We start from the raw sequence: 115,343 nt of genomic DNA, 5'->3' as shown, positions 1-115,343 counted from the left end.
CAACGCCTTCGCTGGGCTCGACCTCGAAGGTCGGCGGATGACGCTGCCTGAACTGCACAAATTCCTCGCCGAGAAATTTGGCAATCCCGATGCCCCCATGCCCGAAGATTTCCCCACGCGTGCTCGCATCGAATTCGCCAAACACGATGCGGTCCATGTTTCTTTTGTCGAAGACCGCTTGGAGTTGGTGCTCAACATCCGCGAGCTGGGCCACGGCCGCGACAAGATTCAAAACTTCCAAGTCCATGCCTATTACCGTCCGCAACTCGACGGGCTGTCGGTGAATCTCGTGCGGGATGAAACGCTGCAATTCGCCGGGCCTCAGCTCAAAACCGGCGCGCGGTTCGTGCTGCACGGCATCATGGGCAAGGTCTTCTCGCGCGGCCGGGAGCTGCGCATCGTTCGCAAAACGCTCGAAGACGATCCACGCTTCGACGGGCTCATGGTGACGCAACTGGTGATCGACGACGGCTGGATGGCGATGGCCCTCGGCCCCGTCACGACCGACCGCACCGCCTGGCGGACGCCGAACTACGTTCTCGAAACCGAGATGAAGTAGTTGCGAGTTACGAGCATCGAGTAGCGAGCATTGAGTTTCGAGTTGGGTTTTCTTTGTGGCGGGTTCCTGGTTAGCCCCCGAGTCATTCTGAGAGAGCCTAGGCGACCGAAGAATCTAGCCAGCCACTTGGAACCCGTAACTCGCGGCACCTTGGCATTCTCACTTCAAGACTTCCAACTCTTCCAACTTGTCGAACTTGTCCGGGTCTATTTCGTTATTCGAGAGTTGTAAATTTTTTCACTCCAGTGTGGCACGAGTCTCCGGCTCGTAATTCACTCCCAGCGTCCACGGTCCTACAGTCCACCGTCCTATCGTCCTCGTCTTCAGCTTTGCCAGGTTTGCGAGGTTTGCTTGGTTTGCAACCCCTCAGCAACGCCAAGCTGATTTTTCTCTTCTGCGCTGGGGTCCCAACTTTCGCGCCGAAAGTCTTGGGTTTTGTCACGTGGTGATGTTGCAAGTGCTGACCATTCAAGCCGTTGCGACATTGGCACGTTCCAAAACGAGTCGACTATTGGACGAAACGCACGAAGAGCGCGCTCCAAAAGTCCCCGCTGAGTTTTCTGGTTGTCAAAGAACACGCCTACCAAAGGGCAAGCACCATTATCGCGATTGAAAATCGCTTTGCCACAACGATTTTTGGCCAGGGGGGAAGGGATTAAAACCACGGAGTCACGGAGGACGCGGAGTTTTGTCATTCCCGCGCAGAGCCTGCGCTGACGAACGTTGGCGGGCGGCAATCCAGAAACCACGGAGGTACGCAGGCTCCCGCCTAACTATGGGCACAAGTTCGATTGGCTGAAAAAAGCGTGTAAGATCATTCACGCGAAAATTTGATCGGAGGATCGAGATCGGTAATAGTTAATCCAATCACCTGAGATTGAGGATCGCGATCAATTAAAATCGCATTCTTCGACCCGACCATGTCGAAAGACAGCATGCCATTATCGGCCATGTTCAATTTCCCCAGACTTTTGGGGCCGTTCCAATCAATGACCGCTGCAAGAGAATCTTTTTCTTTACTCACCGTCATGGTTCGTCCGTTCGGATCACGGTAGCTACCCACGAGTTGTTCGGCAAGACTTGCGTTGACCGCCTTTGGGACCGTAATTTCAGCGTTTCTCCCAGCTAGGATTTCGCTGCAACCTTGTGCAACAATGTCGAAAGGTTCTGCGTTATCGCTGTTGGCTAGAATAAAAAGGCAGCTATCGGTTTCGGGGACTCGACGAATCAATGCAAGAAATCCCCGGACACTTCCTGTATGCTCGTGAATCGTATGGCCATCCTTATCGTAAATTCGCCATCCCAATGCATAGGCCTGCTGCCCCGCCGTCGTCATCTGAGCATAAGAGTCGGCAGAGATAAGTTTGCCTTTGGCGAGGGTGCGATCCCATCGCCACAGGTCGGCGAGATTGGTAACAAGCCCACCCATGCCTCGATATTGAAATCCGTACTCACCATACGGATGTTCTAGAGCCGTGCGACTTTTGCCATAAGTGGATGTTCCGGTCGCGACCTTAATTCCTTTGGGGCGCGAGTCGCCATTGAATCGACTCGCTTTCATTTGGCAGGGTTCAAAAATATTCTCTCGCATGTAAGTTGTGTAAGGCATTCCACTAGCGACGGCGATCACTTCGCTCAGTAAAGCGTAGCCTTGATTCCAATAAGCATGGTGTTCACCCGGTGGAGTTTGTGGGCCACCCTCTAAGAACTGTGGAAGGATGTCCGCAAGATCGGTTCCTCGGCCACGACTGTTATCTGGTGATATACCTGACGTGTGCTGCAACAGATGTCGGACAGTTATTCCGTGGCAATTCTCAGGCACGCCTTCCAAATACTTGTTAATCGGGTCATCAAGATGGAGTTTGCCGTCTTCGGCAAGTTTCATCACGGCAATGGCCGTAAAGGGTTTCGTACACGATGCCAACTCAAAGAGAGTTGTTACGTCGTGAGATTGTTTGCCGCTCTTGCCTACAGCGATGGCAGCGATGATTTTTCCATGCTCACCCGCAAGAACTGCTCCCGAAAATCCAGATACTCGTTCGGCTTGTTGCACGAATTCGACGAGTTGTTTGCCATTCGGTCCTATAGCGGTCAAGCCTTCGTAGGCAGCGGTGACATGATAAAGGCAAAGAACATTCCATACGATCAAGATTCTTAAAAACCGTGCCATGGCTCTTCCTAATAAGGATAAGTGGGTAGCAAGTGTGGTCATATTTTACTAGACCGACATAAAAAATAACAAGGTGGCGGATTCGGGGCAAAATTCTATTGGTGTTCAGAAACTGATGGCTGTCGGTTGCGAGGCATTGGGGAGGAGAGTATCTGGTCGGCGACACGATTCTCTTGGCCCCCACGTGTGGCTCGGCGGGGCCTTGCTTCACGCGGGGCTAAATTTTTTGTGGTGGGGCGATGGACCCTCGCAATATGAACGCCGCTCGGGAAGGTGAAGTGTGCCGGCTCGGTGCTTGCTTCACTCTGATTGTGGTCGCGCCTATTGTTTAAGGAGGACTTACGGACCAGAGCACAGCAGGACAATAACGATGGGACCACACAATTCCAAACTTTGGCAATTCGTTTCGCAGTCGCAGGAGGAGCCCACTCAGCCCGCGGCCCAGGGGCATCCCGTAAAGTCACAGAGTGATGCGGAACTCTTGGATGCCTACTCGCAAGCGGTGATTGCCGTGGTCGAGTCGGCGGCGCCGGCGGTGGTGATTATCACGGGTTTGCGGCAAGGTCGGCCCGCGGGTTCGGGGTCGGGGTTTGTGATTACGCCCGATGGGTATGTGGTCACCAACAGCCACGTTGTCGAGGGGCATGAAAGTTTCGTGGCCGAGACGGTTGATGGCGACCGTGTTGGCGCGGAGCTGATCGGCGACGATCCGGCCACCGATTTAGCGTTGTTGCGATTGGCGACCAGTGGTTTGGTTCACGTGCAGTTGGGCGATAGCGATGCCCTGCGACCGGGCCAGCTGGTGATCGCGATGGGAAGTCCGTTGGGGCTGCAATCCACCGTTTCGACCGGCGTGGTGAGCGCGATCGGTCGCAACATGCGCGGACGCGACGGGCGGTTGATCGACAAAGTGATTCAACATGCCGCGCCGATCAATCCGGGCAACTCAGGCGGTCCGTTGCTGGATTCGCGCGGCCGTGTCGTGGGCGTGAACACGGCGATCATTGCGTTTGCTCAAGGGTTGGGTTTTGCTATCCCAGCGAACACGGCGCAATGGGTCGTGACCGAGATTTTTCAACATGGGAGTGTGCAGCGGCGTCAGTTGGGAATTACGGCGACGACGCGGCGGTTGCCTCGGCAGATGGTCCGTGAGCTCGATTTGATTGCCGACACGGTGGTGGAAGTGATTGAAGTGGCCCGGCAAGGAGCGGCGAGTGCCGCGGGTTTGCGCGGCGGGGATTTGATCGCTGAAGTTAACGGACGGTTGGTGACCGACGTTGATGATCTGCACCGGTTGTTGGCGGCGATACCGCGTGAGATGCCGCTCGCGGTGACGGTGTTTAGGGGTACGGAGCGATTGGAATTGACTGTTCGCGAGGCGTGAGGCCACCCGTGCTGTGAAGGCACTGCTGGGCAAGCCAGCAGTGGCACCCATTTTCAGACAATGGCACCCAGGTTCACGCAGTGGCTGCCGTTTTTCGGAACGCGGCTTTAGTTTTGCGCGAGGGTGGTTTTGAATGCGCGGAAGAGAATTACGAGGGCGGCTGCGGCATCGATGAGGACCACAAAATTCGCGCTGGGATAAAACTGAGAGCCAATCGTGAAGGAAACAATCGCAGCGTAGATCAACAGATTGAACTGGATCACGAGCTCGTGCTGCTGCCGCGCGAAGAGGGTCAATGTCGCACCCAAGCCGATCACGGCCATGGCCGAGGCGAGCGGGATCGTCGCGTAGAGCTGGGCGGCGAGGACCGTCGCGAGGCCGATGCCAATGAGAATGGGGCCGCGGAGGTCGGGCGTGGAATCAGTTGAAAATTGTGTGCTTGCCATAATCCCATTGTGATTGGGATTATGGCAGTGGCAACTGGTAAATGGTTGCGCGCTAAGCCGGCGAGCGGCATTAACCGCCCACCGAGGATGAGCCCCCGTCGGGTTCGGCGTCGGCGAGTTTGACCGAGCGGCGGGGTTCGCTGTCGGTGCCGGGGACGATCATGGGGCTTGGCGAATTTTCTTCGATGATCTTCGTGAGCGTTTCCGAGTCGATGACTTCTTGCTTCATCAGCTCTTCGGAAATCGCATCGAGCGCGGCGCGGCGTTTGGCCAGGATGTGACGCACCCGTTCCAAACCTTCGTCGATGATGCGTTTGACTTCTTCGTCGATTTCGCGTGCCGTTTGTTCGCTGTGGCTCGACATGCGGCCGTCGCCGCCACCCACCGCGAGGAAGGGGCTGCGATGACTTTCACGAAAGTTGACGCGGCCCAGGCGGCTCATGCCGAAATCCATGACCATGCTGCGAGCGATTTCGGTACCACGTTCCAAGTCGTTTTGTGCACCGGAAGAAATGTCGGCAAAGACGATTTCCTCGGCGACCGTTCCGGCGAGCAGCACTTGAATGCGGCTTTCGAGTTCGCCTTGCGTCATCAGGAAGCGATCTTGCTCGGGACGCTGCATCGTGTAACCGAGCGCGGCGAGGCCACGGGGAATGATCGAAACCTTGTGCACGGGATCGGTATTGGGGAGCGAATAAGCTACGAGTGCGTGACCAGCTTCGTGGAAGGCCACGCGGAGCTTTTCTTCTTCCTGCATGATCCGCTGTTTCTTTTCGAGACCAGCGCTCGAGCGTTCGACGGCTTCGTTGAGCTCGATCATACCGACCGCCTTCTTGCCGTTACGTGCGGCTAAGAGCGCGGCTTCGTTCACAATGTTGGCGAGGTCGGCACCGACAAAACCGCTGGTGATCGCGGCGACTTGTTTGACCTTCACATCTTCGGCCACCTTGATGTTCTTGAGATGCACTTCCAAGATATCTTCGCGACCCGCGACGTCGGGACGATCCACCAACACATGGCGATCGAAACGGCCCGGACGCAGCAACGCGGGGTCGAGCGTTTCGGGGCGGTTCGTGGCGGCCATCACGATGACGCCGCTGTTCGAGCCAAAGCCGTCCATTTCCACGAGCAGCGCGTTGAGCGTTTGCTCGCGTTCGTCGTGGCCACCGATTTGTCCGCTGCCACGGGTTTTGCCCAGCGCATCGAGTTCGTCGATGAAGATAATACACGGAGCGCGCTGCTCGGCTTGACCGAACATGTCGCGGACGCGCGCGGCACCCACGCCGACGAACATTTCGACAAAGTCGGAACCGCTCAAGCTGAAGAACGGCACGCCCGCTTCACCGGCGACGGCCTTGGCGAGCAAGGTTTTGCCAGTGCCTGGAGGGCCAACGAGCAGCACGCCCTTGGGAATGCGGCCACCCAGGCGTTGATAGCGATCCGGGTTCTTGAGGAAGTCGACCACTTCGCGGAGCTCGTCGACCGCTTCTTCAACGCCGGCGACGTCGTCGAAGGTGACATCAATATCTTCTTGGGCATAAAGCTTCGCGCGGCTGCGGCCAAAGGCCATCGGCGAACCAGCTCCACCCATGCGGCGCATCATCACCACCATCAACACAATTAGCAAACCGGTGAACGTGAGCGGCAGAATGTAACCCAACAGGGGGCTGGGTGATTCGGCCAGCGTGTGTTCGACGCCGGAGTCTTTGAGGACTTCGAGCAAAAGAGTTTCGTTGGGCAAACGATAGGTGATGAACTTGGTGACTTGCGGACCATTGGCCGCGGGGCCTTGGTTTGAAGAAGCTTGATCAGGATCAGGATTCAACGGTTCGACCAAGACCGAGCCGGTGACGTCGGTGGTGCTGACTTTGAGATCCTTCAATCCCGAAATTTTGAGTTCGGTGGGCGTGGTGTTGCGCGTGTCTTCGATGACGATGTAATTGTCTTCGAGATTGTCCTTCTTGCCCGTAATCGCGATGAGCTTTTCGAGATCGCTCCATTTGACAGTGAGCCGCGATTGCCCCTGCCAGATCGTGCCCAACAGAATCAATAGGGCCATGAGCCCTAGGACGTACCACACCAAGTTGCCGCTGGGGGTGTTGTTCTTTTTTTCGCTGGGAGTCTTGGTCGGTGTTTCGGGGGAATCTTCCATCGCGGTTCAATCTGTCGTGGTTCGAGGGGTCAGAATCGACGAGTGGGGCTCAAATGGCCGGTTGGGACATAATTCATCGTAAGTTAGCCTGCCGCAAAAGACAACGAATCCCCGCGGCTGGCTGCGGGCGTGCCGGACGGCTCGGGTTGTGACACTTCTACGTGAAACCTACAATACAGGGCTCAATTTCCCCTGCCGCCGCTGGCAAGATATTTGGCGATTGGTTGTTTGGCGGCTGGGCAGAAGAATTTATCATTACCTTCGCTACGCTCGCTACAAGCCGCAGGTGCGGTGCTTGCTGTGCCGAAACGACCGATTGTTTTGGGCCGATTTGCATGTCCTCATCACCCAAACGAATTGCTGTGCTGGGATCGACGGGGAGCATCGGGACGAATGCCCTCGACGTGATCGCGGCGAGCGAAGGACGCTTGCAGGCCGTTGCGCTCTCGGCACATTCCAAATTCAAACAACTCATAGCGCAAGCCTGCCAATTCCAACCTCGCTGGGTTGTGGCGACCAATGAACGCACGGCGGCCAATTTCGATTGGTCCGGTTTGCCCGCCGGCACGGAATTGTTGATCGGTGCCGAAGCCCTTAACAAAGTCGTGGCCGAGCCCGACGTCGACGTGGTGGTTGCCGCAATCGTGGGTCGCGCAGGGCTGGAAAGCACATGGGCGGCGCTCGATGCCAAGAAAACGGTGGCCCTGGCGAATAAAGAGACGCTGGTGATGGCTGGGCCGTTGGTGATGGAACTGTCCCGCGAGCGGTCGGCCGCCTTGCTGCCGGTCGACAGCGAGCACAGTGCCATTTTTCAAGCTCTCCAAGCGGGCCAACATCGCGAAATTCAGCGGCTGGTGCTCACGGCGAGCGGCGGCCCCTTTCGGCAAATGAGCTCCGAACAGCTCAAACAAGTGACCGTGGCCGAAGCCTTGGAGCACCCCGTGTGGGACATGGGGCCTAAAATAACAGTGGATTCGGCAACCATGATGAACAAGGCCCTGGAAATCATCGAGGCGCGGTGGCTGTTTGGGGTTGAGCCGGATCAAATTCAGGTCGTGCTGCATCCGCAGTCGGTCGTGCACTCAATGGTGGAGTTCGTGGATGGTTCGGTTATGGCGCAAATGAGCCCGCCCGATATGCGGCTTCCCATTCATTACGCGCTGCATTATCCGGAGCGAACGAAGAGCATCGCGGAACGTATGGATTGGAAGTCGGCATTTTCCTTGGAATTTTATCCGCCCGACTTAGACCGTTATCCCGCCTTGAAATTAGGGCACGACTGTGCCCAAGCCGGTGGCAGCTCGGGGGCCGTGCTAAACGCAGCGAACGAAGCTGCGGTTGGGGCTTTCCTGGCCGGTGAGCTACACTTTACCGAGATTGTGCCGGCTTGCCGGAGTGTATTGGAATCTCACAAATTTGAATCGCATCCCACACTCGACCAATTGATCGACCTTGATCGTTGGGCTCGAGAGGAGGTTACGCATTGGGTATTTGCTTGATCGCCGCCACGACACCCGTGGAATGGCTGTTGGTTATTCTTCAAGTTGGACTTGGCTTGGGGGCCGTGATCTTTGTCCATGAACTGGGGCACTTCGCCGTCGCGAAAATGTGCGGCGTGAAGTGCGAAAAGTTCTTCATCGGCTTCGACATCGGCGGCTACAAGCTCAGCCGCAAATGGGGCGAGACGGAATACGGCATCGGCATCTTGCCGCTGGGCGGCTATGTGAAGATGCTCGGCCAGGACGATAATCCGGCCAACATCGCCGAGCAGGTCCGCGAATCGCAAGTGCAAGCTGGCAGCAAGATCGCCACGAAAGAAATCGTCGGTCCCGACGGCACGAAGTATATGGTCGATAGCCGTAGCTATTTGGCTAAGAGCGTGCCGCAACGGATGGCGATTATTTCCGCGGGTGTGATCATGAACGTGATCTTTGCGTTCATCTTCGCCGTGATTGCTTACGGAATTGGCGTCCCCTACATTCCTTGCGTTGTATCGCAAACGTCGCCGGGTTCAGCCGCTTATCAAGCGGGCATTCGGACGGGCGATGAAATCACGAAGATCGGCGACATCGAAAAGCCGACATTCGTCGATCTGAAGAGCGGCGTCACGTTGGGTGATTTGGACAACGGCATCCCCTTTACCGTGCGTCGTGAGTCGACGGACTCCGAGCGCACCGTCGTGCTGAAGCCGAGTCAGGAATCAGGCGGGTTGGCGAAGGTTGGTATTTTTATGCCGCAATCGCTCCGCTTGAACGCAGAGTTTCCCGTGGCGGAAGATTCCGCCGCCGCAGAAGCTAAACCTAAATTCAAGGGCAACGACGATATCGTGGCCGTCAATGGCGTGCCGGTGGAATCGTACGCTGACTTTGTCGAGCAGATTGTCGATCGCGCCAACGAACCGCTTGAGGTGACCGTCCAGCGTGGCGGTAAAGCACCGTCGGATGATCGTTTCGGACCGCGCAAGGGTGGCGAAGAACTCACAATCACCGTCCCCGCCAAGCCGACGCGCAGCCTGGGACTCGTCATGGAGATGGGCAAGATCGTCGCGGTTGAAAAGGGTACGGAAGCCGACGAAAAGAAGATCGCTCCCGGCGATTTCATCGACAAAGTGGGCTATGGCAGTGGCGCTCCTCAGGATGTTGCCGAGGGCGAGCAGTTGTTTACCGATCCTATGACACTCCCCGAACAGTTGCGCCGGTTGGCTAATGAGAATCGTGACATTGAGCTGACGGTCCGCCGTTCGGCCACTTCGGGTGACGGTCGACAGGCAACTGAACCATTGACGTTGCGTCTCCGCGATGTGACCTGGCTTGAGCCAACCATCATTTTGAATGATCCGTTGAGCGTGCCGGCCTTGGGCATTGCCTATCGTGTGCTAAATCGCGTGAATCAGGTGATTCCCGATAGCCCTGCCGCTAAGGAAGGTATGAAGAGTGGCGACGTGGTGACTGCCGCCGAAATCATTTTCCCTGAGGGCGAGAAGAAGAAGCAGGAAGATGCGCCCAAGAAGATTACGTTCAACGAACAAGGGGGCCACAATTGGCCGGCGTTGATGCAGTTGCTGCAAAACTTGCCGAACGATGCAAAGGTGAAGCTCACTTATCAGCGCGGCGACGAAACTCTGACCGCCGAATTAAGTCCACAGATTGTGCCCGATAGTTTTGAACCAGAGCGTGGATTTCAGTTCGACCCTGTTCAACAGATGCGCCGAGCGACAAGCTTCAGTGAGCAACTCCGCTTAGGCTACCGAGAAACCGTCAACTCGCTGGGGATGGTGTTCCGCTTCTTGGGCAAGCTGGGCACTCAGGTGCCGCTCACGTCGCTGGGTGGGCCGCTCACCATTGCCCAAGCCGCCGGTTATTCGGCGTTTGAAGGTGTGGGCAAGCTCTTGGTGTTTCTCACGATGCTCAGCGCCAATCTGGCCGTGATCAACTTCCTGCCGATTCCGTTGCTCGATGGCGGGCACATGGTGTTTTTGGCATGGGAAGGCATTCGCGGCCGTCCCGCGGGCGAAAAGCTCGTGGTGGCGCTACACACGATTGGCTTTGTTTTCATCGTGTCGCTGATGCTGTTCGTGCTGTCGCTCGATTTGGGGCTGATCAATCGGAATTTGTAGTGTTTGGCCGAAACAAACTCCCGAGCTAAAATAGAACTAAGGAGTTTCGCCATGTCGCTCACGATCTCAATTGAACAAGCATCGACCCAATTAGAGGGCTTAGTCCGCGCGCTCGGTCCCCATGACGAGATCGTGTTGACCGATAACGACAAACCTGTTGCGCGGATTGTGCCAAATGGCGTTCAACCGAAACGCATTCCGGGAGTCTGGAAGGGAGTTCTTACTGTTGTCAGCGAGGATGACGAGCATCTCGAAGATTTCGCTGAGTACATGAAGTGAAATATTTACTGGATACTCAGGCGATCATCTTTTTTAACCTCGATGACGCGAGGCTCAGTGGTTTGGCAAGGGCCAGTATCACGGAGTCCGGTAACAGTCTTTTGGTGAGTCCGGCCAGCTATTGGGAAATGGCTATCAAAATTAGTCAAGGCAAATTAAAGATAGCAGTTCCCTACGAGGAGTTTTGGTATCTGGGAAATAATGCGAGCGGCTTTGAAATTCATCCTATTGAAATACGGCATACCAGTCATTTGATCCAAATGCCATTCCACCACAAAGACCCCTTTGATCGGCTTCTTGTGGCACAATCTTTGGTCGATGATATTCCCATCATCAGTAATGATGTGGTGCTGGATGCTTACGGCGTACAGCGCGTTTGGTAATGCGCCCTTACAACACCAGCGCATCCACCGGCGTGCCGACGGCGAGCTCATAGTCACCAGCTGGTAGAATCATCAAACCGTTGGCATCGGTGAGCGCGGCCAAGTCGGCGGAGCCGCGCCAGACTAAGGGTTCCACCGATTCTTGTCCCTGGAGATTGTGTTCCAAACGGCACGGATGATACGTGGGGCGATCGCCGCGATGTTTGGTAGGGGCGGTAAGTTGACCTCGCAACGGTTTCGCCGCGGCGAATTCTCCGCCCGCCAGCGCGGCCAAGACTGGCTTCACGAACAGCTGGAAGGAAACGAGCGTGCTCACGGGGTTGCCGGGCAGACCGAACACCAGCGTGCGGCGGCCATCGGCTTCGCGCACTCCGAACCACAACGGCTTGCCCGGTTTCATGCGCACTTTGTGAAAGACTTGTTTTACGCCCAACTCTGCCAGCACGGCGGGGACCAAGTCCATCACCCCCGCCGACACGCCGCCGGTGATCAGCAGAATGTCGGCAGCGAGCCCCGCGTCGATTTTTGTTCGTAGCTCGTCGACTTCGTCCCGCGCGATGCCCAGATCAAGGGGAGTCGCAGCGGCTTCTTGAATCGCGGCCACCAGCATGGGCCCGTTGGAATTGCGAATCTGTCCGGCGGCGAGCGGTTGGCTGCATTCGACCAGTTCGTTTCCCGTCGAGAGCACGGCGACGTGCGGTCGGGGAATCACGCTCACCATCCCCTGCCCCACCTCGGCCATCAGCGCGAGATCGATCGCGCGCACAATCTTGCCGGCGTGAACGACTTCTTCCCCTTGTTGAAACGAGCCGCCCCGTTGAAAGATGCCGGCACCCGGGGTACTTGGTTTGTCGGGAAGTCTCACGGTCGACTCATCGAGCCGTTCGGTGTCTTCGTGCTTCACGACCGCGTTGGCCCCGTCAGGAATCGGCGCGCCGGTCATGACTTGGATCGTCACGCCGGGCTCGATGGCGTGCTGAGGGACTCCGCCGGCGATCACTTGTTCGATGATCCGCCGCGTGGGCGAAGGGTCTTCGACCGCAATGGCGAAGCCATCGAGCATCGACTTGTCGAACGGCGGCGAATCCATGTCGCTCACAATCGGCTCGGCGAGTCGCAAGCCCAGCGAGTCGCCCAAGGGAACGCGCGCAACGGGGAGCGAGCGCACGGCTTGGCGAACAAGTTCAAAGGCTTCGTCGACGGTGATCATGGTACTTTTGAAAGGCCTTTCGTAAAGTCATCCTGAGAGAGCCTAGGCGACCGAAGGATCTAGTTAGCAACATCTTCACGCCATGAAACCGTGTCATGATTGAAGCTAGATTCTTCGGGTCGTACCTCAAAAAATTATTGCTGGCGCCTCAGAATGACATACATTTATTAGTTCACCGCCAAGAACCTTCGCAGCATATCCATCCCGGCGTGCGTGAGGAAACTTTCGGGATGGAACTGCACGCCGTAGAGCGGTTCGCTGCGATGTTCGACGGCCATGATCTCGCGATCTCCATTGGGGGCATCGCTCCAGGCGGTCATTCTGAGCACTTTGGGGAGCGTGTCGGGCTTGATGACCAGGCTGTGATAACGGGTCGCTTGAAATGGATTCACGATTCCATCGAACAGCGTGCTGTCGTCGTGATGAATCTGATCGACTTTGCCGTGCATCAAGCGCCCCGCGCGGACGATCTTGCCGCCGAGCGCCTGGCCGATGGATTGATGGCCCAGGCATACTCCCAAGATCGGCAACTTGCCGGTGAGCTTGCTGACGCATTCCACCGAGATGCCGGCTTCGGACGGGGTACACGGTCCGGGCGAGATGATCAGCCGGTCGGGCTTACGGGCGAGGATCTCGTCGACCGTGATTTGATCGTTGCGGTCGACGCGGATATCGAGCGTGGCATCGATTTCCCCCAGCCGCTGCACGAGGTTGTAGGTGAACGAGTCGTAGTTGTCGATGATTTGGATCATGTTTGCATTCTAATCGGGGAACGGGGGTTGGAGGATGGGGGAGAGAGGCTGGGGGCTGGGGGCTTGGGGGTGGGGACGATGGACTGTTGGACAAGGGGACGGGAAATTTACGGGCAAAGTTCACTTGGGATTGTTCGAATGTGCGAAAACTCCGGGCCATACTCCAAAAAAAGCAGCTATCGAAGCGGCCAACGATAACTCTATTTTTCGCCCAAGCGACCAAGAGTCAGGGGGGACTGTGGGACGATCGGACAATAGGACCAGAAACGCACGCAGCGGCAGCTTGACTCGTCCTTAGGTCCAAACGTCCTTAGGTCCGTTCGTCCTCGTTTCTAGCACAACGCGTGGCACAATTTCTACAAAATTTGGGGGGAATTTTGCTGTGGTGGGGAAGAAGAATGGCGGAAGAGTGGAAATAAAGATGGGCCACTTGATGTGTCGACTGTGAAAATCGCGTTTGCATTCCATTTGTGGAGCCATCGGTTTTCGCCGATGATCTCAAGCTGCCGTTGGATTAGGTGTGCATTGGCATCGAGCGAGTTAAATGCGTGAACTTATGTAACATAGATTTGTCTGCAAGAATATGTGAGAGGTCAGACGATGGGAGTTGCCAAATGCATATACTGCGGACGCTACTTCAATCCCGCACTTGGTGCTGGAGATCATGTACTTCCGTCAGCAATTTTTGGTGAATTTCAAGGTGATTCACGATTCCGTGGTTGCTGTTCTACATGCAACAATCATTTTGGCACCCTAGAGCAAATAGTAGCGCAAGCTGGACCTGAAGGTTATTTAAGAGGAATTGTTCTCGGAAAAAATCCAGGACGAAGGAAAGCTGCGGGAATTCAACAAAGAGGCGCTAAGAATAGCAAAGCACCTGTCCACTTGATTCTTCGTAACGAACGGTACGAACTTATAAAAATACAACCTGGAAATTTTAGATCTGCCGAGCCGGTAGATCATTTTAGAATTCTGGATGGTGATGGAAATGAATACTTTGTTCAACTCTATCCGAACATTACTCGGGAGCGATTGCAGGAAGCAATCGACTCTTTGGGTATAAGCGACATCCGCGAAGTCGCGTTTGATTGCGATAGCTCGCATTATACGTACTACAAAAAGCTCTCAAAGGAGCTTTTCAGCAGCATGACGAATTGGAGGAATGAACCAGGGACAGAACCGGGTAATCGGACCCTTCCGGGGCGCGTGAAATTCACTTTCTCGACCGACTATTTTCGGGCGATCGCAAAGATGGCGTTTCACTACTATTTAGTTCATTGCCGTCGCGGTTATGCAGGCGATGAAATGCAGTTTAAGGCCATTCGAAGCTTTATAAAGTGTGGTGGTGATTACGAGCAGTTTTTTGATCAGCCTGGACCTCGTTTCCACATGCCCTTTGGCGAGAACACATTTGTACCAACGAAGTGGTGTCACCTGTTGTGGGCATATGAAACGGAGAATCAAGTTTTGGTAGAAATGTATCTTTTCCTCGGCCCGGAACTCGTTCCGCCACCTCATCGAATCCAATTGTGCAAACTTTCCAGCGAATTGGTTCTGCCAGGTGGTGCATGGGGACACAGGTTCAGATATTTTTCGCAAGCTAAGGGTCGCTATTTAGGATGTGTAGAGCCGCTCGATGTCGGACGACTCGCATAATATTTGCTTTTTTGCCGGGTGCCACTGCTGGCTTGTCCAGCAGTGCCGTTGACGGCAGTGAAATGTGATATCTCTCACCACGGCGTGCGATCGGCATGGCCGTGTCAGCCACAACGTGGTGTCGCTATGAGAGCCCAGGGCGCAGCCCTGGGAAGACAGTCCGCCTCCAATGTTTTAGCCCTGAAGGGGCGACACTACATGGGGCTGCGTAATCGCGCCCCTTCAGGCTACGATCTCTTTAGCGACCAGAACCCAGGCCGTTGGCCTGGGCTATCATAGAGCCGACCTTTCAGGCCTTTTGGATTTTCGCCCCCGCTTCCGCGAGAGGTACACACTGCGCGGTGGTGAAGAATCTTTCGCGCGAAAATTTCCCAAACAATCCTCCCCTAGCCCCTCCTTGGAAAGAAGGGGGATAATATCGCCGTCCTGCCCTTCTTTCTTCGCATAGTATCCGCCGATATCAAACAGCACGCCAGTAATGCGAGGCTCAGTTGTCGATGATTTGAATCATGTCGCTATGTTAGCCCCAAATCCTTGCTCCGGCAGTGGCTCTCGGGCGCTCGGGGCGATCTTAGGGATGGCGATGCGTTGGGACTTGTAGATGCTCGAGTGACCGCTGAGCAGATAGGCCAACGAGCAGCCGGTGGCAATGTAAACGGCGTGTTCGGCGCCAAACAATTCAATTCCCATGACCGTGCAAGCGAGGGGCGTGTTCGTTGCCCCCGCAAAAACTGCGACAAATCCGATGGCGGCAAAGAGGTCGATGGGTGCCCCTAGGGCAATGGCCAGGGTGTTGCCGAGAGTGGCCCCCACAAAGAACAAGGGTGTCACTTCTCCCCCTTTGAAGCCGCTGCCGAGCGTGATCGCGGTGAACAGAATTTTCCAGAACCAGCTCCAGGTCTGCGAGCCACCGGCGGCAAAGCTGGTGACGATGCTCACCCCCTGTGAGTCTTGGGGAGGGGGCGTCACTCCGAGCCCCAGATAATCACGAGTTCCCAAAGCATAGGTGAGCCCGATCACCAGCAACCCCCCCACGACGGGCCGCATGATTGGCCAGCGAATCAATTTGGCGAAGCTATGCTTGACGCCATGCGTCAACTGCGCGAAGCAAACGCTGGCCAAGCCAAACGCAACCGCCGCCAACGCGACTTTGGCCAACAACAGCCAATCGTGGCGCGGAAGCGTTTCAATGTATTGATGGTAGTCGGTGTGATTCATTCCCCAGGCCGCACAGGTCCAATCGCTCACGATGCCGGCAAACAAACAAGGCACAAGTGCTTCGTGCTGAAAACGGCCAATCGCCAAAAACTCCGCGGCGAAGATCGCGCCGGCGACGGGAGTGCCGAAGACGCCGCCGAATCCGGCGGCCACCCCCGTGAGTAACAGTGTGCGATTGTCGAGCTTCGAGAGTTTCAGCCAGCGCGAGAATGTGGACGCGATGCTGCCACCCATTTGAATGGCTGTTCCTTCGCGTCCCGCCGATCCACCGCAAAGGTGGGTGGCCACGGTGCCAATCAGAATCAGCGGAGCCATCCGCAGACGCACTCCTTCGATCGGCTCGTGGATCTCGTCCATGATCAGATCGTTGCCCTTCTCGACCGATTTACCAAACAACCAGTAGAGCCCCGCGATTGCTGCCCCGGAAAGTGGCAAAGTCCAAAGCAGCCACGGTTCGGCATAGCGTGTTTGGGTGGCGACTTCCAAGGCCCACAAAAATAAGGCGCACGCCGAACCGATGACCGCCGCCACGGGCCCGGCCAGGCAGATCCATTTGAGCGTGTAAGTGAACAGTGCCCAGTGTTCGCGTGGATCCCAAATAAAGTGCATCGTTGCTCCCTAGTTTTGAGTTTGTAGGGAACACTGGTTCGCGGCAGCAGGCCGGAGAAGTGATTCCTACAAACATAGCGGTGGCCTAGTTTGTAGGAGTCATCAGCACGGGTTACAAGAGAACCCGGCGGTTATGGCGAACTCCATCGCCCGATCTCTATCAAGCTTAGATCGAAATCTGACTGCAAGCAAGCCAGTCCCAATTGCGTATTTGGGGCGATTCGGGGCCATGTTCGGCTACTAGTGGTACGATCTATCCGATATATTGATTGGTTCCTCAAACCACTCTTTCAGTGACCAGCTATGCCCAAGTATGTAGTGCGACATGGCGTGATGCGTGACCTCGGTGTCTTTGCGAGCCGGGGGAGCGATCTGTTTGCGCGCGGTACGCAAGTGATCGCGCGGACGGCACGCGGTTTGGAAGTGGGCGAAGTGCTGTGCGAGGCCAACGAGCTGGCCCTGGCGAACTTGCAAGATCCCAAGAACGGCCAGATCCTGCGCGAGCGCGACGCCAACGACGCCGGCGAATTACGCCGCTTGATGGAACAGCAGAAGCACGAACACGCGACCTGCCAACGGCATATCGAGCAATTGAAGCTCGACATGAAGCTGGTCGACGTCGAGCGGATCTATGGCGGCGAGCGGGTGGTGGTCTATTACCTGGCCGAGGATCGCATCGACTTCCGGCTGCTGGTGAAGAATCTGGCGACCGAATTTCAAACCCGCATCGAGATGAAACAAATCGGCGTGCGGGACGAAGCGAAACTGCTGGCCGATTACGGCGATTGCGGCAAACCGGTCTGCTGCAACACCCATCTGTCGGAAATGCCCCCCGTTTCGATGCGGATGGCGAAGCTGCAAAAGGCGACGCTCGACCCCAGCAAGATTTCCGGCCGGTGCGGGTGGCTGAAGTGCTGTTTGCGTTATGAGTACGATACTTACCAGGAATTGCAAAAAGATTTGCCACCCATCGGGGCGGATATTATCACCAGCGAAGGCCGGGGCCGGGTGCTGGCACAGGAGATTCTCGCCGGGCGTATCCTCGTGGAAATGGAGGACATGCGTCATTTGGCCCTGGATGGCTCGGCGGTGCTGACTGTCCTGAAAAAGGGTGGCTCGCGGAACGGCGGAAATGCGAAGAATCCGCAGCGGCAGGCCGATGATGATACGTCGGGCGAGGATTTCCCGTCACCAGATGCTGACGATTCTCCCGCGGGAGAGTAAGATTAACTGATGTAGGTGGCATTTCGATTCAGCATTTTCGATGCAGCACCGATAGCGATAAGCGACCACAATTATGACCATGCTTGACCCCGATCATCCGCTTGCAGAACTTTTGTGTCACGACAAGCGCTACGATTTGGATGCTTATCTGTTTGTGTTTGAGGCCCTGCGGCATGCGCAGGAAAAGCTCGGCATGGGGACCGAGTATTTTGCCGACGAAGCCGAAGAGGAAGACGAACCCGAACGGCACGTGACGGGGCAAGAGCTCTGCGAAGCGATGCGAGTTTATGCCCACGAGCAATACGGCTACATGGCCAAATGCGTGCTCAACAGTTGGGGCATCAAAAGCACGGGCGACTTCGGCGAGATCGTGTTCAATCTCATCAAGATCGAACAGATGCGCAAAACGCCTCACGATCGTCGCGAAGATTTCGACGACGTCTTTGATTTCGACGAAGGTTTTCAGCACAGCTTTCAATTCTCGCCTCTCGATCCGAGCGAGGAGCGCGATTATTGATGGGGACTGAGTCGAAGAGGACTGAGTTGCAGAGGACTGAGCATTGATGTCGGCCAAGAAACGGCAAGCCCCTCCGCCGACAGGCCCCGTGGGAACGGCTTCCCCCGCTGAAACCAACTTTTCTGGCCCGCGCCCCAGTCGTTGGCAACTGATTGTTTCCAGTGTTTTGATGGCGTTGTGGATGATTTTTCTGGCTTGGATGGCGTTTGGCGGTTGAACTTCTTGCCGCGCCGTTTTTCAATAGAGTGATTCGTTGAGGCAGAGCTAACGCCGCGAATCGAGTCTTTCAGCGCGGCAAGCATAAACGAGGACACTAATTGACATGAACGTGGTACCCATCGGGGATAATATTGTCGTCAAGCGCGTCGAAGCGGAAGAAACCACCGCGGGAGGGATCGTCCTGCCCGATTCAGCACGCGAACAGCCTCAACAAGGAAAAGTCTTGAGCGTGGGCGATGGCCCGCTGCTGCCCAGTGGCAAGCGCGGCGGCTGCGACGTGCAAGAAGGGGATCGTGTGGTGTTCGGCAGCTATGCAGGGCAAGAAGTCGATATCGACGGCGAGCAGCTCTTGATCTTGCGCTCAGCAGACGTGCTGGCGATTATTCGCTAAGCCAATTTGCCTGTCGACGAAGTGTCTGGCGGTGTCGCTATTTCTGACACGTGCCCATTGCCGAATCGCGCTAGGGGATTTTTCTCCCGTGGGTCGCTGCTGTAGGATAAAGAGTCTTACGGTCGAATCTCGACATTCCCCCGGCAGCGAGGAGTTTTCCATGCGATCCAGGCTTGTTGCGTTTGTAGTTCTGAGCCTTCTGTTTTTGGTTCAAGCGAATGTTTTCGCCGCGGAGGCCAAGGAACTCGTCGACAAAGGGACCGCGTTTCTCGAAAAGTCGCAGGCCGAGGATGGCTCGTTCAGTAGCGACAGCGGCACGGGCATTACTTCGCTCGTGACCACGGCGTTGCTGAAGAATGGCAAGAGCCCCGATGATCCGGTCGTGGCCAAGGCGCTCGGCTATTTGAAGCAATACGTGCAAGAAGACGGCGGCATCTACAAGCCGGGGAGCACCCATCGCAATTACGAAACGTGTTTGGCCGTGGTGGCCTTTCACTTGGCCAACAAGAACGGCGAATACGACGACCTCGTCAAGAACGCCGAAAAGTACATCAAGGAAGTTCAATGGGATGGCGGTGAAAATCACGACGAATCGAGCATGAACTACGGCGGAGCCGGCTACGGTTCGCACTCCCGGCCTGACTTGTCGAACACTTCGTTTTTGATCGACACGCTCAAAGAATTGGGCGCGAGCGACGATGACCCCGCGATTCAAAAGGCGTTGGTGTTTGTGTCGCGGTGCCAGAATCTGCCGACGGAACACAATGAAACCGAGTACGCCGACAAGAATCCCGACGGCGGATTTTATTACACGATTGCCGCCGGGGGATCGAGCCAAGCCGGTGAGGAAGAAGATGGCGGCTTGCGTAGCTACGGCTCGATGACTTACGCAGGTCTCAAGAGCATGATCTACGCCGGCGTGAAAGCCGACGACGAGCGCGTGAAGGCGGCGCTCGAATGGATCGCCAAGAATTACACGCTCGCTGAAAATCCCGGCATGAAAGACAGCGGGCTCTATTACTACTATCACACGTTTGCCAAGTCGCTCAACGCCGTGGGCAAACCCGAGCTGGTTGATGAAGCGGGCAAGGCCCACGACTGGAAAGCCGAGTTGGTTGAAATTCTGGCCAAGCAGCAGAAGCCCGATGGCAGTTGGGTGAATGCCCAGCCGCGCTGGTTGGAGAATGATCCCAATCTGGTGACAGGATATGTGCTGCTGGCACTCTCCTACGTTCAGTAGTTTCTGATCGCTAAGCCGCGAGCGGCTGCTAGCACATCCGCGGGAATGCTCTTTGCCCGCGTACGGCCATTTGCTACACCTCGCCGCGCGAGTCGCGCCGAGGTGCGCCGACGCACGCGCCCTTTTTGGTAAACGCTTGGCATTTTTCAGGGTTCTCCCATGGAAACGAATCTCACCACTGGCCGTCCTTCTCTTGTCCGTCGCCTGATGTGGCCCGCCACGTTGGCGGTCACCGTCCTTGGCGCGAGCTGCGGCGGCGCTTATTGGTGCATAAACGGTTCAGCCGAAGCGGACACCGAAACGGGCAACTCGCTGCGAGCTCATTCCGCCAAGGAACAGCTCAAGAATCTGTTCGCCGAGGAGAAATCCGAGCCGGAAACCAGCAACGATACCCAAGATCCTTTTGGCAATACGTTGCGTGACACTCAGCCCACTCCGGTCGTTCCAGTAGTTGGCGACCGCTATGGCAGCTACGCACCGCAGCCCGCTTTGCCACCTTTGGAAGAAGAACCCCAAGCACCGGTCGAGGACGTGACTCGAGGCCAAGGGCCCGATGCGAATCCGCTCCGCATGGCCGATACCAATGTGCAACAAGCCAAGGCTGAACTCGAAACAACCGTCCCGGAAACACCGGCGGAGATCGCCGACACGCGCGAAGATTTCGCCACCGCTTCGCCGCTTCCCGTGAACACGCCGACTCCCGCCGAGCCGTTGGCACAAGAACCATCCAATCCGTTGGCGTCTCCGCTGCCTCAATCGCAGCTGCCAGAGTCAGCTCCCTCGGTCACCACCGCAAATCCGTTTGCGGCCGCGCCGATGCCGGTGAGCAACAATCGCTACGGCGCGCCGGCAACTGTCCCCACGCCGAGTTTGCCTCCGGTCGTGGATATGGGTGCAGCGGATGCGCAAATCGCTTCACGTCAACCGATGTCGGCCTTCCCTGTGGATGCCGCCCCGCTGCCCACTCCAGCCGAATCTCAAATTGCCAACGACGAACCGACGAACACCGGCATTACGCCGACTCCTGGCTTGGCTTCGCAGCCAGGTTCAGGCCGTCCCGGCGAACGCGTGTTGGAAGGGGCGCAAACCCCTTCGCTCACGATTTTGAAACTCGCTCCTCCTGAGATTCAGGTGGGCAAACGGTGCACGTTTGGGATTCGCGTGCAGAACAGTGGTCAGCGGACCGCTCAGAACGTACAGGTTCATGATGAAATTCCTTTGGGAACGGAGCTCGTCGGCACGGCACCCCGTGCTTCGGTTTCGGGTGGCAAGGTCGTGTGGGATCTCGGCACCTTGTCGGTCGGTGAAGAACGGACCGTCGAAATGGAATTGATTCCCACCGAAGAAGGTGAGCTTGGTAGCGTCGCCACGGTGACGATGGCCGCTCAAGCTTCGGCCAAGGCTCGCTGCACTAAGCCCGAACTCGCTTTGCGACTTTCTTCGCAGCCGCAAGTTCACGCGGGCGAGCAGCAGATCGTCCTAGTAGAAATCACCAATCCCGGCAGCGGCGAAGCGACCGGCGTCATGATTTTGGAAACGGTGCCCACTGGCGTGACGCACGAAGCGGGGCCGGCGCTGGAATTTGAAATCGGCAATCTCGCCGCGGGTGAAACACGCCGTTTGGAATTGGTCCTCACTGCCGAGCAAGCGGGCCGCGTCAAAAACACGATGACCGCCAAAGCGGATGCCGGCTTGCACGTCGATGCGAGCTGTGAATTTGAGATTGTTGCCCCCGATTTGCAGGTGACTGTGGAAGGCCCGGAACGCCGGTTCCTCGAACGTCCCGCGACTTACCAAGTGAGCGTCGACAATCCTGGCACGGCGCCGGCGAAGGAAATTCAACTCGTCACGCATTTGCCCAAGGGCTTGCAGTTCGTGAGCGCCAACAACTTGGGTGAATACGATGCCGCGGCACACAGCGTGATTTGGAGTTTGGCCGAACTCCCCGCCAATGAGCGTGGCACGGTGGAACTCGTGGCCTTGCCCGTCGAACCGGGGCAGCACACGTTGCAGGTGAGCACCAAGGCACGTGATGGTCTGAACGACGAAATTCAAAAGCAGGTCACGGTCGAAGGGATCGCGGCGCTGATGTTTGAAGTCGTTGACCGCGATGACCCCATCGAAGTGGGTGGCGAAACGGGCTATGAGATCCGTGTTGTGAATCAAGGTTCCAAAGCCGCGGCCAACGTGCAAGTGGTTGCAATCATGCCCCCCGGTCTGCGAGCACTCTCGGGTCACGGCGACACACGGCATGCGATTCAAGGGGATCGCGTGGTGTTCGCTCCCCTGCCCCAATTGGGTCCGAAGGCCGAAACCACGTTCCGCATTCAAGCGCAAGGCATTCGTGACGGCGATCACCGGATCAAAGTGCAAATCACGACCGACGAAATGCGCGAGCCGATCACCAAGGAAGAAAGCACCCGCGTTTACGCCGATCATTAAAACCACTTGTGGCTTAGCGAGAACTATTCGAGCGCTAAGCCGCGAGCGGCTTTAGACGCGCTCGAAGATGGTGGCGATGCCTTGGCCGATGCCGATGCACATCGTGGCGAGTCCTAGCGTGGCATCACGATCGATCATGTTGTGAATGAGCGTCGTGGCGATGCGCGCGCCACTGGCCCCCAGCGGATGACCGATGGCGATGGCCCCGCCACGGACATTCACCTTCGTTTCGTCGAGGCCGAGCATCTGAATGCAGGCCAGCGATTGCGAAGCGAACGCTTCGTTAAGTTCCACGAGTTCGATGTCGGCAAGCTTGAGTCCCGCGCGCTGGAGAGCTTTCTGCGTGGCGGGCACGGGACCGGTTCCCATCACCGCGGGATCAACTCCAGCCACGGCCGTAGCCCGCACGCGCACCAACGGCTTGAGACCCAGCGATTTGGCTTTCTCTTCGCTCATCATCAAGAGCGCCGCCGCGCCGTCGTTGAGTGGCGAACTGTTGCCCGCCGTAACCGTGCCGATGCCGGGCATGAACGCCGGTTTCAACGCCGCGAGCGCTTCGAGGCTTGTGTCGGGGCGGATGCATTGATCGACCGTGACGGAGAGCGGCAGCCCCGCTTCATCATGACCCCAGACGGGAATGATCTCACGGGCGAGTTCTTTCTTTTCAGTGGCGGCCGCGGCCTTTTGATGGCTTGCGAGCGCAAACTTATCTTGAGCTTCGCGGCTGATTCCCTGCGACTGGGCCAGGAACTCGGCCGTGTAGCCCATGTGGAGGGCACCCTTGCTTGTGGCATGGAACAGCTTGGGATTGAAGTCCACACCCGAATCCATTGGGATGTGCTGCATATGTTCCAAGCCACCAACGATCTGCACGTCTTCCGCCCCGGCGATGATCGCGTGGGCTGCCTGATTGATTGCTTGTAAGCTGCTGCCGCAAAGGCGATTGATGGTCGCGCCCGCCGCAGTGGAAGGCAGCCCCGCCATGAGGCTCACGATGCGGGCGATATTAAAACCTTGCTCGCGCTGTTGCTGCGTGTTGCCCAGCACAACGTCTTCAATTTCCTGGGGATCGATACCCGTTCGTTCGACAAGGGCCTTCACCACAATCGTGGCGAGGTCGTCGCTCCGAACAAAGCGATACACGCCCTTCTCGGCACTCGAGCGACCAATGGCTGTGCGGCAGCAATCAACGATAACGGGGGATTTCATGATGACTGCCTCGCATAAAACTTCTCGCCGCTCGCCGCGTGCTCGAGCAACAACGGCGTTGGCTTAAATCGCTCGCCCAGGTGTTCGTACTTCTTGAGTTTCTCGACAATCGCCGCCGCGCCGAGTGTGTCGGCCCAAAAGAAGAGGCCCCCTTTGAACGGAGGAAAGCCGATGCCGAAAATCAACGCTAGGTCCACGTCGCGAACATCGCTCACGATGTTTTCTTCGAGCAAGCGAGTTGATTCGAGAAACATGGGTAAGAACAGCCGGTCGACGAGATTGTCTTTGGTCTCACCTTTGGCGTGTTTCTTGATGATCTCAGCGGCCGCCGCTGAGGGTTGCGATTTTGATCGGCCTTTGCTGTCGGTGGCGTAGTCGAAGAACCCTTGGCCATTTTTTTGGCCGAGTCGTTTGGCTTCGACCATCGCGGGCAAAATCTTCGAGGGAACCACGCGATCCGGAAACGCCCGGGCCATCACGTTGCCTGCGTGCAGGGCAACGTCGAGCCCTACGGTGTCGTACAACTCGATGGGACCCATCGGCATGCCGAAGCCCGTGGCCGCTTTGTCGACGGCCTTGATCGTGGCTCCTTCTTCGAGCAGCAAGAGCGCTTCATTCATATAGGGGAGCAAAACACGATTCACCAAAAAGCCGGGGCCATCGTTCACCACAATCGGGGATTTGCCAATCGCCTTTGCATAAGCGACGGCGGTCGCGATCGTGCCAGCAGAAGTTTGCTTGCCGCGAATCACTTCCACGAGCGGCATTCGCCGCACGGGATTGAAAAAATGCAACCCGCAGAACCGTTCGGGATGTGTGAGTCCGTGGGCGAGCGTGGTGATGGGGATCGTTGAAGTGTTCGAACAAAGCAAGGTTTCTTCGGCCAGTTGTGGCTCGATCTCGGCAAAGAGCTCGTGCTTCACATCGGCGCTTTCAAAAACGGCTTCGATAACAAGGTCGGCGTCTTCGAGGTCTTCGTAGCTTTGCGTCCCTTCGATAAACGGCAGAAAATCGAGGGCCTTCTTAGCATCAGGACCTTTGGTTTCTTTGTTGAAGCTGACTTCGGTGATCACCCCCTGCACGCCGCGATTAATGGCCGCGTCGTTCATGTCGGTGAGCGTGACGGGAATCTTGCGTTTCACATTCGCGGCGGCGATCCCCTGCCCCATCGTGCCCGCGCCCAGCACGCCAACTTTTTCGATCTTCCGCGGCTCGGTGGCAGGAGGCCCCGTTTGCTTCTTGTTGGCGTCCTGCAAGAAGAACACATTGAGCAGCGCACGATTGACGGGCGAACCGAATAAGTCGGCGAACCCTTCAGCTTCCATTTGGCAGGCCGTTTCGAGATCAACCCCCGCCGCGCCGAGCATGACTTCCAGGGCCGCGAGGGGCGCAGGATAGTGCCCTTTGGTTTGGCCCTCGATGTAGGCACTCGCCGTTGCGCCGAGAAACGCAAGTTCGGTGTCGCTTATCGTGATCGGCTGCGACCAAAGTTCGCGATCTTTCAAATAACTCTTGGAGACGTTTTCGCTGCGAGCAAGTTCCATCGCGGCGTCGAGCAGCTTGTCAGCGGGCACGCCAATCGCTAGTCCCATCTTCTCGGCGGCGTTGGTATCGATGTTCTCGCCGCTGGAGACCAACTCCACCGCATTGCCGATTCCCACAATCCGGGGCGTGCGCGCCGTGCCACCCCAACCGGGGAACAAGCCGAGCTTCACTTCAGGGAAGCCGTAGCTCGCCGCTTCGCGAGCCATGAGGCGGCGATCGCACCAGATCGAAAGTTCCGCCCCACCACCGATGCACAAACCGCCAATGGCCGCGATGGTCACAAAGGGGAACTTTGCCAGGCGGCCAAAGAGCTCATGGCCATGGCGCGAGACGGCTATCACATCGGACTTGGGCTTGTCGATATCGGCGACGAATTCACGCAGGTCGGCACCGGCGATGAAATTGCCAGGCTTGGCCGATTGAATCACCAGCCCCGCCAAGCCTTTACGAGCTTCGAGTTCGTCAAACAGTTTGGCGAAGTCCGCTAGCGTGCCACGTGACAAGATGTTGACGCTTTTCTGCGGGTCGTTGATCGTGATCACCGCCACATCGGGCTGGGGGAAATCGAGCGTGAGAATCGAGTCAGCCATCATTGCTCGGCAGTTTTGAGGAAGTCAGCGGGACAAGGAAATTTGGGGACAGGGGAATCAGCAGAAACGCGGTCGACGGCGTTTCCCCAAAAAGTTATCGTTTTATTCTATGGCAACGAACCCAAATGGCCCAGACGCGACCGAGGACGCACCCCCACCCCGGCTGTGGTTATTTCCATTTTTTCTTGCGCTCATCTTGGGGAGCTTAGTGATTTGGGATCGCGCGCGGGAGCATCCTGCGCTGTCCAAAGCGCCCTCGTTGGAATGGACCCCCAGCGATAAGCCCACCGGCGAAGTTGTGCAGCTAGAAATCGATTTTGGCAACGGTGCCAAGCGACAATTCGATGCCTTGCCTTGGAAAGCCGGGATGACCGCCGCCGACGTGATGGCGGCCGCGCGTGACTTTCAGCCTGGGATTACCTACGAACAGATCGGCGAAGGTGAAGGTGGTTTTCTCACACAATTGGAAGGGCTCAAGAACGAGGGGGCCAGCGGTCGAAATTGGCGATACGAGGTTGCTGGCACGCCAGGAACCAAGAGCTTTTGCCTGCAAGAAGTCGCGCCCGGCGAGCAGGTTCGCTGGTGGTTTGCGGGGGAAGATGAAGGGCTGTAGAATAGGCGGCATACTGCCTTTCGCACAAATCTTTGCGCCCGGTCGCAAGTTTTCATTCAGGAACCCACCATGTCGAAGCGAGATACCCTCCGCGATCTGAGCGTCTTTTTCCTTCTGTTGGCGATTGGTGTGGTTGGGCGTTGGAGTCAGCCTGATTGGAACTTCACACCGATTATGGCCGCCACGGTGTTGGGTGGCTATTACTTCCGTTCGATGTGGTTGGCGGCGTTGCTGCCGGTGGGGATTCTCACAATTTCCAACTTCGCCCTCGACGGCTACGAGAACGTGTTCGTGCTGCTCTCGGTTTATTTCATGATGATCGTGCCGATGGCGCTGGGTCGTTGGACTCGTGGCGCCGAAGGCTGGCAAATCGTGGGTAAAGGCATGCTCTGCGGCTTTGTTCCCGCCACGGCGTTTTTCATCGTGACCAATTTCGTCCACTGGGCCTCGACCAGCATGTACGCACACACCTGGGAAGGTTTGACGAATTGCTATGTCGCGGGCTTGCCGTTCTATCGCACGATGCTCGCCGGCGATGTTTTCTACCTCGGCTTGCTGGCCGGTAGCTTGGCATCAGTCGGATTAAAGACCCCCGCCTTCGCTCGCGAGCGCGTGAAGAAGTAAACGACTTAACCATTCAAAACAAAGAACGCCCAGGGATGGCCATCCCTGGGCGTTTTGCGTTCTTAGTGATTCACTCTCTTGGCTGCTTAGTTCTCAGCCAACGCTTTGTCTTCTTTTTCAGACGCAGCCGCAGTTTCTTCTGCCGGCTTGGCCACGGGGACCAACTGTTTGAGGGCCGTCTCTAACTCGATAACTTTATTGGACACCGACACTTCCGTGGCATCTTTATTTTCCATAATCTGCATGGTTGGCACCATCTCGTTGATCATGGCATCCAAGCGAGTTTTGGGTTCATCAGCGAGACCGGCCTTTAAAGACGCGCTTCCCGTGTCGATGCTGTAGAGTCGAGCGAAGACCTGACGGCGCTCGAAACGGGGTCCTGTCTCTTCTTCCCCGTCTCCGTATCCGCGACCGCCACCATATTCACCACCACCGAAACCTCGACCACCCCCACCCCCGGGACGGCTGGAAAAATCAGCACCCTTCAAGGCTTGTTTTTGGTAATCGCGAGCGAGCGTTGCCGCTTCTGTCACGACATCGAGAGCCAATTGCGCCATGGCATCTACGGCTGCGTTGCCGTCGATGTCGGCATTCGCGGGATAGGTGATGCGTTTGAGTGCGGCGGCGGCATTGCAGCGTTCATCGAGGTCAACTTTTTTGTCGGCGATCAATGCGGTCAGCGCGGCTTGTACTTCTTTCGTGGGACCTTGCTTGCCTTGATTGGCAAGCACCTGAGCCGCGGTGCGGCGGACCCAGTCATGCACGTCGCCATCAACATCCTCGGGAGTGGGACTGCCCGCGACTTTGATCATAGCGGCAGTCAAGCGTTGATTCAGACTGGGATCGATTCCATAGCGGGACTGTCGTTCCAGGCCGATCAAGGCGCCGAGCTTCACCGATTCGGGCATAGGAATTCCATTGAATTCGTCCTTCTCGACAAGTTCCAAAAGTTCTTGGGTTGCCTTGGGCATAGGAACTGGCGGTGTCGTGCCACTGGCCAGTTGTTGATCGAGATCGCCCAGCATCAGCACGGCGTTGTAGCGCACAGCAGGATGAAAATTGCCTCGCGCCATTCCGCGGGCGTAGGTGAAGATGATTTCATTGATAAAGTCTCGTGTGCCCGCGTTCGGGACCTGCTGCAGAAGCTTAAACAATTGTTCGCGCGACTTGCCGAGTTCCTTCAACGCGTCTGCCGTGAAGAGAGTCATGGTCGGCAAGTAGTAGCCCTTCAGATATTTTTCGACGTCGGCCTGAGAGGCTCCCAGGCCAGCGGGATTTCGCGCCGCGGAAGCAAAAGTCATTCGCAAGCTGTTGGCATCCTTATCGACGGGTAACGTCTTATAGCCTTGGGCATAAGTGGCGGTCGACAGAAAGGCGAACACAACGGCCAGTGCGGCGCATAGTGCGCTGCAACGGCGTACGACGAGATGAGATTTTGTGAACATGGCCTCTGTTCCTTAAATGTTCCTGCCGCGAGATGCGTCGACCGACCGGCCGCGCGAGCGAACCTATCTATTCTAAGGTTGGAGTGCCCCGCCGCAAAATCGCCATTCGCGTCCGGGATTTTTCTCGTACGCAAGCCGTTGGCTCGTAACGTGTTAGCTTGTTTTCGCTCTGGCCAGAATTCTCGCGGCATGTCAAGCTAAAGGAACTGTCCCTTGAGAGTTCCCTGTCATGACCCTGCTCTACACTTCGGCAAGATTTCTGGATCACAACACCGGCCAGCATCCCGAGCGTGCTGAGCGGCTCGTGCAGATTCTCACCAAGCTCAGCGAAAGCGGCCTCGCGGAGCGCTGCACTCGCCCCACGTGGCAGAGAGCCGAGGATGAAACTCTGGCCACGGTGCATACGACGGAGATGATCGGCGCACTGCAGCACCTAGCCGCAAGTGGTGGCGGAATGGCCGATGCCGACACAATCGTGGGGAGCGAATCGGTCGATGTGGCCAAACTCGCGGCGGGAGCCGTTTGCGATGCGACCAAGCGCGTCCTTAGCGGCGACGATTCCCGCGCGTTGTGCTTGGTCCGCCCGCCGGGGCATCATGCGCTGCGTGACGTGGCCATGGGATTTTGTCTCTTCAACAACATTGCGCTGGCCGCGCGGACCGCGCTTGACGCGGGTTTGCAACGCGTGCTGGTGATCGATTGGGACGTGCATCACGGCAACGGCACGCAGGCGATTTTTTACGAAGAACCGCGAGTGGGATTTTTCTCGGTGCATCGCTGGCCGTTTTATCCCGGCACAGGAACGGCCGACGAAACCGGTACGGGCAAAGGATTGGGCACGACCCGCAATCTGCCGGTGATCTTCGGCACGTCGCGCCGCGAGTATCAAGACATCGTGCGAAGCAGTCTGGAAGATTTCGCCGCGAAGATCAAACCGGAACTGGTGCTCGTGAGCGCAGGTTTCGATGCGCATCACAGCGATCCGGTTGGTTCGTTGGGTTTGGAAACCGAAGATTTTGAATGGCTCACACAGATGTCGGTCGACATTGCCAACAGCTATGCGCAAGGCCGTTTGGTGAGTGCGCTCGAAGGGGGATACAATCCTCTGGTGTTGGCACAATGCGTCGCCACGCATCTGGAAGTGCTGTTAAAAGCAGCGTAGCCCCCAGCGCAAGCTGGTGGGTTTTTTTGCACGGCTGCTGAAGCAGCCTCGCCGGATCAGTTCACGAATGTCGGTTTCGGTGGCAACTCGAACTTCGGCACCGGCACACGGATCACCAAATCGGAGTGCTCATAATCAACATTGCCAGAATTCGGGGTGACCCATTCGCCGCCGATGATCGAGCCATCGCGGTCGGTGCCGCCGTCGTCTTTGCCGTCTTCAAACACGCTGTAGAGCAAATATCCTCCATCGGGTTTACGCTCGTAACTAAACGGCTTGTCCGAATAAAGATCGTTCGGAACTTTGTCGAGCACGCTCGGCACAAGCTGCGCAAGTTTTTCAGGGTACTCCCCTTGCTCGGCGCGATAGACGGCAAGCGCCGCCGCCACGCGGGTGAGATCGAGCACGGCGATGGCTCGATCTTGGGCCTTCATGGAAGCATTGAGCGCGGGCAGCATGAGGCTGACCATTGTGTCGGCAACCAGTGCGGACCGGACTTCGGCGTTAATAAAGCTGGCCACGATGCGAGCCGGGTCCCCAGCCGAGCGGGCGAGTTGCGAAATATGGTGGTCAAGATTCGACGTCGCACGCATGCGCTCGGCACGGTCGGGAATGCTCGCGGTTTCCACCAACCGATTGTAAATCGCATTGGCGGAGCGCAGCACGTCGTTCCAATTCATTGGTGCTTGGCTGTAGAACAATAGCGCGGGAGTCGTCACATCGGTCCCCGCGTTTTCCAACGTGCTGAAATCGCGCTGCAACATCACGACCATGTCAGCAAAGAAGACGCGTTCCCCTTGGTCGAACGAACGCACCACATCGGAAGGGATTTTGCGTTTCTGCAAGTAATCAAGCACTTCGCGGGCGAACTTGGCATCGGATTCGTCAAGTTGCAAGAGCGTCACCGTGCGGCTCAAAGCCGTGTTGTCGATCGCGATCGCGACCAATTGCTCGACGAGGGTCATCCCCCGTCCACAGTGAGTGGCCAATTGAAATGTTGTTTGCAGGTCCTGCCAGGCCTCCGCGCGTTGGCCTTGGGCGGCGTACCACATTGCTCGGATACAAAGCGCCCGTGTGGCCCCGCGCAAGTTTTGTACGGCCGGCAACAAAATTTGAATAGCGCCTTCATATTTTGGACGTAACAACGAAGGTGAAGGAGACCACCACATCGGCCTTTGACTAGCCTCGGTCAAAAGTTCAAATGGTTTTGCGTTATGCTTCACCCAATCGGCAAGCGGCGGAATCTGCTCGCTCGTCCAAGGTCGGCTCATGGCCAAATCGATCACTTCTTCTGCCGAGTTGTCGATGATTTGTTGATTCGTCGGATTCAACAACACATCGGACTCAGTCGGGGTGAGCCCTGCTTGGTATTGCGTGGTGAGCCAGTACGACACCAAACTGCGGACGGTCTTGTCGAACGGATCTTGCAGACTTTCGGTCGTGCTGGGCATTTGGGCAAAACCCAGGGCATCGCTCATCGCGAGCCAATCGTTTTGGGAAAGGCCCGTGGGCCAGATGGCTTTCCAAAACGGCACGGCGCCATTGTTGTCGTGCGTGACTCCCTCGCGGCCTAAGTCCCGCCAATAGGTTTGATAATCGGGCAACCCATCGTCGCTGAGCGGCGCGGTGATGACGGTCGTCTCTTCAGAAACAACGAGCGGCGGATTCGGGCCGAAGTACGACAGTAAAACGGAAAAGGCAAATTCCAAAAACACGTGTAGAAACCTTATCAAAGCGGTGGAACCATCCCCCCAGTAGATGGGGCAATCCTGGCAGTTTGTTTAAGAATAAGTGAATTTCTCTCTCATTTTGCGGCTCATGGGCCAGCTATAATGCGTGGGCATTAAAATCGATCAAGCAAACTTGAATCGATTAAGACTAAAGGAGCTACGATGCGTTCTCTGGGAGTTGGTTTACTTTCTTTGATTCTGGCCACGCAGCTGGCAGCGTCGGCGACGGCCTACAATCTGTTTGGCCCTTATCCTTGGGGTGAGGATGAGTACTACCAAAAGTGGGGCGATATCTTCACGCCCGGTTCGCCCGGCGGAACGATCACTTGGAGTCTCATGCCCCAGGGTACGACGCTGCACGCGTCTGCGCCCAACTACATTCACGGTACCTCGGACTTAACCTCCGTGTTCAATCAGGTCGGCGGACAAACGGCGGCACTCGCGATGATCCAGTCGGCGTTCGACAACTGGTCGTCCGTCAGCAACATCTATTTTGAGTATGTTGGTATCGACGATGGCACACCTTTTGGCGCGCCGAAAGCGCCGGGGCAAGTCGTCGGCGACATTCGTATTGGTGCATTTGACATTGACGGCTTCTCGGCGGGGGTTGGCTATTCGGCCTATCCCCCTGGCGATACGACGCTTGATGGCGACATTATCCTTAACAGTCGGTCTGACATTTCCTTCTATGTCGCGCCGGGTGCTGAGGGTGATCTCTATGATCTGTACCCGCCGGGGGGCGGCTATTACCGCAACGACTTCGAGGGACTTGTGGCCCATGAACTAGGCCACGCCTTAGCGCTAGCACACTCGGATGTGCCATCAGGGTTGATGTGCGGTTATGTCGACGGAGGTTTCGATGGTTCGCAATGCGCGTACTACGATCCCGACAGTGATGGCAAGATGCCGATCAATCGAATTCCCGATGCCGACGACATTGCGGGTATTCAGTTTCTGTACGGACCTGCGCTCCAGGCCGATTTCGATCACAACAATCTGGTGGACTCGGCGGATTTGATTCTGTGGCAGGCTGGTTATGGAGTCTCGACCGGCGCGACTTACCAAGATGGCGACGCCGACGGCGATGGGGCCGTCACCGGTCGTGATTTTCTGATCTGGCAACGCGAAGCGGGGAGCGGGGCGATTGTGCCGCTGAGTGCGCTCGCAGCGGTGCCGGAGCCGAGCGGCTTTGTGCTTATTGGGTTGGCGAGTTTGGGACTTGCGCGTAGGCCGGACCGAGTGGAGCGCCGCCCTCAAGAAAGCCCTGGCGGCAAAGTAGTCGTGAACGCCTAGCAAACCAAGTCAGCTCCAATGCCGAAACTGCGCATCCGTCTGCGGCGGATTCCAGCCTACGTGGTCGCGTTATACCAATCTGAGCAATCCTAGCTTGCTTTGGCTAACATTATGTTAGTGATAAAATGATCAAAGTCTTTGCCTATGTGACTTCTGTCGGAAAGTAGTGAATTAGTCGTGGGCCATCTCAAACCTGTCACCGAAATCATGCTCGAGCGAGCCAAGCGCGACCCCAAATTCCGGGTAGCATTGCTAGGCCAAGCGATTGAGTGCTTCATCGAGAACGATGTCCAGACGGCAAAGAAAATGATCCGAAATTACGTGCTGGCTTCGATGGGATTTGAGATGCTGGCCAAGACTGTCGACAAGAAACCCGAAAGCCTCATGCGGATGCTTAGCGATAAAGGCAACCCCACGATGAACAACGTGGCCGCTCTGCTCGCATCGTTGAAAAAATATGAAGGGATCGATTTTCACGTCGAGGCGGTCAGATAAACTCACTTTGCAGACCGGACCGTGTGGAGCGTCGCCCTCAAGAAAGCCCTGGCGGCAAAGAAGTCGTGAACGCCTAGCAAACCAAATTCAGCTCCATTGCCGGAACTGCGCACGGCTTGTTCCGGCCTACAAACACTCGTCACGCAACGCTGGCGACTTCGGGTAATGCCGCGCGGCTGTAGTGTCGATTGATGAGATCATTCTGCAGCCACAGCAGTTTACCGAAGGCTCGGAGGGTGACGATTTCGTTCTCGCGTGGTAAGCCCAGGCTGAGGATCGTGACGTTCAAGGCATCGGCGACGAAACCCAGCAACGCGTTCATTTGCACGAGCGGTACGTTGATCGACTTGTTCCCCATGTCGGGCGTGTGCATCGAGCCGACAGCGTCGAGGTATTGCACCATCTTGGTGTTGTAAGGTTTCGTCACGAGCGTCGTCAGATAACGACCCAGATGCTGTTTGCGAAAAGCGATCACATCGTCGTCGAGCGACAAGGTTTCGACGTCGGTGGCGAGCTCGCCCTGATAGCCGTGTTGTGGGGGGACAAAGTGTCGCTTTGTGGCGTCGAAGGAAAACAGCTTCACGTAGACCGCATCCACGAGTGCTTCCACGTGATCGCTCAACGGCCCCGCCGCGGCATGAATGGCGGCGATCTCCTCGGCGCCAAACTCCATGAACTCGGCCAGATAGCCAAAACGATATTCCAAATCCTCTTCCAATCGTGCTTCGTCGATGTGTTTCATAATAAATCTATCTTCCGCCTGTTTTGGGATTCCATGTCAGGGAGCATGCACTAGAATCTAAATAGGACATGCGCATCCAATTAGTGTCACTTTAGAAGGCGCTAAATTGGATGTCAACATCCAATTTGCGAGTTTCAGTCATGCTTTCTCAAACCGTCGAATATGCCCTGCGGGCGGTCGTGCATTTGGCGGGGATTGCCCCAGCGTCTTGCACCACTTCGCAACTTGCCGAGGCGACCCAAGTTCCCGCGGCTTATTTGTCGAAGGTCGTGCAAAGTTTGGCGCGGGCGGAGATCGTGCATTCGCAGCGCGGTTCGGGGGGCGGCATTTCGTTCGCTGGCAATCCGAAGAAACTCACCGTGCTCGACATCGTGAACGTCGTCGAGCCGTTGCAGCGGATTAAGACGTGCCCCTTGGGTTTGGTCTCACACGGTAAGAAGCTCTGCCCCCTGCACAGCCGCCTGGACGCCGCGCTGGCCCAGGTCGAGCAGGCCTTCGGCAAAACGACCCTGGCCGAAGTCTTGGCCGACCCGTCGTCGGTGAAGCCGTTGTGCGAGGTGCCCTCGTCTCGCAAAGGGGCTCAAGTAGCTCGATAAGTACCCGCGTCAATTAACTCACGACGTAACTTCACGCGATGAGATGCGTTCATATCGAGAAGCTTTACGGTGGCTCGACCAGTCTCTGTAAGCCCTACGATGACAGGGCCGTTCAACGCATAATGGTCGACCCATTTTTGAGTGCGTGGGTTAAATAAAGGGGTCAATCGGCCGGATTCGCTGTCGATGGTCGCCAAATTTGTCCCCTTCCTAAAGTTGCATCGACTACAACTCCAACACAAATTCTCTAGGCCGTCATCGCCTCCATGCTGGCGTGCAATGACATGTTCCAAGTGAAAGGACTGGAAAGGATCGCAGCTTTCTGGCAAGCGGCAATATTCACAGATTCCCCCAGCGCGAAGTCGAACGAATTCACGCGATTGGGCATCCATCGATCATCGAGCCGGTTGAGAGAGAATTCTGCGGGCTTTGGTCTGCAGGAGGGCGATCAAGTCGCCGTCTTCGATGAGTTGCTGGTACTCACCGTCTTCATCGGGAGAAAGGGTCCCTGACTCGGCTTTACGACCCAACTCCTGAATACGATCCTGCAGTTGGGGACTGGGCCGCCAATCGACAATTCGCTGTGCCACCTGTGGTGTCAAACAGCCGGTCGAAGGGTCGAGAAATTGGTCAAATGTGCTGACGGTAGCCATGATACAGCAATTATAGCTTGATTGCCGAGTTGACCAACAGTACGCAACTTTCATTCCCGCTAGCAGCCGGTTTGCCCCTGCGGGGTCCCCAGGTTATGCTGAAGGGCGGGCCAGTCAGGACGACTCAATTTTCTGCTAAATTCTCAGACCTCTCCGTGACAATCGCCGGGAGATCCTGCCTTTCGCACGAGGAAGGATTCCGACCCCCCACAGGCGACCCAGCCATGTCAAATAGCTCTGCCATCAATCCCGATCTCTTGTTGTCGCAAGCACTTGCGGGCTCGAACGAATGTTTCGGCCGGCTACTGCATGTCTACCTCAACTACCTCAAATTGCTCGTGATGTCGCAGTTGGAGAAGAAACTCCAGCGGCGAATCAGCGCTTCCGACGTGGTGCAAGAAACATTTTTGGAGGCCAATCGCGATTTCGGCCAATTCAGAGGTCGGTCGAGTGGCGAGTTCTGCGCCTGGCTGCGGCGGATTTTGGTCAATAATCTCCACCGCGTCGTCGAGCAGCACGTGCTGGCTGAAAAGCGGACCGTCCACCGCGAAGTTTCGCTTGAAGCGATGGCGACGTCGTTGGAGCATTCGACCACCCGGCTGGATGCGATTTTGCCTGACCCCGGCACGTCGCCGAGCATGAATTACCAAAAGCACGAACAGCAACTCGAGTTGGCGAACGTCGTGGCGGACCTGCCGGCCGATTATCGCGAAGTGATCGTGCTGCGTCATATTGAATCGTTGCCGTTTGAAGAAGTCGCACGACGGATGGACCGCTCCGCAGGTGCGGTGCGGATGCTGTGGCTCCGCGCGATCCGGCAATTGCGTGAGCAGATGGAAGTTTGAATTGGTCTCCCCAGAATACCCTCCCCGCAGTTTTTGCTATTGTGGCCTAAGAAGAATACCCGCCCCTAGCCCCTCCCGGGGTACCGGGAGGGGGAATTAGATGATTAGCGAATCGACCAAATCGTTTTCGACAAGTTCGGCGACTGACCGCGAGTTGGCCGACGTGCTCGATCGCTATTTGCTGTCGTTGGAACAAAATACGCCGCTCGATGTTGAGCGCTTGATCGCCGATCATCCCCACTTAGCTGCCGACATTCGCTCGTTTGTGGAAAGTATCGAGATGCTCCACGGCGCCACGCACGGCCTTCACGAGCCGGAGACAAATCTGGCGTTTCCCAAGCCAGTGGAATCTCAGCCACTCTCACGGCACAGCGAAAAGCGGCTGGGCGATTTTGAGATTGGTCCCGAGATCGGTCGCGGCGGGATGGGGGTCGTCTACGAAGCGACTCAAATTTCGCTGCAGCGCAAAGTCGCGCTGAAGGTACTCCCCTTCGCGGCGATGTGGGATCATAAGCAGATCGCTCGCTTTCAGAACGAAGCCCAGGCCGCGGCCCAGCTGCATCACCCGCATATCGTGCCGGTGTTTGCCGTGGGGCAAGAACGGGGCGTTCATTTCTATGCGATGCAGTTGATCCAGGGGCGTTCGCTCGACCAGATCTTAGGCGAGTTACGTCGCGAAGCGGTGCAGGAGGTCGATCAATGCATTGTCTCGACGATGGCCATTGAATCGACGTTGAATTCAAAATTGTCGTCCGAGCATGCGGCGGGACAAACACGCTATTGCCGCGCGATTGCCGGTTTGGGAATTCAGGCGGCGAACGCCTTGCACTACGCCCACGAATGCGGCGTGGTTCATCGCGACGTAAAGCCTTCGAATCTGATGGTCGACCATCGCAACAAACTGTGGATCACCGACTTTGGCCTCGCGCGGGTGCAAGACAGTCCAGGCGTGACGGTCACCGGCGACGTTGTCGGCACGCTCCGTTATATGAGTCCCGAACAGGCGACCGGCAAGCATGCACTTGTGGACCCGCGGACCGACATCTATTCGCTGGGGGCCTCGCTGTACGAATTGCTAACGCTGCGACCGGCGTTTCCTGGTGAAGATCGTCAAGCCGTGATGCAGGCGATTGGCAACGAAGAGCCAACCCCGCCGCGAACCATCGATCCGGCCATCCCGGTGGATTTGGAAACCATCGTCTTGCAGGCGATGGCCAAATCGCGCGATGAACGCTATACCACGGCTGAGCAACTGGCCGACGATCTCAATCGTTTTCTCGAAGGGAAGCCGACGCTGGCGCAGCGACCCACCGTGGCTGATCGGGCAGCGAAGTGGGTCCGGCGGCATCGCACGATTGTTTCGCTCGCCGCGGCGTTCTTGTTGATTCTCACCGCGGTTTCGACGACGGGGGCAATTCTGCTCACACGGGAACACAATAGCAGACTAAAAGCACTCGCCAAGTCTAATGTCAATTTTAAGCAAGCGCGCGAAGTGGTGGAGCGTTTCGGCACGGAGTTCTCTCGAGAACTAGCACGGCTGCCGGGTAGCGAACCACTGCGGCATGAATTACTGATTTATGCACTGAAGTATTATCAAGAATTTATCGATCGCGCTGCGAATGATCCGCTGCTTCAAGCCGATTTGGCGAATGCCCAATTGCAGGCAGGGACGATTGCCGATCAGCTGGGGGATCAGGAAGCCGCCGAGCAAGCTTTCCGCACTGCTGCCAAACTCTTCGGCGAACTTGCCGCGACGACTGAAAAGCCTGCGGACTTTCAGCAACAACATGCCACGGCACTCAACAATCTCGCCATGTTGTTTGCCGCGCAAGGCCAATTGGCTGAGGCTCGCCAGCAATACTCGGCGGCGATTCGTCTGCAAACTCAAGTCACTTCAAGCAAGGATCAGGGCGCATCGGCCAAGCGAGTGTTGGCCGAGATGTTTGCCAATCGGGGTTTGCTCGAACGTCAAAGTGGAGAGCAGAATGCGGCTCGGAAATCCCTGACACATTCCATTGCTTTGCTCGAAACAATCGTCGCCACCAAAGATGCCGATCGCGACACGCGGCATGCGTTGGCGATGGCATTTAACAATCGCAGCTTCATGGAACAGGAACACGACTGGACCGCGGCGGAAGCCTCGTGCCGGGCGGCGGTTTCGTTGCTTACACAACTAGTTGAAGAATCCAAAGATGATCAATCGGCGTCGGCCCGCAGCGATCTCGCGCTCAGCTACAACAATCTGGCTGCGATCTTGGGGCATCAAAGCAAGAACGATGACGCGATCGTGGCGTTTCAGCAGGCGGTTAAGTTGCAGGAGCAATTGGTTCGCCAAGCCCCTGTGGTGGTGCAATATCGGAGCGATCTGGCGATCACTTGGAATAACCTAGCCCAGGCGTTAGCGCGTGATGATCAGAACACGGAAGCCGCGTCAGCTTACGAACGAGCGCAAGTTTTGTTCGAACAACTTGTGGGAGACTTTCCGCGTGATATTCGCTTCCGCAGTTCGCTCGCGGGAGTGCTGAACAATCGTGGCATGGCCAGCGAGTTGGCCGGGGATTTTCAACAGGCGTTGGTCGCTTACAAACAAGCCATCGAACACCAACAAATCGCCGTCTTGCAAGCGCCACAGCAAACCCAGTATCGCGATTTTTTGAGCAAGCACTATTTCAACTGTGCGCGGACGTTGCGAACACTCAACGAACCGGCTGCCGCCGTGAAGATGGCGCTTGAACGTCGCAAGTTGTGGGAAGACAACGGCGAGCAACTGTTTCAAGTGGCCATGGAATTGGGCGTCGTTGGGGACGCGATTCCTGCGGATTCCCAGGACAAAAAGTTTTCGCGCGAGCGCGTGCTCGACGAAGCGATCGTCACGTTGCAGCAGGCCGAGGCCACGGGCTACGCTGTGAACATCCAACAGATCCCGAAGAACTTGCGAACCCGCTATCAAATTGCCAACAAAATTGCCGCTGAGGTGCAACCATGAACAGAAAGATTACAGCCTTGAGCGGAAAGATTAAGAGTCGCGCGCTGGCTTTTGAACGGATGGAAGAGCGGCTAGCGTTGTCGGCGGATTTTGCGATCAATCGCGATATACAGGTGTTCGCAAACGGGAGCACAATCAACAGCCTGATTTTGAATCAGGGAGGATTGGTACTCACTACCGACAGCACGATTAGTTTCAACTTCAATAGCGACAAGGTTCAGTCGATCATCGATCGCGTTGATGGCAATCGCGTGGAGAAATTTTTAGAGGAGCATCCTGCGGCAGCCTCGTATTACGAAGAACTGGTCAAAGGGGCAGAAGAAAGTGGTCCCGCAGCGACGGACTTCGATCAGGTCACGCCGATTCCTCAGCCCGACAATCAAGTCGAGCAACCGGGCGGCACGATCGAGCTGAGCAATATTTTTCTGCCCTCGTCGCTGCAAAGCTCGCCGCGGTCGGAATACACCCAGGTGGAAAGCGCGTCCGAGGGGTCGCAGCTCACGGCGTTTGATTCGTCGGCAAAGGAACCTACGTTGGCGCGAGCCCGCGACGTTTATTTTGAAGTCGCTTCGCTCTCCACGACGTTGCAGCCGCGCGGCAAACATACGGCTCTCAATGTGGCCGCAGGTCAGAGCCCTGATGATCAGGCCATGTTGACCGACATTGCAAATCGTTTGCGACCGAAGGCTGAGCCCAACGAGGACGCGGCCAACAAGATCCCAGCGGCTGAATCACAACCCGCGAACCAGACTGATAAGCCTGGAGATGTTCCTGAGGAAGCGGCTCAATTGATGCGTTCGGCGGAACGGCCAGCTGTTCCCGAGGCGAAGAGTGCACGGGACGAGAAATCGCTACCGGCTGATGATGAGCTTTCCACCGCAGAAGCTCACGATCAAGTGTTAGACGAATTGTGGGGCGATGAGCTCATGGCCGAGGAAGTCGCTGTTTCTCTGCGCGGCAACGAAGGGGGCAAGTACTACATCGCGTTGCCGACGGTGGCTGTCCTGGTAGGAGGGGGCCTGATTGCACGGCATCGCCGCAATTCGCGGACTAGCGAATTTCAACCGCCACGCAAAAAGCTGGGATCGTGGCTCGGTTAATTCATTCTTGAAGTCGGGACAAACGCTTTGGTCCCTTACAGACCGGTTTTTCGCTACGATTAGACCGGGGCATAACACTCCCCCGTGAAGAAATTCGTGGGAGCGCTCCAGTCGGGGCGGGCGTGCGTTACAATCGAAGATTCGTACAGAATCTTTTCTTCGGAGGCTTTTTTCGATGACCATACGCGCGGATGTTAGTCGTGGCTATCTCATGCGGCTCGGCCTAGTGGGGCTGTTCTGCGCCTTCGGCGGGGCGTATTTCCTTTACGACGGCTTCGTCGGTTATCCTGCTCAGCGGGAGCGTGGTTTTGCCTACGAAAAATTCATGGAAGAGAACGCCGCTCTGGACGAGCTCGATCGCGTGAATAAATGGAATGAATACGCACGTGAGAATAATTGGCCAGAAGGAAATCCTCTTGATGCCGACACGAACAAACCTCTCGCCGTAGTGAAGATTAACGAGCAGTTCTATTACGCCGGTGCGGCAGGTCTGGCCGCACTTGGATTTCTGTCTCGCTTTGCGTTTATGTTTGGCCGTTGGATTGAGTGCGATGAAACCCAACTGCGCGACAAGTCGGGCCGCGAGACGACCTACGCCAACATCACGGAGCTCAACAAAAAGAAGTGGCAGAACAAAGGTATTGCCTTTGTGAGTTACAAAACCGACGCGGGGACTGATCGCATTCGGATCGACGATTTCTATTTTCAACGCGACCCGACGCGGCAGATTCTGCGCAAAGTGGAAGCCAACATCGACCCCGCGCTGATTACCAACGGTAAGCCAGAACCCCCAGAAGCTCCCGCCGAAGTCCCTACGCCATCGTGATAGTTAGCCGGCATCGTCCCGATGCCGGTGTTTGTCGGGGTCGTGACGACCCGGCTCGCTGAAGTTTGAATTGCGACGCGTGGCGACTCGGTTACAATGAAACCTAGCGAGCCAGCGCTTTCTTGACTCGGAACAGAGAAGCTCCCGAGTCCTCAAGATGCGAGAGAACGGTACGATTCGAACGCCATCCGCACGTCGGCGTGGTTCGCGATCCGCCTGCACCGTTACCTCTCGGCAAAGCGAAAGTTCATGCAAAGATCGCGGATCGGCCCGTTCGCCTTAGAAGAATCCCTCGATCACGAGGGAGGCGGCAACGTGCTGCGCGGTCTGCATCTCGAGCGCAAAGCCTCGATGGCCGTTAAGATGTTGCCTTTGGGGTTGGTGAATCGTCCCATGGCGGGGAATGCTTTTTCCGCCGACGTCAAACGCTTGCAGCGGCTCGTGCATCCCAATATCGTTCGTTGCTTGGGGGGCGCGATCGAAGAGGGGCAGCCCTATCTGGCCCTGGAGCTGGTCAAAGGCGAATCGCTCCGCGATCTGTTGGATCGCCGAGGGAAATTGCCGTGGGAGTTGGCCGTCGAGATTGTCGACAGCATCTGTTTGGCGCTCAAGCACGCTCATCAGCTCGGTTATGTGCATCAGAGACTGACTCCTTCGCGGGTCATCATTCAGCCCACGGGCGAAGTGAAGATCTGCGGCTTTGATTGTGCGTGGGCTGATAAGGACGACGTGCTCGGTTTGCGCGTGCCGATGTCGGTGGCGAATTATTTGGCTCCGGAAGAATTTCGTGGCAAACAATCCGCCGCACTTCCGCCGGCTGATTTATTTAGCGTCGGCGTGATTCTGTATGAATGCCTGTCCGGTGAGTTGCCATGGAAAGCAAACTCGCCTGCAGAGCTAGTGCAAGCACGTCGCGATGGCGATGCGCCGCGGGTGTCGGCCAAAGAACTCGATTGCCCCGTGTGGCTCGACTTGCTGACCGCCAAGTTGCTCGCCGTGAAAAGGGCTGATCGACTCACTTCGGCCGAGGAAGCCCATCGTGCGATTCTCATGGCGAAGGAGAAAGTCACTCAGGGTATCAGCGCGACGCAGCAAATGCTGTCGGGTCGCAGAGGGATGCTGCAAGTCGATTCCGACCGCAGCGAAATCGTGCGATTGAAAAAGCACATGCGCCCCAAGGAACGCGATCACAGCCCGTTCTACGAGCGGGTGTGGTTTTTGGGGATGTGCCTGGTGCTGCTGGCCATCGGTGGCATCTGGGCGCTCCAACCCCCCAGTGAACAGAAACTGATCGCCCAACTCGAACCGCTGATTGCTTCCGAAGATGTCGTTGATTGGCGGCAAGCACAGAATTTGATTCCCGTACTGATGGAAAATTATCCGGAGACGGAGTTCAAACCCGAGATCGACCGGTTTCAGGAAAAGTACACGATGTACCGCGCGGAAACGCGGGCGCGGATGAACCAAAATACGGGACATCTGCCGGAGAGTGAAGCCGAGCGTTTGTATGTCGAAGCGTGGGAGCTTGATACGAATGGGGATCGCTTCACAGCATGGCAAAAATATGATGCGTTGAATGTCTTGTTCGAGAAAAGTGAAGACGAATTCGATCGGGCGTATGCCGGTCTTGCTCGGCGACGGATTCAAACCTTCAAACGCAACCCCGACGCGGGCAAAAGCCAACAGGAATTCGTCCAGGAAAGTCTCAACGAAGCCAAGCAACTCATTGCCCAAGGAGAGCTCCTACGGGCACGGCAGAAACTAGAAAGCATCCTTGAATCGTACCAAGACAATCGCCAGCTACAGCCACTGATCGATCAAGCGCGAGCACAACTCAATCGTCTGGTTGGCGAGAATTGATTGCTACTCAGCCACGTTAGATGCGTCGCAGTGCCAAGCCCGCAAGGCTCAAGAGTATCAGCAAGCCAGTCGCCGGTTCGGGTACCGAAACACCTTCGAGCAGTCCGACCGAACCGTTGTAGCCGCGTTGCCACATCAGAAAATCACGGCCATCGACGTCGCCATCGCCATCGGCATCACCCATGGCTGGTGAGGCACTGTGCGCCGTGCCGAAATTATTCTGCCAGATCGCCAAATCCGTGGAATTGGTCACGCCATTGCCGTTGAAGTCGCCCATTCGAAAGACGCCATCCAGGGCGGAGTCGACTTCCGAGAGCGAGGAAAAGAATTGGCTGCCACTTTCCACGCCTTGATAGCGATCCAGAAATTCCATCAAAGCCAACGTCGACAAGGTCACGTTCCAGTTGTCGGCGAGCGAAGGAACCTGCGTGGGATCACTGGCCCCCGTGGCCCATTGAGCGGAATCGGCGAGGCCGAGCGGGCCATCGAGTCCACCACCGAGTCCGTTATCCAATAAGTACCGCAAGGCATCTTCCGAATTCTCCGCGCCAGCCATCAAGGCGAAGGAAACGCTCCAAGGCATGAACAGATTGGGTTGGCCATAGTCCTCCCACATGTTGAAGGCCTCGTACCCCCCTCCCCCACGCGCGGCATCGGGTTGGAAAAAGTAAGGCCGGCCACGCTCTTCCAGTTCCGCGGCGACATCGGCGTGATACTTCACAAAGTTTGTCCACGGGTTACGAGCCAAATTACGATTCGAGTAAGTGTCGACTCCACGTTCCGATGTGTCCACAAAGAGATTGATCAACGCTTGAGCAAACGGGGCGCGGTAATCATCGCTGAACGAGTAAACCAGGTATTTCTGAGTCGGATCGTTGAGGTAGTCGAGCGTGCGGCCGGTATCTTTGTTCCATTGATTCTCCAAAGGAACGTGATGGGCGTCCGAAACTTCGGCGGCCATCGCGACGACTTTGTTTTCGTTGGTGTAACCAGCATAGGTATTGCCACTCAAGCCGTTTTGGGCGCTGTAGGCCATGCGGAACGCGCCGGAGGTGTTAAAGGCAGCGAAGTTAAAACGATTCTGCAAGGTATCGATTGCATCGCGCAGTGGCGCGGGGGTGGCCGTTTGCGATTTGTAATTGTGCAGCGCGAGGGCAATAAACGCGGCATCGACTGAGGATTCTTCACCCCCTTGAGGGGCAGCAGTGGCGAGATTCAAAAACCGCGTGGGCAAATAGGTCGTCTGGTTGCGATTCGTGTTGAGCGAATTGACCAGCGTCCCCATGTAGCTATCGGCTTCGGCTTGAGTGACCCAACCGCGGCGAATCGCGCCGGGGAGCGACCAAACCACACCCGTGGTGGTGTTGAGCGCGCCGGTGATGACGTCGTCGGATGTGTTGGGAACAAGGCCGGTCGTTTTGTTGCGGGCCGCCCACAAGCCGTTAAATTGCCGCTTGGCCAAACGCTCGACGACGACGTCGATCGGTGCGGTGGCAGGATCGATGCTCGGGCCATTCTCGCGCAAGGAAAAATCGTCGAGGTACAACGAACCGCTCGTGGCGCCGTAGTCGGCATCGACCAGGAAACTGAGCGCGAAGGTGCGCTTCAGGTCAGGCGTACCGTTGACGCTCCAACCCGAGCTGAGATTCAGGGGGGCATCGATCTTGGTCCAACCGCCAGCCGGGATTGTGTAACTACGGCGAGCGCTGTGGCTGCCGGAGTCGCGATAGTCCTTGAGTTCCAAGGAAAACGTGAGCGGGGTGGTCGTGGTGTTGCGAACGTAGCCTTCAAGCGTCTGATACTGCGTGAGATCGCGGTCTTGGCGGTAGCCTGGCGTGCTGTTCGCCGCGCTGGAGAAGGTTTGGAAAAAGCGAAAACCGTCATTGGGGATCGACCCCAGATTGGCCTGATAGGCGCTCGTGCCCGTGTGGACGACGGAGGATTGCTTAGTAAAGCTGGTGATGTTACCGCTGCTAAACGTGCCACCCCAGAGATTGAGATTGTCGGAGCGTTCGCCGTCGAATAGTGGGACCAAGCCCATATCACCGGCGGTAAGGTTGCCGCTAAGTGCGCAAATTGACGCGCAGGCCAAGCAGATTCCACGGACCCACGTCTTATAGAACCCACTCATGCTGTTCCGCCTCTGAGGCTGTTTCGCCTCTCAGATTGGGCGGACGAATTGCCACCCAAAATCTGCCTCTATTACAACTCTACGATGACCTGATGGGTGAGTCCATCATGAACCATGGGGATATGCGCACCTTTGTGGTCGACCACAATCTGTTGGCCATCACAGCTGGCCGACTTCACGCCACGCTGCTGGCCGTTCGGATTGCGAATGGTGATTTCGTAGGTCGTGCGTTTGTCGTCGACACGATAGCGAATCTTGCATTCCGGCCAGTCGCTGGAAATAGAAGGGTCGATCCTCAGATGCGTCCCCTGCTCGAGATGCAGGCCCAGGAGCGATTCCACGGCCACGCGGAACATCCAACCTGCCGAGCCGGTGTACCACGACCAGCCCGCACGGCCAGCGTGTGGAGCACTGCCATAGACGTCGGCGGCGACCACATAGGGTTCCGCTTTGTAGATGTCGACGGCTTCCGGCGAATTGCCGTGGCTCACGGGGGAGAGCATTTCCAACAGCTCGCAAGCTCTCGTTCCCATGCCCCATTCCGCCATGGCTCGAATCAGCCAGAGCACGCCGTGGGTGTACTGGCCACCGTTTTCGCGCACACCCGGCAAATAACCTTTGATGTAGCCAGGGTCCTGGGGCATCTTGTTGAAGGCTGGATGCAACAGGCGAATGATGCCGGCTTCGCGGTCAACAAGTCGTTCATCCGCCGAAGCGAGTGCCTTGGCGATTCTTTCGGGGGCCACAGCACCCGACATCGCGGCCCAAGCTTGGACGAGGGCGTCGATTTGGCATTCGTCGCCACTGGCCGTGCCGAGTGGTGTGCCGTCATCGAAGTAAGCGCGGCGATACCAATTGCCGTCCCAGCCGGCTTCTTCGAGGGCGATCCGCAACTGCTCGCGATAAGCCGAGTAGCGCTCGACACGCTCTTGATCGCCATGCTGGGCACAGACGGGGAGCATGCGTTCGAGGATGTAGTCGATAAAGAAACCCATCCACACGCTTTCGCCCGTGCCTCCTTGGCCGACGCGATTCATGCCGTCGTTCCAGTCGCCGCAGCCCATGAGCGGCAGGCCATTGCGACCGCGCGTAAGCCCGCGATCCAAGGCTCGACAGCAATGCTCGTAGAGCGAACCGCTTTGACCTGAATCCTCGGGCGTGAGGTAAATCTCGGCTTCCCCGGCAGGAACTTGCTCGGCGGTGAGGAAGCGAGCTTGCTCGTTCCAGATCGCTTCGTCGCCGGTGGAATTGACGTATTCGCAAGCCACCAACGGCATCCACAACAAGTCGTCGGCGAAGATCGTACGGATGCCCTTGCTTAGCGGCGGATGCCACCAGTGGAGCACGTCCCCTTCGACGAACTGATGCGAGGCATTCCGCAGGATTTGTTGCCGCGTGAAGTCGGGCCGATGAAATATGAGTGACGAAACGTCCTGCAACTGATCGCGGAAGCCATAAGCACCGCCCGATTGTTGCGGCGACGTGCGGCCCCAGAACCGGCAGCTGATGTTTTGATAGGGCAACCAACCGTTGATCATCAAATCGATCTCACGGCTGGGGGTTTCGATTTGCAACGCCCCGTTAAGTTCACGCCAATAGTTTTGCACTTCGGCGAGGGCATCGTTCACCGTTTGTGGAGCCTGGTACTTGGTGATAATATCACCGGCTTGCTCCGCGGAATCGGTCTCACCGAGCAAGACACTCAATCGGACGGTTTGGCCAGGCTCGATCACGAAGTCGGTTTGCAATGCCGCACATTGATCGAGATCACTCCCCGAGTGACCTTGAAGCTGCTCGCCGGAAGCGACTGCTCGTGGCGCGACGGTGCTGCCTTGTTGGCCGAGGAATTCGGTGCGATCCGCCGTGAGGTGGCATTGACCGGGGGCACCCGCCAACGCGGCAAATGCAACGGCCGAAGAAAATTCGCCGCGAGCGGAATTCGTCGCGAATACGGCTTGCTGATTGGGGCTCAGCGTGGTTTTCGTGGCGAACTGCGTGAAGTTCAAGCCTTCGCCGAGCTCCCATTGTACGTAGCCATACAAACTCAAGCGACGCGGTTGATCGCCGTTGTTGGTGATCACAATGCGGTTGATCTTCACCGGCTCGACGCGCGGCACGAACTGCGTGAGTTCCTGAGACAATCCTTGGCTTTCATGGCGATAGATCGTGTAACCCCAACCGTGGCGAACTTCATACGACACGTTTTGGGGAACCGGCCCGGGTGCGAGTGACCAGAATTCGCCGCTATCGCGGTCACGCAGATAGATCGCTTCGCTGTGCGGATCGAGAACCGGATCGTTCTGCCACGGGGTCAAGCGATTCAAGCGGCTGTTGCTGGCCCAGGTGTTGCCGGCCCCTGTTTCCGAGGCAATGAAGCCGAGCGATTCGCTACAAATGACGTTGTTCCATGGAACGGGCGGCAACTGCAAATCGCCCTGCGCGTTGGGTTCGAGGCGAATCACATACTCGCGGCCTTGCTCGGCAAAGCCACCGAAGCCGTTAGCGAATTCCAGCGATTCGTTTTGAGTCTGCTGGGCTGTTTGCTTGTTGCGTGATTTTTCGGCCGCAGGAACACGCTTGGCTGTCGTCGGCGCGATGCCATGGACATAGCTGGGAAGCGGCTTGATATGGTACAGCGCGAGAAAGTTGGTCGCGGCTTCGTCGTCGACCGCGGCATGCAAGTGACCATTTTGAGCTGCGCCGTTCCCATTGGTTTCGTGCGCGGCGTGCTTGGAACAAGCGAGACCGTAAAGCTGTTGAGTCGCCTTGGCCAGCAACGGCTTGAGGTCCGCGGCATTCAAGCCTTCTTGCAGCAGACGCTCTTGCGTGGCGGCATCGGCCCGTTCGAACGCGCGATCGCATTCGGAGAGTGTGTTGAGTTGTTCGGCGGTACGAATCACTTGCGTCTGATCGTATCCGGCACCCAGCCCAAAGATGACGGTAACGCTCGCCATGGGGGGCAAAATCAAGACAGTTCGCAAGCTGAAGACGGGATCGAGCACGCTGCCCAATGTGCCGTTGAGCGGTCGCGAGCTGTCTAAGGCTGCTGGGGAACGGAGGGATCGCCCGCGACCGATGAAGCGGTTGCGATCGGTTTCAAATTCGCTCATCCCGACGGCTTCGCCATCGTGAACCACGAAATGACAGGCCGAAAGTGTTTGCTCGCCGTTGCGGCGCGGCCGACGGTGGGCTAGCAAAATGCCCGAATCGGTACGCGACGTTTCGACAAAGATCTTCGAGAAACCAGGATGGGCTTGGTCGCCTACTGGATCTTGCAGAACCAATTCCGCGTAGCTGGTGAGCTCAATCGAACGGGTGGTGGTGCCGTTGTTGGTCAGCGTGCAGCGACGGAGTTCGACATCCCATTCTTCGTGAATGCAAACATCCAGCCGAGCTGAAATATCTTGCTGACTCCGCGTGACGGAAGCCGTGCCCGGGGTGAGCGAAAAATCATATTCGGTTGGCTCTTGGCAGGTGGGTTGATAGCCCAGCGACCAAAATTCGTTGCTTTCCAGATCGCGGAGATAGAAAAAGTAGCCCAACGAATCGGCCGAGATATCGGATTTCCAGCGGGTGATCGCCTGATTGGCGAAATTCGTATAACCTGTACCTGAGGCCGTTAGCAGCGTGACCAGCTGTCCGTTCGTGAGAAGGTGGAGAGGCGTGGGGGATTGATCAAGGCAGCCCCGACCAAATCGAGCGACTTCACAGCTATGAGTGGGGAGTGTGTTTGTTTTCATCGAAACCAACGGAAGAATTGCCTACAAATTGTTCCAAGAGCGCGTTTTTGCTTTTTGAAAGCAGCTGTCTTCTGAAAGCAGCTTCGGAGAAGTGTGAAGAAGGCGAGCTGAAGAGCGAAAACATTGACAGCGCTTTCAACTCATTTTAACCTACGATTTCCCTTTTCGTCCAGACTTTGTCACCGGGATTTCCGCATGTTTTTCAATCGTTTTCAGTGCGTTTTTCTGTGTTTTTGGTGTGGTTGCTTTTCCCTTGCCCCTAACTATGCCGAGACCACCCCGCCGATAACAATCAGCCGCAGCGAAACTCCAGATTACGATTTCTCTGAAAGCGATGAGCAGCTTCTCGAGCAGATTCAGCGGGGTTGCTTCAATTATTTGTGGAACGAAGTGGGTGCGCCGGGACGCTTGGCCAAGGACCGCCGGACGGCGGCGGTCGCCAGTTTGGCGGGGATTGGTTTTCAGTTGTCGTCGCTCCCAATCGGAGTCGAGCGGGGCTGGATTTCGCGCGAAGAAGCGGAAAACCGAGCCCTCACGATCTTGCGGACACTTCGCGATGCCCCTGAGAACCGTCGCAATGGCGTTTTCTTGCATTTCGTGAATGCCGACAACGGGACGATCTATCGTCCCTGGGATAATGAGATTAGCACGGTCGATCACGCCCTGTTTTTGGCGGGGGCCTTGCCCGCGGCGAGCTACTTCAAGGGCGAAGTGGCTGAGATCATCGATCAATTCGCCAAAGAAACGAATTGGAAAGACTATCAGCGCACCGACAGTGGTTTGCTGACGTTTGCCTGGAAGCCCCACGACCGTTCACGGTTGGGGGGCGAAGGGGAATACATGCCGCTGGAGTGGCATTTGGCCACCGATGAAGAGCGGATCATCTATTTCATGGCCGTCGGGGCACCCACCGAGGAATTTGCGATTCCGCCCACCAGCTATTACAAGCTGGAGCGCAACGTGGGGCAGCTCAAAGATATGCCCCCGTTCGTGATGTCGTGGAACGGCTTGCTTTTCACCTATTTCTTTAGCCACTGCTATATCGATTACCGTGACATGCCGGCGGACAATCCCGAGCAATTCGGCGGCAAGGGGCCACGGGTCGATTGGTTCGAGAATTCCCGGCGCGGGACGCTCGCGCATCGCCAAGCTTGCATCGATTTGGCGAAAGAATATCGCACGTTCGCGGAAGATCGCTGGGGGCTGAGCCCCTGCATGGGGCAAGCGGGGCCGCGGCCTGGTTGGGATTACATCGTGCAAGAATTGAAACCCAACATTCGCAATCATGACGATCTGAAGATGGGCACCGTGGCTCCTTATGCCGCTGGCTGTTCGATCATGTTCACGCCCCAGGAAACGATGGCTGCCCTGCGCGCCTTTCGCGATTTGAAGCGCGAAGATGGTCGGCCTTTGGTGTGGCGCGACCCTGCGCAGGGGGGGTATGCCTTTGCTGATAGTTTCAATCTCGACCAGCAAGTGGCCTGCGACGACAACGTGGCCATTGATGTGGGGCCGATGATTCTGGCGATTGAGAATGCACGCACGGGCCTCATTTGGAAATTATTCATGGAGCACGAATACGCCAAACGTGCCTGCGAAAAGCTGAAACTGTTTCCCGAGAAGTGACCCTATCGGTTGCCAGCCAGCGGGACTATTCTGCAAAATAGAACTTCCTTAGGCGGCAACCTTCTTCTTCGTGATTTGGAACAGCAATGACTTTGGCTAAGCAGACTTCGTTTCGTTCGCGTGTTGGTTTCTTTTCTCTAGCGGCTGCTTTGCTGTGCTGGGGCATGCTTGTATCCGTTCCCTCGCTGTTGGCCGCGGACACGGTTGCCGTGGACAAGATTTGGCTTGATGAAAAGCTCGATCTCGACGAGCGATTGGAAGAGCTGCTCTCGCAAATGACGCTCGAAGAAAAGGTCGGGCAGCTGCGACAGACCAACGGCATCGGCGGTGCAGCGACGGGCGATGCCAAGAACGTCGTGGCTGGCAGCGAACTCTATCAATTGATTCGCAACGGCCAACTTGGTTCGATTCTCAACGAAATCAACATCGAAACAGTCAACGAATTTCAGCGCGTGGCGGTGGAAGACAGCCGCTTGGGAATTCCGCTGATCATTGGCCGCGACGTGATTCATGGTTATCGCACGATTTTTCCTATTCCGTTGGGTCAGGCGGCAAGCTGGAACCCCGAGTTGGTGGAAGAAGGTTGTGCGGTCGCCGCCAAGGAAGCCCGCTCGGTGGGAATTCATTGGACGTTTGCCCCGATGGTCGACATCTCGCGCGATCCGCGTTGGGGACGCATTGCTGAAAGCTTCGGCGAAGATCCTTTGCTTGCCAGTGCTTTGTCAGCGGCTTCGGTGCGTGGCTATCAAGGCGATGATCTAGCAAGCAACGACCGGATCGCCGCCTGTGTGAAACATTTCGTCGGCTACGGGGCTGCTGAGGGGGGTCGCGATTACAACACGACCGTGATTTCACCCTCGCTGTTGCGAAACGTCTATCTCCCCCCCTTCCGCGCGGCAGTCGATGCCGGTGTGGCCACTTTGATGAGCGCGTTCAATGATCTGAACGGTGTTCCAATGACGGGGCACACGTATTTACTGCGGGACGTATTACGCGGCGAATGGGGCTTTCGTGGTTTTGTGGTGAGCGACTGGGAATCGGTGCGTGAAATGATCCCCCACGGTTTTGCCGCCGACGAACGCGAAGCCGCCATTCAAGCGGCACTCGCCGGTGTGAATATGGAAATGACGAGCCTCACGTTTCACAATCATTTGGTGGAACTTGTCAAAACGAATGTGGTCCCCGAAAGCGTCGTCGACGACCTCGTGAAAGAGATTCTGCGCGTGAAGTTCCAGCTTGGTTTGTTTGAAGATCCTTATGTCGATGCGAAGAAGCCTTCGGTGCTGCTCGATAAATCGCATTTGGAATCGTCCCGCGCAATCGCACGGCAATCGGTGGTGATGCTCAAGAATGGCGACGGCACACTTCCGATCAAGGCAGAGAAGGTCAAGAAGATCGCGGTGATCGGACCACTCGCCGACATGAAGCGCGAGCAACTGGGGACCTGGATTCCCGATGGTCGCGAAGAGGATAGCATCACACCGCTGGCTGGAATTCGTGAAGCGGCGGGCAAAGAGATCGAAGTCAAATTTGTCCCCGGTTTGAAGGACGATTTGGATGACAGCACGCAAGATTTTGACGACGCCGTGAAGGCGGCCGAGCAAGCCGACATGGTGATTATGGTCGTCGGCGAACGGGCCAATCTTTCGGGCGAAGCTCGCAGTCGCGCTCTGCTCGATCTGCCCGGTGCGCAAGGCGAGCTTGTGGAAGCGATCGCCAAGGTCGGCAAGCCCACGGTCATGATCGTCGAAGCAGGCCGCTCGTTGACGATTGGCAAGGAAGTGGAGCAAGTCGACGCGGTGCTATTTTCCTTCCACGCAGGAACGATGGCGGGGCCCGCGCTGGCTGATCTACTGTGGGGCAAAGAATCTCCTTCGGGCAAGCTGCCGATCACGTTCCCCAAATCCGTGGGGCAGATTCCGCTTTACTACAACCATGTGAACACGGGCCGTCCGACGCGCGAATACGATTTTGCGAAGGACAAATTCTACGATGAAAAGCTGGATTTGGACCAAGGTTACAATTCCAACTATCTCGACGTTGGCGCGTATCCCTTGTTCCCTTTCGGCTATGGTTTGTCTTACGCCAACTTCGAGTACGGCAAGGTCGAACTCTCCACAGAAAAGCTCAAGGCGGGGCAGGTGCTCGCCGTGCGGGTGCCGATTAAGAACACCAGCGATATTGCTGGAGACGAAGTCGTGCAGGTCTACATCCGCGATCTCGTGGGCAGCATTGCCCGGCCTGTGCGCGAGCTGAAGGCCTTTCGGCGCGTGCATCTTGAACCGGGGGAGAGCGACGTGCTGGAATTTGCGATTCCCGCGGATGATCTGAAGTTCTACAACAACGACGAAGAGCAAATCCTCGAGCCCGGCAAATTTGAGCTGTACGTGGGTGGCAGTTCCATCGCGCCGCTGGCCGGAACGTTCGAGGTTGTTGAGTAAGGCCTGCTTACATCAACAGCGCCAGCACGGCTGAGAGCGTCAACATCGAAAGCAGGGTTTCGATCGAGATGATGCTGGCCATAAGTTTGGCATCGCCGCCGTATTGGCTGGCGAGAATGTAAGAGCTCGTTGCCGTGGGGAGTGCGTTGAACAGAATCGCGATGGCCCCTTCGACGCCGTTTACGCCGAACAGTCGTAACAGCCCCCACGTCAGCAGCGGCAACACCACGAGCTTGATCGCCGACGTCACCACGACGATCGCGCCGGTTTGCTTGATGGCCTCAAAGTGGAGTGCGGCCCCCACTGCCAACAAGCCCAACGGTAAAGCCGCCTCGGCCAGAATCTCGGCCATGGGTCCCAACAACGGCGGCATGCCGATGCCTGTCACATTCAAAGCTAAACCGACAAACGACCCCACGATCAGCGGATTTTTGAAGCAGGCGTCGAGCATGCCGCGCACACCCTGACCCGCCGCGTTGCCGAACCAACCAAGCATCAGCACGCAGGCCACATTCACGAGCGGGACAATGATCGCAATCGCCAGTGCCGCGGCGGCAAGCCCTGCTTCGCCATAGAACGTGGCGGCAATCGACAGCCCGATGTAGGTGTTCATCCGCACGCTCCCCTGATAGACGCTCGTGAAGAGCGGCCCATCGGGAAAGAACACCTTCCGCACCGCGAGCAAACCGGCGGTGACGATGGCAATCGCCAGTATGATCGCCCCGGCCACGCCTCGAATGGCGAAATCGTGAAATTCCGCTTCGGCCAGCGTCACACCGAGCAAGCAAGGAAACAGCACGTAATAGGTGAGTCGCTCGAGCGCAACCCAGCCGTAGTCCTCCAACAGCGCGCTGCGTTTAAACACCCAGCCCAGCAGAATGAGCAGGAAGATCGGTAGGACAGAGGTGAGAACTTCGGCCATGGAGGAATATATGTAATCGCTAATAAACGCTGATGGGCGCTAATGAATGTAAATAAGTTAGAGCGATGCGCCGTTGGTTTTGATGAGTTCGCGATACCAATAGGCCGAATCTTTGATCGTGCGCTGTTGGGTTGTGAAATCGACGTGGACCAGGCCGAACCGTTTGCTAAAGCCCTCGCCCCATTCAAAATTATCGAGCAGCGACCACAGGAAATAGCCACGCAAATCGACGCCGTCGTTGATCGCTCGTTGAACTTGGTGGATATACCGCCGGAGATAATCGATGCGCTGGGGATCGTGAACGTGGCCGTCGAGATCGACCCAGTCGATGTTCGCCATGCCGTTCTCGGTGATGTAGAGCGGCACGCCATAACGCTCGGCGTGAAACTTGGGGCACCAATAAAGTGTTTCAGGAATGATCGGCCAATCAAAGGCGGAACGCATCGCCCAAGCCGGGAATGGCAGAGGGCGGTAACCGTTGGCTTCGTCGGCTTCGACAATCGTGCCGGTGTAGATATTCAAACCAAGGAAATCAACCGGCTGAGCAATCGTCTGCATTTCTTCGGCCGTGTAACGTGGCATCGCGGCACCAAAGGCACGCTCCGCTTCCTCGGGATAGCGGCCGAAAAACACGGGGTCGTTGTACAAAGTATTTGTCCACAGAATGTCCGGCACTTCCGTCATCGCCAGATTCGCAGCGGCGATATCGGCCGCGCTCGATGATGCCGGCACAGCGGCGACTCCCACGGGAGCCCAGCCAATCTTGGCAGGCTGCTTCGCATGGGCGCGAATCGTTTGCACGGCTCGGCCATGTGCAAGCATCGTGTGATGACTGGCCAGCAAACGATCAGCCAGCGACAACACCAAACCCGGGGCATTGGTCGCATCGCCGTGGCCAAAGCGGATAAAGCATTGGGGTTCGTTGATCGTGAACCAATTCTTCACGCGGTCGGACAATCGCTCGACGACGATCCGCACGTAATCGGCAAACCACTCGGAACTGGCCGGATTGAGCCATCCCCCTTTTTCATACAGCCGCAGCGGATAATCCCAATGAAAGAGAGTCGGCCAAGGTTCGATTCCCTTGGCGAGCAATTCGTCGACGAGCGAGTCATAAAAATCGAGTCCCGCAGCATTCACTTGGCCCACGCCCTGGGGCATCACGCGGGGCCAGGAAATCGAAAACCGATAAGCGGGGATTTGCAACTCGGCGAGCAAACCGACATCTTCCCGAAAGCGATGGTAATGATCGCAAGTCACCGCACCCGTATCGCCACCGCGGACCTTATTGGGTATCGTGCAGAAGTTGTCCCACACACTCGGGCCTTTGCCATCGTCTTGGGCGGCTCCTTCAATTTGAAAGGCCGAGGTGGCGGCACCCCAGGTAAAGTTCTCGGGAAACTTGGGCAACGGATCGGACATCGTGAACTTTTCTTTTAAGGCGGAAATGACTGTGAAACAGATTTTGTTCGTGGCGGTGCTCTTTGCACAAGCGCTGTTGGCGCAATTCTGCGTGGCCGATGGCGAGGCGATTCGGGCGATGACCTTCAATATTCGCTTCAGCACGGCTCCTGATGGGGAAAATTCCTGGCCAAATCGCCGCGACCTGTTGCTCGACGTTCTTCGCGAGGCGAACCCGCAAATCCTGGGCATGCAGGAAGCGTTACGCGACCAGCTCGATTTGATTTTGGAAAAGTTCCCCCACTATTCAGCCGTGGGCGTGGGCCGCGAGCAAGACGGCGCGGGGGAGTATTCGCCGTTGGTTTACGACCGTACCCGCTTCGATGTGCTTGAGTCCGAGACATTCTGGCTTTCCGACACACCCGCGGTTCGTGCCTCGAAGTCTTGGGGGAACGAGATCACGCGAATTTGCACGTGGGCTCGCTTGCTAGATCGCACCAGCAACCAAGTCATTCGCGTTTACAACACCCATTGGGATCACGTTTCACAACCCTCGCGACTATGCAGTGGCAAGTTGATCGCCCGCAAGATTCGTGCAGGCAACCCTGCGGAACCAGTGATCCTGATGGGCGACTTTAATGTTGCCACGGACAATCCGGCACGCAGGCCATTTGAGCACATCGGTTTGCGCGATAGCTTCGCCGAGTTGCATCCTCAGGAAGCCAACGAAACAACCTTTCACGGCTTCCAAGGGAAAACCGATGGCGGCAAGATCGACGCGATTCTGGTGAGCCAGCAATGGCAAGTCATCGACGCCGCGATCATCAAGACCGAACGTGAGGGACGATTTCCTTCCGATCATTTCCCCGTGACGGCTACGTTGCGATTGAACGACTTGCAGTGATCTCAACCTAGGCCGTCGACGTTTCGGCGGCATGACGCCGTTCCAGTTCGAGCTTGATTTCATAGCAGCGCTCCTCCGTGAGCGGATATCGCCAAGCAAAGTAGGCCGATGCGATGCTTAACAACAGCGGCAGGCCAATTTCCACGTAACGTAGCCGAAACAGCGTTTCCGGGTCCTGGGTTTTGAGAGTAGCTGCGGATTCTGAAAGTTGTTTTAGCTCCGCTTTCAATTTTTCGCGATTGTCGAGCAAAGCGGTGTCTGCCGCGAGTTGGGAGACGCGCTTGTTGATGTCCTCCATCCGCGTAATCAGCGTCTTGGTGTGATCCGTGGGATGCGTCCCGCTATTTTTTCGATCAAAGTAGCCGAACGTTTCTTCGGACTTAGTGACCAGCTTACGAATTTCACCTTCAATAGCTGCTTGCTGAACAGGCGTTGCCAGACTCTCGCCTTCCCAGGTTTCGGTCGCCTTTCCCACCGCGGCCAGGTGACTCAGCAAGGATTCCACCTGCACGTTTTGCTTTTCATCGAAGCTCGTGTAGAGCAACAAGGCTCCCGTTACAAAGCTCGCAAACGCGGTTCCCATTTTGATAAACCACCAAAACACCGAGTAGTAGGTTCCCTCGCGCCGACTGCCGGTGTGTAGTTCGTCCTGATCGCAAACGTCGCCAACCATTGATGAACCAAGCGTAAAAAACATCAACATGCCTGCCGAAAGCAGCATGGTGGGGATCAGCACCAGATAGGGATGCGCAGGATCGTAGCACACAATCTTGGAAATCTGTGCCGTACACATGATGGCAATTGCCATCAGCAACGTCGATCTTTTGCCGATCCGCTTGCTGATCCAGTTCAGCGGGAAGACCGCGAGAAGACCCGTGACGGCCCATGTGGTGCCAGCGATGCCCAGCAGTTTGCTCGCCGCCGTGGTGTCGCCGCCATACAGATAAAAGATCGTAATATAGTTGTTAAAGTTGCCGACAAAATTGAACCCCATCGCAAGCGTAAAAACACACGTCACGAGCAACAGAAAGGGTTTATTCACAACCGCGGTGCCCATGTCCGCCCAAAAGGCAGTGCGAGGCTTATCTTTGGAGCCTTCGAAACCCGGTTCTTTGAGCGTCAGAAACCACCAATAGCTCATGGGGATCAGAACGGCCGCGATCGCAATCGAGACGTAGCGCATGCCGTCGATGAGATCTCCCGAGGGGCCCCGGAAGAATTCCATCGTCGCGAAAAAGATGAGCCAAGGTGTTCCAAGCGCAAACGTGTTTCCTAAGAAACTCTTGGCACTGAAGAGCCTCGTGCGCTCGTGGTAGTCCTTCGACATTTCCATGCCCAGCGCGCCGTGCGGGATTTCAAACACGTTGCACGCGGTGAAGAACACCAGCAGGCCCACGAGAATGTAAACCAATTGAAACCAATTGTACGCCGCTTCGCTCGGGAAGATCTCGCGAATCCATTCCCCCCGCGGCACCCACCACATGGCGACAAAACTCAACTCGACCGCGATCCCTCCGACCAGAATAAAAGGCCGACGTCGTCCCCAGGGGGTCTGCACGTTGTCGGAAAAGTGACCGATGATTGGATCGGAGACCGCATCCCACAGGCGGGGAATGATCAAGATCGTCCCTAACAAAAACGCGCTCAAACCCAACGAGATATTACCCAGCAAACCTATGAGTTGCCCCGCGATGTTAAAGAGGGCAATCGGAATCAAACCGCCCAAGCCGTAGGCGATCAGTTGATGCCAAGGCACACGGTCCGCCGGGTTAGGGACTGTCTCGGGGTTTGCCATGTGATTCCTAAGGAAACGACGGTCGAGTTAAAGAAAAGATTTAGAGAAAAGACAACAAGACAAGAATCGAGCCATCGGCTCGAACAACACACTACAGCGATTCCGCCGTGGCCGAGCCGCACGATTCGCGCACAACCAGGTCCGATTGCAGCGTCATCTTCGTGGGTGGGCGCTGCGGATCTTTGAGCCGTTGGCACAAAACTTCGACGGCCAACGCCCCCATGCTCGACATCGGCACATGGACCGTCGTCAGTCGCGGCCGGGTCATTTGAGCGATTCGCGTGTCGTCGAAACCGACGACGCGGAGTTGATCGGGAACGGAAATCCCCTTCTCAATCGCGGCGTCGATAATACCGGCGGCCATTTCATCGTTCGCGGCAAACACAAACGCGCTCGTGTCGGCCCAGTCTTCGACTAGCTTGCTGGCCAGTTGGAAGGCTTTTTCGTAGCTGAAGTCCAGATGATAAACATCGTCGTCATTAACCGGCAGCGAGGCCCGCTGCATGACGTCTTTGTAGGCTTCCAAACGATCGATCGTGTCGATGTTGGTTTTCAAGCCGCCGACGAACACAATTCGCTTGGCCCCGCAATCGTTGATCAGATGTTTGACCATCGCCTCGGCGCCGTGGCGTTGATCGATCACAACGCTGTCGTGCTTCACGCCTTCCACTTGGCCATCGAGCACGACAAAGGGGATCATCACCTGCCCCAAGGTCTTTTTGGTTTTGGAATCGATATCCGAAACCATCACGACGATGCCGTCGACCAAACCGTGATTGGAAACCGCCGAGAGCACCGTGTTGCCGTCGTGATTGCCACCGGCGGACGACACCATCAGTTGGTAGCCGAGTTCGTGGGCTTTGAGATTCGCCCCCCGAATGATTTCGGAATAAAACTCGCCGTGCAGGTCGGGCAGCACCAAGCCGAGGATATTGCTTTGCTGGAGCATCAATCCCCGGGCAAAAACATTAGGCCGGTAGTTAAGCTCTTGAATGGCCAATTCGACGCGCTTGCGCGTCTTGTCGTTGACGATATTGCGGCGATTCAGCACGCGCGAAACGGTGCTGATCGAAACATTCGCCCGTTGAGCAACATCTTCGATGGAAACTGGCACAAGACACTCCTTCGACAAACCCTGGCAGGCACCCAAAAAAGCGGCATCGAATATGACAGCGCTTTCACTGCATAATATCTTGGATTTCCAGACTCTGTCAACGATTCGCGCGGTAAAGATTGGCGATTCTTTCAGTTGCGCAGAAGCGCACGTGGCGCTCAAGTGGGATCATTGCTCTTCACGTCCAGCTCCGTACGCAGTCGATGGAGTTCGTCGTTCATCGCCTTTTGCACCGTCGCGTAATCGGGATCGCCGTAGACGGAGTGCAATTCTTGCGGATCTTTTTCCAGGTCGAATAACTCCCATTCATCGATCCTGTAGTAATGAATGAGTTTGTGCCGACCATCGGTCACGCCGTAGTGTTCACACACGGCATGCCAACCGTCGATGCCTTCGTAGTAATGATAGTAGAACGTCTTCCGCCAATCCTCGGGCGTCTTCCCCGCGAGCATTGGTCGAAAACTTTTCCCCTGCATGTCCTTGGGGATCTCCACACTCGCGGCATCAAGAAACGTTTCCGCAAAGTCGACATTCGACACGATCTCGTTATTCACTGAACCAGCCTTGGTAACCCCCGGCCAGCGAATGAATAACGGTGTGCGCAGCGATTCTTCGTACATGAAACGTTTATCAAACCAACCATGCTCGCCCAGGTACATGCCTTGGTCCGAGCAATACACCACGATCGTGTTATCCGCGAGTCCGCTTTCCTCCAAATAATCAAGCAGCGCGCCGACGCTTTCATCGACCGACGCCACGCAAGCGAGATAATCCTGCATGTAGCGCTGATACTTCCACCGCGTGAGTGCCTCGCCCTTTGGATCGTCTTGATAGAACGCTTCGTTCTTTTTGAGGTAAGCGTCCTTCCAGGCTTTGTTTTGCTTGACCGTCATCCGGTTGTAAAAGAAGTTGCGGTCCTGCGTGTCTTTTTTGGAATTGAATCGCGGCATGTCCCACGCTTTCAGATCGGGACCCGTGGTGACCATGTCTTTACTGATCCGCATGTCGGCCCGCGCGGCTGCGGAGGCCCGATTCTTGTAGTCATCGAACAATGTTTCCGGTTCTGGGAATTCCTTGTCGGCGAAATCTTTGAGATGCCCCTGCGCGGGAGCCCAAGGTCGATGCGGCGCTTTGTGGTGCATCATCAGTAAGAAAGGCTTCTGCGGATCGCGGCCCTGCTTGAGCCAGGCGAGCGACTGGTCGGTCACCAATTCCGTCGCGTAGCCAACATATTCGACTGGCCCCAGCGGGGTGATCATCCGCGGCTGGTAGTATTGGCCCTGCCCTTGAAAGATCTGCCAATGATCGAAGCCGGTCGGGTTGCGCTCGGTTCCCAGATGCCACTTGCCGATGAGCGCGGTTTGATAGCCGGCCTTTTGCAAGAGCTTGGGGAAAGTTTGTTGGTCGACGTTGAACTGTTTTTCGTTGGCGTAATAGCCATTTTTGTGGCTGTATTTGCCCGTGAGAATGCACGCGCGGCTCGGCCCACAGATCGAGTTGGTCACATAGCAACGATCAAAGCGCAGGCCGTCTTTCGCGATGCGATCAATGTTCGGCGTTTCGTTAAGCTTCGAGCCGTAGGCCGAAATCGCTTGATAAGCGTGATCGTCGGACATGATGAACACGATATTCGGGCGATCGTCGGCAACGCAGATGTTGGACGCGAATAGTTTCAGCCCAAGTAGAACGATCAAGGCAATGCGCAGCATGGTGTTTTTTCGTGAAGGGTCTTAAAGAAAAGCTCCCCCCGCTCACGCGGGAGGCTCGTCAGGAAGACAGGATACCACATCGCGCGGTCAAATTCGCTGGTTAAATGTGTGATGTTAAGTTGTCAGAGAAACCACGAATTATTCGAATAGCACGAATAAATCGCGAGATTAAGCCGAGGCAATCAATTCCGCGGGCGTGATGATTTTGATGCCTTCCGGCTCGTACCGTTCGAAGTCGCGGCTGTTGAGCGTAAGAATGCTTTCAATCTGCCAGGCAAGCATCATCGCGACGAGCCGCGCATCGTGGACTTGTTTGCCTATGACGGAGTATGTGGCGATCAGGCGTTTGAGTTCATCGTAAGCAGTCTTGTGATCAATGACGACACGACAAATGGGGTCGATATCCTGCTGAATAAAATCAATGGCTTCGGCCGGAGAAAGTCCTAATCCGTTAGCTGCGACAGGACGAGTAAACACGTTACAGAATTCCGCTACGTTCTGAGTAGCTATCACCAGTTCATCTTGGCGGTTGATAAGCAGCCGAACGGCGCTGGAAACTGTCTAATGCTGCACGTCCTGTGGATTAGCGAGTCGAAGTAAAATCCCGGTATCTAACAGATAAGACATTAATCGTGATCGCTATAGATGTCTTCTCTAGAAAAGTCGACCGGCAAGGACGGCGCCGAGAGTTTATTTCTCTTCATAATCGCATCAAACTCTTCGACGGTAATCTTCGGCGCCTTCGGCCGCAGGGCGATGATCTCTTCGCGAGAAAGTTGCGCGGGAACGCTCACCTCGACCCGGGTATTCTCGGGGAGGCTAATCGGATGAACGGGATGAAAAGCCCCGTCGCGATAGGTGGCTTCGATGGTCATGATTTAATTCCACTTTGTAGTTCCGAACCGTGCCACAGAAGGGGCGTACGACGGCATTGCATATCATTCTTGTAGTCGCTCCGCTTCCTTTCCGGCTGCAAGCGAAATAAAGCCATCGCGCTGTCGGTTGTGGTAGTTATTCCAAAAAGTCGAAGTAAGAAGCTCATCATCTGTCTGAAGTCTGACAACGGAATCGGTCAGTTTTTCAATAAGTTTCAAATATCCCGGTCTTTTTGCATGATGCTCGATCTTGTATTCCATGGTATTTTCGAATATCCGCTTCAATAGTTCAGCTACTTGATCTACTTGATCCGTCACAATTGCGCCAACAGCGACTCCAGTTCTAAAATCAATCAATCGGGACAGAGGGTGGACATCACGATAGAAGTTTGTTTTCTTTCCATGATCGCAGAAGAAAATTACAGGTTTACCCAGGCTCAGCGCCATAGCTGCTTCTGCATCCTTTCCATAGCTCTCCTTTTCACCTTCGCAGTAGACAAGAACCTTTGCGCACTTCACCATCAAGCATTCTATTAGTCCTTTGTCTTCGTGACCGCGCGCAGCACTTAAAGTCGGATCAAAATATCTAAGATGAAGATGCTCTACCTTTTTGTCCCCGAAGATCGTTTCGCAAGCTGTTGCCATATCGCGGAAGTTCTTGCGAGTTCGCATGCTGGTCGCAACATAGACATCAAGGTCGTTAACCATCGACAGGTACAGATCGGTATTTTCAGAGGCCTTTTTCCGTGCCTCGTAGAATTTTTCAAGCAGACCATCAAACTTTCCAGCGAGATCAGCATTAGTTTCTAATTCGTCTTCCAAAACATCGTCAAATGCGAGCGTGTATTGCATATGCTGTTCGGGATTAGTTTTTTCAATTATGGCGTTGTTCAGTAGTTCTTTAAACGTAATTTCTTTACCTCCGGCTTCGTAGTGCTTTGTCAACGCATTTTGCAACAGCTCGCGTGCTACTTCAGAATCTTCCGGGACGTCTCCGAAAGTCTTGCATGCCATTTCAGATATTAAATAGCGATCATCTTTTGTAATTTGTCTGAGAGGTAAGGCTGGGCCACGGGCAGAGATTGCATCTGAGTCGAATCTTTTTTGTTCAAAAAAACGCGATAGATTATCGTAAGACATTGATCTCAAAGAATTAAAGCCCGCTGTCACGTTGCCAAAATATAATAAACCATCTATGGCAACTCGATATAAACCCCATTTAAGATGGTTGTGGGCCACTATTTGCTGGCTGTCGGAAGTCGTCCATTTGCTGTTATAGAACTCGACCTTCGTAACATCATATGGATGCTTCGGGATTTTTTTCCAATAGTATTGAAAATAGCCGTCCGATATACTCCCGCACTTTGAAATCACAAGAAGTTGATTGAGTTGAACCTTTGTGATTGGATCACTGTTAAGCTTTGACAGGCATTCGTAGACCTCGTCGTGCATCTCTTCGGTGACTAACCTGCCGATACCAGCCTTTTTACCAAAGCTGAGTTTCTCATAATTTTTGACTAGTTCTTCGCGAGTCATCTGCTTTTTCCTTTTCTAGCGAGAGTCACGGTAAAAAAACCCCGATGGAGATCGCTCTCCACCGGGGTCGTTAAGTTGTCAAAATAGCTGCGAGTTTTGAGATTCGAGTTGCGAGTCATTTCTCACAACTCGCCACCCTTAACTCGCGACTCATCAATACATGTCGTCCATGCCGGGGGCTGCGGCGGCTTTCTTGTCCTTCTTGGGGGCCTCGGCGATCAACGCGTCCGAAGTTAACAACAAGGTTGCCACGCTCGCGGCGTTTTGCAGTGCCGTGCGAGTCACCTTCGTTGGGTCGATCACGCCCGCTTTGACCATGTCTTCGTAGACGTCGGTCGCGGCGTTGTACCCGTTGTTGCCCTTGGCTTCGCCGACCTTTTCGCACACGATGCCGCCGTCTTGGCCAGCGTTCGCAGCGATTGCGGTCAGAGGGGCGCGGCAAGCACGCACGACGATCTTGTAGCCGACTTCCTGATCGTGGCTGAGGCCATCAGGCTTGGCAGCCTTGCTCGCCCGCAACAGGGCGACGCCACCACCGGGGAGAATGCCTTCTTCGACGGCCGCACGTGTGGCATGCAGGGCGTCTTCGACGCGGGCTTTCTTTTCCTTCATTTCGCTTTCGGTCGCGGCACCGACGTTGACCTTGGCCACGCCGCCGGCGAGCTTCGCCAAACGCTCTTCCAACTTTTCCTTGTCGTAGTCGCTGGAGGTGTTTTCAATCTCGCGGCGAATCTGCTCGATGCGACCCTTGATGGCATCGCTCTTGCCGGCGCCTTCGATGATCGTGGTGTTGTCCTTCTCGACGATCACCTTCTTTGCGCGGCCGAGTTCCTTGAGTCCGACGCTTTCGAGCTTGATGCCGAGATCTTCGAAGATCGCTTGACCACCGGTGAGGGTCGCGATGTCTTCGAGTTGAGCCTTACGACGATCGCCAAAGCCGGGGGCCTTCACGGCACAGACTTGGAACGTGCCACGCAGGCGATTGATCACGAGCGTTGCCAAAGCTTCGCCTTCGATGTCTTCAGCGACGATCAACAACGGCTTGCCGCTGTTAACGACGGCTTCCAAGCAAGGAACCAAATCCTTGATGTTGCTGATCTTCTTTTCGTGAACCAGGACGTAGCAATCTTCGAGCACACATTCCATGCTGGTGCTGTCGGTCACGAAGTAAGGCGACAGATAGCCGCGGTCGAACTGCATACCTTCGACCCATTCGACTTCAGTGGCCAGGCTCTTGCCTTCGTCGACGGTGATCACGCCGTCTTTGCCGACCTTTTCCATGGCCTTGGCGAGCATGTCGCCAATTTCGCGGTCGCCGTTCGAGGCCACCGTACCGACTTGGGCCATCTCTTCGGAGGTCTTAATCTTCACGGCCATCTTCTTGAGTTCGGCGGTGATGTCTTCGACGGCCTTCTCGATGCCCTGCTTCATTTGCACGGGATTCACGCCCGCAACGACGGCCTTGAGACCTTCGTTGAAGATCGCTTCGGCAAGGACGGTGGCGGTGGTAGTGCCGTCGCCAGCGACGTCGCTCGTGCGGCTGGCAACTTCTTTGACCATTTGAGCACCCATGTTTTCATAGGTGTCTTCAAGTTCGATTTCCTTGGCGACCGAGACGCCGTCTTTGGTGACGGTCGGCGAGCCAAAGGATTTTTGCAGGATGACGTTGCGGCCCTTGGGACCGAGCGTGATTTTGACCGCGCGGGCCAGTTTGCCGACGCCGCGACGCATGGCATCGCGAGCTTCTTGATCGAAAGCGATCATTTTGGCCATTGATTAATTTCCTTAGTTACGAGTTATGAGTTGCGTGTTATGTGTTGAAGAGGTCGGAGGCCAGTGGTGAGAGGTCAGAAAAAACACTGACCTCTGGCCTCCGACCCCCTGATCTCTATTGGATTATTCAATCACCGCGAGGATGTCGCTCTCGCTCATGAGCAGATATTCTTCGTCGTCGATGCTGATTGCTTCGGGGGCGTAGCTGGTGAAGAGGACACGGTCGCCCTTTTTGACTTGCATCGCGCCGCGGGTGCCGTCGTCGAGCAACTTGCCGTTGCCAATGGCGATGATCGTGCCGCGAGATGGCTTATCCTTGGCCGAGTCAGGCAGAAAGATACCGCCGGCGGTCTTGTCGAGGGATTCTTCACGCTCGACGACGACTTTGTCGCCCAGGGGTTGCAGCGTGACCTTGCTCTTCTTCTTGGTGGCGGTTGCCATGTGTGTTGTCCTCCGAATTGTAAAAGATCTGAATACGGTGTGTCGGCGTTGCGACACGGCCTAGCCGCGATTCAACGAATCGCAGGGCCCTGTTTTCTGTTTTGAAGCACGGGGAAACATGTTATTAGGGCGCAGAACGTCCCCGCTGGCAATGGGCCTAAAGCAAGGTTCGCGCCAATTGTTAGACAATTCGCAAGTTGCGGCGTGGTAACGGATTAAGAAAAACGAGCGAATTGGCCGTTTCTGCCATTTCCGCTGTCCAAGTGAAGAAAGCCGGAAGATCGCTGCCATTTTGGCAGAGGGTCTCCTTGCCGGATCGCAACGCGATCCAAGGAAGTGTGCGGAGAACAGGAGGGGGCGTTGCCCTGAATGGTCATCCCGAGAGAGGCTCGCCGACCGAGGGATCTGGTGTGTAGCACATTCACGCATGTTAAGCGTGTGATGATAGAAGCCAGATTCCTCGGGTCGCAGAACTCCCCTCGGAATGACACGTTACTTCGTCATCTGCCAGATAATCACCGCGATCCCCAGCGGCACGAGATAATACACGAAGACCATCAATTTGCCGCTCTTCACAAATCGCATTAATACGGCGATCGCCGCGAGGCCCACGATCATCGACACGACGAAGCCCACCGCGAGATTGGGGATCGGCGTAGTCGTTGAGCCTTGCTTGTAGAGATCGAGCATCTTCAATAGCCCTGCCCCGGCAATCACGGGGACGGCCATTAAGAATGAAAATGTCGCGGCGGCTCCGCGTTCGAGTCCCGCGCCGAGCCCGCCGGAGATCGTCATGCCGCTGCGCGAGACGCCGGGGAGGATTGCGATCGATTGCAAGATACCGATGAGCGTGGCTTTGCCGGGCGGAAGCTCGGTGTAGTGCATGTTGCCAGTCGTGCTGCGCGACCCCCACCACAAGGCGGCCGCTGAAATCAAAAAACCAAAGCCGGCAAGCAGCGGGCTTTCTAAAAGGGGTTTGCTAATGCTGTCGGGGAGGCCCTTTTCGATACCGAGGCCAATGATCACCGCGGGGATCGTGGCGAAAATGATCGGCACGATCGCGCGGCGATCTTGGAACAGCAGCCGCACAAGTTCCTTGCGATAGTAGACGAGGACCGAGGCCAACGTCCCCAAATGCAACACGAGTGTCACTTCCAACAGATCAGGCGCCGGTTTGCCACCGAACGATTCCATGAGCGCGTTAACCACGGCGAGGTGACCGTCGCTGCTGATCGGCAGGAACTCAGTGATTCCCTGCACAATGGCCATGATGATGACGGCGAGTAAGGACATAGATGGGCAGAGGTGAGGGGCCAGAGGTCGGAGCTCAGGAAACAAATGACCAATAAAAGTCGATTGGTCATTCAGGGCTTGGTCATTGGTCATTTTATCGGAGTTCGCACTATAGCGGGGAATTTCACGCGCGTCTGTGGCGCTTCTCCCCAATTGTCACGCTGGTTAAACTGAAGTTATGGGTATTCGTTTTTATTGTCCGAACGGCCACAAACTCAACGTGAAAGCGTTCCTCGCGGGGAAGCGCGGGATCTGCCCCGACTGCGATGCCAAATTCTTGGTGCCGATGGAAAGTGGCGGCACGGTCGCAGCCATAGATGATGCGGTGCCCACGATCATGCCGTTGGAAGAAGATCTTGAGCTAGACCTCGAACCGGCCTCTCCCGTGGGGTTGACCACGGAACTTTGGCACGTGCGGACTAGCAGTGGCGAGCAGAAGGGTCCCGCTACGATGTCGCTGGTGAAGACATGTATTGCGGACGGCACGATTGGCCGCGATACGTGGGTGTGGAAGACGGGTTGGCTCGATTGGCAACGCGCGAGCGATGTGTTTCCCGAATTGGGGGCGGTGCTAGAGGCCGTGCCCATCGTGCGGCCCAAGTCGTTCGTGGAAGAGTCGGTCAGCATCAAGACGGAACCAAAGTTGCCCAACGATCCGCAAGTGACGAGCATGTATCGTCGTCGGCAGCGGCAGAAGAAGGATCAAATCAAAACGCTGACCCTGTTTCTGGGGGGCATGATTATCTTGTTGCTTATCGTGATGCTGGTGGTGTTGCTGCGTTGATATTTCGCCCGTCGCTTTGCCACGGAATATGGCGCTAAGCCGCGAGCGGCGCGCAATAAAAAAGCCGGAACTCGACGAGCGAGATCCGGCTTTTCGTTTAACACTTCAAACAATTCAAACCAACTCAGGTGGTTGAATCGCTGCTAGGAGCTTCGGGAGCGGCTTCGGGAGCAGCACCTTCCATAGCAGGAGCGGCTTCGCCACAACCGCAAGGAGCGGCAGCAGCTTCACATCCGCAAGGAGCAGCGGCAGCTTCGCAACCACAGGTCTGCGCGCAGCAGCCGTGACGACGAGCCTTACGAGCTTCGCGACGGGTTGGGCAGCTGCACAGCGAGGCTTCGCAACCGCAAGGAGCGGCAGCAGCTTCGCAACCGCAAGGAGCGGGAGCAGGAGCTTCACAAGCACAAGGGGCTGGTTCGCAGCAAGGAGCTGGTTCACAGCAAACTGGCTCGCAGCAAGTTTCCTTGCAGCACTTGTTCTTACGATTACGGAACAAACCAGCTTCGGCATCCGTAACGGCGAAGCTTGTCACAACCATGACCAAGGCGGTCAAAGCAACCAATACATTTTTCATAAAAATTCCTCCTCTTGGGAAATCTGGGGCATCGCGGGGGATCACATGTCCCTCCTGCAACGCGACTATTCTCTGTGTCACCGTCAAAATTGTTTTGTCCCCAGGGCCACGACGGTTGGTAGCGGCGGGGAAGACGAAAGTTTTTGCTCAGCAAGCAACTACGGGCCAATTGGTCTCAGCACTCGCAATCGCTCGACTGCTCTAGTTAGCTAGTCACAACTTGCGCGAAATCAGAATCCCTGCGGATTGAGCTGACCTTGCTCGTTGGTGAACATAGGTCGACAAAATAACATGGTCATTTTGAGTGTCAATGGCCGCTGGTTGTTAAAAGACCTGCATTGCACCGGGCTTTTTCACCATTGCGCTACGAAACGCCGTAGGAAATACGATTGATTCGCAATTGAGCCTGTAAACACCGGCAAAAATTACTTTTCAGTCATACGCCCCGATAATGTGAGAAAGGGCAAAATGAGAAGAATAGCGAGACACGATGTCGCGATTTTTCTATGAAAAAGTTTTTGCTACTCACCGCACAGTTAGCGGGGGACCGTACGAAACGGGTCTTGCGGAGGCTGAGTCGCTTGGAGTGGTGTCTCGCCTGGGGTTTGCTGCGCTGACCTGTTCTTTTGCAGACGCAAGATCTCGGTCGGATCTTCAAAGTCGAGCACAATCGGTTCTTGATCGGGACCAATCTCGGCGGCCATGCCGCAGATCCGCCACTCGTTGTCGATCATCTTCAGCGCCCACGTCATATTATCTTCAAACGGTTTGCCATCGGGATCAACGTCGCGCCACACGGTCTCGGCCACGGCGCGATCAGGCTTCACGATTTCAATGGCGCCAATTTCAAACTTGGCCGTGGGACTTCCCGGCGGAGCGATTTCCATGTCGTAGGCCGTGGTTTGTTCCAAGGCCTTGGGGGTGAGCAGTCGATTGGTTGTTTCGGCATCAGCGGTACGCACGCCGTCGAGGAATTGCTGCACGACTTGAGCGATCGCTTCTTCACCCGTCGACGCTGGCGATCCACAGCCGGCTGAAATTGCCAACATGCCAATCGCGAACAGTAGGGAAATTTGTTGACGCATCGCGGCACCTCTTCGCTCGGGGAACAGTAACTCCATTCAAGGGGGCGGAGTGTGTCAAAAGGGCCGATGACGGTCAAGGTTAGCCGGTCGTGTCCCACGACCGAGAATTCACGGCATGAAAAGGCGCTAAGCCGCGAGCGGTTAAATGGGCGACGCGACCGATAAACCGCGGTCGACCGCTTCTTTATCGCGGCGATAGAGTGCTAGCTGCGCTTCAAACGTCGCGGGGCTGATCTGCCAGGAAGGATCGCTATCGACAAAGCTTTGACAGTGGGCCACGAGCAACCGGTACAAGAATTTGAACAAATGCCGAGGAACGCGCAGCATCGCGAAGGCATCGATCAACCGTTGGCTGCTGATGCTGGGGTCGAACATCTCTTGCAATATCGGCGAGGCCCCTTCCTTGGCACAGGCCGCCACGCGGGCATTGGCCAAATCGTAGAGCGAGGCTCCCGTCCATTCGAGCGACGGAATCATGTTTTGCTTATCAAGCCGAGCGCGCTGAAAGAAATCGTGCCCCTCGTTTTGCACATACTGCGATAGCTCAATCGGCAGCAGCAGTTTGAGTCCCAAACCAGGTTGCTTGAGGAACTTGTTGTCGAGCATCGACCAGACCAGCCCCTTCATATTTTCAAGCGAGCCATTGATCAGATGCGGTTCGTCGACGCGGTCGACCAGCACGACAATCCCCGAGAATCCCAGGGCCTTGAGCACTCCCTGGAACTTGTAGAGCAGTTCGTAGCGGTCATCCGTGCGGCGCTTGCTGGGAAGCGGCTGGCCATTGATGTCGCGGCCGGAGAACTGCATCAACACACGGCGGAGTGGATTAATGTTGCGGGTCACGGTGCGCAAGTTGCGCGATATGCTGAATGATTGCATCCACCACCGCCAAACTTGGGCCAAGAGCGGTGCCCAACCCAACGCAATGATTAACCAGGGCCAAACCGTTTTGAACCAATCGAAGCGCTGTTGATAGTACGCCGTGCCGATGACGCCAATAGTCGTGAGGAGGCCGATCAGCTTGATGCCCCAATTCTGCCAAGGGATGTAACGCAGTTTGCGGCGCAAGCGAAACCAACGCGCATCAAATGATTCGGTAAGTGAATTGTCGTAACACGCGGCAAGCAACAGCAAGTCCCGGCGTTGAAAACGATCGAGCCGCCGGACGGAATCGTCGGGCAGTGTGTTCCCCGCCGGGCCGCTGGGTTGCGACACACCGAGTAAACGGTCGACCACGCTGGTCACCCCGAGCGAGAGAATCGCATCGACATGGTCCCAAAGTTTCCATTCGTCGAGCACCTTGGTTGGCTTGCGGCGGGTCCGCGCGCTCAACCGTTCGGCAAAGCGATCCAAAAACGGATTGAAGTCGTCGTATTCAATCACGAACGAGCTATTGTTTTCGTGCTGGCGGTTGAACTCTTCGATCTGGGCCACGACCTGCATCCGCATCGCCGTTTTGCCCGCTCCCTTTTCGCCAAACACGATCGACGTGCCGGGGTTCGCGGGATCGCCGTACACCTTGTCCCAATTGGGATGAAACGTGCTCGTGCGGCAACGGCCTTGAAAAACAGGATCGGTTTGCGCGTCTTCATCCGCGAACGGATTGTTCGCCATGCCGTGGTGATCGAAGAATTCGTGAAGGTTCATAGCCGTAACTTGAGGGTGCGGTTTGTTGTCCCTCAAGTATAGTTTGCTCACCGTGCAAATGTGACCCACGAGCTTAACTCGAAATTGTCGTGGAATTCCTACTAGCCGCAGGCGGAAGCCAGCGGTGATCGTGGCTTAACCGTCGGCTGCCGCCTGCGGCTAACACGGATTTGCAAAGGATGACAATTCTCACGACCCAGCATAAACTGACAAATGAGAAGGGGTTCGGCTGGCAGCCTGGGGGGCAGCCTGTTCTTCGGCCGAGCATGAGGCGCGATGAAAGTTGATCCGAAATATGGCTGCTATCCTTGGTGGCCGGAAGATGGCAACGATTGGGTCCATCCCGAGGACGTGGAGCTTGCTCGGCAAATGATTCCGAGCCAGCGCATCTTTCGCCGCGATGGCGAAGAGAATCCTTATGTGATCCTCTACTACGGCGACGTTCGCTTGCGCGTGATGCGCACGCTGTGGCAAGAGGTTGTGCCCGAAGGTTTTGAAATCGGCGACTGGGTCGAAGTCCTGTCGCGCGGTTATCGCAACACGCCTCGCACGGCGGTGATCAAAGAAATCACGTGGGACGGCAACGCCCGGGCGATTCGCTATCAAGTCGCCGAGAACGAACAACTCGTTCCGAATCAATATAGTGCCGACGATCTGCGGCACGTCGAGCCGACGCGTTATTGAATTGGCACATCAATAAGACGCTAAGCCGCAAGTAGTCGCTTGCGGCTTAGCGTCTGTACTCAAGGTGCCAATCATGGTGTGCTAATAATCGCATGAAGGGGGTGCGGCCGCGGATTCACGACTAGAGGTTTCCCTGAAATCGATGATGAATCAATCGCCGCGTTTCACACGGCCGCACTTACGGAATCGAGCTGCGGAATATACTCCCCTCCGCTGCCCGAGAATTGAATCTACCCAGAATGTAATGAGGGGTTACAAGCGAAGCAACTAAATTGTGGGATTGTTTTCGCAAATGATTCAGTGGTAGCACCAGCAAGAATTAATTACTCAAAAAAACGCCCAGGAATTGCAATCCCTGGGCGTTATCAATGTTCAAAATCTGCACATTATCTTTCAGCGTATTTCCCGTCTTCCAGGCCAAGTTTTTTCATCTTTTTATAGAGCGTCGTGCGGTTCACGCCCAATGAGTCAGCCGTGGCATTGCGGTTCCAATTGTTCGACTCGAGCACATCGAGAATGATCTGCCGCTCGGGTTCTTCAAGAGCCTCTTTGAGCGTTCGGCTGCCCACTCGCGACATGGTCATCGTAGGACCACCAGCAATTTCGCGTGGCAAATCCGCGGGGACGATGACTTCCCCCTTGCCCAGCAACACGGCCCGCTCGACGACGTTTTGCAACTCACGGATATTGCCCGGCCAAGGATACGATTCAAGGGCGAGCAAGGCTTCATCGCTGAACCCCGTCACGGGCCGATTCGTATCTTCGCGAAGTTCCGCGAGGAAAGTTTGAGCCAACAGCGGAATATCGCTGCGACGTTCACGCAATGCGGGCAGCTCAACGTTGATCACGTTGATGCGGTAGTACAAGTCCTGACGGAATCTGCCGGCAGCAACCGCTTGGGCCAAATCTTCGTTCGTGGCCAAGATCACGCGCACGTCGACTTTGAATGTCTTCGAGCCGCCGACTTGTTCGAACTCAAGTTCTTGCAACACGCGGAGCAACTTCACTTGCATCGCGGGGCTGGCCGTGCCGATTTCGTCGAGGAAGATCGTGCCGCCGTTGGCTTGCATGAACTTGCCGATCTTATCGCCCGTGGCTCCCGTGAAGGCACCGGCGACGTGGCCGAACAATTCGCTTTCAAGCAAATTTTCGGGCAGCGCGCCACACGCGACTTCAATAAACGGCTTGCCGCTGCGTCCGCTTTGGCGGTGAATCGCGCGGGCAATCATCGATTTGCCCGTGCCGCTTTCACCTGTGATCAAAACCGTGGCTTTGGTATCGGCCACGCTGGTGACCATATCAAACACGCGTAGCATCCGCGGATCTTGTCCGACGACGCTGTCCATGGCGTGATGTTTGTCGAGTTGCTTGCGCAGCTGCTTGTTTTCTTCAATCACTTCGCGTTGAGCAAAGGCGCGCTCAATCGTCATCAACAATTCTTCGTCGATGAGCGGCTTGGTGAGATAATCAAATGCCCCAGAACGGAGCGCTTCGACCGCGGAATCGCCGTCGCCGTAGCCAGTCATCAGCACGACGTTGGTTTGAGGAAAGCCGCGGCGAATCTGTTCGAGCAGATCAAAGCCATCGCCGTCTTGCAGACGAACGTCGACGAGCGCCAATTCATAAGACTTGCGGCGCAGCTTGTCGAGGGCGTCCGAATAACCTGTGGATGTTTCGACTTGGAGATTCTGGCTACGAAGCCAATCGGCCATCGATTCGAGGACGTGACGGTCGTCGTCAACCAACAACATGGAACCTTGAGACATGGTGCGAGATACTCCCCGGCGTGAAGCGGCAGAAATTTCGCGAGAAATTTCCAGCGCAAATGCAAATGTGGTCTGGTGCAACCAATGCGTTTCGCGGGTGCGAAACATGTGAAACGGCGACCTGCCGCTGGGGAGTGGCGGAAACAGGCGATTACCGGTGGGGAGATTTCACAATGGGTTGTCGCTAAATATCTACGTTACGAAGAGGCAGCGGTCAAAAAATCGACGCCCAAGTTGCGCCAGGGAGTTCCGATTTTAACGATCGTGCATGAAGCAGCCGCGATCAGACCTGATCGCCGGTGCCCCGGCGATGCATCGCATCGCGGCTATAAAAACGATCGCCGGCGGCACGTGGCCGACACAACGAGTGCCGGGTAGTTGCCTGCTCACCCAAAACCACGGCCGCCGACGAAAAAGGTTGCTGTAGTTACGGTGCTAAGCGAGAAGTCGCGCGAAGTGTTACAAGAAAAAGTTAGCCGCGAGGCAAGCGAGTCGGAGACGAGCGCGGCTTGCCGCCTTCTGAGCTAAGCCGCAAGCGGCTATTTCGCTCGCGGATGGGCCTTTTCGTAGGCCAGACGCAGATTGTTGGTGCTCACGTGCGTGTAGATTTGGGTGGTCACCAAACTCTTGTGGCCCAAAAGTTCTTGCACGCTGCGAATGTCGGCTCCGCGATCCAAGAGATGAGTCGCAAAACTATGCCGCAGGGTGTGCGGGCTCGTGCGGCCATCGAGGCCTGCTTGCGCGAGATACTTTTCTAACATGCGGCCCACACTTCGCGTGGTGAGCCGCGTTCCCAGGCGATTCACAAACACGGGCGCTTCGCGGCCCTGCTTTTCCGTCTTGGCTAAGGTGCGTTCCGCGAGCCAATCTTTGAGCGCTTTCGCCGCGAACGAACCCAGTGGGGCGAGCCGCTCTTTGCGGCCTTTGCCGCGGACTTTCACGATCCCTTGCGCGAAGTCGAGATCGCCGTCGTTGAGATCCACGAGCTCGCTCACACGCAGCCCACCTGAGTACAGCGTTTCGAGGATCGCGCGATCGCGGAGCGCCATCGCGGTCTTTCCTTGAGGTGCGCTCAGCAACTTGCCCACTTCGTCGGTCGAAAGAAAATGCGGCAGCTTGTGCGACTTGCGGGGATTGCGCAGCGCCGTGGCGGGATTGGTCTTCGCCCAGCCGTCGCGCTGGCCGAAGCGATAAAAGCTTCGCAGCGCCGCGAGCTTGCGCGCGATGGAAGTTTTCGCGTAGCCGGCTTCGTGCATCGCCGAAAGGAAACCGCGAAGTTCCATCGGCGTGATCGCGGCCGGTTCGGGGCAGCTGCCATCCTCTTCGCTGTAATAATCAGCGAACGCGGTGAGATCCTCGCGGTAGCTCTTGAGCGTGTAATGCGATGCGCCCCGTTCAATCTGCAAGTGACGCAAGAATTGAGCGATTTGGCGTTGCATCTTTGTAGAGGCCAGAGGCGAGAGGTCGGTGGTCAGGATAAGAAGTCGGAGTCATGAAATCTGATCTCAGACGTCTGGCCGCTGACCTCTTTCTGCTACTCTTCAAAATCAAGCGGCTGCGTCAGCGAGATCCGATTCTTGGGTTTGGCTTCGCTCTTGGCTTCGTGCGTCATCTGACGAATCTTTTGGCTCAGCACGGCGGCGTCGTACCAACTGAAACTCAGTTCAGGATTCGAAGCGTACCGACCAAGCACACGCAGAGCCTCGGCCCGTTGCGAGTCGTCGTACAAAAAAATGTAGCGCTCTTGGCCTTTGACCAGGGCTAACACATTGATGTCGTCATCGTTCACAGTTGCAGCTCTCCGTGCGGCAGCGCGGGGGGAAGCTCTGCATCCATAGTGCCGGTCCATGGCAGCAGGGACATACGCGGGGTTCACTCGAATAGGGGTCACTACTCGGGCAATGGGGTCCGAGCCTCCGGCTCGGTGGAAACTTCATTCCGGCGAGAACAGTTTCCTTACGCCTCTATCGGCTTTCAGGCCATGCCCACAACACCCGTGTTTTTCGCGCCCCACCGCGGGCTGACAGCATTTCGGAGATATGCATGTGACAGCAGAAGCGGATGAAGTCGTCGCTGCGTTGTAAGTAAGCCTCCCAGCCACCGAAGCGTGCATCGTCTCTATGATAAACATAGCCTTTTAATGCTTCGGTGAGGTCGCGATCGGTCCCGCGATAGATTCGCGTGTGCATCAACACGGGCCCATTATTGGGCATGCAAGCGGGCCGTTCTGAGTCTGACAGTGGTGGCGCAAAACCCACTCCGCCTTCCCAAGTGAGTGGGTATGGGGTGATTGTTCCGCCTGGTCCGTTTGTGAGGCATGGTCCTTCCATGCCTGCTGCGGAAGAATTGCCGACGCACATCGCTGCTGGCGCTCCTTGCGCTGGCATGGCTTGGGCTGGCATTGGTTCCGCGGGCGTGGGTGCCGTCAGGGGGAGCTCTTCAATCGCTTGCACGAGTCGCAATTCATTCGAGGTGCTGGTACTGCTATGTTCTTCGAGCAAGCTTTCGCGCGATTCGAGTTCGTACGTTTCGGAATCGCTTTGCGGTGGCGTTGCTGGCGTGGGCGACTTGCCTGGTGCCGGCAACGGTTGAATCACTTGATCGCAAGCGGGGGCTTGCCCTTCCATTTGCGCGCGAGCCAGCGACATCTTCGCTTCATACACGAGCGAATCGGGAATGAACTCTTCCTCGGGCGTGTACCACGGCAAGCCATAGCCAGCAGGAATTTCGTGGAAGCCGGGGTTGGCTGTGTACCATTCGACGCGCAAGCCGAGCCGCGGCGGATAGTAAGGTGTGTAGTCGGTGACCGATCCAATGATGACGGCATCGACGCCCAAGATCTGCGCCAGTCGACGTGCTTCGCCAGGACCAGCCAGATCGATGCGATGCAGGATGATCGCTTCTTCGACGACGTTCACCGGCACGACTTCAAAGCCGGGCGTCTTTTGCAGCTCGGCGAAGTAAGCCATCGCCACCGCGCGACCGTCAAGAGTCGGTTCGTCGCTTTGATTGAAGAACGGTGCTATCGCCACAACGCTCAGTTGTGGGAACGGATTGCGGATCACAGGCTCGTCGCTAATCGTGGGCAGCACCAAGCTGCAACCCGACTGCGCGAGCAGCATTCCGCACATCAGAAGTAAGACAAGCGTGCCACGCATGGTGGTCGACGTTCCAACGTGAAAGGTAGCCCCCCTTTCAAATTGGCCACAGCGCGGCGTAATGCCACACAGTGTTGTCGGTATCTTCGGCAGAGCCGGCAGAGTCGCTGCAAGAAAACGTTGTCAAATCAACGAAAATGCCGGCACTGCTAGCGGACAAACTCAGCCGGAGGGCCACCGCCCTCCGGGAATTCGCCTATTTGATAGCAAACTCAAACCGGACTAAACTTACGTTATGACACTCCACGAACTCGAACACGCTGTTGCAGGACTCTCTGCAGACGAACTGGCCCAGTTTCGCGCGTGGTTTACTGAGTACGATGGCGAAGCTTGGGATCAACAAATCGAGGCCGATGCCCGCGCTGCGCGACTCGACGCCATGGCTGATGATGCGTTGCAAGCCCTTGGCAAGGTTAAGACGCGGGAGCTATGAGGCACTATGCCCGAAAAGAGTTCTGGAAAGCTAGCGATATTTTAGATACAAGAAACGCTTGATCGCAAACATTTGATGCATTAAACGCTGAGCATCAATGTCGTCACGAGAGATAGATTGGCAAAATCTTCGTGATCCTGACGAAGCGAATAAACTATTGTTTCTCTTCGACGGCCACTTAGTTTTGGTCAATATTCTTTTCAATCTCTCGCAATTCTCTCTTTGCAAGGTAGTACTTCCGCCCACACTTAAACTTCACAATCGACTTTTCTAGTTCTTTGTCATATGACCATTGATATTCATCAGGGCGGCGTGTCTTACAATTGCAATGAATAATTCTCGAAAGTTTTCTTTGATGAAGAAAGGATGCAAAGTTAGCAACTAGTTGTAGTGTTGTGGCGGCAAGGATAACACACAAAATGCCAAAAAGTATTCCAATCCAGAATCCCCACATCGTATTGCCGCAAATGCCGCACGCTATTCCAAAGCATAACAGCATTAGAACGGCGACAAGCTCAATAAGAGTCATTCTTGTTTTCAGAGTCGTCTGAGAACCATGACGATTATCCAAGTCGCCGGATACCTAACAGCACAATCGAGCCGATGCAAAGACAAATTGAACTTGGCTCGGGTGTGACAATAGCGGTGAAAGTGAGAGGAAAGCTACCGTACACAAAGCTGCCCATCCAATCCACCCAACCGTCCGTCATGCCGGTTAAGCTGATCGGCCCGACAGAAGAATTCCAATCCCAATTTTGCAACGGGGCAATAGCCAACATATGGCTGCCCGGGGCAAACGCTATGAGATATGGGCCCGATTGTGCGATGCCTGCGCCGTAAACTTGAAGCTTGTCGGGCCAAAACGGATTGTCAAGTATAACAGTGCCAAGCCCCGTAAGTTCAACTGACGCGGTCTTCGCAATCAAGGACGAATACAGTTTTTGACCGGAGTTATTCACAATCCGATCTAAAGTATCACCTTTAGCCGTCACCACAAACGATGAAAAATCTGCCTCGAAAATATCGGAATATCCGGATGTTTGCCCCTCAAAAATGAATGTGATCGGCTTCGCATCGCTAACAGCCGCTAAGACAAGAACCAACAGTAACGAATAAACCAGTCTCATTAGTAACGCTCCGTGTCGCAAAGTATGTCGGAATTCTAAACCGGCATTAAAATCTGGAGCAATACCATTAGCCTTTGGATTGCCCGCTAGATGACGGCCTGACTATTTCACGAACAGATACTAGGGCTTGGGATAAGGTGTTGAGCGGTATTGGGAATGATTCCCAGCCCCGTTTGCATGGCAGTTGAACAAAGTCCTCATTCCGAATTCCGTTGCCCGCTCCCTTATGCCATAATCATCACCAGGGCTTTGCGGAAAAGCCCAGAATGACTTTCGCTAATTCCTTTAGGCACGACTATGGCGCGGATCGCACGACTGACGTTCACCGAGGTGGTCGTTCCCGCGCGCGGAGGCGATCAATAGCCAGGGCATCAAAGAATTGAAACGTAGAGAATTTCATGAATAAAAAAGTTCCCGCTGGTGCCGTGCAGGATGCCACCGCTGGCCCGTATTCGCCCGTCCTCGAAGTGCGTGCCAATACGCTGGTCGTCATCTCCGGTCAGGTCGCCGTGGATTTAGAGGGCAACGTTGTTGGTGAGACCATCGAGGAACAAACGCGCGCGACGTTGGAAAATTGCCGCCTTCAGTTGGCCACGGCGGGTTGCGATTTCAACGACGTGTTCAAAGTGAGCGTGTTTCTGGCCGACATGCAAGATTGGTCGCGATTCAACGACGTGTACGTTGCGCTCATGCCGGATCCCAAACCGGTGCGCACGACGATCGGCTGCGTGTTGTATCCAGGTTTTCTGGTGGAAATCGAGATGTGGGCCGCCAAGCCAGCATGAAGTGGCGTTCTTCGTCGCCCCTGGAACAGATTCCGCTATAATATCGCACATGTTTCACTGGGATCAGGGTCTGTTTCTCACTCAAGCGGGGCTCGCGCTCGACGTTACGCGACGGCAGAAGGTCGGCTTCGTTTCGCATGCCCATGCCGACCACATCGCGCGGCATGAGGTGGCCCTCTGCACGTCGGCCACCTCGAAGCTCTATCAGCACCGCTTGGGATTGCGCCGTACAACCGACCTGCCCCATCGCCAACCTGTGCCCTTCGGTCCGTTCACGCTGACGACCTATCCCGCGGGGCATTGCTTGGGTTCAGCCATGTTGCTCGCCGACGACGGCGACAAGCGCTTGCTCTTCACCGGCGATTTCAAACTGGGTCCGTCGGCGACTTGCGAAGAAGCGGAACTCCCCCCAGCCGACATCCTGGTGATGGAATGCACGTTTGGCAAACCGAAGTATCGCATCCCGCCGCGCGAAGATGTCGTTGCCGAATTGATCGAGCTTGTTCGTAAGGTCCTCGGCGAAGGCCGCACGCCGGTGATTCACGCCTATGCCTTGGGCAAGTCGCAGGAAGTGACCAAGATCCTCACGCTTGCGGGGATTCCCGTGCAGCAGCATCCCGATATCTTCGCGGTGAGTCAGGTTTACAAGAAATGCGGTATGGATCTGGGCGAGGTGTCGGTCTTCAACGGCAAACTGAAACCCGATCACGCCGTGGTGACGCTTCCGCGCGGCATGAAAAATTTTCGCCTGACAGGGATTCAGCATCCCGTCAGTTTTTTGGTCAGCGGTTGGGCCATGGATGCGGGGGCGAAGTACCGCTACGGCGTGGACTATGCGCTCCCCTTGTCGGATCACGCCGACTTTGACCAACTGCTGGAAACGGCGGAACGCGTCGGGGCGAGTGAAATCTATTGCACGCATGGCCCCGCCGAATTCGTGGGGCATCTCCAAGCGGCGGGTTTCAACGCCCATCCGGTCACGGGGCGGTTTCAGTTGCGGATGTTCTAAAGCCGCTTGCGGCAGATAAACTCTGCCGATTATTCCGCTGCTAGCAATTAGAACGGTCAGTCTGTACCGTTTGTAGCGGGTACGCCGAACGACTCAAGTCCGATGGTAGGGGTTTTGCTGATTCGACCCGTCCGCGGTGGTCGAATCAAAATCACGAAGTACGACCCGCCGGGGAAGTACTGCCCACCGCAATCGTTCATCCAGGGAAGGTTGAACTGATGCCCCGTCATCGTTCGCTGCGCCGCCGTCGCCATCGACTGCAACGTTTCACGTGTGCTCTGCACCTGTGGGTCGGTTGCGCGCTGCTTTTGTCCGGCTGCAACAAGACCGATCCCGTGGAAATGGAGCGGCTGTATTTGGAATGGTCGGGGGATGTCTCGCAGACGAACCAAGTCTGGTCAGTCGCTGTCGAAGCCGATTCTTTGCCCGCGCCGCATGTCGAACAAGTCGCCAACACAACCGAACCCGCAACTGCTGAGAAGTCCCCCTATTGGCAATTCTCGGACGATACCCGGCTCATTTGCCTGCCGAGTGTTGCGGAAACAGAACGAGAATTTGAGTCTTCGCCGACCGTGCAAACCCTGGGCGAGGTCAATCGAGCCGAGGAAGATTTGCCGGAAGCAGAATCGACCACCGAAGGCTTCAGCTCGCCCGATGAGTTTGCCGGCTTGGATGTTCCCATGCCCGAGCCCGAAGTTGCTCCCGAAACCAAGCCGCGCGTTCGTGCGATTGAAGTCCCTGCTTACAACGAACTCTCGCGCGAAGAACGGCATCTGCTCAACGTGATCGAGCACGAAACCTTGACCGCGACCACCGGCGTGCTGACCGATGCCAAGCTTGATCAAGAATGCCGCGAGAAAATTGCCGCGGCTTACAAATTGAATCAACGTGGTGCCGCTTACGCTGCCCGCAAGCAGTTGATCGAAGTGCTACGGTTGATTTCGCAAGCCAAGGATGCCCGCGAATCGACCCGTTCGCGCTCCGAAAGTTTGGCGGCAGGACTGCGAGCTTTGGATGAAGCGGAAGACTTTGCTCCCAGTGGTTCGCAACTTGAAGCCGAGATGAGGCTCGACATCGTTTGTGCCGCGCATCGGACGCCCCTCGCACGGGAACTCGACCTCGCGAAAATTCTGCCCACTCAAATGATGAAACGCTATAACCGTTATGCCCAAATCAAATTAGCGGTTGCCGTTGCTGGCGAACCCGCGGGTTCGATGGCGTTGTACTCGCTGGGGAAACTCAACAGCCAACTTGGTGCCACCGAAGCCGAGCATCACCCACACGCCACGCGGCGGGCTGTCGCCTTCCAACAGGCGGCATTACTCGCACACAACGAAAATTATCTGGCCGCCCACGAACTCGGCGTGCTGCTCGCCGAGACAGGTCACTTCCCGGAAGCACAGCATTTGCTTTCGCAGGTCGCCGCCGAGCAACCCAACGCGGTGGTCTATCGCAATCTGGCCCGCGTGCAGGAGGAGATGGGACGGCCTCAGGACGCTCAGTCGAGCCGCACGAAGTCGCAATTGCTGGCCCAGCAAGGACGCGGCCCACGGCAGAATGTGAATTGGGTTTCGCAACAAGAATTTTCCCGCGATCAGATGAATACGTTTACGACACCCGCTCCGCAAGTGGCCAACCGGGCTGCTGCTCCCGCGCAGGCCGCCCCCACGACCGTTTGGCGTTAAGACACACACCATGAATTTTCCACGAATGATTCGTTGCGAAGTTTGGCTGACGCTTGTCGTGCTACTGAGCGCGACGTTTGTGCATGCGCAGGAATGCGTGAACCCCGCGGCACCCTTTCCGATTTGGTCGGTCGACAGCACAGCGGGAGTCGGACAGGGCGAAGTCGGTTGGAAAGCCCGCACGCACAGCGTCGATTGGCAATCCTACGCCCAGGGGGAATACGTCGGACATGCCCGCACACCCCATGTGCCCGAGTATAGGCTGCGGGTGGACGATCAGATCGCGTTTGTGTTTCGTCTGACTCGTGAAGAAACATCGACGCCCTACGAACTGCAAGTCGGCGACGTCGTCCGCGTGGAATCGCTCACTGGCGATACTGCCCCCTCGGCGAGCGCGAGCGACAACTCCGGTTCCGGGGATCGCATTTTCCGTGAACTTGAAGTTCAACCCGACGGCACGATTACGCTCCCGTTGTTGGGGCAAGTCCGCGCGGCACGGATGACTGTTGATGGTCTTCGCGAGCATCTGGAAGAGCTTTACAAAAAGTATTACAAGGTCCCCGCGATCACGGTCACTCCGATCAAAGTCAACACGCGATTGCAAGATTTGATTGCTTCGGTCGACGCGCGGCAAGGCGTGGGTGGTATCAATCTCAAGTTGACGGTCACCCCCGCGGGCAAGGTTTATATGCCCGGCATTGGTGCCTTGTGTGCCCAAGGGCTGACGCTCGAAGAATTGAGCGACGAAATCGATGCCCGATATAATGCGACGATTCCCGGCGTCGACGTCACGCCGGTGCTCGATCAGCGGGCCCCGCGCTATGTGTATGTTCTGGGTGAAGTCGTCAAACCGGGGCAATACACGCTCACCGGTCCCACGACTTTGATGGGAGCCCTCGCGATGGCTGGTGGTTGGCATCCCGGCGCCAACTTGCGTCAGGTGGTCGTGTTTCGCCGAGGTGACGATTGGCGGCTCATGGCGACGATGCTCGACATCAAGGGCGCACTCTACGGACGCCGCCCTGCCCCAGCGGACGAAATCTGGCTGAATGATTCCGATATCGTGGTCGTGCCTAAGACACAAATTCAGGCGACCGACGAGTTCATACACCAATATTTCACGCGCGGTTTATACAGCTTGTTCCCGCAGTTCGCGTTTGGGCAGTTTAACTTCGATAACTTCCGCACGATCGCGATTGAATAGCTTTGAACGCGCATAAAAAAGCCACCGTGCTTTAAAGAACACGGTGGCTCTATCGAGAATTCGTCAACAATTAGCGATTGCTCGCTTGTTGCGATTCGAGTTCCTGGCACAACTGCTTGGCATGATCCAAGTGTTGCTGCACCGATTGCTCGGATTCTTTGATGATCGAAGCAAGCTCCGGCGAAGCATGTTGCTGGCTGGCTTTCAGCTTGGCAAGCATTCCCACATGAGCACCGATTTGGCTGCCGGCAAACGCCTTGTCAAATTCCGCGCCTTGCTTTTCTTGCATCATCGACTTGGTCATCGACAAGCATTCTTGAGCCGCCTGGCGATTCATTTGCAGAACTTGATTGAGCGCACCACTGCCGGCCATGTTGCTACTGTTGATGTCAACTTTGTTCGCAGTATAACGCTGAGCTGTTGCCGAATCAGTTGAGACATACTTATCTCCCTCTGATGAACGATCTGCGGTCGCATCGCCGTTCACGTTTAAGCCCATGCTTTGATTGGCATGTTGCTGCAGCTTTTGAATCGCCTTTTGATGATCATCGACTAACTTTTGAGCGAATTCCTTGACCTGCTTGTTCTCGGCCCGATCAACGGCTTCTTGAGCCATCGCGACTTCTTCTTGATTGCCAATCAACAGGCAAGTCGCGATGAATTGATCGAGATTGGCATTGTTGCTCGCTGTATTGTTTTCAATCGCATCACCAACGCGATCCACCACGCCTTCGCGGTTCGCACGGCGATCTTGGCGATTGTCTTGCCGTTGGTCGCGATTTTCGCCGAGTTGACCTCGGCGGTCTTCAACTCGCTCACCGCGATTGACATCGGCATCGATGTCGACTTGGGTTTGGGCCATCGCCAAATTGCAACAAACGAGCCCCAACACCAAGGCTGAATACCTAACTACTCTCATGATCGTTCTCCCTCTGAAACACGGGTCTGGGAAACACCACGCAGCTTGGACAGATTCTCTTGTTTTTCGAGCATTCGCTCAGCCGCGACAATGAATGAGCAAAACTTAAGAAGCATCTCTCGTGCCGACGAGAGAAATTGGCGGATCTTTGATCGCTCTGAAAATGACCGACGAATACTGCGAAGAATGGCCTGCGGTGATTCGCGTGGTTGGTAGTGATTCAGCTCATGGCGAACCGCGAGCAGACAAGGTGATTGCCCACAAGACATGTATGGTGGCTTATTGTTCGCCGAACAACCGTGTTCAGCCGGTGGCTTCTATATAACAGCAGTAACATTAAGGCCGTCTTTGTATTTCAAAACGTACAGTTAAATTTTGAAACTTGGCTGATCCCCCCTCCCTTGCGGGAGGGGCTAGGGGGAGTTGTAAAAGGCATTTGCTATCACAACTCCTGCTGGCACCTCTTCTTAGTGACGCTTCAACCACAATTTCTGGTGTTGGTGGAAAGCCTTGCCGATTAAGTAGAGTGTTCCGTCGTCTTTCGCGGCGAACTCTTTTCGTTGTGGCGGTTTCTCCGATGGCTTTTAGTGGCGTACACGGCTGGTTAGCGTCTCTCACGACGATGTTGTTCGTCGTTATGTACGCGCCATTGGCGGTCGCGCAACTGGAACTGCCACCTGTTGAAGAAGAGCCAATCGACAATCTGGAAGAAGCACCGCTGCAAGTGGCGATGCAACAACCGCTGGAATACGCGCTCGAGGACGACCCCGGCCTGATTCAGAACGCGCCGGATGCGTATCGCGATTACGATACTTATCGCCGCACGGCTCCGCAATTTCCGAGCTACTATTTCAATCCCGCGTATTACAACACGCCCGACATCGGCGCGCGGGCCCTGCCCGACTACGCTCCTGGGGGTTACGAACCTCGCGATTATCAAGACGCGCCGGGAGTGCCGGAATTTTCACGGATCACCACGCCGGTTCGCGTCAGCACAGGATCTGGCAACTATGTGACGCAAGGGATGTTCCCCGGTTCGTTCCTCGTGCCGGGATCAACCACCTCATTCCGCTTCCGTGGCTTCGCGCGGTTGATGGCCTTGGGCGACTTCAATCCCATGGGCAGCACCGACGCCTTTGTGCCGAACACGATTCCCGTGCCGCAGGAAGAAGGCCGCAATTTCAACGTGAGTGCGCGGATGAGCCGCTTTGGGATCGAATCGTGGACGCCGACAACCTTCCGCGATTGGAACGTCCACACGCTTATCGAAGGGGACTTCTTCAACGGCCCCGCTCAAGCGGCAGGTGGCGGCGGCAATCCGTTTCGTTTGCGTCATGCCTTTGTCGACTTCGGTATCTTTCGCTTCGGGCAACAAAACTCCGCGTTCATGGACGCCCAGAACTGGCCGAGCCTGGTTGATTTCAATGGCCCCAACGGGTGGATCAACCAACGGCAGCCATCGCTGCGGATGACGTTGCCGCTTGCCGACCGTTTGTATTGGGCCACCGCGATGGAACGCCCCTTCTCGGATATTACGACCAACGGTTTGGGGACGGCGGTGCAAGAAGTCCCTGACTTCAGCACGCACTTGAGATTTGAAGCCACGCGGGGGCATTTGCAAGTCTCTTCGTTGTTGCGTTCGATCGGTTATCGACCCACCGGCGGAGAAACGGAAACCGAAACCGGGGTGGGCGTCAGCGGCAGCGCGGTCATTCATCCGTGGGCCATGTTGATGTGTACCGATCCCGTCCACGATCCCGATCCTTCGGGACTTACGCGGAGCCGGATGTTGATGCAATGCACATGGGGCCCGGGCATCGGCCGTTATGTGCAAGACCTCGTCGGCCAAGGGCTCGACGGGCAAGTGAACCCGATCACCGGAGAATTTGAATTGGTTGATGCACTGGGTTGGAACGCGAGTTACGAACATTGGTTCAACGCAAGTTGGCTGTGCAACACGACCTACTCGCAAGCCCACGCCGACGACAACATCGGCCAGCCGGGTACGACTTATGAATCGGGCACCTATCTGGCCACCAGTTTGTGGTGGCTCCCCATTCCACGGTTGTCGTGTGGCATCGAATATCTGTGGGGCGAGCGCGTGAATTTCAACGGCCAATCCGCCGACGCCAACCGCATCGACGCACTGCTGCAATACAACTTCTAAGTGTGTGAAAATCACAGCTTTTCACGGGGAATCAATCACCTTTCCACTGGTGGTCACCAAACAGCCAGATTATAAATGATCGTGTGTTTGGCGACGGAACGGCCAACACTGCACTATTTCGCCACGAACTCTTCAATTGTTTGGAACACATGAGTTTTGAGCTCGTCGTTGTGTTGTTGTTGCTCGTGACCGCGATCATCATGTTCGCGATCAACAAGCCCCGCATGGATGCCGTCGCGTTGATTATGTTGACGGCATTGCCTTTCACGGGTGTGCTCAGCATGGGCGAAGCGCTCACAGGATTTAGTGATCCGAACATCGTGCTGATTGCCGCGCTGTTTGTGATTGGTGATGGCTTGGTCCGCACGGGCGTCGCGCGTTATCTGGGCGATTGGCTGACCGCCAAAGCGGGTAGCAGCGAAACAAAGTTACTCGTGCTGTTGATGCTCGTGGTCTGCGGCTTGGGCTCGATGATGAGCTCCACGGCCGTGACGGCGATCTTTATTCCCGTGGCGTTACGAATCGCTCAAAGCACCGGCACGGCGCCGAGCCAATTGATGATGCCGCTGAGTTCCGCCGCATTGATCAGTGGCATGATGACGCTCGTGGCGACTGCCCCCAACTTGGTGGTCAACAGCGAACTTACGCGGCATGGGGCCGAGGGTTTTCAATTTTTTAGCTTCACTCCGTTCGGCATGCCGATTCTGGCTTTAGGGATTGGCTACATGCTGTTCGCGCGGCGTTGGCTGAGCACGGGCCAGGTGGGTGATGAGAGTCTCTCGCGGCGGACAACGCTGCTTGATTGGGTGCAAGAATACAAACTTGCCAACCGCGAGCATCGGGTCCGCGTGCTCGAAAGCTCACCCTTGGTGGGAAAATCGGTGGCCGACGCCCGGATGCGCGACAACTCGGGGGCGAATTTGGTTGCCATCGAGCGGCACGGCTCTTTGATTCAACCCAGCCCCAGCACCGAAATTCGCGTCGGCGATATTTTGTTCGTCGATCTGTTTGCAGAAAACGCGCGGCTCGAAGAACTCCGGCAGCGCTACGGCCTCACCGAACTCCCCATGACGGGCGGTTACTTCACCGATCGTTCGCAAGAAATCGGCATGGCCGAAGTGATCCTGCCGGCGAACTCGGAGTTGATCGACAAAACGTTGATCGAGATCGACTTTCGCCGCAAGTATCGCCTGACCGTGATCGGTCTGCGCCGTGGGCAGGATACCTATGAAGTGGGTTTGCGCGAAGAAAAACTGAAAATCGGTGATACGCTCTTGGTGATAGGTCCCTGGACAGCGATTCGCAATCTCTCGGGAGTGGGCCGCGACGTGGTGGTCTACAACACGCCCGTGGAACTTGATGAAGTTTTGCCGGTCCCCGGCAGGATGGCGCAGGCTGTATTTTGTCTGTTGTTGGTGATCGTGCTGATGGTCAGTGGTGTGGTCCCCAACGTGCAAGCCGCGTTGATTGGCTGCTTGTTGATGGGGGCCCTCGGCTGCATCGATCTCAACAGTGCCTACCGCGCGATCGATTGGAAGACGTTGGTGCTGATCGTCGGCATGTTGCCCTTTTCGCTCGCACTCGAACGGACCGGCGGTGTCGAAATGGCCGCGGATGGATTGATGAATGTGATTGGCAATGCCGGTCCACGAGTTGTGCTCGCCACCTTGTTTGCGATCACGGCGATTTTGGGGATGTTCATTTCCAATACGGCGACTGCCGTGTTGATGGCCCCCGTGGCACTGGCGATTGCTGGGGACTTCAATGCCTCGCCCTACCCGTTTGCGATGATCGTGGCCCTGGCCGCGTCGACCGCGTTCATGACTCCGGTTTCGTCACCCGTGAACACGTTGGTGGTCACGCCGGGCAACTACACGTTTGGCGATTTCGTCAAAGTAGGTGTCCCCTTTAGCTTGGTTGTGTTGGTGGTGAGTGTCGCGATGGTACCATGGCTACTACCGTTTTAATTCCCGGCTGGTTGTTTATTCCCGAAAGGACCACAAATGGCCACGAAAGAAGCTTCCAAGTCCACTGTTCAGAAACTGCTGGATGTTGTCGAGCGCGTCGGGAATAAAGTCCCTCACCCGGCGATCATCTTTTTGATTTTGATCGCGCTGGTGATCGTGCTCTCACACGTGTTGTATCTCGCGGGGGCCGGGGAGACCCACGAAGTGATCGTCCCCACGGAATACGAAACGATCAAACAAGCCAATCCCTACGACACGTACCAACTCGGCACCGACGTGGCCTACGGTGTGGAACTTCCCACGTCGTATGAAGTCGAAACCACCACGACGAGTGTGCGGAGCTTGTTGACCTTCGACGGCATGCGCTTCATCTATACGACGCTCATTCCCAGCTTCATGAGTTTCACGGCCGTCGGTTTGATCATCGTGGCGATGGTCGGCGTCGGTGTGGCTGAAGAGTCGGGCCTTGTGAACGCGTTGATTCGCAAGCTCGTGATCGTGTCGCCCAAGGGAGCCCTCACTTATTTTTTGGTGCTTGTGGGCATTCTTTCCAGCATTGCCGCCGACGCGGGTTATTTGGTGTTGATTCCCCTTGCGGGAACGGCGTTTTTGAGCGTCGGTCGCCACCCGCTCGCCGGACTTGCCGCGGGCTTTGCCGCCGTCGCGGGGGCCTTTACGGTCAACATGCTCATCAAACCGCTCGACGCGATTCTCACCGAGTTCACTAACGATGCGATTCAATTGGTGAACCCCGACCTCACGATCGGCCTCACGGCCAATCTCTGGTTTTCCATCGTGTCGGTGTTGTTTCTCACCGTGCTGATTGCGCTGATTACCGAAAAAGTAATCGAACCTCGCTTGGGTAAGTACCAGTCCGCGAAGAAGGATGAAAAAAGCGAAGGCCTCTCGGCCGACGAATCCCGTGGCCTGCGTTACGCCGGCTGGGCCTTGGTCGGTGTGTTGGTCTTCTTTGGCTTACTGACCTTGCCACCCGGCGCACCGCTGCGTGACCCGGAAACCGGTTCGATCATTGGCAACTCGCCCTTCATGAACGGACTGATCGCCGTGATCATGGTGCTTTTTATGGTGACCGGCATCGCCTACGGCTGGGGGGCCAAAACCATGAATAGCTCCACCGCCGTGATCAAAGCGATGGAGAAAGCGATTTCGAATCTTGGCGGATTGATTTTCTTGTTGCTCATCATCAGCCAGTTCATCGCGTACTTTAATTACACCAACATGGGGACAATCCTCGCCGTGAAGATGGCCAGCGTTCTGCAAGACGCTAACATCGGCCCGCTGTGGCTGCTGATCGGCTTTATCGTGGTCGTGGCGATTCTCGATTTGCTCATCACGGGGGCCATCGCCAAGTGGGCCATCTTCGCGCCGATTTTCGTGCCGCTGCTGGTGAAGCTCGACGTCGATCCCGAAGCGGTGCTGGCCGCGTATCGCATCGGCGATTCGCCAATCAATACGATCACGCCCCTCAATGCGTATTTTGCGCTCGTGGTGACATTCTGCCAAAAATATGACAAGAATGCTGGCGTCGGCACGTTGGTCGCGCTGATGTTGCCGTACGTCGTGTGGATGTTCCTGCTCTGGACCGCACTGTTTGTCGCCTGGCAAGTCATGGGACTTCCTTGGGGTCTGTAAAAATTTTCCATTCATTTGAGGTAAACAATCATGGCGAACTCAATTCCCCTCGACGTGAAGGCGGCGGAAGATCATCTCATGCGATTCTTGCGGGTCGAAGGTGTCACCGGCCAAGAGAAGGCGATTGCCGAAGCGGTGTCCGACGCTTTGAAAAAAGTGGGTGTTCCCGCGTCGGCGATTCGCTTCGATACCGTGAACGAACGCATTCCCTTGCCGACCGAAACGGGGAATCTCATCGTCAGCTTGCCGGGCACGCGCCCGGGGCCGCGACTATTGTTCTCGACGCATTTGGATACCGTGCCCTTGTGTGCCGGCGCGAAACCTAAACGCGAAGGGGACCGTATCGTCACCGACGGAACGACCGCACTGGGGGGCGACAATCGCACCGGCTGTGCCGTGCTCGTGAGTTTGGTCGAGACGCTTTACAAGAATAAACTGCCGCATCCACCGATTACGCTACTATTCACCGTCCGTGAAGAAAGTGGCCTGCATGGTGCCCGCGAACTGGACCCCAAAGATCTCGAAGGGGCCGTCATGTGTTTCAATGTCGATAGCAAACTCGCATCGGACTTGATCACCGGCGCGGTGGGCCAACAGAATTGGGACGTCGAGATCAAAGGCAAAGCCTCGCACGCTGGTGTTGCCCCCGAAAAAGGCATTTCGGCAACGCTGGTCGCTTCGATCGCGCTCACCGAAGCCCATCGCTCGGGTTGGTTCGGCAAAGTGGTCAAGCCCGAGGGCAAAGGAACAAGCAATCCCGGGGTATTCGGCGGCAAGAACAACAAGCCTGCCGGGGATGCCACGAACGTCGTGACCGACTACGTGCATATCAAAGGCGAAGCCCGCAGCTCCGATGCGGCGTTCGCGGCGACGATTGCCGACGCCTATCGCCAGGTCTTCGAAAAGGCGCAGGCCGAAGTGAAAGACGTCGACGGCGAAACGGCGGAGGTGAAATTCACGGCCGTGAAATCCTATCCGCCGTTCAACTTGGCCGATGATTCCCCCGCCGTGAAACATGCCAAGCGGGCCGTCGAAGCGATTGGCCTCAAGCCGACAACCGTTTTTTCCAACGGCGGTTTGGACGCGAATTGGCTCGATAAGCACGGCGTGCCGACCGTCACGATCGGCGCGGGCCAGTACGAGATCCACACGATCAAAGAATACGTCGACTTGCCGGAATTCGCGCAAGGCTGCCGTTTGGCCGTGGCGCTAGCGACCCTGGAAGCTTAATGAGCATCTGTTAAGATGCGGCAAGCGAAATCGAAGAACCCTACCTATTGCAGATGAGGAGCATCAACATGGCAACATTAATTGTGATTGGCTACGAAAGCGAAATTAAGGCGGAAGAGGTTCGCATCGCGTTGCTGAAAATGCAAAAAGATTATCTCATTGATTTGGCCGATGCCGTGGTCGCAGTTCGCGAGGAGAACGGCAAAGTCAAGCTGCGGCAGATGTACAACCTCACGGCAGCAGGTGCGGCTGGGGGAGGTTTCTGGGGCACGCTCGTTGGGATGTTGTTCTTGAATCCGCTGTTCGGATTGGCCGTGGGCGCCAGCGCGGGGGCGATCTCCGGCGCGCTCAGCGACGTCGGCATCGACGACAAGGTGATGAAAAGCATGGCCGAGACGCTCAAGCCGGGCACGGCCGCGCTGTGCGTGTTGATCCGTCAAATGACCGCCGACAAGGTGCTGGACGAGCTCAAGCAATTCGGCGGCACGGTGATTCAATCCAATTTGTCGCACGAAGACGAAGGCAAGCTCCGCGAGGCTTTGGCCGCCGCTCAAGGCACCGTGTAAGGACAACGTGTTCCATCATCATTTGCAATAGCCACTGGCGCAAGCCAGTGGTTGAGCAAAATCAAATTTCGAACGCATCCCGAAGCGTTCATTGGGGAGAATCTCAACTTTGCGAAGCGAAACGAAGAAATTTGCGCTCACCATGGCCCTCGTGGCGATGTTTTCCTTTATGGCTTGGCCGTTGTGGCAAGCGATCATCACCAAGGAAGCCAATCGCGAGTTGCAAGAGCGCGTGCAGGCGCTCGCCCAGAGCGACCCGCAACTCAAAGCCGCGCTCGATGTGGCGCTGCTCGATGGGGTGCTGACCGAACCCGAGGCCGAGATCATCGTCCAAGGGGCTGGTGAACCCACCGCGACGGAAAACTGATCGGCGCTTGTGCGAACTTATTTTTTGCCGGGGCGAAAGAATCGTCCCACGCGGCCGATCTGCATCTGCCAGGTTCCAAACCGCTCGGAAAGGGACTTGTAAAGCGATGCGCCCATCAGCGTGCCCAGCGCGATCGAGGCAAAGACAAATACCGTAGTGATCATGCCATCGATTCCCGCTTCGCGGTCGCTCAGCATGTGCTTGATGCTCATCAGCCCCAGCGCACCGGGCACGAGCATCCAGAACGTGGGGAGAAACGTGACCATCGCGGGGGGGCCGTTGAATCGGAGTTGAATCAGATAGCCCAGCGGCGTGGCAATCAACATCCCAAAAAAACCGCTCACGGCTTTGCTAAAATGGAGCGCCGCGAGTTGTTGCGCTCCATAGGCGATCACCAGCACAAACAGCATCCAACCGAGTGAGTTCGCAGGGGCCGAGAAGTGCAGATACACTCCCACGCCGAACACGAGCACACCTGCCCACGGGGCGAGATTCGCAAGCGGACCAAAGCGGATCTCGCTGTGCATATCCACAAGATTCTCGGGCGTGTAACCCACCAGCATCGCCCCGGCGACGAGTCCGAAGCAGAGCAATACGAGCTCGATCAAACCGGTGATCAGTCGGCTCGAGCCGCTGACCATATCACCGTACGCCAACTCGACCATCCCCAGGGTGAGCATTGCGCCTGGTAAAAAAGTCACTAACGGCGGAACGAGCGCGTGCAGCGGATCGACCGCGATCCCTTGTTTGACGCCAAGAAACACCAGCGACGAAACGATCGTCGCCGCCACCACGGGAAGCGGCACTTCCAACACGGGTTGATCGCGGTTCAGAACTTTCAGCACGCCGATGATCGTGCCGAGAACAGCCGCGGCAAGCAGGTTCGCGAAATAGGGGGCCAGCACCATCGCCAGCCCCACGGCCAGAATCGTATGCCCCAGCACGATCGTGGCTTTTGCATGGGGCGAGCTCTTGCGCAAAATGGCGGAGAGTTGTTCTTGGCCCAGCTGGGGTGCTATTTTCCCTTGCTCGGCAAGACCACCCAGTTGATAAATGTCGCCGATTTGATCGAGTCGCAAGTTTTGCGTTGGACCTTCGGCCAATGTGACGCGCTCTTGGTTGCCATCGTGCAAACTGATGAAGATCGCCGTGGGAAACACAACAACCCGCGACTTGCGCATGCCGTAGGCCGAAGCCATGCGGCGCAAACTGAGCTCGACCTTGGCCGTTTGTTCGCCGCAGGCCAAATAGGCTTGCCCCAAGCGGAACATAAATTCCAGGACGCTATTGGCATCGGCGTTTGGCGCGGGTTCGGTCATGGATGACTCACAGCGCAGTTATTGAGGACCAAACGGAATTCCCAGCATATACCAGATGAAGAACAGAACCGTCCAAGCGACAAACGTCGCGGCGGCGTAGGGCAACATCATGGCCACGACCGTGCCGATGCCTGCGTCTTTTTGCCATCGCTGCGCGAATCCCACGACCAGCGCGAAGTGCGGCAGCAATGGGTTGATCACATTCGGCGGCGAATCGCTCACGCGGTAGGCCGCCAGCACAACGTCGGGATCCACTCCCAGCTTCAAAAACAACGGCACGAACACCGGCGCCAGGATCGCCCACTTCGGCAAGATGTTGGGCACAGGAATGCTCATCAACAATCCGATCACTAGAAACGCCAGCAGCAGCGTGTAGCTACTCAGGTCCGCTTCCTTGAGGGAATCGGCAAGCCTCACCGCCAGAATCGTTCCCATGTTGCTGAAGTTGAAATAGGCCACGAACTGACTGATCACAAAGAATAGAAACAGCAAGCCCCCCAAGTCGGCGAGCGTTTTGGTGATCGCGTCAATTGCATCATCGGCGGAGCGAATCGTTTTCGCGCCATAACCATAGGCGAGCCCCATCACCAAAAACGTGAGCATCAACAAAAAAACAAGGCTGCTCATAAACGGCGAGTCGCCGATGATTTCGTCCGTCTCAGGATTCCGCAGCGGCGCGCCTGCCGGCAATGTCAGGAAACCAAAGAACACCGCCAAGCCCATGAACGCCACGAACGAAAAAAGTAACCCACGCGATTCTGCCGCAGAGAGACCGCCCGTTCCCTCTTCCGGTTGCTCCCCTTCGTAGGTCCCCAGTCTGGGCTCAACAATTTTGCTGGTGATCCATGTGCAGACGACGATCAGCAACACGCTCGACGCTACGCCGAAATAAAAATTCGCCATGATGTCGATCGATTTTGCCGGGTCGACAATGTGAATGGCGTCGTTGGTCATCTCGGCCAAAATGCCGTCGATTGGCTTCACGAGAAAATTCGCCCCAAAGGCCGCGGCCACCCCCGAGAACGCCGCGGCAAGCCCGGCGAGCGGATGACGCCCCAAGCTATGAAATGCAGCAGCGCCCAGCGGAATCAAAACCAAGTAGCCCGCATCACTGGCGATGCTGGAAATCACACCGAGCGTAATCACAATCGCGGTCAACGTGCTGCGCGGAGCCTTGGCCACGATCAAACGAATTAACGCTTGAATTAATCCCGAGCGTTCGGCCAGCCCGATGCCGATCATCGCGACCACGATGATTCCCACGGGCCCGAAGTTGATGAAGTTGGGGACCACCGAGGTAAAGATAAATCGCACGCCGTCGGCAGAAAGTAAGCTGCGGACCGCCGTGGTGACTTCTTCGGCTTCGTGGGTTTCGATGTTGATCCGTTGATAGGTGGCGCTTACGCCCATGCGCTGCAGAACGAGCGATGCGAGCATCACCGCTACGATCAAAAACAAAAACAGCACGGCCGGGTGCGGCACTTGATTGCCAAGTTTCTCGACAAAGTCGAGCAGCTTTTGCAGCACCGACTTTTTGGAAGCGTCCGCCTGACTCATCGCCACGTCCTGTTTGGCTTATTTTGATCCCTTGCGTTTGCCGGTCGCCGGCGCGGTGACGGGTTCCTGAATGTCGTAGAACATCGCGTACAACACCGGCGTCACGATCAACGACAAGAACGCCGCAAACGACAAACCGAACATGATGCAGACCGCCATCGCTCCAAAGAACGGATCCACAAGCAGCGGAATCATGCCGAGTACGGTCGTGATGATCACCATGCACACGGGCCGCACCTTGCTTGTGCCGCCGTCGAGAATCGCCTGATACGGCGGCTTGCCTTTGTCGATCTCAGTGATGATTTTGCTCAGCACGACGATCTGATTTTTGATCAATTCACCCCCCAAGGCCAACACGCCCAACAGAGCCATAAATCCAAACGGCGCACCGGTGAGCAATAGCCCCGTCGTCACGCCGATGATGGAGAGTGGCATGATGAGCCAAATCAACAACGTCGTCCGCAGTGAATTGAATAGACAGATCACGATGAACACCATCAGCGCGAATACCGCGGGTAACGGTCTGGCCAATGCCGCGCGGGCTTGGCTGGAGTCTTCATGCTCGCCGCCCCATTCCAGCGAATAGCCCGGCGGAAGTTCGATCTGTTCGATGTCCTCCCGCACGCGGCTGAACAGTTGGCTCGGAAGTTCCGTGCGCGGATCGGCATGCACCGTGAGCGTCGGGAACCGATTCCGCCGCATCACGACGGGATCTTCCCACACCATTTCGGTGCCCGAGCTGACTTGATTGAGCGGAATCATCCGTCCCGCGATCGGGCTCCAGATTTGGAGACTGTTCATAATCGCCACGTCGTTGCGTTCGTCGGCGGGAGGCCGGGCCAGGATGGGAAGCAGCCGCGATTCTTGCGGAAACAAACCGGTGCTCGCAGAACCCGGCTCGCGATAGAAGCCGACCACGCGGCCTTCAAAGCTGCTCGCCAGCGCTTGCGCGATTTCCACCCGCGTGATGCCGTTGCGGCGGGCTTGGGAATCGAGCACGTCGGGCCGCAAGGCTTTCACGCGCTCGCGCCAATCGCTACGAATACACACCGCGAGACCGTCGTCTTCCAGGATTTTGATCGCTTCATCGCCCAATTCGCGCAGCACCGCGGGATCTGGTCCCGAGAAGCGCGCCTGGATCCGTCCCCCATCGCCGGGACCAAGCAAGAATTTCTTCGCAATCGCGTTTGCGTTGGGATAATCTTCATCGAGTTTCTTCTGAATTTCATCGATCAAGCCGCTGATTTTGTCGGCATCGCGCACGTCGACCAGAAACTGCACGAAGGCTTGGTTCTCGCGCTCGGGGCTATAAACCAACAGAAACCGCATGCCGCCGCCGCCGATGAACGACGTGACGTGCGTCACCCCCTTCTGCTCCTGCAAATAGCTTTGAATCTCACCGGCGAAAGCTTCCGTTTCGCGAATGTGCGTTCCCGCGGGCAGGTAAACGTCGACCATGAATTGAGGCCGCGTTGCCGGGGGGAAGAAGCTTTGCTTCACATAGCCGAAGCCATAGATCGAAGCGACAAACGCCACGACGCACAGAATCACCACCAGCCAACGATTTCGCAGTGCTGTGGTGAGCAACTGGCGATACAAGCGAAAGGGCAACGCGTCATAAGGATCACGCGGTTCCCCACCATGGTTATCCAGCGGCTTGAAAAACAGATAACTCAACAACGGGGTGGCCGTCACCGAGGACACCCAGCTTAAACTCAGCGCGATTAAGATCACCCAGAACAGCGAATTCGTGTACTCGCCCGTGCTATCCTCCGACAATCCAATCGCGGCAAAGGCGATCACGCCAATCGCGGTCGCTCCGAACAGCGGCCATTGATTTTGCTCCACGACTTCGCGGACCACTTCCAACTTGTTGCGGCCCGCTTCGATGCCGACTTTGATTCCCTCGATGATAATGATCGCGTTATCGGTGAGCATGCAGAGCGCGATAATCAACGCCCCCAGCGAAATCCGCTCCATCAGCAGATCGCCGCGCATATACATGACGAAGAACGTTCCCATGATCGTCAGAAACAGCACGATGCCGATGATAGCGCCCGTCTTGCGACCCATCGCGATCAGCAGCACGATAAAAACAATCGACACCGCCTTGCCGAGGTTGAACATGAACTCGCCCGTCGCCGCGGAGACCGCCTCGGGCTGAAAATTGATTTCGCCGATTTCGATACCGATGGGTTGATTCGCTTTTAGCTCAGCCAGTTTTTTGCGAACCCCCTCCCCCATCGTGACGACGTTGCCACCTTGCACAGTGGAAATGCCGAGCCCAATCGCCGGGTGTCCGTCGTAACGCAACAGCCGCCGCGGAGGATCCTGATCACCGCGGACGATTGTCCCCACGTCGCGCAAAAAGAGTTGCCGCCCCGATTGGTCGGAGCCGATCACCAGATCGAGCATATCTTCGGCGGAACGAAACTCTCCACTGGGATCAATAACGATATGCTCATCGCCGACGCGCACGCGGCCCCCGTCGGCGGCGATGTTGCGCTCTTGGAGTTTGGCGTAAAGCTGCTCTTCATTAATGCCAAGCCGCGCCAGCCGTTGTCGCGAGATTTCCAGAAACACGACTTCCTGCTGCTCGCTAAACAGTTCAACGCTTTTCACGCCAGAAACCAGCAGCAACTCCCGGCGGAGCGATTCTACATAGCGCCGTAATTCAGGAAACGAATAACCTTCGCCGGTCACGGCCAGAAAGATGCCGAATACGTCGCCGAAATCATCAACGACAATCGTCCTGCCACGCACCGCGGGCGGAAGCTGCGGCTGAACGTCGGCAATCTTGCGGCGCAGTTCATCCCACACCTGCGGAATGCGATGCCGGTCGTAGCGATCCTTGATGTTGACGATCACCACCGAACGGCCACGGGTCGATTCCGATTCCACGAAGTCGAGTTGCCCCAATTGCTGGCAAGCCGTCTCGATAGGGTTGGTGACTTCCTGTGCGACTTCCTCGGCGCTCGCGCCCGCATAAGGCGTGACGATCAGTGCCTGCTTGATTGTGAATTCCGGATCTTCGAGCCGGCCGATTTTCAGATAAGCGACGATACCCCCGATCAACACCAGGGCCATCGCGACGAACACGACGCGGCTATAATGAACTGATAGTAGGCCGGGGTTCATGGCGACCCTCCCAGCGCGTCGCCCAGATCGCGAACCTTCATCCCATCACGCAAGAACGAAACCCCCGCCACGGCAATGCGGTCCCCCGGTTCGAGGCCCTTGGTGATTTCAATATCGCCACCTTGAACGGAACCGACTTCGACGGGGCGTGACTTCGCTTCATTATCTTTATTGATGAGCCAGACAACCTGCTTGCCGTTCGAGCGTTCATACACCGCCGAGATGGGGACCAAGATCCGCTGCCCCAAGACATTCGCCCGGCGATAGTCGACCGTCACCGTGGCCGTCATGCCGGGCAGCACACGGACCTCAGTCGGGGCGGGCATTGCCACTCGCACATTGAACGTCTGCACCGTAGGATCGGCCACTTGGGCGATCTCGCGAATTCGCACGGGAAAACTTCTGCCGGGAAGGCCACTGATCTCAGCAACCATTTTCAAAATGTCGGCACGGCGAATGTCGGTCGCCATCACCGCCTCGGGCACGTCGACCGCGATTTCTACTTCATCGGCATCTTGGAATCGCACGATCGGGTCCTTCGCTCGGACGTTCTGACCTTGCTCGACAAATCGCTGAGCGATCACGCCATCGAACGGTGCGGTGAGAGTGCAGTCGTTGACTTGAATGTTGGCTTCCACGACGCGCCCTTCGAGCCCGCGGATTTGTGCTTCCTTGGCGAGGATATCTTCTTCGCGGCCGATCATCCCTTTTTCAACGAGCTGCTGAGCGGCTGCGAGTTCTTCAATCGCAATCTCATATTGCGTTTCGGCCAGCTCAAATTCCGAACGCGAAATCGCACCCCGCGGCACCAGCGGGGCCAGACGATTTCGTTCGGTTCGAGCATTGGCGAGTCGCGCTTGCGCGGCACGCACTTGCGATTCCCGCCGCAAGCGTTCTTCTGGTCGCTCTCCCATTCGCAACGCGACGAGTTCCGCGCGGGCTTGATCGAGTTGTCCTTGCAGCGCCGTCAGACGCGCTTCGAACTCGTCTTTCCGTACTTGGCCGATGAGGTCTCCCTTTTTGACTTCCTGGCCTTCCTTCACGGGGAAGTCCACCAAGAGCCCCGAAACTTGAAATGCCAGTTCCACCCGTCGCGAGGCTTCGACCGTGCCGGGGAACGACCGAATGCGCACGTCCTCCCCCGCCGCGACGAGCATCGTCTTGACGGGCCGAATCAGTTCAGTGCGTGGTGGTGGCGTTGGTTGGCAGCCGCACAGCAGTGCGAACACGACGAACGATGAACTCGAAACATGTTCGAGCCGTTTACGGAAAGAAGTTCTGATGTTCATGCCCTTATCTCTTGAGACTCATGCCTCTGGGAGGCTCGTGCCTATTGAAGGCCAAAAGCCGTTTCACAGCGTGGCCGGAATATTTGCTAGACGTCTGGCGAATCAAACAGGCTGCTTTTGGCGTTTCCCTCGATGTTCAGCCCGCTTTAGCTTACACCGGCGCATGAAAATAGCCGAGTCCAGTTGCCTGATTTTCATATTCACATGGCGACGTCGCAAACGATTGGCAAGGAACGAAAAAGATTTCTCACGGGGGGGGTTTAGCGTGTTTGTGCCGGCAATGGTAAAGTACTGCTGAAACAGTTCATTTCATCGAAAATGAGATAGAGATATGGCTCGCAAACTCGTCCTCTTGTTGTTTTGGATCATACTGACTTCTTGCCCCGGCGGTGGCTCAATCGCCCACGCCGAGTCGCGCGTCTGGAGCGACAAGTCCGGCGAATACACGCTCGAAGCGGAGCTCGTCACCTTCAACGACAAATCGGTCGTCCTCAAACGGGCCGACCACGAGCTCGTGGCGTTCCCGTTGGCGGAGCTTTCTCAGGCCGATCAAGACTTCTTAAAAACGCAGGCAGCGCTCGATGCACAGAAAACGTCCGACGAGAGCAAGCAAACCTTAGAACTCACCGACGGCATGAAGATCACAGGGCAAATCGTCGACTTCGCCGAGCGCGAGATCACCTTACAGCGTAGGCGGGGCAATTTTTATGTGAATGATCGCCGGCTCGACAATCTCCCCGAGTTCTATCAGAAATTGTTGCCACAAGTTGTCGCTCATTTTGAAACGTTGCGCTCTCCCGATTTCGCCGGTTTGGAAAACTGGATGACCCGCCAACGCGGTCGGCCACGCACGTTCCATCTCGAAGGCGTGCTCATCGAGTCGGCCAATGGCGACGTTCATGCCGTGCCGTTCTTTTTGCTGCCCGAAGCGGAACGCCAACTTTGGGAGCGCTATTGGAGAAATTGGCAAGCACGACAAAAAGAAAGCAAAGCCGAAAGCCGTGAGGATCTCGCGTTCTTGTTGAAGTCCTTTGCCGCAGCTCGTGCCGAGGATGCCCAAATCCAACGCGAGATTGCCGAATTGCAACTCAAGATGCAAGCCGTTCAAGCAGGAGTCACCTCGCTGTGGGAAGTCTCACTTTATCCGGACGTGGCGATGAACGGCTGGCCAATGTGGGTTGTCGTGCCAGGGCGCGATAGTCGTCAAGCAACGATGAACGCCTTGGATATGTATCCCGGTTTCGTCGTGGGCCCCGTCCGCCGCGTCAGTCGGCGTTAATTCACACAACAGATGAGTCAATAAACATGGCAAGTCCACAACCTTACGTCTCTACCGGTCATCTTCCCCCTGCGGAGCTGATCCGTGAGCTCGTCGAAGAAGCCCACGCAAAATTCGCCGGCAACACCGACGGACAGAATTCTCAAGTTTATCCCGCGCTTGCGCGAGTGCCGTCGGACCTATTCGGCATTTGTGTCGTCGGCAACGAGGGCAATATCTTCTCCGTCGGTGCGGCCGATCACGAATTTACGATCATGAGCGTCTCCAAACCGTTTGTTTTTGCGCTGGTGTGCGAGGCCTTGGGCCCCGACGAAATGCGCGAGAAGATTGGAGTCAACGCCACGGGCTATGCGTTCAACTCGCTCGCCGCGATCGAACGGGGTGACGAAGGCCGCACCAATCCGATGGTCAACGCCGGTGCGATTGCCACCACAAGTTTGGTCCCCGGCAACACGTTCGAAGAGAAATGGCAATTCATTCACGACGGACTATCGCGATTTGCTGGCAGAGCGCTTTCGATGAACGACGAAGTGTATCAAAGCGCCACCGACACGAATTTTCGCAATCAGGCGATCTCGCGGATGCTGCAAAGTTTCGGCCGCATTTATTTGGATCCCGCCGTGGCGACCGATCTCTACACCAAGCAATGTTCGCTCAACGTGTCGGCCAAGGACCTTGCCGTGATGGGGGCCACGCTTGCTGACGGAGGAGTGAATCCGATCACCAAGCAGCGCGTCGTCGATCCATCCGTCTGCCACTACGCGCTCACGATTATGGCCACCGCCGGGTTGTACGAAACGTCGGGGGATTGGCTCTACGAAATTGGCCTGCCGGGCAAAAGCGGCATCGGCGGCGGCATCGTCACGGTCTCGCCGGGCAAAGGCGGCCTCGGAACGTTCGCCCCACCCCTCGACAAAGCCGGCAACAGTATTAAAGGACAACTCGTTGCGAAGTTCCTCTCGCAGCGCTTAGGAATGGACCTCTTCGTCTCCCAACCCGCCGAATAAAAATGCACGTTAGCCGGCAGCGTCCCGCTGCCGTGTAGACAAACTTTCCCATCAAGAGCACAAATCGCCATGACCAACACCACCAACACGCTCGCCGATGAACCACGCGAATCTTGGCTTCCCATGATCGTGATCGCCATGGGCCAAGCGCTCATGTCGTTCAATGTCGCGGCATTGCCGGTTTCGATGGGGGGCATGGTTGAAAGCTTCGACACCCAACCCACCACCGTCGGCACGGCGATTGTCCTCTATTCCTTGGGCGTTTCCGGCTTCATTCTCTTGGGGGCCAAACTCAGCCAACGCTTCGGCGCGAAGATTTTCTTTCAAGCCGCCGTGGGTATGCTCGGCGTGGCGATGCTGCTGATGGTCGTCAGCCCGACGGCCAAGGTGATGCTCGCCGCGCAAGGTTTAGCGGGACTCGGTGCCGCCGGTTTGGTGCCGACGCTCGTGGTGCTAATCGCCAATCACTATCGCGGACGGCAACAGGCCGAAGCCGTCGGTTGGCTCGGTTCGGCCCGCGCGATCGCGGGGGTGCTCGCGTTTGTGCTCGTCGGTTTCTTGGCGATGATCAACTGGCGGCTCGCTTTTGCCTTGCTCATCCTTCACGCCGGCGCGATTCTGTTTCTCAGTTTCAAACTCAAGAACTCTGAGCCCAATCCCGCGGTGAAGATCGACGTCGTGGGGGTTGTCCTGGCGGCTGTGGCAATTATTCTCATCACGTTTGGCTTTAATAATGTACGGAATTGGGGGCTCTTGCTGGCAGGACCCAACGCACCGCTCGACGTGCTTGGCATGTCTCCCGCGCCGATCATGATCCTCATCGGCTTGGTCATCGGCAGCGGCTTTTTGTATTGGACACACCGCACGGCCAATTCCGGCGGCACACCCCTTTTGGCTTTAGAAGTGGTCGATTCACCCCGCGAATGGGCGGCGGTCGTCACGCTGTTCATGATCGTGAGCATGGAAGCCGCCATTAACTTTTCCGTGCCGCTCTACATTCAAATCGTGCAAGGCCGCACCAGCATGGCGACTTCTATCGCGATGATGCCGTTCATGCTGACGGTTTTCTTCACCGCGATCTTGATCGTGCGGCTTTACGACCGCTACACCCCGCGGCAAATCGCCCGCGCCGCATTTTTGCTGGTGATGGTGGGAACCTGTTGGTTGGCGTTCGTCGCGCGGAACGACTGGAGCGTCTTTCCCGTGATCGTGGGGCTCATTACCGTGGGGCTTGGGCAAGGCGCGCTCGTGACGTTGCTGTTCAACGTGTTGGTAACCAGCGCACGCAAGGAACTCGCCAGCGACGTCGGTTCGCTGCGCGGCGTGACGCAGAATCTGGCCGCCGCCGTGGGGACGGCATTGATGGGCGCGCTGCTCGTGGGTTTGGTGAGCTCGCTCATCAACGACAAACTGATCGACAATCCCGTGATCCCCGCGGAATTCAAAACGACCGAACTCGCCGAGGAGTTTAATCTCGATAGCATCAACTTCATCAGCAATGACCAACTCGAAACGCGGCTGGCCAACACGAACGCCACCGCCGAGAAGGTCGAAGAAGCCGTGCGGATCAACACCGAGTCGCGCTTAACGTCGCTCAAGATCGGCTTTCTCGTGTTGTCGTGCTTGGCGCTGTTGGCCCTCTTCCCCTGCCGCTGGCTCCCCGATTACCGCCCCGGCGAAATCCCCGCATCCAAATAAATGTTAGCCGGCAGCGTCCCGCTGCCGTTCATTTCTCCTCCGCCAAATACTGATCCTTCAAACGCACATAATTCGCCGGCGAATAGGTGAAGAACGTTCGCTCTGATTCGGTGATGGGCCGCAACTGCTTTGCCGGGTTGCCGACATAAACGTAACCGCTCGCGAGCGTCTTCCCCGGCGGCACCAAACAGCCCGCACCGACGATCACTTCGTCTTCGATCACTGCGCCGTCGTTGACGACTGCCCCGATTCCGATGAGCACCTGATTCCCCACACGGCAACCATGCAGCACCGCGCGGTGACCGATCACCACGTCTTCGCCAATCACGAGTGGCCAACCGTCGGGGTTGTACGTGCTCTTGTGAGTTGTGTGCAGCACGGCGTTGTCTTGCACGTTCGAGCGCTTCCCCACCATGATCGGCAGCAAATCGCCACGAATGACCGCCCCCGGCCAGACGCTCACGTCATCCCCCAGCACAACGTCGCCGATGACCGCCGCTGCCGGATCGACGTACACGCGTTCGCCAAGTTGCGGCAACTTGCCTCCAAATGATCGAACTCCCACGGCGTTTTTTCCTTCTACGAAAACGATGAAGCTAGTTTTGAGAGCCACCTAGCGATACGCTGGATAAAGTACCATTTTGCTCAGCTTGTCATCAGGAAGGCAACACCATGCGGCCCACAACATTTTCACCATGGCGGATCGCTTTTCTTTGCTTGGCCATCTGCACGACTTCTGCGATTGCCGCCGAGTTAACCGACGAGCAAACCAAGATTTGCCAGCAACAAGGTCTGGATGCCGCAGTGATCGCCGAACTGCTCGACAAGCCGCTTTACAAATTCAACGAATCGGAAGTCGATGCCTATCTTCGATACATCAGCGTCGCCGAGCCGGATCTCCGCCAGCGGATCGTCCATCTAGCCCGCAAGAACATCGGCCAGCCTTACGAAATCTATCTGCTCGGCGAAATGCCGTTTGAACCTTACGACCCGCAGCCGATCTACTGCTTGGACAAAAGCGATTGCGTCGTCTTCGCCGAACACACCTACGCGATGGCGCTCGCGCAGAATTGGCCCAGCTTTATGAAAATGCTCCAGCGTTTGCGCTACCGCGATGGCCACCTCGGCGTCACGACGCGCAACCACTATACCGAAGCCGACTGGAACACATCCAACCGTTGGCTCGTCGAAGACATCACCGCCGATCTTGCGGGCGACAGCGCGGCGAGATTCTCCAGCACGATCGATCGCGCCCGGTTCTTCAAGAATCGCTACAAGCTCACCGTCGACGTGCCGGTTCAAAAGCACGAAGATATTTACTTGCCGTATGAAGAGATCGACCGCGCTCGGCAGGATTTGCAAGAAGGCGACTTCGTGAACATCGTCCGCGCCAGCGTTCCTGATTCATCTAAAAAGCCGACCAGCGCGTTCGTGGGGCACGTCGGTCTGATTGGCCGCGGCCCAAAAAGCGAAAAGAACGCAGAGGGCGAACTCAATCTCATTCATTCGACCGTGCCCAAGGTTCGCGAAGAACCGATCGACGAATACATCGCCCGCTCGACCAAGGACAACGCCAAGAACGACGCCGAGGGCAAACCCCGCTTGGTCGGCTTCAAGTTTCTGCGCTTGCGCGAACAACCGCTCGACAGCTTACGCGAAATCGACGGCCCCGCCGCCCCCCGCGTCACCCTTCCCTCCGGCGACGAAGCCAAGTTTTGAACGAAAATTTAGCCCCGGGTGATCTGACGGTGCTGCCGTCAGTACACCCGGGGCAAATCCGCACCCAACCACCCCACCTTCCGCAAACCGTATGCGACATTTCGCAATCCGGCTCGACTCGCCACGCGTTTTGCTACGATTGAACGTGCTGCTTATCCCAATCCACGGCTTCTCGTGGCCACTTCTTTTCGTGCAACGTCTCGATCGGTGCCGTTCATGCGCAGGCGAGTCACCAACATAGCGAACCCCCGCGGCTTCACGCTGGTTGAGTTGCTGGTGGTGATCGCCATCATCGGCGTGCTGGTCGCCCTGTTGCTCCCCGCGATTCAAGCCGCGCGCGAATCGGCCCGACTCGCCCAATGCAAAAACAATCTCCGGCAGATCGCCGTCGGCATGTTGAATTACGAAACCGCGCACCGGGCTTTTCCCGCCGGGGGGTGGAGCGCCTCTTGGATGGGAGACCCCAACGTCGGCACGGGTCCGCGCCAGCCTGGGGGCTGGATCTATCAAACGCTCCCTTATTTGGAGCAACACGCGATTGCCAATCTCGGGCTCGGCCTCACCGGCGAACCCCTCAAGACGGCGATCACGCAGGTCGGCCAGTCGGTGATTCCGCTGTTCCACTGCCCCACGCGGCGTGAAGCGCGGCTTTACCCCGCGGTCTATCTGATGACTTGGAATTCCCAAACGCTCGATCAAGCGGCCAAGACCGACTACGCCGCCAACGCCGGCAGCGTCGCTTTCTCCGGTTCAGGACTCGGGCCGATTATCAAGGTGCCGTTCGTGGTCTCCGATTGCCGCGGCGGTTTCCCCGACTGCACGTGGCGCAACGATCAAGCATGGCTCGATGCCAACTGGAACGGCATCGTTGGCGATCATAGCGGCGCGAAGCTCAAACAAATCACCGACGGCACGACCACAACGTTGCTCGTCGCCGAGAAATGGCTCTACGAGTTTTACTATGAAACGGTGAGCGTCGATTCGCCGCTCGATAATCAAACGAACCGCCTCGCCCGCGACAACCCGGCCGACGACGGACCCATGTATGCCGGCTACAGCTATGACACGATTCGCATCACCGGCCGCGCGACCGGCGGCCAGCGCTACGCCCCCATGCGCGACTACGACTACGACCGCAACGATCCGCAGGCCGATAAGAAGGGCTCGCAATATCAAGAACACTTCGGCGGCCCCCACCCCGCCGGCTTCAACGCCGGCCGCTGCGACGGCTCGGTCGACACCGAAAGTTTCGAAGTCGACACCCGCGTCTGGGCCACCCTCGGCACGCGCAACGACGGTGGGCTGTAGAGTGGCACCACACTCCGTGTGGTTTTTATTCCCCTCTTCCGGTACTCCGGGAGGGTCTTTCACGAAGTGTTCCATGCGAAGATTCCCCCAGGCGAGCCCCCTATTTGAATGGGGGGAAGGTCATGGGAGGAAGTTCTTCGCTCCGCCCATCCCAAGCCGTCGGGAATCCAGTCCACGATCCCCCCCCTCAGGGGCTAGATAGAAAATCCCGGCTTAATGCCATTCCTGTCGGTACTCTGACTTGGTGGTGATTCTTGGTCAGCGCTGCTACAATCCCACACATCATTGGACGTATATTACGCTCCCTTCTTTCGTGAGAACTTCAATCGTGGGCTCGCTTAGTATGAAAACATGGCACGAATTGCGCGCAGAATCGTTTGTGATCTTGGTTCTGCTTTTTGCTGTTAGTATTGAGGCTCAGGGGGCCTGGAATTCTGTTACCGGCATCAAAGACGGTTCTGATACCGCGAGCGAGCTTGCCAACCCTTGGGATGGCGAGCGGCTGTTGGCCTTTGGCGGTACGCTGAATTTCGCGGGCAATGTCAGCCTGGACGGTGAGCTATGGATACAGCAGATGAACGGCTGGGGCAATCCGGTGGTGAACATACCCGGCACGCTTACGATGTTCAGCCCTTCGGGACAGTTTACTGTTCAAGGCGGGGCAGATCTGAATATAGGCAACCCAACGGGCAGTTCGGTAGAAGCCGGAATTGTCATCATACGTGACGGAGTCGACATGACTCTCAATGAGATGATCGTCCACGATGACTTCAACGTCGGTAATGTCGCTAGCCTGCATATTCTAACCGACTTCCAGCAGGATGGCGGGGATTTTCTCGTCAATCAGAATTCCGCCTTCTCAGTTGATGGCACCTTCACCAAGACGGGCAACGGGAGTTTTAACGTCGGCTGGCCGGGATCAAGCTTCAACGTCGGCAATCCGGTCGGAAGTTCGGTAGAAGCAGGGTTGGTAAGTATTCGAGATGGCGTGAACGTTGTTCTCAACGAGATGACAGTCCATGACAATTTTGAACTGCGTGATACAGCATTACTACAAGTACTGGGTAATTATGTGCAGGACGGGGGAGATTTTGTCGTAAGTCATACTAGCACGTTTGATGTCGATGGCACCTTCACCAAGACGGGCAATGGAAGTTTTAACGTCGGCTGGCCGGGATCAAGCTTTAACGTCGGCAATCCGGCCGGGAGTTCTGTAGAAGCAGGGGTGGTAAGTATTAGAGATGGCGTGGACGTGGTTCTCAATGAGATGACCGTCCATGACAACTTTGAGGTGAGGGATGGTGCTGCCTTACAAATCCTCACCAACTACACTCAAGACGGTGGGGACTTTGTTGTCGATAGGAATTCCTCGTTTGACGTTGATGGCACGTTCACGAAGACGGGTAATGGGAGCTTCGTCGTTGCGTGGTCGGAAACCAACTTCACACTCGATAATCCCGCTTCTAGTACTGTAGAAGCGGGAGTTGTCAGTATTCGAGATGGACTGGACGTGGTTCTCAATGAGATGACCGTCCATGACAACTTTGAGGTGAGGGATGGTGCTGCCTTACAAATCCTCACCAACTACGTGCAGGACGGCGGGAATTTCGTCGTCATTCTGAACTCCAACTTCACAGTTGACGGCACATTTACAAAGACGGGCAGTGGGTCCTTCATCACAAACAGCACGGTCACTTTTGGTGATGCCGCAGGTAGTTCTCTAGAAGCAGGAGTCGTGCTTATCAATTCAGGCTCCCAGATCAGCGTCGGGAGCATGACAGTCCATGATAATCTAACGCTAAGTAATTCAGGAACCCTACTGCACGTACTCGGTGATTACGAGCAAGACGGCGGGAATTTCGACTTCATTCAGAATTCCACTTTCACAGTTGACGGTACATTCACAAATAGCAGCACCGGCAACTTCGATGTCAGCAATGCGACGTTCAGCGCGGGAAATACCGACCTCAGAACAGCGCGATTTAGCAGCGCTGCCCAAGCCGCCACGGCCGACCTCATCCTCCACGGAGACCTCGTCGTCGAACATGCCGGAAGTTTACTACATGCTACTGGCGACTACGCGCAGGACACGGGCAACTTCCATGTCATCGATTCTGCCACCATGAACATCGACGGCGATTTCAATTACTCCGCCGGCAACACGCTCGAAGTCCGCAACAACGGGACTCTCACTTCGAACGGTAGCGGAAATTCGATCGCCAACTTCGTCACTGTCCACTCCGGTGGCAAGGCGACAATCGGCAGCTTGACAGCCCATGGTGATGTGAACGTCCAGAATTCGACTTCGATGCTGCGAGTTGGTGGCGACTATCTGCAAGTTGCAGGCGGTTTCGCGATTGGCGACAACGCAACGCTCAATGTTGATGGCTCTTTCCGCTATGCGGTCCCCGGTTCACGATTCATCAGCTTTGGGAACGGGTTCTTGCGGGTCGGCGACACTCTGACATTGGAGGAAGGGCATTTTTGGAATTTGGCAACCAATGGTGGACGGGTGCGAGTGGGAGACGGACTCATTGCACCTGCTGCCGGTACCTTCGAGGTCACCGTTAACGGCACATTGGCTGGCGAAGGTACTGTCGTGGGGAATCTGAACAACCTTAGTGGCACCGTCTCACCTGGAATGTCGCCTGGCCGACTCGACGTTACAGGCAACTACACTCAGGGGACCTCGGCGAATTTGGCAATAGAAATAGGCGGACCCCTGGCGGAACTTCAGTTCGACCAACTCTTCGTTTCGGGAGCCGCTTCACTAGCAGGTAGCCTAACTGTCGATTTGATTGACTTGGGCGAGGGCCAATTTGCGCCCGTTCTAGGCCAAACCTTTAGCATTTTCAAAGCAGGCGGTGGCGTGACGGGAACTTTCGCAAATCTCAATTTACCAACGATTGGTACTGGCCTTGATTGGCAAGTCAGCTACCTGACAAACTTCGTGCAACTCGAAGTGATTGCAGCCGCTACTCTGCCCGGGGACTTCGATCTCGATGGCGATGTTGACGGAAGAGATTTTCTCGTCTGGCAGCGGGGTGGATCACCGAATGGAGCCACTAGCGGCGACCTAGCGTTGTGGCAGTCAGGATATGCATCGCTAACCGCGTCTTACTCGACCACGTCCACTTCAGTACCCGAACCCAGTTCGATTGTACTATTGTGTTTGAGTTGGATTGCGATGAGCTCACGTTCCGCGTTACGTCGCGGCTGTCCCGGCCAGCTTTGCTGGTAGCTAATCCTGTCAGGGCATAAAAAGCCGCAAGGAATATATCCGCTTTTCTCCCACAACATACTCGTCGAATTTGGCCGCGCAATCCTGTAAAATGGGCGGAAAAGCTGTTAGCGATTAGCTCTCAGCCTTCAGCCAGAAAATTCATAGGGGGGCAGAGCTATGGGCGTTTCTTATTCTCGCGGTGTCGGTTGGAAAACCATTTTGCTGTTCGCGGTTGCGCTTGCGATAATCGGCACCGCACAGGCTAAAGAGAAAAAGCCAGCCGATCTACCAGGCGCAGAGTCTGCGAAACCTGCCGATCCGCCCGTCGCAGAGACTGCGAAACCCGCGGAACCTCCGGTCGATTTGGGCGCCATTTTTCGCATGCACTATGCGAATCGGGTCCGTGCGTTTCGTGAGCAGAACGAGGTGTTTCAAAACGTTGTCCTGCTGGGCGACAGTATTACCGAGGGGTTCGACGTGCCGAAGATGTTGCCCGGGCGGAGGGTGCTCAATCGGGGGATCGGCGGCGACGTCATCGGCAATGCCCTGCCCGAGGACGACAAGCGGGGGATTCTCGCGCGGCTGGATGAGTCGGTCTTCAACTGCTCGGCGACCGACGTGTTTCTGATGATCGGCATCAACGACCTCGGTTCGGGCCGACAGCCGGAGGTGATGGAGCAAGGGTATCGGCAGCTTCTCGAGCGGATCAAAACCGAGGCCCCGCGCGTGCGCGTGTATGTGCAATCGGTGTTGCCCTGCAGCGACCGCTACGCAAAGCATAATGCCAACGTGCTCGATTTTAATGAACGACTGAAAAAGCTGGCCGCGGAGTTCGGTTACGACTACCTCGACCTGCATGCGCTGATGATCGACGACAAGGGCGAACTCAAAGCCGAGTTCACCGGCGACGGCTTACACCTCAACCCCGCCGGCTACGCACCATGGAAAAAAGAAATCGAAAAAGTGATGAAGTGGGGAAATGACCAAGGTCCAATGACCGAATGACCAAGGGAACACACCGGCGAGCCTCCCGCGTAAGCGGGGGGAGTTTTTGTAGGCCGGACCGAGTGGAGCGAGTTCCGGCAATGAAGTTGTTTTGGTACGCCATGCCGGAACTCGCGTTACTCGTTCCGGCCTACGCCCGTGCCACAAACACACTGCTGGACAAGCCAGCCAGTGGCACCCAAACTGCGCGCAGACGTTGCGACTCACTAAAAAAATCACAATCGAAAAGAATCGAAATAGCCCCGGACAAGTTGGAAGAGTTGGACAAGTTGGAAGAGATGAAATGAGAGGCCAGAGGCCAGAAGTGAGAGGTCAGAGATTAAGAAGAATGCCACCGACCTCCGATCTCCGGCTTCTGACCTCTTCCCAGAAAAATCACACATTACGAAAGGCAAAACCACAACATCCAGTACAAGTGTCGAACCCAACCACCAGCACCAGCCCCGTATGTTCCCAGCCCCAAGCCCCCAAATCCCGACCTCGAAGAGGTCAGCCACAGAATGTCCCACAGTCCACGGTCCTACAGTCCCAAGGTCCTCCCTAGCCTCCGACCTCTGGGCAACCTACAATACAAGGCTTGTCGCGTTTTGGCGTTTTCCCATCCCACGGGAAACGCCGGCCCTCACCAGGGGTCGCACTACGGGGGCGAACAGGGTTCGACCGGGTAGACAAAGCGCAAGTGGCGTGTCGTGGTTGATCAGTGGGCCACGTAAAAAGCTGATCACAATGTCAATTGCTAACAGCAATTACGCTTTGGCTGCCTAATTAAAGGCTGCCCGGACTAGGGGCTGAAGTCGGATTGGCCCGGACGTCCGTCACTAAATCCGAACCGCCGCGGGTCACCACCGAGTATCCCCGCGGCTAAACAAAGTTCTTGGTTAGCGAGCAGGTAAGTTGGTCGACTGATTGACCTGCTCGTGAAATTAAACCAGTCGAACACACACGTAGATGCTTGCGTGGAGATGCTTCGGGACGCGGGTTCGATTCCCGCCGCCTCCACTTTGCAGGGGATGGTGACACAAGTCGCCATCCCCTGACTCATTATGCCAGGGAGCGTCAAAACCTCTGGTTTTCTCGGACGATTCTAATTCGCCATCATTGTCTGTTTTGTGCCAAGCAGTGCCATGTCGCGACACGTCATCTGATGTCGGTTGGCTGGGAGTGCTGACTATTTGCTGACTGGATTGGGTCGTACCCGGCAAGGACTTCAGTGCTTCCGCTTGGTCGGCAAGACCGATATGCGTGTACCGCATCGTCATCTTGATGTCGCCGTGCCGGGCGAGCTCGCGTGCCTGGGTCAAGGAGACGCCGCTGCGGAGAAGTTGCGTCACGTAGGTATGACGACCGCTCGCATGAAAATCGGCGATGCCGGCAGCCGTTTCGTAAGGGATGCCTACCCGTTCGAGGTCCTTCTTGACCATGAACCACGTCTTCCGGTTGGCGAGCCGCGGGAACAGGAAGTCTTTCGGCTTCAAACCGCGTAGCCAGCCCGGTAGTGACTCAACCAATTCTGAGTGCAAGGGCAGTACATCCGTCTTGCGATGCTTCGAGCAAGCCGCCGCTACCGTCAACGTTGGCGGCGACGATTTCAGGTCAAAGCTGCTCGGCGTCAAGCTAGCCAGCTCCTTGCGACGCAAGCCCGTGAGAAACGCCATTGTATAAAGGCGAGCCCGGCTCTCGGGCCCCATCCCCTGAATCGTCTGGCTACTGTCCCGGGCCGAGGCGATGAGTTGAGTCACCTCGCCGACCGTGAGAGCCCGCCGTTTGTGGCGGACATCGACGGCGGCGTTGTAGGTTGTCAGGCTGTCTAGCGGACTGACCGATAGCCGTCGATTCTTGACGAGCCAGCGACACCAGCCTTGCACTGCCTGCACGTAGTGATTGATTGTACGAAGCCCTAATTTCTTCTTGCGAAGCTTATTGAGGTACGCGTCGATTTTATCCGGCTGCAAGTCGTCGAGGGACTGGATTCCCGCTTCGGCGACTATCTTACGAATCCGGCTCATGGTAAGCGTCTTGTGCTTGACCGTCCGTGAGCCGCCGTCCAGGTGCAGTTCGTAGGCAGCGAGGTGGGCTTCGATTTGCGTAGACCGATGGTGCCGTAAGGCTTGCTGGTGGGGGTCAATCAGCCCGAGCTTCCTTTGGCGAACCTCGCGTTCAATTTCCTCCGCCTTATCTTCAGTTTCTCGCTTGCGGGTGTATCCCTTCTTCCGCCGGCGTTTGCCAAACTCGTCACGGTACTCAATCCAATAGGGAGCATCTCGCTTGCCCTCGTCGCGACTGTATTTGAAAACGGACGCCATGCCGATGACTCCAATGACAACAAGAAACCCTACCGGCGATTGTCAAGCTTAGGGCAACCGTCCGCTACCCACTGCACGATATCTGAGCGTCGCCAGCGGACGCTGCCGCCAATTCGGACCTCTTTGGGGAACTGGCCTAAGCTTTTCAAGCGTTGAATCTGGCGAACTGAGAGGCCGATGAGCCGAGAAACTTCCTCGATGGTCAGCAGTAGCGCCCGTTCATCAGTAGGCTTTGCAACAAGAGATGCCTGCGTGCCGGTTACCCGCTGAAAGCTGCCGGCGTCGCTGAATGTGCCGAGTTGGCCACGGCTTTGAGACTGTCGCATTGTGTTGCTCCTACCCTTGCTCAAGATTCGCCGATGGCGGTTAGACTGCAGACCATGCCAAGTTCTCGCTCGCTAGGACGATTGCCGGCGGTGGCGTCAGGAAGTGCAAGTAAGCTTTGCCCGGAAGCACCGGGCCTACCATACGAAGTATAGACATGCGTGCCACCGGTGGCAAGCATGTGGAAAAAAATTGACGTGCAGCTTTATTTGCCGTCCTTTTCCTTATTCCAGCGCTTAGTGGCGGCTGCCTTTGCGATGTCGCTCCTCTCCTTAGCGGATAGCTTCGCTGACCTCGCCGTCGCTGCATTACGCTGATGCTCTGAGGTCAAACTAGCGGCTCGCTTCTTGCCGAGCAAAGCGGCGGCTTGGGATGAATTGACCGCGGCAGCTTCGTTGGATTGCTCGAATGCCGATGCGATTGTTCTGCATTCTAAGGGTAGCTTCTCCAAAAGCCACTGCAGGTCGGCGGGGCTGGCCTCTAGACGAGCCGACAATTCTTTGACTGATTCTGCGAGTAATGCCCTATCGGATGTACGATTTTCCACCTTGCCATCAGTATGGCGATTTTTTCGAGGCGGCGCAACCTTTGGAGAGCCTTTGCTCGAATGGTCATTCGCAACGTTGCTACCTTCTACCGGACGCAGCAAGTGAGCCAATTCGGCGAGAGTATTCGTCCGCCGTCCCGTTGGAGCGATTAAATGCCAACCGTTCTCCGCTACAACTGTGCAGACATCAACTAGGTCGGCGGGACGCGGGATTGCGGACGGTTCAGTTCTCGATAAACGCCGAACTTTGTCAGAAAACCCAATCGCCTTGAATCGACCTAGGTCGTCCTTAGGAGGATGCCGGTGATGACTCGCTTCAATGGAAGCTAGTTGACTTAGGATTGCGTCAAGCTCGCGTTTAGCATCGGGGGATTCATCACGGACCCGAGTCAACAATTCGTTTACGCGGCCTTGGATTATTTTTTTCCGGTCGTCGCCAGTCCGCGGGCGAGTCTTTGGTCCGGTGGTTTTGGGTTTCACTTTGCGGGGCATGATTGTTCAACAAGCGGGCGTCGGTACGGCACAAGATTCTGTGATATTGTCACAATTCTAGCACAACGTACAGGATGTTCGTTAGGCCACGACCGCAGCCGCACTCCAGTGCTCCTCTGCCAAAGCCACAGAACCCCTGCTAAAGCCGGAGCAGCTATGATGGCTTCGATTCGGTCGAGCTTATCCGGCCAAAGTGCTTTGCTATGACCATTCTCTGGTAAGCTGCGAACGTCGGACCGCCGGTTTTCTTCGTCCGTCGATATCCTTCCGCGGTCAACGGGTCGGCGGCTGCGACAGCCGCAGCTTCCAACTCGGCGTGCTGCTCGGCGGTCAGAGTGCCAAGGTAGGCCTCGACGATGCCATCGGACTCAACTCCGCTGACGGATTCGTTCCGATTCGTTTCCGTTGCTCGCGAAGGCGACTTGGGGGGCTTCGATTTCCTGAAGTCCTTCGGAGCCGCGTAGTCCTTGCGTATCGCCGCGACCAAAAACCCCGGGGCATTGGTCGAGACGCGTTTGTCGCGACGGGTAACTAACCAATCGAAGATAGCGAGCTTCTCCTCGATTCGTGCGGCTGGATAATCTTTGCTGAGGGAACCCGCCGTCAACTTCGCCACGCCCCTCTCTACGAGTCGCTGGGTTAGCGACGACGAATCAAGCGACTTAGCTGGAGGGGTCGGCTGTTTCGCGAGGTTCTGCGAGACCGAGACGGTCCAGGTCTTCGGTCGTATCTTGCGGAACGAGACTGGCTTGATGTAACCGGCCCGCTCAAGCTCTACCATCGCCGGGGTCAAGCGGGCTTTCAGTTGGCCCGTGTCGTAGTTGCGGCTGAAGCCGAGCTTCTCGCAAGCGAACGTCCGCAGGTCAAACTCCCACTCGGGTTGATGATAGAATCGCTTGTCGAGAAAGCGGTAAGCACGCTGGGCCGCTGGTCGTTTCAGCGAGCGATAGAATCCGAAGTCGAGCGGCTTCAAGTAGCCGGCTTGGAACGACTTGAACAGCTCGCGATTCCAGACGAAGCGGGACTGAGCTGCTTGCTCGGACGACGCTCGATGGCGTCGCCCATCCGCAATCTTGAAGTACTCGATGATGCCGACGGCTTCGGTATCGGTCCAAGTCCCGTTCTTGTGGTCCCTCCACGCGTTCCAATAATGGACCGACACGGCTTTCCACCGATGGAGCGATTCCTCGACTCGGTCGTAAGCCCAACCGGAATTATCCCAGCCCAGCAGCTGAATGACTTGATGCTTCGTGAATGTTACCTCGGGATTGGTGAAATTGTTGGCGATGCCAGTGAGCTGCAAAAGGGCGGCAAGAACTTGGTCGTCCTTGGCCGTCGGCAAGCCATACTTCTCGCTGCCGGTAACGCAGACGCGACGCGTGACTTGCTGTCCTGTCTTCCAGTCGTTGACGGTGTCCTCGAATTCGAGCGTTCGCTGATGCGGCGAAGCCGTATCCGAAAGCAAAGCCAAAGGGAACTCGGCAAGGTTGTTCTCGTCCGTCCCCCGGACGAACTCGGCCAGAGGGACGTGGTTGTCTTTTCTCGATGCTGGTCGCTGCTTCACATGTCCTTTTCAAAAAAAAGAAACAACAGCGTGTTGTTGTCTCCTTATAGAGTTAAACAAAGATGTTATGGGGCGATTTGCGTTGTCACTTCGCGGACTTGCCGCGAAATTCCTCGCCTCGCTTCCGTATGCGGCGGTGGAAAGCTCGCCGAAGTGACGTACATTCCTCGCCCCAGTGCCGTATCCCCCCTCGCCTCGCTTCCGTATGACCGCCGGCAATTCCTCGCCTCAGTGACGCATGCGGAATTTCTCGCCGCATTGACGTACCGAGTTCATCAC

The 115,343-nt window shown here is 56.3% G+C and carries 95 protein-coding genes, 1 other RNA gene, 1 pseudogene and 1 riboswitch (1 of these 98 running past the window's edge); of the genes and pseudogenes, 52 read left to right on the top strand and 45 right to left on the bottom strand.

Going from position 1 to position 115,343, the window contains the following annotated elements; genetic code table 11:
• Positions 1-559, top strand: partial view of a hypothetical protein gene (locus AC6T8Q_RS01935; RefSeq protein WP_500677486.1) — the 3' portion only. The gene continues 1,949 nt to the left of window position 1, outside the view; the window shows 559 of its 2,508 coding nt (coding positions 1,950-2,508); its start codon lies off the left edge, out of view; it ends in the stop codon at positions 557-559.
• 814 nt (positions 560-1,373) lie between these two features.
• On the opposite strand, the gene AC6T8Q_RS01930 is transcribed toward AC6T8Q_RS01935, so the two are convergent.
• On the bottom strand, positions 1,374-2,729 hold the full coding sequence (locus tag AC6T8Q_RS01930) for a serine hydrolase domain-containing protein (RefSeq protein WP_500677485.1): 1,356 nt from the start codon (positions 2,727-2,729) through the stop codon (positions 1,374-1,376).
• Positions 2,730-3,099: 370 nt separating this feature from the next.
• On the opposite strand from AC6T8Q_RS01930, the gene AC6T8Q_RS01925 reads away from it, so the two are divergent.
• Positions 3,100-4,113 (top strand): S1C family serine protease, encoded by a 1,014-nt coding sequence (locus tag AC6T8Q_RS01925; protein ID WP_500677484.1) that lies wholly within the window; start codon positions 3,100-3,102, stop codon positions 4,111-4,113.
• Between the two features lie 107 nt (positions 4,114-4,220).
• Here the strand turns inward: AC6T8Q_RS01925 and AC6T8Q_RS01920 are convergent, their stop codons facing one another.
• Entirely contained in the window at positions 4,221-4,559 is a 339-nt protein-coding gene (locus AC6T8Q_RS01920) for a hypothetical protein (protein ID WP_500677483.1), read from the bottom strand.
• A gap of 70 nt (positions 4,560-4,629) precedes the next feature.
• A complete protein-coding gene (gene ftsH / locus AC6T8Q_RS01915) occupies positions 4,630-6,711 on the bottom strand; it encodes an ATP-dependent zinc metalloprotease FtsH (RefSeq protein ID WP_496920762.1) in 2,082 nt (693 codons plus the stop codon).
• A gap of 335 nt (positions 6,712-7,046) precedes the next feature.
• Here ftsH and AC6T8Q_RS01910 point away from each other — a divergent pair, with 335 nt between their 5' ends.
• From AC6T8Q_RS01910 to AC6T8Q_RS01895, 4 genes are read left to right on the top strand one after another with little or no spacing between them, the layout of a single operon-like run.
• Positions 7,047-8,210, top strand: coding sequence for a 1-deoxy-D-xylulose-5-phosphate reductoisomerase (locus AC6T8Q_RS01910; RefSeq protein ID WP_500677482.1), 1,164 nt, complete (start codon positions 7,047-7,049; stop codon positions 8,208-8,210).
• On the top strand, positions 8,195-10,327 hold the full coding sequence (locus tag AC6T8Q_RS01905; protein WP_500677481.1) for a site-2 protease family protein: 2,133 nt from the start codon (positions 8,195-8,197) through the stop codon (positions 10,325-10,327). Before AC6T8Q_RS01910 ends, AC6T8Q_RS01905 begins: the two co-directional genes overlap by 16 nt.
• 51 nt (positions 10,328-10,378) lie before the next feature.
• The gene (locus tag AC6T8Q_RS01900; protein ID WP_500677480.1) at positions 10,379-10,606 is read left to right on the top strand and encodes a type II toxin-antitoxin system Phd/YefM family antitoxin; all 228 of its coding nucleotides are present in this window, start codon (positions 10,379-10,381) and stop codon (positions 10,604-10,606) included.
• On the top strand, positions 10,603-10,989 hold the full coding sequence (locus tag AC6T8Q_RS01895; RefSeq protein ID WP_500677479.1) for a type II toxin-antitoxin system VapC family toxin: 387 nt from the start codon (positions 10,603-10,605) through the stop codon (positions 10,987-10,989). Before AC6T8Q_RS01900 ends, AC6T8Q_RS01895 begins: the two co-directional genes overlap by 4 nt.
• A 7-nt stretch (positions 10,990-10,996) precedes the next feature.
• Here AC6T8Q_RS01895 and AC6T8Q_RS01890 read toward each other — a convergent pair whose 3' ends face one another.
• On the bottom strand, positions 10,997-12,199 hold the full coding sequence (locus AC6T8Q_RS01890) for a molybdopterin molybdotransferase MoeA (protein WP_500677478.1): 1,203 nt from the start codon (positions 12,197-12,199) through the stop codon (positions 10,997-10,999).
• A gap of 167 nt (positions 12,200-12,366) precedes the next feature.
• Complete coding sequence (locus tag AC6T8Q_RS01885; protein WP_500677477.1) at positions 12,367-12,951, bottom strand: anthranilate synthase component II; 585 nt, start codon at positions 12,949-12,951, stop codon at positions 12,367-12,369.
• Positions 12,952-13,551: 600 nt separating this feature from the next.
• Between AC6T8Q_RS01885 and AC6T8Q_RS01880 the strand changes: the two genes are divergently transcribed.
• Positions 13,552-14,607, top strand: a complete 1,056-nt coding sequence (locus tag AC6T8Q_RS01880) for a hypothetical protein (RefSeq protein ID WP_500677476.1) — start codon at positions 13,552-13,554, stop codon at positions 14,605-14,607.
• Between the two features lie 507 nt (positions 14,608-15,114).
• Here AC6T8Q_RS01880 and AC6T8Q_RS01875 read toward each other — a convergent pair.
• Entirely contained in the window at positions 15,115-16,434 is a 1,320-nt protein-coding gene (locus AC6T8Q_RS01875; RefSeq protein WP_500677475.1) for a voltage-gated chloride channel family protein, read from the bottom strand.
• 86 nt (positions 16,435-16,520) lie between these two features.
• A riboswitch (Fluoride riboswitch) is annotated at positions 16,521-16,594 on the bottom strand.
• A 143-nt stretch (positions 16,595-16,737) separates the two neighbouring features.
• On the opposite strand from AC6T8Q_RS01875, the gene AC6T8Q_RS01870 reads away from it, so the two are divergent.
• From AC6T8Q_RS01870 to AC6T8Q_RS01845, 6 genes are all read left to right on the top strand, one after another.
• Positions 16,738-17,658: a PSP1 domain-containing protein gene (locus AC6T8Q_RS01870; protein ID WP_500677474.1), complete on the top strand. Its 921-nt coding sequence runs from the start codon at positions 16,738-16,740 to the stop codon at positions 17,656-17,658.
• Between the two features lie 73 nt (positions 17,659-17,731).
• Positions 17,732-18,175, top strand: coding sequence for a Minf_1886 family protein (locus AC6T8Q_RS01865; RefSeq protein ID WP_496920754.1), 444 nt, complete (start codon positions 17,732-17,734; stop codon positions 18,173-18,175).
• 46 nt (positions 18,176-18,221) lie between these two features.
• Complete coding sequence (locus AC6T8Q_RS01860) at positions 18,222-18,392, top strand: hypothetical protein (RefSeq protein ID WP_500677473.1); 171 nt, start codon at positions 18,222-18,224, stop codon at positions 18,390-18,392.
• A 105-nt stretch (positions 18,393-18,497) separates the two neighbouring features.
• Entirely contained in the window at positions 18,498-18,785 is a 288-nt protein-coding gene (locus AC6T8Q_RS01855) for a co-chaperone GroES (RefSeq protein ID WP_496920752.1), read from the top strand.
• Between the two features lie 160 nt (positions 18,786-18,945).
• A complete protein-coding gene (locus AC6T8Q_RS01850; RefSeq protein WP_500677472.1) occupies positions 18,946-20,025 on the top strand; it encodes a prenyltransferase/squalene oxidase repeat-containing protein in 1,080 nt (359 codons plus the stop codon).
• A gap of 159 nt (positions 20,026-20,184) precedes the next feature.
• Positions 20,185-22,467, top strand: coding sequence for a hypothetical protein (locus tag AC6T8Q_RS01845; protein ID WP_500677471.1), 2,283 nt, complete (start codon positions 20,185-20,187; stop codon positions 22,465-22,467).
• Between the two features lie 51 nt (positions 22,468-22,518).
• On the opposite strand, the gene fadA is transcribed toward AC6T8Q_RS01845, so the two are convergent.
• Complete coding sequence (gene fadA / locus AC6T8Q_RS01840) at positions 22,519-23,676, bottom strand: acetyl-CoA C-acyltransferase FadA (protein ID WP_500677470.1); 1,158 nt, start codon at positions 23,674-23,676, stop codon at positions 22,519-22,521.
• Entirely contained in the window at positions 23,673-25,811 is a 2,139-nt protein-coding gene (locus tag AC6T8Q_RS01835) for a 3-hydroxyacyl-CoA dehydrogenase NAD-binding domain-containing protein (RefSeq protein ID WP_500677469.1), read from the bottom strand. The genes fadA and AC6T8Q_RS01835 overlap by 4 nt, the downstream gene beginning before the upstream one ends.
• A 109-nt stretch (positions 25,812-25,920) precedes the next feature.
• On the opposite strand from AC6T8Q_RS01835, the gene AC6T8Q_RS01830 reads away from it, so the two are divergent.
• On the top strand, positions 25,921-26,424 hold the full coding sequence (locus AC6T8Q_RS01830) for a DUF4430 domain-containing protein (RefSeq protein WP_500677468.1): 504 nt from the start codon (positions 25,921-25,923) through the stop codon (positions 26,422-26,424).
• Between the two features lie 69 nt (positions 26,425-26,493).
• Positions 26,494-27,048, top strand: a complete 555-nt coding sequence (locus tag AC6T8Q_RS01825) for a DUF6580 family putative transport protein (protein WP_500677467.1) — start codon at positions 26,494-26,496, stop codon at positions 27,046-27,048.
• Positions 27,049-27,134: 86 nt separating this feature from the next.
• On the opposite strand, the gene AC6T8Q_RS01820 is transcribed toward AC6T8Q_RS01825, so the two are convergent.
• Complete coding sequence (locus AC6T8Q_RS01820; protein WP_500677466.1) at positions 27,135-28,493, bottom strand: hypothetical protein; 1,359 nt, start codon at positions 28,491-28,493, stop codon at positions 27,135-27,137.
• Between the two features lie 229 nt (positions 28,494-28,722).
• Between AC6T8Q_RS01820 and AC6T8Q_RS01815 the strand changes: the two genes are divergently transcribed.
• Positions 28,723-29,655 (top strand): histone deacetylase family protein, encoded by a 933-nt coding sequence (locus AC6T8Q_RS01815; RefSeq protein WP_500677465.1) that lies wholly within the window; start codon positions 28,723-28,725, stop codon positions 29,653-29,655.
• A gap of 56 nt (positions 29,656-29,711) precedes the next feature.
• Here AC6T8Q_RS01815 and AC6T8Q_RS01810 read toward each other — a convergent pair whose 3' ends face one another.
• On the bottom strand, positions 29,712-31,370 hold the full coding sequence (locus tag AC6T8Q_RS01810; RefSeq protein WP_500677464.1) for a hypothetical protein: 1,659 nt from the start codon (positions 31,368-31,370) through the stop codon (positions 29,712-29,714).
• 177 nt (positions 31,371-31,547) lie between these two features.
• On the opposite strand from AC6T8Q_RS01810, the gene AC6T8Q_RS01805 reads away from it, so the two are divergent.
• Both AC6T8Q_RS01805 and AC6T8Q_RS01800 read left to right on the top strand, forming a co-directional pair.
• Complete coding sequence (locus AC6T8Q_RS01805; protein ID WP_500677463.1) at positions 31,548-32,678, top strand: matrixin family metalloprotease; 1,131 nt, start codon at positions 31,548-31,550, stop codon at positions 32,676-32,678.
• A gap of 177 nt (positions 32,679-32,855) precedes the next feature.
• Positions 32,856-33,173: a helix-turn-helix domain-containing transcriptional regulator gene (locus AC6T8Q_RS01800; RefSeq protein ID WP_500677462.1), complete on the top strand. Its 318-nt coding sequence runs from the start codon at positions 32,856-32,858 to the stop codon at positions 33,171-33,173.
• A 139-nt stretch (positions 33,174-33,312) separates the two neighbouring features.
• Here the strand turns inward: AC6T8Q_RS01800 and AC6T8Q_RS01795 are convergent, their stop codons facing one another.
• Entirely contained in the window at positions 33,313-33,915 is a 603-nt protein-coding gene (locus tag AC6T8Q_RS01795; protein WP_500677461.1) for a protoglobin family protein, read from the bottom strand.
• Positions 33,916-34,025: 110 nt separating this feature from the next.
• On the opposite strand from AC6T8Q_RS01795, the gene AC6T8Q_RS01790 reads away from it, so the two are divergent.
• Positions 34,026-34,511, top strand: coding sequence for an RrF2 family transcriptional regulator (locus AC6T8Q_RS01790; RefSeq protein WP_500677460.1), 486 nt, complete (start codon positions 34,026-34,028; stop codon positions 34,509-34,511).
• Here AC6T8Q_RS01790 and AC6T8Q_RS01785 read toward each other — a convergent pair.
• Genes AC6T8Q_RS01785 through AC6T8Q_RS01775 form a run of 3 tightly spaced genes read right to left on the bottom strand, consistent with a single transcriptional unit; the run spans position 34,496 to position 35,164 of the window.
• Positions 34,496-34,804, bottom strand: coding sequence for an HNH endonuclease (locus AC6T8Q_RS01785; protein WP_500677639.1), 309 nt, complete (start codon positions 34,802-34,804; stop codon positions 34,496-34,498). The genes AC6T8Q_RS01790 and AC6T8Q_RS01785 overlap by 16 nt on opposite strands.
• Positions 34,759-34,899, bottom strand: coding sequence for a hypothetical protein (locus AC6T8Q_RS01780; RefSeq protein WP_500677642.1), 141 nt, complete (start codon positions 34,897-34,899; stop codon positions 34,759-34,761). Before AC6T8Q_RS01780 ends, AC6T8Q_RS01785 begins: the two co-directional genes overlap by 46 nt.
• Before the next feature lie 7 nt (positions 34,900-34,906).
• Positions 34,907-35,164 carry a hypothetical protein gene (locus tag AC6T8Q_RS01775; protein WP_500677459.1) on the bottom strand — a complete coding sequence of 86 codons (258 nt, stop codon included), beginning with the start codon at positions 35,162-35,164 and terminating at the stop codon, positions 34,907-34,909.
• A 224-nt stretch (positions 35,165-35,388) separates the two neighbouring features.
• Here AC6T8Q_RS01775 and AC6T8Q_RS01770 point away from each other — a divergent pair, with 224 nt between their 5' ends.
• The 5 genes from AC6T8Q_RS01770 to AC6T8Q_RS01750 all read left to right on the top strand — a co-directional run bounded on the left by AC6T8Q_RS01770 (position 35,389) and on the right by AC6T8Q_RS01750 (position 42,781).
• Positions 35,389-36,009 carry a sigma-70 family RNA polymerase sigma factor gene (locus tag AC6T8Q_RS01770; RefSeq protein ID WP_500677458.1) on the top strand — a complete coding sequence of 207 codons (621 nt, stop codon included), beginning with the start codon at positions 35,389-35,391 and terminating at the stop codon, positions 36,007-36,009.
• 100 nt (positions 36,010-36,109) lie between these two features.
• Positions 36,110-38,995 carry a protein kinase domain-containing protein gene (locus AC6T8Q_RS01765; protein ID WP_500677457.1) on the top strand — a complete coding sequence of 962 codons (2,886 nt, stop codon included), beginning with the start codon at positions 36,110-36,112 and terminating at the stop codon, positions 38,993-38,995.
• Positions 38,992-40,095, top strand: a complete 1,104-nt coding sequence (locus AC6T8Q_RS01760; RefSeq protein WP_500677456.1) for a hypothetical protein — start codon at positions 38,992-38,994, stop codon at positions 40,093-40,095. The genes AC6T8Q_RS01765 and AC6T8Q_RS01760 overlap by 4 nt, the downstream gene beginning before the upstream one ends.
• Before the next feature lie 175 nt (positions 40,096-40,270).
• On the top strand, positions 40,271-40,921 hold the full coding sequence (locus tag AC6T8Q_RS01755) for a hypothetical protein (RefSeq protein ID WP_500677455.1): 651 nt from the start codon (positions 40,271-40,273) through the stop codon (positions 40,919-40,921).
• A gap of 249 nt (positions 40,922-41,170) precedes the next feature.
• Positions 41,171-42,781, top strand: coding sequence for a serine/threonine protein kinase (locus AC6T8Q_RS01750; RefSeq protein WP_500677454.1), 1,611 nt, complete (start codon positions 41,171-41,173; stop codon positions 42,779-42,781).
• A 16-nt stretch (positions 42,782-42,797) separates the two neighbouring features.
• Here the strand turns inward: AC6T8Q_RS01750 and AC6T8Q_RS01745 are convergent, their stop codons facing one another.
• Positions 42,798-44,912, bottom strand: a complete 2,115-nt coding sequence (locus tag AC6T8Q_RS01745) for a dockerin type I domain-containing protein (protein ID WP_500677453.1) — start codon at positions 44,910-44,912, stop codon at positions 42,798-42,800.
• Between the two features lie 71 nt (positions 44,913-44,983).
• Positions 44,984-48,652 (bottom strand): GH36-type glycosyl hydrolase domain-containing protein, encoded by a 3,669-nt coding sequence (locus AC6T8Q_RS01740; RefSeq protein WP_500677452.1) that lies wholly within the window; start codon positions 48,650-48,652, stop codon positions 44,984-44,986.
• Between the two features lie 195 nt (positions 48,653-48,847).
• Here AC6T8Q_RS01740 and AC6T8Q_RS01735 point away from each other — a divergent pair, with 195 nt between their 5' ends.
• Entirely contained in the window at positions 48,848-50,278 is a 1,431-nt protein-coding gene (locus AC6T8Q_RS01735) for a glucoamylase family protein (protein ID WP_500677451.1), read from the top strand.
• Positions 50,279-50,364: 86 nt separating this feature from the next.
• A complete protein-coding gene (bglX, locus tag AC6T8Q_RS01730; protein WP_500677450.1) occupies positions 50,365-52,719 on the top strand; it encodes a beta-glucosidase BglX in 2,355 nt (784 codons plus the stop codon).
• Between the two features lie 7 nt (positions 52,720-52,726).
• On the opposite strand, the gene AC6T8Q_RS01725 is transcribed toward bglX, so the two are convergent.
• Positions 52,727-53,641, bottom strand: coding sequence for an AEC family transporter (locus AC6T8Q_RS01725; protein ID WP_500677449.1), 915 nt, complete (start codon positions 53,639-53,641; stop codon positions 52,727-52,729).
• A 57-nt stretch (positions 53,642-53,698) separates the two neighbouring features.
• A complete protein-coding gene (locus AC6T8Q_RS01720; protein ID WP_500677448.1) occupies positions 53,699-55,063 on the bottom strand; it encodes a GH1 family beta-glucosidase in 1,365 nt (454 codons plus the stop codon).
• 31 nt (positions 55,064-55,094) lie between these two features.
• On the opposite strand from AC6T8Q_RS01720, the gene AC6T8Q_RS01715 reads away from it, so the two are divergent.
• Positions 55,095-55,946 (top strand): endonuclease/exonuclease/phosphatase family protein, encoded by an 852-nt coding sequence (locus tag AC6T8Q_RS01715; RefSeq protein ID WP_500677447.1) that lies wholly within the window; start codon positions 55,095-55,097, stop codon positions 55,944-55,946.
• Between the two features lie 7 nt (positions 55,947-55,953).
• Here AC6T8Q_RS01715 and AC6T8Q_RS01710 read toward each other — a convergent pair whose 3' ends face one another.
• The 9 genes from AC6T8Q_RS01710 to AC6T8Q_RS01670 form a co-directional block, all read right to left on the bottom strand.
• Positions 55,954-57,741 (bottom strand): MFS transporter, encoded by a 1,788-nt coding sequence (locus tag AC6T8Q_RS01710; RefSeq protein WP_500677446.1) that lies wholly within the window; start codon positions 57,739-57,741, stop codon positions 55,954-55,956.
• 91 nt (positions 57,742-57,832) lie between these two features.
• Positions 57,833-58,855 (bottom strand): LacI family DNA-binding transcriptional regulator, encoded by a 1,023-nt coding sequence (locus tag AC6T8Q_RS01705; RefSeq protein ID WP_500677445.1) that lies wholly within the window; start codon positions 58,853-58,855, stop codon positions 57,833-57,835.
• Positions 58,856-59,013: 158 nt separating this feature from the next.
• Positions 59,014-60,564, bottom strand: coding sequence for a sulfatase family protein (locus tag AC6T8Q_RS01700; protein WP_500677444.1), 1,551 nt, complete (start codon positions 60,562-60,564; stop codon positions 59,014-59,016).
• A 168-nt stretch (positions 60,565-60,732) separates the two neighbouring features.
• Positions 60,733-61,041 carry a hypothetical protein gene (locus tag AC6T8Q_RS01695; RefSeq protein WP_500677443.1) on the bottom strand — a complete coding sequence of 103 codons (309 nt, stop codon included), beginning with the start codon at positions 61,039-61,041 and terminating at the stop codon, positions 60,733-60,735.
• Positions 61,042-61,190: 149 nt separating this feature from the next.
• The gene (locus tag AC6T8Q_RS01690) at positions 61,191-61,439 is read right to left on the bottom strand and encodes an antitoxin family protein (RefSeq protein ID WP_500677442.1); all 249 of its coding nucleotides are present in this window, start codon (positions 61,437-61,439) and stop codon (positions 61,191-61,193) included.
• Between the two features lie 63 nt (positions 61,440-61,502).
• Positions 61,503-62,975: a hypothetical protein gene (locus AC6T8Q_RS01685; protein ID WP_500677441.1), complete on the bottom strand. Its 1,473-nt coding sequence runs from the start codon at positions 62,973-62,975 to the stop codon at positions 61,503-61,505.
• A 153-nt stretch (positions 62,976-63,128) separates the two neighbouring features.
• The gene (gene groL / locus AC6T8Q_RS01680) at positions 63,129-64,748 is read right to left on the bottom strand and encodes a chaperonin GroEL (RefSeq protein WP_496920719.1); all 1,620 of its coding nucleotides are present in this window, start codon (positions 64,746-64,748) and stop codon (positions 63,129-63,131) included.
• A gap of 123 nt (positions 64,749-64,871) precedes the next feature.
• On the bottom strand, positions 64,872-65,189 hold the full coding sequence (locus AC6T8Q_RS01675) for a co-chaperone GroES (RefSeq protein ID WP_500677440.1): 318 nt from the start codon (positions 65,187-65,189) through the stop codon (positions 64,872-64,874).
• Positions 65,190-65,681: 492 nt separating this feature from the next.
• Positions 65,682-66,482 (bottom strand): undecaprenyl-diphosphate phosphatase, encoded by an 801-nt coding sequence (locus AC6T8Q_RS01670; RefSeq protein WP_500677439.1) that lies wholly within the window; start codon positions 66,480-66,482, stop codon positions 65,682-65,684.
• Positions 66,483-66,660: 178 nt separating this feature from the next.
• Here AC6T8Q_RS01670 and AC6T8Q_RS01665 point away from each other — a divergent pair, with 178 nt between their 5' ends.
• Positions 66,661-67,266, top strand: a complete 606-nt coding sequence (locus AC6T8Q_RS01665; RefSeq protein WP_500677438.1) for a DUF4339 domain-containing protein — start codon at positions 66,661-66,663, stop codon at positions 67,264-67,266.
• Positions 67,267-67,390: 124 nt separating this feature from the next.
• On the opposite strand, the gene AC6T8Q_RS01660 is transcribed toward AC6T8Q_RS01665, so the two are convergent.
• The 3 genes from AC6T8Q_RS01660 to AC6T8Q_RS01650 form a co-directional block, all read right to left on the bottom strand.
• A complete protein-coding gene (locus tag AC6T8Q_RS01660; protein WP_496920715.1) occupies positions 67,391-67,840 on the bottom strand; it encodes a hypothetical protein in 450 nt (149 codons plus the stop codon).
• A gap of 536 nt (positions 67,841-68,376) precedes the next feature.
• Complete coding sequence (locus AC6T8Q_RS01655) at positions 68,377-68,925, bottom strand: nuclear transport factor 2 family protein (protein ID WP_500677437.1); 549 nt, start codon at positions 68,923-68,925, stop codon at positions 68,377-68,379.
• Positions 68,926-69,066: 141 nt separating this feature from the next.
• Positions 69,067-70,572 carry a hypothetical protein gene (locus AC6T8Q_RS01650; RefSeq protein WP_500677436.1) on the bottom strand — a complete coding sequence of 502 codons (1,506 nt, stop codon included), beginning with the start codon at positions 70,570-70,572 and terminating at the stop codon, positions 69,067-69,069.
• Between the two features lie 276 nt (positions 70,573-70,848).
• On the opposite strand from AC6T8Q_RS01650, the gene AC6T8Q_RS01645 reads away from it, so the two are divergent.
• Positions 70,849-71,256, top strand: coding sequence for a DUF6960 family protein (locus AC6T8Q_RS01645; protein ID WP_500677435.1), 408 nt, complete (start codon positions 70,849-70,851; stop codon positions 71,254-71,256).
• Between the two features lie 386 nt (positions 71,257-71,642).
• Here AC6T8Q_RS01645 and AC6T8Q_RS01640 read toward each other — a convergent pair whose 3' ends face one another.
• The gene (locus AC6T8Q_RS01640) at positions 71,643-73,022 is read right to left on the bottom strand and encodes a sigma-54-dependent transcriptional regulator (protein ID WP_500677434.1); all 1,380 of its coding nucleotides are present in this window, start codon (positions 73,020-73,022) and stop codon (positions 71,643-71,645) included.
• A 108-nt stretch (positions 73,023-73,130) separates the two neighbouring features.
• Between AC6T8Q_RS01640 and AC6T8Q_RS01635 the strand changes: the two genes are divergently transcribed.
• Positions 73,131-73,400, top strand: a complete 270-nt coding sequence (locus tag AC6T8Q_RS01635) for a hypothetical protein (protein ID WP_500677433.1) — start codon at positions 73,131-73,133, stop codon at positions 73,398-73,400.
• A 161-nt stretch (positions 73,401-73,561) separates the two neighbouring features.
• Here the strand turns inward: AC6T8Q_RS01635 and xerC are convergent, their stop codons facing one another.
• The 3 genes from xerC to AC6T8Q_RS01620 all read right to left on the bottom strand — a co-directional run bounded on the left by xerC (position 73,562) and on the right by AC6T8Q_RS01620 (position 76,180).
• Positions 73,562-74,461 carry a tyrosine recombinase XerC gene (gene xerC, locus AC6T8Q_RS01630; protein WP_500677432.1) on the bottom strand — a complete coding sequence of 300 codons (900 nt, stop codon included), beginning with the start codon at positions 74,459-74,461 and terminating at the stop codon, positions 73,562-73,564.
• A 95-nt stretch (positions 74,462-74,556) separates the two neighbouring features.
• The gene (locus tag AC6T8Q_RS01625; protein WP_496920710.1) at positions 74,557-74,811 is read right to left on the bottom strand and encodes a hypothetical protein; all 255 of its coding nucleotides are present in this window, start codon (positions 74,809-74,811) and stop codon (positions 74,557-74,559) included.
• A gap of 175 nt (positions 74,812-74,986) precedes the next feature.
• Complete coding sequence (locus AC6T8Q_RS01620; protein WP_500677431.1) at positions 74,987-76,180, bottom strand: hypothetical protein; 1,194 nt, start codon at positions 76,178-76,180, stop codon at positions 74,987-74,989.
• A gap of 235 nt (positions 76,181-76,415) precedes the next feature.
• Between AC6T8Q_RS01620 and AC6T8Q_RS01615 the strand changes: the two genes are divergently transcribed.
• Positions 76,416-76,613 (top strand): hypothetical protein, encoded by a 198-nt coding sequence (locus tag AC6T8Q_RS01615; protein ID WP_500677430.1) that lies wholly within the window; start codon positions 76,416-76,418, stop codon positions 76,611-76,613.
• A 563-nt stretch (positions 76,614-77,176) separates the two neighbouring features.
• On the opposite strand, the gene AC6T8Q_RS01610 is transcribed toward AC6T8Q_RS01615, so the two are convergent.
• Positions 77,177-77,740 (bottom strand): hypothetical protein, encoded by a 564-nt coding sequence (locus AC6T8Q_RS01610; RefSeq protein ID WP_500677429.1) that lies wholly within the window; start codon positions 77,738-77,740, stop codon positions 77,177-77,179.
• 398 nt (positions 77,741-78,138) lie between these two features.
• On the opposite strand from AC6T8Q_RS01610, the gene AC6T8Q_RS01605 reads away from it, so the two are divergent.
• The 4 genes from AC6T8Q_RS01605 (at position 78,139) to AC6T8Q_RS01590 (ending at position 82,423) form a co-directional block, all read left to right on the top strand.
• On the top strand, positions 78,139-78,525 hold the full coding sequence (locus tag AC6T8Q_RS01605) for a RidA family protein (RefSeq protein ID WP_500677428.1): 387 nt from the start codon (positions 78,139-78,141) through the stop codon (positions 78,523-78,525).
• Between the two features lie 49 nt (positions 78,526-78,574).
• Positions 78,575-79,534: a hypothetical protein gene (locus AC6T8Q_RS01600; protein WP_500677427.1), complete on the top strand. Its 960-nt coding sequence runs from the start codon at positions 78,575-78,577 to the stop codon at positions 79,532-79,534.
• A gap of 218 nt (positions 79,535-79,752) precedes the next feature.
• On the top strand, positions 79,753-81,219 hold the full coding sequence (locus AC6T8Q_RS01595) for a hypothetical protein (RefSeq protein WP_500677426.1): 1,467 nt from the start codon (positions 79,753-79,755) through the stop codon (positions 81,217-81,219).
• Positions 81,220-81,229: 10 nt separating this feature from the next.
• Positions 81,230-82,423 (top strand): polysaccharide biosynthesis/export family protein, encoded by a 1,194-nt coding sequence (locus AC6T8Q_RS01590; protein WP_500677425.1) that lies wholly within the window; start codon positions 81,230-81,232, stop codon positions 82,421-82,423.
• A 70-nt stretch (positions 82,424-82,493) separates the two neighbouring features.
• Here the strand turns inward: AC6T8Q_RS01590 and AC6T8Q_RS01585 are convergent, their stop codons facing one another.
• Entirely contained in the window at positions 82,494-83,342 is an 849-nt protein-coding gene (locus tag AC6T8Q_RS01585) for a DUF4142 domain-containing protein (protein ID WP_500677424.1), read from the bottom strand.
• A gap of 121 nt (positions 83,343-83,463) precedes the next feature.
• Here AC6T8Q_RS01585 and AC6T8Q_RS01580 point away from each other — a divergent pair, with 121 nt between their 5' ends.
• From AC6T8Q_RS01580 to AC6T8Q_RS01550, 7 genes are all read left to right on the top strand, one after another.
• Positions 83,464-83,667, top strand: coding sequence for a hypothetical protein (locus tag AC6T8Q_RS01580; RefSeq protein WP_500677423.1), 204 nt, complete (start codon positions 83,464-83,466; stop codon positions 83,665-83,667).
• 297 nt (positions 83,668-83,964) lie between these two features.
• Positions 83,965-85,509, top strand: coding sequence for a DcaP family trimeric outer membrane transporter (locus AC6T8Q_RS01575; RefSeq protein ID WP_500677422.1), 1,545 nt, complete (start codon positions 83,965-83,967; stop codon positions 85,507-85,509).
• 149 nt (positions 85,510-85,658) lie between these two features.
• Entirely contained in the window at positions 85,659-87,476 is a 1,818-nt protein-coding gene (locus tag AC6T8Q_RS01570) for an SLC13 family permease (RefSeq protein ID WP_500677421.1), read from the top strand.
• Between the two features lie 36 nt (positions 87,477-87,512).
• On the top strand, positions 87,513-89,129 hold the full coding sequence (locus AC6T8Q_RS01565) for an AbgT family transporter (RefSeq protein WP_500677420.1): 1,617 nt from the start codon (positions 87,513-87,515) through the stop codon (positions 89,127-89,129).
• A 30-nt stretch (positions 89,130-89,159) separates the two neighbouring features.
• Positions 89,160-90,359 (top strand): M20/M25/M40 family metallo-hydrolase, encoded by a 1,200-nt coding sequence (locus AC6T8Q_RS01560; protein ID WP_500677419.1) that lies wholly within the window; start codon positions 89,160-89,162, stop codon positions 90,357-90,359.
• Positions 90,360-90,427: 68 nt separating this feature from the next.
• Positions 90,428-90,925: a DUF1269 domain-containing protein gene (locus tag AC6T8Q_RS01555; protein WP_500677418.1), complete on the top strand. Its 498-nt coding sequence runs from the start codon at positions 90,428-90,430 to the stop codon at positions 90,923-90,925.
• A 109-nt stretch (positions 90,926-91,034) separates the two neighbouring features.
• A complete protein-coding gene (locus tag AC6T8Q_RS01550; protein WP_500677417.1) occupies positions 91,035-91,292 on the top strand; it encodes a hypothetical protein in 258 nt (85 codons plus the stop codon).
• A gap of 17 nt (positions 91,293-91,309) precedes the next feature.
• On the opposite strand, the gene AC6T8Q_RS01545 is transcribed toward AC6T8Q_RS01550, so the two are convergent.
• Genes AC6T8Q_RS01545 through AC6T8Q_RS01530 form a run of 4 tightly spaced genes read right to left on the bottom strand, consistent with a single transcriptional unit; the run spans position 91,310 to position 98,595 of the window.
• Positions 91,310-92,611, bottom strand: coding sequence for a threonine/serine exporter family protein (locus AC6T8Q_RS01545; protein WP_500677416.1), 1,302 nt, complete (start codon positions 92,609-92,611; stop codon positions 91,310-91,312).
• A gap of 18 nt (positions 92,612-92,629) precedes the next feature.
• Complete coding sequence (locus AC6T8Q_RS01540; protein WP_500677415.1) at positions 92,630-94,168, bottom strand: AbgT family transporter; 1,539 nt, start codon at positions 94,166-94,168, stop codon at positions 92,630-92,632.
• Positions 94,169-94,186: 18 nt separating this feature from the next.
• Positions 94,187-97,306: an efflux RND transporter permease subunit gene (locus AC6T8Q_RS01535; protein ID WP_500677414.1), complete on the bottom strand. Its 3,120-nt coding sequence runs from the start codon at positions 97,304-97,306 to the stop codon at positions 94,187-94,189.
• Positions 97,303-98,595, bottom strand: a complete 1,293-nt coding sequence (locus AC6T8Q_RS01530; protein WP_500677413.1) for an efflux RND transporter periplasmic adaptor subunit — start codon at positions 98,593-98,595, stop codon at positions 97,303-97,305. The genes AC6T8Q_RS01535 and AC6T8Q_RS01530 overlap by 4 nt, the downstream gene beginning before the upstream one ends.
• A gap of 331 nt (positions 98,596-98,926) precedes the next feature.
• On the opposite strand from AC6T8Q_RS01530, the gene AC6T8Q_RS01525 reads away from it, so the two are divergent.
• The 3 genes from AC6T8Q_RS01525 (at position 98,927) to AC6T8Q_RS01515 (ending at position 102,579) form a co-directional block, all read left to right on the top strand.
• Complete coding sequence (locus AC6T8Q_RS01525; protein ID WP_500677412.1) at positions 98,927-99,874, top strand: SHD1 domain-containing protein; 948 nt, start codon at positions 98,927-98,929, stop codon at positions 99,872-99,874.
• A 26-nt stretch (positions 99,875-99,900) separates the two neighbouring features.
• Positions 99,901-100,881, top strand: a complete 981-nt coding sequence (glsA, locus tag AC6T8Q_RS01520) for a glutaminase A (protein WP_500677411.1) — start codon at positions 99,901-99,903, stop codon at positions 100,879-100,881.
• A 69-nt stretch (positions 100,882-100,950) separates the two neighbouring features.
• The gene (locus tag AC6T8Q_RS01515) at positions 100,951-102,579 is read left to right on the top strand and encodes an MFS transporter (protein ID WP_500677410.1); all 1,629 of its coding nucleotides are present in this window, start codon (positions 100,951-100,953) and stop codon (positions 102,577-102,579) included.
• A 28-nt stretch (positions 102,580-102,607) separates the two neighbouring features.
• Here the strand turns inward: AC6T8Q_RS01515 and AC6T8Q_RS01510 are convergent, their stop codons facing one another.
• Positions 102,608-103,144, bottom strand: a complete 537-nt coding sequence (locus tag AC6T8Q_RS01510; RefSeq protein ID WP_500677409.1) for a gamma carbonic anhydrase family protein — start codon at positions 103,142-103,144, stop codon at positions 102,608-102,610.
• A gap of 107 nt (positions 103,145-103,251) precedes the next feature.
• On the opposite strand from AC6T8Q_RS01510, the gene AC6T8Q_RS01505 reads away from it, so the two are divergent.
• From AC6T8Q_RS01505 to ssrA, 6 genes are all read left to right on the top strand, one after another.
• On the top strand, positions 103,252-104,298 hold the full coding sequence (locus AC6T8Q_RS01505) for an N-acetylmuramoyl-L-alanine amidase-like domain-containing protein (protein ID WP_500677408.1): 1,047 nt from the start codon (positions 103,252-103,254) through the stop codon (positions 104,296-104,298).
• Positions 104,299-104,514: 216 nt separating this feature from the next.
• Positions 104,515-105,606: a DUF1559 family PulG-like putative transporter gene (locus AC6T8Q_RS01500; RefSeq protein ID WP_500677407.1), complete on the top strand. Its 1,092-nt coding sequence runs from the start codon at positions 104,515-104,517 to the stop codon at positions 105,604-105,606.
• Between the two features lie 343 nt (positions 105,607-105,949).
• Positions 105,950-108,847 (top strand): beta strand repeat-containing protein, encoded by a 2,898-nt coding sequence (locus AC6T8Q_RS01495; RefSeq protein ID WP_500677406.1) that lies wholly within the window; start codon positions 105,950-105,952, stop codon positions 108,845-108,847.
• A 159-nt stretch (positions 108,848-109,006) separates the two neighbouring features.
• Positions 109,007-109,834, top strand: coding sequence for a GDSL-type esterase/lipase family protein (locus tag AC6T8Q_RS01490; protein WP_500677405.1), 828 nt, complete (start codon positions 109,007-109,009; stop codon positions 109,832-109,834).
• Positions 109,835-109,914: 80 nt separating this feature from the next.
• Positions 109,915-110,121 (top strand): hypothetical protein, encoded by a 207-nt coding sequence (locus AC6T8Q_RS01485; RefSeq protein WP_500677404.1) that lies wholly within the window; start codon positions 109,915-109,917, stop codon positions 110,119-110,121.
• Positions 110,122-110,475: 354 nt separating this feature from the next.
• Positions 110,476-110,836: a transfer-messenger RNA gene (ssrA, locus tag AC6T8Q_RS01480) on the top strand.
• A gap of 293 nt (positions 110,837-111,129) precedes the next feature.
• On the opposite strand, the pseudogene AC6T8Q_RS01475 reads toward ssrA, so the two are convergent.
• The 4 genes and pseudogenes from AC6T8Q_RS01475 to AC6T8Q_RS01460 form a co-directional block, all read right to left on the bottom strand.
• Positions 111,130-111,840, bottom strand: a pseudogene (locus AC6T8Q_RS01475) (tyrosine-type recombinase/integrase); the annotation flags it as partial.
• A 326-nt stretch (positions 111,841-112,166) separates the two neighbouring features.
• On the bottom strand, positions 112,167-112,463 hold the full coding sequence (locus tag AC6T8Q_RS01470; RefSeq protein WP_500677403.1) for a helix-turn-helix transcriptional regulator: 297 nt from the start codon (positions 112,461-112,463) through the stop codon (positions 112,167-112,169).
• Between the two features lie 203 nt (positions 112,464-112,666).
• Complete coding sequence (locus AC6T8Q_RS01465; RefSeq protein ID WP_500677402.1) at positions 112,667-113,500, bottom strand: hypothetical protein; 834 nt, start codon at positions 113,498-113,500, stop codon at positions 112,667-112,669.
• A gap of 154 nt (positions 113,501-113,654) precedes the next feature.
• The gene (locus tag AC6T8Q_RS01460; protein ID WP_500677401.1) at positions 113,655-115,064 is read right to left on the bottom strand and encodes a replication initiator protein A; all 1,410 of its coding nucleotides are present in this window, start codon (positions 115,062-115,064) and stop codon (positions 113,655-113,657) included.
• Between the two features lie 30 nt (positions 115,065-115,094).
• On the opposite strand from AC6T8Q_RS01460, the gene AC6T8Q_RS01455 reads away from it, so the two are divergent.
• The coding region (locus tag AC6T8Q_RS01455) for a hypothetical protein (RefSeq protein WP_500677400.1) at positions 115,095-115,343 on the top strand (249 nt) is incomplete at its 3' end.

Origin of the sequence: Bythopirellula sp., from assembly GCF_041737835.1 — a bacterium.
In the GTDB taxonomy this organism is placed as follows: Bacteria; Planctomycetota; Planctomycetia; order Pirellulales; family Lacipirellulaceae; genus Bythopirellula.
This window is presented reverse-complemented; position numbering and strand designations above follow the sequence as displayed.

Excerpts from the sequence above, each read along its gene's own strand:
- AC6T8Q_RS01930 (WP_500677485.1), bottom strand. The coding sequence starts at position 2,729 with ATGGCACGGTTTTTAAGAATCTTGATCGTATGGAATGTTCTTTGCCTT.
- AC6T8Q_RS01925 (WP_500677484.1), top strand. The coding sequence starts at position 3,100 with ATGGGACCACACAATTCCAAACTTTGGCAATTCGTTTCGCAGTCGCAG.
- AC6T8Q_RS01920 (WP_500677483.1), bottom strand. The coding sequence starts at position 4,559 with ATGGCAAGCACACAATTTTCAACTGATTCCACGCCCGACCTCCGCGGC.
- ftsH (WP_496920762.1), bottom strand. The coding sequence starts at position 6,711 with ATGGAAGATTCCCCCGAAACACCGACCAAGACTCCCAGCGAAAAAAAG.
- AC6T8Q_RS01910 (WP_500677482.1), top strand. The coding sequence starts at position 7,047 with ATGTCCTCATCACCCAAACGAATTGCTGTGCTGGGATCGACGGGGAGC.
- AC6T8Q_RS01900 (WP_500677480.1), top strand. The coding sequence starts at position 10,379 with ATGTCGCTCACGATCTCAATTGAACAAGCATCGACCCAATTAGAGGGC.
- AC6T8Q_RS01890 (WP_500677478.1), bottom strand. The coding sequence starts at position 12,199 with ATGATCACCGTCGACGAAGCCTTTGAACTTGTTCGCCAAGCCGTGCGC.
- AC6T8Q_RS01885 (WP_500677477.1), bottom strand. The coding sequence starts at position 12,951 with ATGATCCAAATCATCGACAACTACGACTCGTTCACCTACAACCTCGTG.
- AC6T8Q_RS01880 (WP_500677476.1), top strand. The coding sequence starts at position 13,552 with ATGGGAGTTGCCAAATGCATATACTGCGGACGCTACTTCAATCCCGCA.
- AC6T8Q_RS01875 (WP_500677475.1), bottom strand. The coding sequence starts at position 16,434 with ATGCACTTTATTTGGGATCCACGCGAACACTGGGCACTGTTCACTTAC.
- AC6T8Q_RS01870 (WP_500677474.1), top strand. The coding sequence starts at position 16,738 with ATGCCCAAGTATGTAGTGCGACATGGCGTGATGCGTGACCTCGGTGTC.
- AC6T8Q_RS01865 (WP_496920754.1), top strand. The coding sequence starts at position 17,732 with ATGACCATGCTTGACCCCGATCATCCGCTTGCAGAACTTTTGTGTCAC.
- AC6T8Q_RS01860 (WP_500677473.1), top strand. The coding sequence starts at position 18,222 with ATGTCGGCCAAGAAACGGCAAGCCCCTCCGCCGACAGGCCCCGTGGGA.
- AC6T8Q_RS01855 (WP_496920752.1), top strand. The coding sequence starts at position 18,498 with ATGAACGTGGTACCCATCGGGGATAATATTGTCGTCAAGCGCGTCGAA.
- AC6T8Q_RS01850 (WP_500677472.1), top strand. The coding sequence starts at position 18,946 with ATGCGATCCAGGCTTGTTGCGTTTGTAGTTCTGAGCCTTCTGTTTTTG.
- AC6T8Q_RS01845 (WP_500677471.1), top strand. The coding sequence starts at position 20,185 with ATGGAAACGAATCTCACCACTGGCCGTCCTTCTCTTGTCCGTCGCCTG.
- fadA (WP_500677470.1), bottom strand. The coding sequence starts at position 23,676 with ATGAAATCCCCCGTTATCGTTGATTGCTGCCGCACAGCCATTGGTCGC.
- AC6T8Q_RS01835 (WP_500677469.1), bottom strand. The coding sequence starts at position 25,811 with ATGGCTGACTCGATTCTCACGCTCGATTTCCCCCAGCCCGATGTGGCG.
- AC6T8Q_RS01830 (WP_500677468.1), top strand. The coding sequence starts at position 25,921 with ATGGCAACGAACCCAAATGGCCCAGACGCGACCGAGGACGCACCCCCA.
- AC6T8Q_RS01825 (WP_500677467.1), top strand. The coding sequence starts at position 26,494 with ATGTCGAAGCGAGATACCCTCCGCGATCTGAGCGTCTTTTTCCTTCTG.
- AC6T8Q_RS01820 (WP_500677466.1), bottom strand. The coding sequence starts at position 28,493 with ATGTTCACAAAATCTCATCTCGTCGTACGCCGTTGCAGCGCACTATGC.
- AC6T8Q_RS01815 (WP_500677465.1), top strand. The coding sequence starts at position 28,723 with ATGACCCTGCTCTACACTTCGGCAAGATTTCTGGATCACAACACCGGC.
- AC6T8Q_RS01805 (WP_500677463.1), top strand. The coding sequence starts at position 31,548 with ATGCGTTCTCTGGGAGTTGGTTTACTTTCTTTGATTCTGGCCACGCAG.
- AC6T8Q_RS01795 (WP_500677461.1), bottom strand. The coding sequence starts at position 33,915 with ATGAAACACATCGACGAAGCACGATTGGAAGAGGATTTGGAATATCGT.
- AC6T8Q_RS01790 (WP_500677460.1), top strand. The coding sequence starts at position 34,026 with ATGTCAACATCCAATTTGCGAGTTTCAGTCATGCTTTCTCAAACCGTC.
- AC6T8Q_RS01780 (WP_500677642.1), bottom strand. The coding sequence starts at position 34,899 with ATGCCCAATCGCGTGAATTCGTTCGACTTCGCGCTGGGGGAATCTGTG.
- AC6T8Q_RS01775 (WP_500677459.1), bottom strand. The coding sequence starts at position 35,164 with ATGGCTACCGTCAGCACATTTGACCAATTTCTCGACCCTTCGACCGGC.
- AC6T8Q_RS01770 (WP_500677458.1), top strand. The coding sequence starts at position 35,389 with ATGTCAAATAGCTCTGCCATCAATCCCGATCTCTTGTTGTCGCAAGCA.
- AC6T8Q_RS01765 (WP_500677457.1), top strand. The coding sequence starts at position 36,110 with ATGATTAGCGAATCGACCAAATCGTTTTCGACAAGTTCGGCGACTGAC.
- AC6T8Q_RS01760 (WP_500677456.1), top strand. The coding sequence starts at position 38,992 with ATGAACAGAAAGATTACAGCCTTGAGCGGAAAGATTAAGAGTCGCGCG.
- AC6T8Q_RS01755 (WP_500677455.1), top strand. The coding sequence starts at position 40,271 with ATGACCATACGCGCGGATGTTAGTCGTGGCTATCTCATGCGGCTCGGC.
- AC6T8Q_RS01750 (WP_500677454.1), top strand. The coding sequence starts at position 41,171 with ATGCAAAGATCGCGGATCGGCCCGTTCGCCTTAGAAGAATCCCTCGAT.
- AC6T8Q_RS01745 (WP_500677453.1), bottom strand. The coding sequence starts at position 44,912 with ATGAGTGGGTTCTATAAGACGTGGGTCCGTGGAATCTGCTTGGCCTGC.
- AC6T8Q_RS01740 (WP_500677452.1), bottom strand. The coding sequence starts at position 48,652 with ATGAAAACAAACACACTCCCCACTCATAGCTGTGAAGTCGCTCGATTT.
- AC6T8Q_RS01735 (WP_500677451.1), top strand. The coding sequence starts at position 48,848 with ATGTTTTTCAATCGTTTTCAGTGCGTTTTTCTGTGTTTTTGGTGTGGT.
- bglX (WP_500677450.1), top strand. The coding sequence starts at position 50,365 with ATGACTTTGGCTAAGCAGACTTCGTTTCGTTCGCGTGTTGGTTTCTTT.
- AC6T8Q_RS01725 (WP_500677449.1), bottom strand. The coding sequence starts at position 53,641 with ATGGCCGAAGTTCTCACCTCTGTCCTACCGATCTTCCTGCTCATTCTG.
- AC6T8Q_RS01720 (WP_500677448.1), bottom strand. The coding sequence starts at position 55,063 with ATGTCCGATCCGTTGCCCAAGTTTCCCGAGAACTTTACCTGGGGTGCC.
- AC6T8Q_RS01710 (WP_500677446.1), bottom strand. The coding sequence starts at position 57,741 with ATGGCAAACCCCGAGACAGTCCCTAACCCGGCGGACCGTGTGCCTTGG.
- AC6T8Q_RS01700 (WP_500677444.1), bottom strand. The coding sequence starts at position 60,564 with ATGCTGCGCATTGCCTTGATCGTTCTACTTGGGCTGAAACTATTCGCG.
- AC6T8Q_RS01690 (WP_500677442.1), bottom strand. The coding sequence starts at position 61,439 with ATGACCATCGAAGCCACCTATCGCGACGGGGCTTTTCATCCCGTTCAT.
- AC6T8Q_RS01685 (WP_500677441.1), bottom strand. The coding sequence starts at position 62,975 with ATGACTCGCGAAGAACTAGTCAAAAATTATGAGAAACTCAGCTTTGGT.
- groL (WP_496920719.1), bottom strand. The coding sequence starts at position 64,748 with ATGGCCAAAATGATCGCTTTCGATCAAGAAGCTCGCGATGCCATGCGT.
- AC6T8Q_RS01675 (WP_500677440.1), bottom strand. The coding sequence starts at position 65,189 with ATGGCAACCGCCACCAAGAAGAAGAGCAAGGTCACGCTGCAACCCCTG.
- AC6T8Q_RS01670 (WP_500677439.1), bottom strand. The coding sequence starts at position 66,482 with ATGTCCTTACTCGCCGTCATCATCATGGCCATTGTGCAGGGAATCACT.
- AC6T8Q_RS01665 (WP_500677438.1), top strand. The coding sequence starts at position 66,661 with ATGGGTATTCGTTTTTATTGTCCGAACGGCCACAAACTCAACGTGAAA.
- AC6T8Q_RS01660 (WP_496920715.1), bottom strand. The coding sequence starts at position 67,840 with ATGAAAAATGTATTGGTTGCTTTGACCGCCTTGGTCATGGTTGTGACA.
- AC6T8Q_RS01655 (WP_500677437.1), bottom strand. The coding sequence starts at position 68,925 with ATGCGTCAACAAATTTCCCTACTGTTCGCGATTGGCATGTTGGCAATT.
- AC6T8Q_RS01650 (WP_500677436.1), bottom strand. The coding sequence starts at position 70,572 with ATGAACCTTCACGAATTCTTCGATCACCACGGCATGGCGAACAATCCG.
- AC6T8Q_RS01645 (WP_500677435.1), top strand. The coding sequence starts at position 70,849 with ATGAAAGTTGATCCGAAATATGGCTGCTATCCTTGGTGGCCGGAAGAT.
- AC6T8Q_RS01640 (WP_500677434.1), bottom strand. The coding sequence starts at position 73,022 with ATGTCTCAAGGTTCCATGTTGTTGGTTGACGACGACCGTCACGTCCTC.
- xerC (WP_500677432.1), bottom strand. The coding sequence starts at position 74,461 with ATGCAACGCCAAATCGCTCAATTCTTGCGTCACTTGCAGATTGAACGG.
- AC6T8Q_RS01620 (WP_500677431.1), bottom strand. The coding sequence starts at position 76,180 with ATGCGTGGCACGCTTGTCTTACTTCTGATGTGCGGAATGCTGCTCGCG.
- AC6T8Q_RS01615 (WP_500677430.1), top strand. The coding sequence starts at position 76,416 with ATGACACTCCACGAACTCGAACACGCTGTTGCAGGACTCTCTGCAGAC.
- AC6T8Q_RS01610 (WP_500677429.1), bottom strand. The coding sequence starts at position 77,740 with ATGAGACTGGTTTATTCGTTACTGTTGGTTCTTGTCTTAGCGGCTGTT.
- AC6T8Q_RS01605 (WP_500677428.1), top strand. The coding sequence starts at position 78,139 with ATGAATAAAAAAGTTCCCGCTGGTGCCGTGCAGGATGCCACCGCTGGC.
- AC6T8Q_RS01600 (WP_500677427.1), top strand. The coding sequence starts at position 78,575 with ATGTTTCACTGGGATCAGGGTCTGTTTCTCACTCAAGCGGGGCTCGCG.
- AC6T8Q_RS01595 (WP_500677426.1), top strand. The coding sequence starts at position 79,753 with ATGCCCCGTCATCGTTCGCTGCGCCGCCGTCGCCATCGACTGCAACGT.
- AC6T8Q_RS01590 (WP_500677425.1), top strand. The coding sequence starts at position 81,230 with ATGAATTTTCCACGAATGATTCGTTGCGAAGTTTGGCTGACGCTTGTC.
- AC6T8Q_RS01585 (WP_500677424.1), bottom strand. The coding sequence starts at position 83,342 with ATGAGAGTAGTTAGGTATTCAGCCTTGGTGTTGGGGCTCGTTTGTTGC.
- AC6T8Q_RS01575 (WP_500677422.1), top strand. The coding sequence starts at position 83,965 with ATGTTGTTCGTCGTTATGTACGCGCCATTGGCGGTCGCGCAACTGGAA.
- AC6T8Q_RS01570 (WP_500677421.1), top strand. The coding sequence starts at position 85,659 with ATGAGTTTTGAGCTCGTCGTTGTGTTGTTGTTGCTCGTGACCGCGATC.
- AC6T8Q_RS01565 (WP_500677420.1), top strand. The coding sequence starts at position 87,513 with ATGGCCACGAAAGAAGCTTCCAAGTCCACTGTTCAGAAACTGCTGGAT.
- AC6T8Q_RS01560 (WP_500677419.1), top strand. The coding sequence starts at position 89,160 with ATGGCGAACTCAATTCCCCTCGACGTGAAGGCGGCGGAAGATCATCTC.
- AC6T8Q_RS01555 (WP_500677418.1), top strand. The coding sequence starts at position 90,428 with ATGGCAACATTAATTGTGATTGGCTACGAAAGCGAAATTAAGGCGGAA.
- AC6T8Q_RS01545 (WP_500677416.1), bottom strand. The coding sequence starts at position 92,611 with ATGACCGAACCCGCGCCAAACGCCGATGCCAATAGCGTCCTGGAATTT.
- AC6T8Q_RS01540 (WP_500677415.1), bottom strand. The coding sequence starts at position 94,168 with ATGAGTCAGGCGGACGCTTCCAAAAAGTCGGTGCTGCAAAAGCTGCTC.
- AC6T8Q_RS01535 (WP_500677414.1), bottom strand. The coding sequence starts at position 97,306 with ATGAACCCCGGCCTACTATCAGTTCATTATAGCCGCGTCGTGTTCGTC.
- AC6T8Q_RS01530 (WP_500677413.1), bottom strand. The coding sequence starts at position 98,595 with ATGAACATCAGAACTTCTTTCCGTAAACGGCTCGAACATGTTTCGAGT.
- AC6T8Q_RS01525 (WP_500677412.1), top strand. The coding sequence starts at position 98,927 with ATGGCTCGCAAACTCGTCCTCTTGTTGTTTTGGATCATACTGACTTCT.
- glsA (WP_500677411.1), top strand. The coding sequence starts at position 99,901 with ATGGCAAGTCCACAACCTTACGTCTCTACCGGTCATCTTCCCCCTGCG.
- AC6T8Q_RS01515 (WP_500677410.1), top strand. The coding sequence starts at position 100,951 with ATGACCAACACCACCAACACGCTCGCCGATGAACCACGCGAATCTTGG.
- AC6T8Q_RS01505 (WP_500677408.1), top strand. The coding sequence starts at position 103,252 with ATGCGGCCCACAACATTTTCACCATGGCGGATCGCTTTTCTTTGCTTG.
- AC6T8Q_RS01500 (WP_500677407.1), top strand. The coding sequence starts at position 104,515 with ATGCGCAGGCGAGTCACCAACATAGCGAACCCCCGCGGCTTCACGCTG.
- AC6T8Q_RS01495 (WP_500677406.1), top strand. The coding sequence starts at position 105,950 with ATGAAAACATGGCACGAATTGCGCGCAGAATCGTTTGTGATCTTGGTT.
- AC6T8Q_RS01490 (WP_500677405.1), top strand. The coding sequence starts at position 109,007 with ATGGGCGTTTCTTATTCTCGCGGTGTCGGTTGGAAAACCATTTTGCTG.
- AC6T8Q_RS01485 (WP_500677404.1), top strand. The coding sequence starts at position 109,915 with ATGAAGTTGTTTTGGTACGCCATGCCGGAACTCGCGTTACTCGTTCCG.
- AC6T8Q_RS01470 (WP_500677403.1), bottom strand. The coding sequence starts at position 112,463 with ATGCGACAGTCTCAAAGCCGTGGCCAACTCGGCACATTCAGCGACGCC.
- AC6T8Q_RS01465 (WP_500677402.1), bottom strand. The coding sequence starts at position 113,500 with ATGCCCCGCAAAGTGAAACCCAAAACCACCGGACCAAAGACTCGCCCG.